Source organism: Pseudomonas sp. GM80, assembly GCF_000282515.1.
In the GTDB taxonomy this organism is placed as follows: Bacteria; Pseudomonadota; Gammaproteobacteria; order Pseudomonadales; family Pseudomonadaceae; genus Aquipseudomonas.
Map to the genome: position 1 here is coordinate 1 of NZ_AKJD01000154.1, position 81,330 is coordinate 81,330.

The window sequence follows — 81,330 nt, forward strand, 5'->3', positions numbered from 1 at the left end:
CCGGCGGCCGCCGCTTTCCCCAGTGTTAACAGACTGGTCACAGTATCCTTGAGGTGGCCCACTGCGGCGGAGTAATCTCCTCTCCTGTCCGCTTGCGATGCGTCATAGATACTTTTCATCATCTGAACAGCTACCACTACCGTACCGATGGGTGGCACAACCAAGCTGATGAGGTTCGCGACTTTCATGACGTTATCGTAAATCAGCCCAGCGACCACTTCTTTCAAGCTTGTGGTTCTCTCGTCGATATCACTCAACACACGACGCACCCTCTCATTGTGAAAGGTATAGAGATCTGGCAGTTTGGCTCGACTTTGCGTTTTAACGGGAGGCCGACTATCAACGGTGGCCACAATGCGGTCAAAATATTCATTGATGACCGCTTGATCTACCAGCAAAATCCGACCTGAGTAATAATCCCTGAACGGCCCGTACCGAAAACGAATGGACTGGATAAACTCTCCAACGGGACGAAATGTAGCCCGATCGGGAGCATCGGGCGTGTAGAGATAATCATAAAACTCTGCGCCCAGCTTGAGACGAAATATATAAACGCCTTCCACTGTACGATCGCTTGCCGCCATCAGACCCAACGGCCCGATATTGAACTTGTACAACCCCTCGTCACCTTCTGAAATATTATCGGCAATAGAAAGATAGCCACCGCTTTCTTTTAAATCGTCAATGACACGCTGAAGGGCAGTTAATATTTCAGGCGATATTCTGCCATCAATGAAATCGGAGACGGCGCTACAATGCATTTGGCAGCGGATTTTTTTTGCATGCACTGCACGCTTGAACGCGTAGCCGGCATCGCCTTTATCCAAGTACACCTTCTTAAGCATTTCGGTATAACGATCACCCGGACGAAATGTCTTGGACAGCGCTGACAAGTGGCGAATATCCAGCTCAGCCATCACGGGGTGGCCTCCCGTAACAAAGTACTTGGGATCATCTTTTGTTGCATAGGCAGGATGAGATGCCTCAAACGAAATCCCCTCCAGCAATAGATCAGTAATGCTTTTACGAAACTCGACTGTCTGAACCATGATCAGATCAGGATTAACGTCGACAACACGTCCCTTGGAACGCAATATAATCTCGATCTCTTGCTTGATCAGGTCGTAGGTAAACCGTTCAAATGAAGGAAAACCATTTTCGCGTGCGTCTACAACCGAAAGCGCCTTGAGCTCTGTGGTCAAACGGGCATAACGCTTACGACCGTTATTTCCCAGAAACCGATAGCCAATCGGAGCAATTGTTTTGTGCAACGCAACTTCTGCACGATAAGCAATAGGCGCATAATCGGACAGAAGCTTCATCCCGCCGGCAAACAGATCAGCAAATCGGTTATCCAGTTCGTATTTATAATGCACTTTTGCGCGATCAGTACCCATCAGCTTTCCGGCGTCATTCAAATACTCCGGGTGAATCAACGTTTCAGCATAGTTTCGGTCTACGCTCAAGGCCGCTTCGAGCCACCGATTCATCTCATACATTTCAGGGAATTTTTGAAACTGAAATTTCCCCTCAGGTGTTTTCAGAAACAGCAGAAACCCGTTATGAATTCCCGCAACCATAAAAACAAATACTTCTTTCAATGCTACCGATTGATTTTTTATTTTCAGGCCGCGAATAAGCACCGACGGATCGCCAGCCAACCCGCGCTGTACTACTTCTGCCTCCTTCTCACTGTAATACCCGCTGTTACGAGCAACAAAAAGAGCGAACTCCATTTGGCTGTTGAGGTAGTCGCGATAGGCCTGCTGAAATCCGGCAGATGTAGAAGCCGGGAGACTGGCTACAAACTCCATGCGCAGGCTTCGATTGGTCAACCATTGCTCGAGTGCATTGACGGACAAACGGCTGCCTGGCGGTGTGCGTTTGAGGGTGATATTAGCCCTGTGACCGTCGTCATGCAGACCGACCACTAAATACTCGGTCAGTGTTCTGCTCTCTTCCTGCTCTATGGTGCGTCCGCCCACCTGCAATTTGTAGGAACTGTGGACCTGGATCACTTCCGGATCCAGCGCTTCACCCAGCGCGCTGTCTGACCATGCAGCGAAAGACCGCAACACATAGTCCTTGAAGGAAAAACATTTATCAAATTCAGCCTTATAGATGACGTCGTATCGTTCCATCGACTCTTCAAGTTCAGCGTAACGTTTTTGCACAACTTGAGTTGCAGACTTCAACCACAGTGGCCAATCGGTACGCTTCAAGTCGGCGAACAACCGATTGAATCGAGTCTCTATAGCGTGACGCATGACTTGCATATTTTGATTATTTTGCAACTCGGAAATTAATGTTCCAGCAAAATTCTGGCGATTTCGCAGCCGACTGGCTGCGCTTTCAACCTGGCCTTTCAGGTGGGCATCTACGCCATTTGAAATTACGCTTCCAGACATTTTAAGGCATTCAATTTCAATCGTCGGCGAGGCCTGGCGAGCTTGCAATTTTTTATATAATTCGGTGCTTCTACTAAAATATTCAAAGCCATATTTTGGCGTATGCACGACATAACCAGTGTCTTCATTAATCCATTTCATTTCCGAACCCGCACGTTCGGCGTTGTCCAGAACGAAACGTGGCCCTGGCCCGCCCAGATAATCCTCATCGGGTTGCAGCCTTACTTCAAAAGCACCCTGACTCTTCGCGGCGTTTAACAAATGAGCGAACCGCCCTCCTAGAAAGTCAGGCACCGCACCGGTCATGACCGAAAGCGATAACTCAGCTGTCAATACCGAGGCGTAAGCCTGATGAAAAATTTGTGTATTGGTCAATAAAGGCGATTCAACTGCAGTGGCTTTTGCGGCGGCCGCCCAATATCCAGCGAGTTCTTCCTGGAGCGTGTTTTCGAGTTCGCCGGAGAGGCTCGACACCAGACTTTCAACATCGTGAATACTGAACTCTGGCACTTTGAATTTATCACTGAACGTGTCGGCAAGATAAAAAACTCCATCCCCACCCACGACATATCCTGGCTGTACATTATTATCCAGGCAGTAGAGCACCACTTCGCTCAGCGTCCCTGAGGGCCGCCGCTTGCCATCAGCCTTCAAACTCCCTGTATTAATATAGACATTGTCAATGTCCACTTTTTTGCGCCTCTGCACCAACTCGCTTTCCAGCATTTTCCTGACAATCAGTTTAACGTTGGGCGCCCCATCAACGACGGCAAAAAGTTTATTTTTCGCAATAGTCGCCTTTTCCCATTCTTGAGCCCACGTTACCTTTTCACCTTCCGAATCGCGCATCAGACTTGTGAACATCTTGCTCATGAAAACTCCTTGTCGACTTAACCCAGGCTACAGAAAAGCAGCCACTTTGGATTGTCGCAAGGTAGATTCTTTTTTGACTGGCGAAAACAGCCAATAGATTTCAAAAAATATTCACTTCAACAATTGAACAACAGTTTACTTACTGCAAAAGCTATAGAAACCCCAATGACTTAGCCTTCGCCACAGCTTGGGTCCTGCGCTCTACGCCTAGTTTCCCATTGATTCTCCTGGCGTGAGTTTTCACCGTATGCAATGAAATATAAAGTTGCTCGGCAATTTGCTGATTGGATGCTCCCTGGGCAATTAACCGCAGCACTTCAAGCTCACGGCGACTCAGCGCAAGTTCATGCATTTCTTCCGTAAACGGCGAATTACCATCCGTCATCACCTGCGATGCGATATTGGTATCTCGGCGTAACTGCCACTCTCGCAAGGCCTGATGCAAGTGACAGCGCTCGACTAATAGCTGTGCCCGTTGAAAAGCTCTTTGCGCTAAAACATGATCGCCGCTCGACTCGGCCAGTTGTGCTATTGCCAACTGTAATTCAGTTTCCATGTTCAACATTCCCTTCGCCTGGGCCTGTTTTAACAGTTGCTGAACCTGAGCAAGGCCATTTTCCGCGGGCGAAAGTTTCATACAGGCGCAGGCCAACAGATACTCGATGCGCGCAATCAATTCCAGGGTGGCGGGGGGAGCCTGACGTGCATGCGGTCCACGGTAGTGGCGCAGTAGCCGTCCCAGTGCTTCTTGCGCCAACTGCGGCCGCCCCTGTTGCAACCAGAACTGGCTGCTGACCTGCAGAAGCACACCACGATAAACCGTGTCCGGTATCTGCCTTTGCTGCATGACCCTTTCGGCTTCGCGCAAGCGCTCGAACGCCAGCGCGTAATCGCTTTTATTTGCCGCGAGTTGCGCTTGTCCGAGATAGCCGTACAACACACGCTTGTCATGACTGCGCAGGCAATCCTCAAGGCCTTTTTGAAACAGTTCCGCCGCCTGAGTCTCGTGCCCCATGCACAGGGCCAGCCGCCCTCGGCGCAGAGAGATTCTGCCAAGCAGTGGTGTCGGTTGATCCGCCCGCGCGCGCAGCAACTGGTCGATGGCCAGAAGCAGACTCTCGGCCCGAGCCGGCGCCCCTCGTTGTTCGAGCAATTGTGCGTGATCGAGCTCGAGCAAGCCCTCGAACAGCAGCGAACCCTGGGCCCGAGCCAGGCACAGTGCCTCGCGGTTGATGGCGTGGGCCTGCTCCAGTTCACCGCACAATAACGCTTGCTGGGTCTGTCCGGACAGGCATAACAAACGAACCTGCCATGCGTGAGGAGCCAGTGCGGCCAACGCTTCTCGAAAGTGCTCGCGCGCAGGCTCCATTTGCCCTTGCAAGTGCAGTAGCCAGCCTTGTTGCGCCTGCCACCGCGCAAGTAATTGCTGCTCGAGTTGAGCGCTAGGCTGTGGCATGAACCGTGACAGGTGGCCGATACACACCGCGGCGTGTTCAAAACGACCGGCGAAAAGCGCCGCTGCGGTCATCAGCCCGATTAGTTGCGGGGTGGCCAGGATCAACTCCTGCCCATGACACTCCTGCAATCGCAACAACAGCACAACCGTTTGATCCTCGAACAGATCTTCGAGGCTCAAGTGCTGCAACAGACTCACCGCTGTCTCGTATTCATCAGCCAGCAGCGCCTGTTCAAAGGCGGCGCGCCAATCCTGGGCAGCGGTAAACCACTGGCAGGCACGCCGATGCCATGAGCGTCCGGCAGGCCAGTGTTCTTCACACATGATGCGAGACAATGGCGCGAATACTTGCAACCAGTCCGCAGACTCATGCCACGGCTCGATAAAGCAGCCAAGGACTTGCAACGCGCTCAAGAGCGGCGCGCCCTCACCGGCACCAAACAAGTGTTCACACAGCTCGGTGTTGAAGCGCGGTAAATGCGCCAGTACACGCCATGCCTCAGCCTGCTCCGGAGTAAGGCCGCTGAACAGTTCGTGCTGCAGATAGTCCAGCAGCGTGTCGACGCGTTGCCGGGGGAGAATGCCTTGCGACTCATTGCATTTTTGCAACAGCGCCATACGTGCCCCGGCGCACCAGCCGCCGGTGCGCTGGACAATCCGAGTGGCGACACTGCCAGCCTGTTCCGGCGGCAAGTGGCGCAACGCTCCGGCGACCTCCTCGTGTGTAAGTGCCAGCGTCGCCTGTTCACACTCGTACAACTCATCATTGAGCAAAAGCCGCGGCCAATTGCATTGCGGACGACGTCGGGTGCTCACCCACCAGGTCAGTGCTGGACTGCTGACTGCCAGCAGGCGATCAAGCAAGGCATCCAGCAGCGGATCCGGCAAACGGCAGTAGTCGTCGATAAACAGCCAGGTGGGTCTGGACCAGAACGTCAGCATCGCGATCAACCCGGCCTCATCAATGCTTTCGGGCAGCCCCAGCGCATGCGCCAGTCGCTGGCATAGCTGCATGCGGTTCAACATGACGCCAGCCAACGGCAACCAGGCCCGTTCACATGATGCTGGCGCCTGCAAAAAGCATTCGGTGAGTAACGCAGTTTTACCACTGCCGGCGGGTGCGCAGACGAGCCGGACTCGCGCCATTGAATCAAGCAATGGCTGGCTCAATCGAAGACGCGGCTGATGATGGGAAGAAAGCCTGGGGAAAAATCCGCGGCGATCCAGGCAAGAAGTCATGGCAGTCATCGGGTCAGCCTTTTTATCGTTATGCACTCACCCTAGCCCTCTGCAGGCACCTTGTTGACGAGTATTCAGCGCGCTGATTGGCACCCATAAAAAAGGCGACCGGGTGGTCGCCTTTTGCCTTCCAATGTATCCAGAACTTTACCGCACGCCTTCGGCGCGCAAGGCCGATGGTGTGTAATCCGCCGCCTTGGCTTCGAAGCCGAATTCGTAACTGTGCTTCTCTTCGTTCTTCATGCCCAGGGCAATGTAGCGACCGGCGATGATGTCGTAGAGCGCTTCGAGGGTGTAAGCCTGTGCCTGATGCTCGTAGTGATATTCAGAGTGCCCCTCGGCCACGCGCCACAGTTGGCCGCGCCCGTCGTAGTGATCGACCAGTGCGACTTGCCAGCTGTCCTCATCGATGTACATGTGGCGCTTGGCGTAGATGTGCCGCTCGCTTGGTTTGACCGTACCGATGACTTCCCAGACACGGTGCAATTCATAACGGGTCAGGTCCTGATTGATGTGCCCGGCCTTGACGATGTCGTCGTATTTCAGGCTTGGCGAATCGAGTTTGTAGCTGTTGTACGGGATGTACATTTCCTTCTTGCCGACCAGTTTCCAGTCGTAGCGATCCGGTGCGCCGGAAAACATGTCGAAGTTGTCCGAAGTACGCAGGCCATCCGCCGCCGTGCCCGGGCCGTCATACGCCACTTGCGGCGCACGACGCACACGGCGCTGACCGGCGTTGTAGATCCACGCCAGACGCGGCTCCTTCACCTGATCGAGGGTCTCGTGCACCAGCAGCACGTTACCGGCCAGACGTGCTGGCGCGGTCACCGACTGTTTGAAAAAGGTCAGCACGTTGGCGGCTTTTTCCGGATCGATATCCTTGATCAATTGCGGCACGGCGATCTCTTCCTCGAAGCGGATCGGCGTGTAGCTGCCGTTGGTCTGCGGGGTCACCTGAGTGATGATGCGTTTGACGTTGCCGCCGTGATAACGGGTGATGTGGTTCCACAACACTTCGACGCCGTTCTTCGGAATCGGAAACGCGTAGTAGCGATTGCCGGTGAAATTGGCCAGGCCATTACCGTCGTTGATCGTGGTCACATTGAGCGCGCTGCGCTTGGCCGATTCGTAGATTTCCGGCGGTACGGCGACGGTGCGGTGGGTGGTGTAAACCGGAATTTTGTAGGTTTGCGGGTAACGCTTGAACATCGCCACCTGACCTTCAGACAGCTTGTCCTTGTACTTGTCGACGTTGGCCGGGGTGATGGTGAACAACGGTTTCTCGTTGGCGAACGGGTCGGCGAGGAAACCTTTGCTGTCCACCGCGGCGGCGTTTTTCGGGATACCGCCGGCCCACGCCGGAATCGAGCCATCGGCGTTGCCGGCCTTTTCGGCGCCGAGCGGGGTCAGGCTGGTGCCGAGTTTGTTCGCTTCATCCGGCGACACTGCCGCCATCACGTTGGCCGCCAGCACACTCAGGGCCAGCACACCACATTGCAGAATCATTTTGCGCATTGCAGTCATCCTTCTCGGGCAGATCAGAAGTTCACGCCGAAGCTCAGGGCCACGAAGTCACGGTCTTCGAGGACGTTGTAATCACCGCCGAAGAAGTCGGTGTAACTGAGGCTCGCGGTGTAGGTGTTGCGGTAGTCGGCATCGACGCCGACGCTGATCGCTTTCGCGCCTTCGTTGAACAGGCCGTTGGGCCCGTAACCGGCGACGTCATGCGACCACGACAAGTTGGGTTTGAAGTTGATCCCGCCGACCACGTTGGCGTAATCGAGGATCGCCCGGGCGCGGTAGCCCCACGAAGTTGAAGTGACGAAACCGTCGGTGTCGCCGCCGAAACCGTACTGGCCGTACACCGAGTCGCGGCCATAACGCAGTTGACTGCGCGGCTCCAGTCCGCCGACATGCACCACCGCCGCTTCGCCGACCACGGTCAGACGTTCTGCGCCCAAGACCTGATCGAAGAAGTGCGTGAGGGTGCTCTGGATTTGCGTGACTTCCTTGCGGCGGTAGCCCTTGTTGTCCGCGCCCGGCGACGTCGTCAGCGGCGAGGCCGCACCGCCGGCAATCGGGTTGAGCAGCGCCAGCGTCAGATCGTTGGTGTTGACCTGCACCGGCGCGTTTGGCCGGTAGCTGACCTCACCAGTCCACGCAGTACCGGTTGGCAGGGTGGTGGAGAAACTCGCGCCATACAGGCGAATGTCTTCCGGGTATTCGAGGTAGTACTGGCCGCGCCCGAGCATCACGCTCTGCGCCAGACCCGAGCCGCTGCCAGGCGCCAGACCGTTGGCAATACCGACCATCCCCGGCAACGCCGCAAGTGTCGAAAGCCCCGCCGTGGTGGTGCCCACCGTTGGCGTGCGGCTGTGATAGTTCATGAAATAGAGGCCGTATTCGGTGTCCTCGCCGAGCCAGCGCAGCGCCGTGCCCCACTGCCCGGAATCGCGCGCGTCGCGGTCGCCGCCCCGAGGGATCACCACCCCTTCGCGAGTGACCTGAATGCCCTGACCGAAGGCCTGGGTCAGCGGCACCAACGGCGCGATTGCCGGATTGCCAACGGTGTAGCCGTTGTTGCAACCATCCGCCGCCACATCGACACCGAAGAACGTGCCGCAGTTGTCGAGAACGGTCTGATCCCACTCCAGTTGATAGAAGCCCTCAACCGTCAGCTGATCCGTCAGGCCTTGCGAACCGAACAGCATGTTCACCGGAATCAGGCCTTCCTTGATCTCGGCACCGGGACGGCGAAATGCGGAAACGTCGATCGGGTTGATGCTGTTGATCGAGTTGCCGATGAACGTACTTTCGCCCCAGCTCACCACCTGCTTACCGGCGCGCACAGTGCCCGGCAAATCAGCGATGGAATAGTTGTGATAGACGAAGGCATCGAGAATCTGCGCGCCGGACGACTTGGCGCCTTCCTTGCGACCGCTGTCGCTGATTTGCTTGAACTCGCGGTCTTCGTCCTTGAGCTCGAAGTCGTACCAATACTTGCCGCGCACAAACACACCGGTGTCGCCGTACTTCAGTTCGAGGTCGTGAATGCCTTTGAAGATCTTCGAAAAGGTCTCGCCTTTCTTGAAGTTCAGGCGCCCGTCATCACCCGTGGAAGATTGCCCGGTGCCGCCGTTGACCGTGCCGACCAGCGACTTGTCGGCATCGCGCAGGCCCCAGCTCGCACCGATCGACAGCGACGAGTCGAACGTCCCTTCGATTTCGCCGATGTTGAAAGCGACCGCTTGCGCCTGGGCACAGCAACCCAGAGCCACCGCAGCGGCCAGCGCTTGCGGCGTGAAGATGGCGCGCATTGTTGTTTTTGTCATGCGTCTTCCCCGGTGAGTGACAGAAGACCCCACCCTACTGCCGCCGGCACGGGACGATAAGCGCACCAAGGAGGTATTCGCGCTGTCGCTCGAAAGGATGAATGCCCGCACAGGACGGGGCTTTGCGCGATTCATCCGTGAGCTGGATGGACGATCATCAGCGCAACCCATGGTGCATGCCGGGGCGCAGCGACTGTTGCACGCCCCGCAACAGTGCATGTCTGGAATCGCTATTTTTCCTACAGGCCGAAGTGCTTATTCTGAGCGGGCTTTCACGGGATACGCCGAAAAGCGCCGAAGCACTGGCCATGAGCAACTCTGGCCATTGCTGACAGATTTCAGATGAATCGACGTGTTCGGTTTATCGCCCCGGTGTTCACTGACGTTGATTTGTAGCTCCTTGATCCAACGTCTTACCTTGGCCGCTGCGTTTGCAGCGGCCTTTTTTATGGGCGAAGAATTTTGTACAGCGGGGATTGCTGGAGGGGACGACAGGACTCAGGCAAATCCTGTCGCTTGATGCAGTGGAATCAAAGCGAATACTTCTGCAAATTCGCCATCATTTCCTTCAGCGCTTCAATATTGTCCTTCGGATGCGCCGCCCCTTCGAAATCGCAAATCTGCTGCCAATGCGCGGCAACGTCCTCAGGCGAGAAACCCTCCCGCGGATCGAATCCGGCACCCAGGCTGCGTTCCCAACGCACCTTGCCCATCCAGCCACCGCCGACTTCGAACAACCCGGAAGTTTCCTGGCACTGCTCGCTCGCCAAGTACACCACCAGCGGGCTGACCAGTTCCGGTTTCAGTTGTTCGAACACTTGCGGCGGGATCAGGCCTTCGGTCATGCGCGTGCCGCCGGTTGGCGCGATGGCGTTGACCAGAATGTTGTTCTTGCGACCTTCGATGGCCAGGGTGCGGGTCAGGCCGTAGAGGCCGAGTTTGGCCATGCCGTAGTTGGACTGGCCGAAGTTGCCGTAGATGCCCGAGGTCGAGGCGGTAAAGATCACGCGGCCGTAGTTTTGCTCGCGCAGGTGTGGCCATGCGGCGCGGGTGACTTTGTAGGCGCCTTCGACGTGGACGCGGTAAACCAGATCCCAGTCGGCGTCGTCCATTTTGTGGAAGGTCTTGTCGCGCAGGATGCCGGCGTTGTTGACCACGACGTCGACGCGGCCGAAGACGTCGAGGGCGTTTTGGACCAGTTTGTCGCCGTCGGTGACCGAGTCGTGGTTGGCTTCAGCCGTGCCGCCGGCTTCGCGAATTTCGGCGACCACGCGGTCGGCGGCGGAGGCATTGGCGCCTTCGCCCTGGGTCGAGCCGCCGAGGTCGTTGACCAGCACTTTCGCGCCTTGCTTGGCGAACAACAGTGCGTGGGCGCGGCCAAGGCCACCACCGGCACCAGTGACGATCACGACTTTATCTTCGAAACGCACAGACTCATTCATCGAGGCAACTCCAGCAGGCCAGTATTGACGCTGAGTGTCAGGCACCGGGCGTGGTGTCACAACGAACAGGGCTGGGGCTGAATGGTGTGCGATAAGGTTGGGGGATAGTCAGGATTGAAAAGCAAAAGATCGCAGCCTGCGGCAGCTCCTACAGGGATCGGTGCAGGAGCTGCCGCAGGCTGCGATCTTTTGATCTTCAGGAACAGGCGACCTTGCGCGGCGGCAGCACCTGGCGTTCGCGAAATTCCAGATAGTGCTTGAGTACCTGCACCGGCGCCTCGGTTTGCGGATAGTGACCAATGCCCGGCAACAACACCGTATCCGCATCCGGGATCAACTCGCGATAGCGCTCGACCATGTGCGCACCGGAGATCGGGTCGACTTCGCCATCGATCACCCGCATCGGCACGTCGCCCCGCTGCATCGCCGCGACCCAACGATCACGCTGCACCCGACGCTCCGGAATGTAGCTGATCAGTTTGTGCATGATGCGCGGCCCGCGATTGCTGTCGACCAGGCTCCAGAAATCATCCAGCTCACTTTCCGTCGGCCGGGTTTGCGGGCCGAAGATCTGGCGGAAACTTTTCACCAGCGCATCGCGGGTAAACGCGCGGCCGATCATCCAGCCCAGTGGACTCAGCAACAGTTTTTGCATCAGTACCGGCCGATGGGTTTCCGGAAACAGGCCACCGTTGAGGAACACGCAACTGGCTATCTCGACCTGCTCTTCGTAGTGCCGCGCGAGCAATTCCTGCGCAACACTGTCGCCATAATCGTGCGCCAGCACATGCACCGGTTGCTCAACCTGCAAATGCGCGAGCAATGCCTGCTGCAAATCCGCCTGTTCCAGCAAGCTGTAGGTGTGATTGACCGGCTTGGCCGAATCACCAAAACCGAGCATGTCACAGGCGATCACGCGATAACGCTGAGCCAGTGGCTGCCACAGGTAATGCCAGTCCCAACTGGCGGTCGGAAAGCCATGGATCAGCAACAGCGGCTCACCCTGCCCGGTCGTCCAGTAACGGATCGGCTGGCCACGAAAGACAAACGTCTGGCTGCGTTTACGCCAGACACACAGAGGAATCTCGGCAAGAGGCATTAGAGTTTATATCCCGGGTCTTGTTTATCGAGTTTGCGCAGCAGCGCCGGCCAGGCCAGCGCGCCACCCATACCTTGAGCACTTTTGGTGACGCCGGCGATCATCGCTTTGGCGCCTGCCAGGATTTGCGGTTCGATAGCGATGAGTTCAGCACCACCGGTCTGCGCCATCACCTGAATGTCGCAGGCGCGCTGGAAGGTGAACATCATCAGAAAGGTGTCGGCGATGGTGCTGCCACAGGTCAACAGACCGTGATTGTGCAGCATGAGGAAATTGTTCTCGCCGAGATCGGCCTGCAGGCGCGCCTTCTCTTCATGGTTCAGCGCCACGCCTTCATAGGCGTGATAGGCCAGGCTCGACAGCACGAACAATGATTGCTGGCTGATCGGCAGCACGCCCTGCTTTTGCGCCGACACCGCGACACCGGACGCGGTGTGTGTGTGCAGCACACAAACCACGTCGTGCCGTACTTCGTGCACGGCGCTGTGGATGGTATAGCCAGCGGGGTTGATTTCGTACGGGCTGTCCATGAGTTTGTTGCCGGCCTGATCGACCTTCACCAGGCTCGACGCGGTGATCTCATGGAACATCAGACCAAACGGATTGATCAGGAAGTCTTCGGTGCCCGGCACCTTGGCGGAAATATGGGTGAAGATCAGATCGTCCCAGCCATGGGCGGCGACCAGACGATAACAAGCGGCAAGATCGACACGGGTCTGCCATTCCGCAGCGCTGACCTGATCTTTGACATTAAGGGACGATTGGACGGGGGCTACGCTCACTGTATGCACCTCTGCGTTCTTATTGTTCTGCACGTGTGAGCAGTCTAGTCAGGCGCAGGCAATCGCGTAGTTGCATTGGCAGCCAGCTTGATGACTGACCGAGTCAGCCCAGCAAACAGCCTGGATCCGCGTCAAAGCAACGACGCCAACAAAGGAGCTGCGAACAGGTTGAGCAAACCGGTGAGGACCATCACCAGCCCGGCGACAGAGCCTTCTTCGCCGCCCACTTCATGCGCTCGGCTGACGCCGGCACCGTGCGCGCCCACCCCAAACAGCGCGCCACGCGCCAGGGCACTGCGCAACGGCAGCCACTTGAGCAGCACGCCGCCGAGCATCGCCCCGAACACGCCGGTGAACATCACGAACACCGCGGTCAACTCCGGCACACCGCCGAGGTTTTGCGCCAGCGGCATGGCGAACGGCGTGGTGATCGAACGCGGCACCAGCGACATCGTCACCGAACTGTCGAGTGCCAACGCTTTGGCCAATCCGAACGAGGTGCCGATCGATGCCGCGCTGCCCGCCACCATGCCCAGCAACAACGCCGACCAGTGCCGCATCAACAAACGCCGTTGCTGCCAGATCGGTACGGCGAAGGCCACGGTCACCGGGCCGAGTACCAGCATCAGCCAATGGGTGTTGCTGGAATACTCGGCATACGCGGTATGCAGCGGCACGGCGAGCACCAGCAGCAACGCCGGCACCAGAATCAGCGGCGACAACACGTAGCGACCGGTGCGCCGATAAATCCAGCGGCTGAACAAGTACGCCAACAAGGTGAAAGCCAGCCAGAACATCGGCATCCATTCAAGCTTCATGGGAACGCCTCGCGCGCACGGCCAATTCCACGGTGAACGCGGTCACCAGCATCACCATCAAGGTACTGGCGGCGATCACCAGCAAAATCCGCCAGCCGTCGTTGCGCAGCAGCGCGCCGTAATCGAGCAGGCTCATCAGCGCCGGAATGAAGAACAGCAGCATCTCGGCCATCAGCAATCCCGCGCCCAATTGCAGCGCCGCTGGTTTGACCCAGCCGAACGCGAAGGCCAGCAGCAACAGCGCCATGCCGATCACGCCGCCTGGAATCGGCCATGCCAGCCACGCGGCGAGTTGGCAGCCGAGCAGATAGAGACCGAGCAACACGGCGAGTTCGACGAATAGACGAGAGAAATGCTTGATATTTGCGACATTCATGAGATGGGCTCCTTACAGAGGCCTATTTTACGAAGCCACCTGCCATCCCTGAAGCGAATTGTTAGACTCAAAGCCATTCCAAAACGGAATCAGGCATATGGAATTCAAACAGCTGCGCAGTTTTGTCGAAGTCATGCATCAGGGCGGTTTCACCCAAGCGGCGAAAACCCTGCACATCAGTCAATCAGCGGTCAGCAAGCAAGTCGCGCAACTGGAGCAGAGCCTCGGCACACCGCTGCTGGAACGCCTCGGTTCACAGTTGCGCCTCACCGCCGCCGGCAGCGTGGTGCTGCAACGCGCCGAAGCGATGCTGCGTTTGCGCAATGAGTTGCTGGTCGAGCTGGACGACCTCAGTCATCTGGCCCGTGGCGAGTTGCGACTGGGCCTGCCGCTGTTGGGCAGTGACGCGTTGTTCGCCGGATTGTTTGCCGAATATCGCCGGCGCTACCCGAACATCAGCGTGCAATTGCTCGAGGGCGGCAGCCGCAACATCGAGCAAGCCGTGCTCAACGGGGAACTGGAGTTGGGTGGCAGTTTGTTGCCGAAGGATCCGCAATTCGACTGTCAGCCGTTTTGCGACGAGAAACTCGATGCGCTGCTGCCCGTCGATCATCCGTTGGCAGATCGCGGCGAGATCGGCCTAGACGAACTGGCCGATACACCGTTCCTGCTCTATCAGCGCAGCTTCGTGCTCAACGATCGCTTGCTGCAGGCATGCCAGCAAATGGGCTTTACGCCGAAGGAAGGCGGGCGCAGCGGTCAGGCGGATTTTCTCGCGGCATTGGTGGCAGCCGGGCAAGGCGTGGTGTTGTTGCCCAGCGTGGTGGCGCGCGGGCTGGTGCGGCCAGGCGTGGTGCGCCTGACCTTGCGCGCGCCGGATTATCTGCGCTGGGACATTGCCTTCATCTGGCGTCAGGGCGCCTATCTGTCGAATGCTGCGCAGGCGTGGCTGGCACTCCTGCGCGAGCGGCCGATCAGCCCTTGAGGGTGTCGATCAACTGCGCCAGCCAAGGCTCGGCGTCGGTTTCCGGGGTGACGCTTTCGCTGGCGTCGATGCGCAGCATGTCCTGCACCTCACGCACACCCAGTTCGCCGAACAGTTCGCGCATCTGCTCGCCACCGCCGCAGAAGGTGTCGCCATAGCTGGCGTCGCCCAAGGCGATGACCGCGCCCGGCAAACCGCGCCACGCTGCTGGCAGTTGATCGCGGATCGCCGAATACAGCGGTTGCAGGTTGTCCGGCAACTCGCCCATGCCGGTGGTCGAGGTCACCGCGAGGAAGGCTTCGGGGCCGAACGCTTGAATGTCGGCCAGGCTGGCGCGCGAGTTGTAGAAGGTCTCAAAGCCAGCGGCTTTCAACAGGTTCTGGGCGTGGCGGGCGACTTCTTCGGCGGTGCCGTAGACCGAACCGGAGAGGATGGCGACTTTCATCAATCTGATCCTGAAACTGAAAAAATGAGCGGCGATAGTAGCAGCCCAGGCTGCAAGCCTGCGATTGGATCTCATCTACCGATAATGGCCAGTAGACAGCGCCGACGGTTCTTCTAGAATGCGAGCCTTCGGCCAATCTGAACGGACTCACAGATGATCAATGCCAGCCTGCTGCAAATGGTGATCAACGCGTCTAACGACGGCATCGTCGTAGCGGAACAGGAAGGCGAGCAGGACACGATCCTGATTTACGTCAACCCGGCCTTTGAAAGAATGACCGGCTACAGCAGTGAAGAAATTCTTTATCAGGATTGCCGCTTTCTGCAGGCCGGAGACCGCGACCAGCAAGCGCTGGCGGCGATTCGCGAGGTGTTGCGCAGCAAGGGGTCGTGCCGGGAAATCCTGCGTAATTATCGCAAGGACGGCACGCCGTTCTGGAATGAGCTGTCGCTTTCGACGGTTACAAACGCTGACGACGGGCTGACCTATTTCGTCGGTGTGCAAAAGGATGTGACGGTTCAGGTCAAGGCTCAGCAGCGCGTCACACAGCTCGAAGCCGAGGTTGCAGCCCTGCAAGCAGAGCTGGCCGAACTGAAAGCGACGAACGGTTCAAACAAAACAGCGAACTAATTGTCATTAACTACAATCACCAATGACTTTGTAACTATATCTTTCGAGTTAGCCATGCAGCGCGACGCCCTCCTCACTCAGGATGAGCTGGATTTCATCCAGACCATGCAGCACAACCCGCAGTTGAACGTGCGGGATGCGACGTCGAGTCTGCTGGTCAATGGCGGTTCGCAGATCCGTGATCTGCTCACGCGCCTGGCTGCTCACGAGCAAGTGACCATTCAGGCCAACTTCGAAAATCAACAGATGACGTTCCCGCTGCATCTGGTGGAAGACGAGTTCCACGCCCTGCATTTGCGCCTCGGTGTGCCGAGCATTTACGAAGATGGTCCGATGGTGCGGCCATGGCGACTGACGCTGGAAGAGCCGGTGGCACTGGAAAACGCCAAAGGTCAGCCGGGTGTGTTGTGGGTGCACGAGGTGTCACACAAGGGCGTGCTGGTGGAAGTGCGCAACAAGACCAAACCGCCAAAACATTTCGCCCAGTGGTTCAGCCCGTCGGGTTATGAACGAATCGCCCTGCGCGGCCATTTCGAGCGGGAAACCGAGCAAGGTTTCTTCGCCTACGAACTGAGCCAGACCGATGCGGATGAAACCGAGCGCCTGCGCCAGTTCATCCTGCAACAACACCGCCTGACCCACCCTGCCCTGCACACCTGAGTTTCAGGTATCGAGTTTCCCCGCGAGAAATTGCGACAAGCGCTGACGCATGGTCGCGCCTTCATTGCCCAGGCAACCGATCGAAGACCCGGCCAGGCTGTCCTGCGCCAGGTCCGCGGCATCGCCGGCCAACAACACCTGACAATCCAGACTCAGCGCCAAACGATTCAAGCGGCGCGGCAATTCGACGGTCGGGGCGTGATTGGAAACCAGTACCAACGCCTGCGGCTTGATCTTTTCGCAAACCAGCGTCAACTCATCGAACGGCTGACCGCTGGTCAACACCCGCACGCCTGATTCGCTGCCGCTCAAAAACAATGCAGCGACCAACAATTCCAGCTCCCGACACTGACCGGCCAGCGCACCGACGACAATCTTGCGCGGCTGCGCGCTGCGTAACGCAATGATGCGCTGCAGCACGCGTGTTCGCAGGTAGCCGTCGAAGAACAGCCACTCACTGGTTTGCCCGAACGCCTCTTGGCGCTGCAGCAGTTGCCGCCACAACGGCAGGAGAATGTCCTGAAACACCACGGGTAGCGAGTAGGAAGAAAAGATCTGGCCATACACCCGATCAAGCTCAAGGTCATCGAATGAGCTGACCGCACGCTGCACCTGATGCTGCCATTGCAGGTAATCGGCCTGCACCAGATCATCGGGAATCAGGTGCGCGAGGACTTTCAACGGCTCGGTCTTGGCGAGAATCTTGCCGACCTTGCTGACGGCCACGCCACGGTCGATCCACTCGACAATGCTGCGCACACGCTCGATATCGGTCATCGAATAGAGCCGATGCCCACTTTCGGTGCGTGTCGGCTCAATCAAACCGTAGCGTCGCTCCCAGGCACGCAGCGTGACCGGGTTGACGCCGGTCAGTCGCGACACTTCGCGTATCGGAAAGAGTTCTTCGCGCTCGAGCGCAACAGATACCTGCGCAGCAGGGCTTGCGTCCGTCATGACGGGCATATTGCGGTCAATGTCCATTTGATTGAGTTGGATCCCATTCTAGCTGCAATGCCTCATTCAGGTTCAAGCGATGAAATGCGACGAAAGTCGCTGGTTAAATCGCGAAATTCAGGAATAATCCTTGCTTGTAAAAACGCAGGCCACCACCCCGGCCTTCGTCTGGCGAAGCCCCTACCCGGAGCGACGCATAAGCAATACGGAGATACACAATGTCTACTTCCCCCGTCACGCTGATGGTTGCGCGTCGCGTCGCCGACGGCCGCTATCAGGATCTGATGGCCTGGCTGCGCGAAGGCGAGCAACTGGCCACCGACTTTCAAGGTTATCTCGGCTCTGGCGTGCTCGCTCCGCCGCCCGGCGATAACGAGTTTCAAATCATCTTCCGCTTCGTCGATGAACAGACCCTGCATGCCTGGGAGCATTCGGCTTCGCGCACGGCCTGGCTGGATCGCGGCAGCGATCTGTTTGCGCACCCGAAGGAACATCGGGTCAGCGGCATCGAAGGCTGGTTCGGTGCGGTCGGTCAGCGGCCGCCACGCTGGAAACAGGCTGTAGCGATCTGGCTGGCGTTCTTCCCGGTGTCGCTGCTGTTCAACTTCGTGCTCGGCCCGCTGCTCGCTGATATGAGTCTGCTACCGCGAGTTTTTATCAGCACGCTGTGCCTGACGCCACTGATGGTTTACTTCTTTATTCCGTTGTCGACGCGGTTGCTGGCCAATTGGTTGAACAGCGTTCCAGTGCGACGGTTGCCGGCGGAACCTTCTACGCAGAATCGGTGAAAGATCGCAGCCTCGTTGCACTCGTCAGCTCCTACAGGAATGTACGCAATCCAGTGTAGGAGCTGCCGCAGGCTGCGATCTTTTCAGGCACGTCGCTGTTATAGTTTTTGCTCCACCCGCGACGCGAGCCGTTCATGTCCACTTCCGCAGCCCCGATCCTCATCACCGGCGCCGGCCAGCGTGTCGGTCTGCATTGCGCACAGCGTTTGCTGGAAGACGGCCATCGCGTCATTTTCACTTACCGCACTGAGCGCCCCGGCGTGCAAACGCTGCGAGACCTGGGCGCCATCGGCCTGTTCGCGGACTTCGCCAGCGAAACCGGGATTCTCGCCTTCATCGCTGAACTGAAAAGCCATACCGACAGCCTGCGTGCCATCGTGCACAACGCCTCCGAGTGGCTGGCCGAAACGCCGGGCAGCGAGGCCGAAGCCTTCACCCGCATGGTCAACCTGCACATGCTCGCGCCCTACCTGATCAACCTGCACTGCGCCGATTTGCTCCAACGCTCGACACCGGCCGACATCATCCACATCAGCGACGACGTCACCCGCAAAGGCAGCAGCAAACACATCGGTTATTGCGCCAGCAAAGCCGGGCTCGACAGCCTGACGCTGTCCTTCGCCGCCCGCTATGCGCCGGCAATCAAGGTCAACGGCATCGCGCCGGCCCTGCTATTGTTCAATCCCGACGACGACGCGGCGTACCGCGCCAAGGCCCTGGCGAAATCCGCGCTGGGCATCGAACCCGGCAGCGAAGTGATCTATCAGAGCCTGCGCTATCTGCTCGACAACCCTTATGTCACCGGGACGACCCTGACCGTCAACGGCGGACGGCACGTCAAATAACGCTGCCCCGCGAGGATGTTGCATGCCACTTTCCCTGCCCGAAAATTACCGCGAAATCCTCATTGGCCTCGGTGAAGATCCTGAGCGTGAAGGACTGCGCGACACCCCGGTACGTGCGGCCAAGGCCATGCAATACCTGTGTCACGGTTATGAGCAAAGCGTCGACGAGATCGTCAATGGCGCACTGTTTGCCTCCGACAGCGACGAGATGATCATCGTCGCTGACATTGAACTGTACTCATTGTGCGAACATCATCTGCTGCCCTTCATCGGCAAGGCCCATGTGGCTTATATTCCGACGGGCAAGGTTCTGGGATTATCGAAAATCGCGCGGCTGGTCGACATGTTCGCCCGACGCCTGCAGATTCAGGAAAACCTCACCCGGCAAATTGCCGACGCGGTGCAACAAGTCACCGACGCTGCCGGCGTCGCCGTGGTCATCGAAGCCAGGCACATGTGCATGATGATGCGCGGCGTTGAAAAACAGAATTCGACGATGAACACCTCGGTCATGCTCGGCGCCTTCCGCGAGTCGAGCAACACCCGTCAGGAGTTCCTGCAATTGATTGGACGGAGCAAGTAAATGCCACAACTTCAACCGGGAATGGCGCGCATCCGGGTCAAGGATTTGCGCTTGCGCACCTTTATCGGGATCAACGAGGACGAGATCCTCAACAAGCAGGATGTGCTGATCAACCTGACCATTCTGTATGCGGCCCAGGAAGCGGTGCGTGACAACGACATTGATCACGCGCTGAACTACCGCACGATCACCAAGGCGATCATCGCCCACGTCGAGGGCAACCGCTTTGCGCTGCTTGAACGCCTGACGCAGGAGTTGCTCGATCTGGTGATGAGCAACGGTTCGGTGCTGTACGCCGAAGTCGAAGTCGACAAGCCGCATGCGCTGCGATTTGCCGAATCGGTATCGATCACGCTTGCAGCGAGCCGCTAGCTTCAAGCTTCAAGCGGCAAGCTGTAAACTTCGGTTCACCGCCACCCATCTTGCAGCTTGAAGCTCGTCGCTTGAAGCTGTCTCGCAGAGATTCCCATGAACGAGCAACAACGCCTCGAACTCGAAGCCGCCGCCTTCCGCCGGCTGGTCGCCCACCTGGACAGCCGCAAGGACGTGCAGAACATCGACCTGATGAACCTCGCCGGGTTCTGCCGCAACTGCCTGTCGAAATGGTACAAGGCCGAAGCCGACGAGCGCCAGATCGAGGTCAGCCTCGATGACGCCCGCGAAGTGGTTTACGGCATGCCGTACGCCGAGTGGAAAGCCCAATATCAGCAAGAAGCCAGCGCCGACCAGCAAGCGGCGTTCGCCAAAGGAAAAACCCATGAGTGACCTGAACACCCTGCGCGCCAGCCTGAAGAGCGGCGAACACGTTTTCGCCGACACTCTGTCGTTCATTGCCGCCGGTTATGACTACCAGCCGCAGGCCTTCAACAACGGTGGCGTGGAAAACGCCGCCGGGCAGAACGAAGGTTCGTGCAAGACCCTGGGTCTGGCGCTGCTGGAGGGGCTGAGCGACGAAGAAGCGCTGCTGGCGTTTGGCGAGCATTATCGCTCGGTGGTGGCGACGCCTGAGGGCAGCGATCACGGCAATATTCGTGCTTTGATCAAACATGGTCTGGCTGGCGTGAAGTTCACCGCACAGCCCCTGACCCGCCGCTGATCAAGATCAAAAGATCGCAGCCTTCGGCACCGTGATCGTTCCCACGCTCCGCGTGGGAATGCAGCCGGGGACGCTCCGCGTCCCATCGGACGCAGAGCGTCCAGATGAGGCATTCCCACGCAGAGCGTGGGAACGATCATCACGTAGCTGAAACTCCGGGCACAAAAAAACCGGCCAATCTGGCCGGTTTTTTTGTGCCTGCGATCTTAGAACGAAGCGTTCTGCAGACCGTCCAGGTAACGCTCGGTGTCGAGTGCCGCCATGCAACCGGCGCCGGCCGAGGTGATGGCCTGGCGGTAAACGTGGTCAGCCACGTCACCGGCGGCGAAGATGCCTTCGACGCTGGTCGCAGTAGCGTTGCCGTCACGGCCGCCCTGCACCACCAGATAACCGTCTTTGAGGGTCAACTGGCCTTCGAACAGCGAAGTGTTCGGGGTGTGGCCGATGGCGATGAACACGCCGTCAACGGTGATTTCGTCGAAGCTGCCATCGTTGTTCTTCAGACGCGCACCGGTCACGCCCATGTTGTCGCCCAGTACTTCGTCGAGAGTGGCGTTCAACTTGAGGATGATCTTGCCTTCGGCGACGCGAGCGTTGAGCTTGTCGATCAGGATCTTCTCGGCGCGGAAGGTTTCGCGACGGTGGATCAGGGTCACGGTGCTGGCGATGTTGGCCAGGTACAGCGCCTCTTCAACAGCAGTGTTGCCGCCGCCAACCACAGCCACTGGCTTGTTGCGATAGAAGAAACCGTCGCAGGTCGCGCAGGCCGAAACGCCTTTGCCCATGAACGTTTCTTCCGACGGCAGGCCCAGGTAGCGAGCGCTGGCGCCGGTGGCGATGATCAGGGCGTCGCAGGTGTAAGTCGCGCTGTCGCCGGTCAGGGTGTACGGCTTGGCAGCGAAGTCGACGGCGTTGATGTGATCAAACACGATCTCGGTTTCAAAACGCTCGGCGTGCTCGCGCATGCGCTCCATCAGCACTGGGCCGGTCAGACCATGGACGTCACCCGGCCAGTTGTCGACTTCGGTGGTGGTGGTCAACTGACCGCCAGCCTGCATGCCGGTGATCAGCAGTGGCTTGAGGTTGGCACGGGCCGCGTATACCGCAGCGCTGTAACCGGCAGGGCCGGAACCGAGAATAATCACTCGCGAATGACGGACTTCAGACATGACCTGCTCCTGTTGACCGGGCCGAAAGACAGACCCGGATCGCCGGACTGCCGGCGAGAATAAAAAAGGACTGTGGATGACCTTGGGGAAGGCGTGAGCTCGACAGTCCTGTAAAAAGTTGGGTGCAGCGTATCGAGGGGGGCAAGATTAAGGAAATACGGTTTAACAATCCAGCTCATAGGTCGACTCTATGCCGACGCACTGACGAGCTGAACGTCCGGCGATCCGAATCACTCCTCCACGCCGACAGCGTATTTTGCCGACTGCTGCGTTTAACGTTGGCAGCTCTCGGCAAAAATCGCTTGCTGGGGATAACTCGGACACTACAAAAAAATCACTTCTCTTAAAGGGAAAAACTTCCGGATTCCAGTACCTCAATTTCCCTGTAATTTTAATAGCCACTATATAGCCATGATGCGCAAGAAGTTGCGCAACTGCCCATAATAAAACACCCGCCAAAACCGCTACAGACCTTACAGCCAAAGGCCTGCAGCCAAGTGCGCAAGAAGTTGCGCAGTACTGCGCAACTTCTTGCGCACTTTCCGCGGTTTTTCCGTGTCCAACTAATCTGCATGGATGAGGTACTTCACTTAAATCCTTGATCCGAAATGACTATCGAATCACTGGCATGAAAGTTGATATCTCAGAACTTACACGGACAGGCAATCGTGCCTGTTTAACGTGTCATTTCAAGCAAGGAGAGCATTCCCATGGCAACACCAGCGTACATGTCGGTCACTGGCGAAAAACAAGGTCTGATCACCGCCGGCGCGTTCACCGCCGACTCGGTTGGCAACACCTTTCAGGAAGGCCACGAAGACCAGGTCATGGTTCAGGCTTTTACCCACGACGTGATCATCCCGCGTGACCCGCAATCCGGTCAGCCAACCGGCCAACGCGTGCACAAACCAGTTGTGATCACCAAGGTCTACGACAAGGCTTCGCCGCTGCTGCAAGCTGCTCTGACTTCGGGCGAGCGCATGAGCGAAATCGTTATCCAGTGGTACCGCACTTCCGCTCAAGGCACCCAAGAGCACTACTACACCACCAAACTGGAAGACGCGATCATCGTCGCCATCAACAACAAAATGCACAACTGCCAGGACCCGGGCAACGCGCACTTCACGCACCTGGAAGAAGTGCAGTTCACCTACCGCAAAATCACCTGGACCCACGAAGTATCCGGTACTTCGGGTTCCGATGACTGGCGTGCTCCAGTCGTTTAATCACGGCTGATCGCTTCACACATCGACCAGCCTTGCTGGTCGATGTGACGGATGTCTTGCAGCGTTGATGGGCGGGCCCTCTTTCTCACCTGACCAAGGAACAGTCCAATGCGTCAAAGGGATTTGAAGTTCACGTTTTCCGTGTTGTCAGGGCAGATGGAGTTCGAGGTCGTAGAGTTCACGCTGGAAGAAGCCGTGTGTGAACCGTTCCGACTGACCATCGAGTTGGCCAGCCACAACCCGAACATCGATTTCGGCAAGGTTCTCGATCAGCCCTCATTACTCACGATCTGGCAAGGCGGCACGGCTGTGCGCCATGTCCACGGGCTGGTGTCCAGCTTCACTCAAGGCAAAACCGGCTTTCGCCGCACGCGTTATCGCGCCGTGGTCGAACCGCATCTCGCCCGCCTCGCCCTGAGTTCCAACTGGCGTATTTTTCAGCAGAAAAACGTCCCGGACATCATCAAGTCAGTGCTCAGCGAACACGGCATCCTCGACTATCAGCAACACATCAACGGCGAGCATCTGCCGCGCGAATACTGCACTCAGGTCGGCGACACCGACCTGTACCTGTTCGATCGGCTTTCCAGTGAAGAAGGCTTGTTCTATTTCTTCAAATGCAACGAAAGCACCCACACGCTGATTCAGGGCGACAAACTCTATGTGCAGGAGCGCATTCAAGGCGCTCCGGTGCTGTACACCACTGAACCGGCGGCGGACGCCACGCAGCCCGTGCTCTACGCGTTCAGTTACACCGAGAACGTGCGCACGGCCGAGCAGACGCAACGCGACTACACCTTCAAGCGCCCGACCTTCGACCAGCAACAGAATTTCACCGGCGATGACTTGCAACATCAGACGCCGAACTATGAACGCTACGATTATCCGGGTCGCTACAAGGTCACCTCGGCCGGCAAACCGTTCACCCAGAATCGCTTGCTCGGGCACCGTGGCGATGCACGCATTGCCGTTGTCGAAGGCGACGATCCGCGCCTGATCCCGGGGTTCTCTTTTCAGCTCAGCGGCCATCCCCGGGAAGATTTCAACCGTTGGTGGCGATCGCTGAGGATCACCCACAAGGGCATCCAGCACGCCAGCCAAGAGGAAGAATCCGCCGGCGCGGATGTCGGCGTGAGCTACGACTTCGTCGCCGAAATCGTTGCCGAAGAAACCGAATGGCGCACCCCGCCGATGCCCAAACCGATTATCGACGGGCCGCAGATTGCGACGGTGACAGGGCCGGACGGGGAAGAGATTTACACCGATGAATACGGCCGGGTAAAGGTCCAGTTCCCCTGGGACAGGGAAGGCAAGAACAACGAATTCAGTTCCTGCTGGGTGCGTGTGGCGCAGAACTGGGCAGGTGCGGACTGGGGCCATATGGCGATTCCGCGTATTGGCCAGGAGGTCATCGTCGATTACCTCGACGGCGACTGCGATCAGCCGATCATCACCGGTCGCACGTACCGGGCGACGAACATGCCGCCCTATCAATTGCCCAATCACAAGATTCTCAGCACTATCAAAAGCAAGGAATACAAGGGCACTCGGGCCAACGAACTGCGCATTGACGACACCACCAAGCAGATCAGTGCCGCCTTGATGAGTGATCACGGCAGCACCGCATTGCATCTGGGTTACCTGACGCATCCGCGGCCGAGCGGCGGTGAGCCGCGCGGCGAGGGTTTCGAGTTGCGCACCGATGAACACGGTGCGCTGCGGGCAGCCAAGGGGCTGCTGCTCAGTACCGAGGAGCAAATGAACGCCAGCGGCGGTCACCTCAATCGCGGCTCGGTCATCCAGGTACTGGAAGCGGCGTTGAAACTGGCCAAGGACTTGGGGGACTACGCCCAGGACAACCAGGGTGTCAGCCATGACAAGGCACCGCAGCAAACCCTCAGCGATGCCGTTCGCGACCTGGGCAACGGCGCGAACGACGAGTCGGGCAAGACCAACGGTGGCAATCCGGCGATCGCCATGAGCGGTGAAGCCGGCATCGCGGCGGCATCCCCCAAGAGCATCACGGTGGCGGCGGGTGAGCATATCGACACCGTTGCCCAGCAAAATCAGCAACAGACCTCGGGGCAGAAGTTTGTGCTCAATGCCGGGACCGACCTGGGGATGTTTGCCCACAGCGGCGAAATGCGCCAGATCACCCATCAGGGCGCGATGCTGTTGCAGGCGCAGAAAAACAATATCCGCCTGGAGGCGGATCAGAGTGTGGAAGTCAGCGCCAGCAACCAGCACGTGCTGGTGTCGGCCAAAGAGCACATCACCCTGATGTGCGGCGGGGCCTACATCACCCTCAAGGGCGGCAATATCGAACTGGGCATGCCCGGCAACCTGATCGTCAAAGCGGCCAAACACAGCCTGCTCGGTGCGACCAGCCTGGAAGCCGAGCTGCCGAAATTCAAAGTCGGCGATACCCAGCGGCGTTTCATGCTCAAGCAAATTGACGGGACGTCGGCGATGCCCAACATGCCGTACAAAATCACCCTGTCCAATGGCGAAGTGGTCGAAGGCGTGACCGACGCTCAGGGCGCCACGCAGTTGTTGCAGAAAGACGTGATGAGCATTGCCAACGTCGCCATGCTCAAGCCGCCCGCCCCGGCAGCGGCAGGCGCGGCGGGAGGAGGCGCAGGGGCAGCCGCCAGTGCGGCCGGTGCTGGTGCCGCTGACGAGGCGGAGGAAATTGTGCAGTTTTTTGAGTTCAAGGACGACCAGGGAGGCCCCGCGCCGCACCACTTCAAGGTGATGTCCGCCGGGGAAGTCGTGGCCGAGGGTTCCGGTGAGCGCACGCCGGAATTTCCTGCCGACCTGCAACTGGAACTGGAATCGTGGCCGGTGAAGGACAACCAAAATGCCTGATCTCATCACGCCACAGGTGCGCAAGCTCGCGGCCATCGGATACGGCGAAGCTTCGACGGACAACAACCCGCAGGAAGTGCGCGGCATTTGCTTTACGGTGACCAACCGCATGCGCGCCTGGGAGCTTGCCGATGTCGACAGCCTGCTCAGGGAGGCCGGCAGCGGCTACGTCGTTGCCACGAAGGGCAACAATGTCCGTTACAACCAACTCATGGCGGCTTCGGAAGCGGCCATCAACGCCGACCCGAACATGCGCTCGGCGGTAGAGAGTGCACGGGATGCGCTCGCCCAGCGCGGCAATGATCCCTCCAACGGCGCGTATTGGTGGGACGGTGTCGATATCAAACAGTCGACCAACCCCCGCCATTCTTCCGGGTTCCACTACGGCTCCCCCTCGCACAACATCTTTGGTGTGGCGCAAGTCACGAAGCCGGAAAAAATCACCTATTGGACCCAGTTCAACAAAAAGACCAACACGATGGTAAATACCCGTGAGCGGGGTCGTTATACCTACAAATACCTGTCCACTGCTGCCATCGGCAAAACGATCTTCTGGACCACCAATCCGGAGTACATCAAGGCATCCGGCGCCAAGGGGCATCGATGAGCAAAGTCACCCGTTGTCTGAGCCTGTTTCTCGTTGCGAGCCTGCCCCTTCTGGCGCAGGCCGCTCCGGTACAGTTCACCGATTACCGTGCGTTCTATCAATCGTTGGGCGACAACCTGTTTGCCGGGCCCGGCAGCGAACTTGCCATGCCCTGCTCGGAATCGCCAAGGCATTGCCTCTGGGCCAACGCCATGCGCCCGGCGTTTGAAGGTTTTGAGGATGCACAGTGGAGCGCGCCCGACGGACTGAAGCTCGACCCGCCCAAAGGCACCCCCGTCATTGTCTTGGACGGAGATGCGCTGACAGTCGGCAAACAACGTTGGCCGCTGCGCGAGGCGGTCAACTTCGCCTCGCCGCAATGGCCCGTCGATGACCCCATCGACCCGGAAAACGTGGCTAGCGCAACGACCTGGCGTCAAGGCGCCTCAACGTGCCTGGAGTTGCATTACGTCAGCAGTGGCTACGGTAGTCGCTACCCCCAGGTGTTGCTGGTACACGGCCAGCATCTCTACGCGTTACCGCGACTTTTCTCCTCGTGCTCGGCCATTCGCAAGGCGCCCGGCAATCAGTTCAGCTATCCGGAAAATACCTACCTGGGGGCAGAGTTGGAAAACAACCCGACCGGGCTACAAGTGGATTACCGGGTACCCAACGCGAAAAACCCGGTGGCGCAGTACCTGTTGCACTTCCCGAATCAGGGTGATCCCTTCGTATTTGAGGCGCAGCGCCAATAGGCGCCAGCGGACACATCCGTCATGACCGTGCCCGCACGCGTCGAGACCAACGGAATTTTCAAGGAGGAAATGGGCGATGACTGATCCTACCCAGCCGAAAAAGATCGCTTCCAGCCAATCGATCACCATGCCCAGCGGTGGCGACATCCACCTGATTCCGCCGCCACCGAAGCCCTGTGTGACGATCCTCGTGCACGGCGTCAACGACCTCGCGGGTTGCTACGCGCGTATTGAGCAGGGCCTGTGCGAGGGGCTGAACGAACGCCTCGATATGCCGCGCACCTTCCCCAACGGCGCGAACAACCCGGGTTACCTGTTGCCGGCCAGCTACACCGCGCCCGCCGATGATGGCGGCAAGGCCAATAACCCCGATGCCGTGTACTTCCGCCGCAAGGCCGGCGCCTCCAGCAACGGCAGCCAGCCGCGCAGTGTGGTGGTGCCGTTCTATTGGGGGTTTCGCGAGGAAGAAGCTTTCATTCAGAAAACCGAAGCGCACGGTCAGTGGCTGGACCGTGACGGCAACCGCCTGGACAAGGCCGGCACCAAGGAAGGCGGCCAGTTCGCCAACGCCACCACCAACCTGCCGGACATGTGGGGCAAGGGTTTCAACGGCATGCTGCTCGGCTTCATCTCGCTCGACAAAATCGGCGGCAAGCTGACTCACCCGCTGTTTTCAGCCGCCGGTCGGCGTTACATGGTGCTGGCCGCCATGCGCCTGGCGATGTTGATCAAGATCATTCACAAACGTCATCCAAACGATACGATCAACGTGGTTGGCCACAGTCAGGGCACGCTGCTGACACTGTTGGCCCACGCGTTCCTCAAGGAGGACAACGCCAAACCGGCAGACGGCGTAGTCATGTTCAACTCGCCCTACAGCCTGTTCCAGCCGAACATGGACAAGGTCCAGAAGTGGGGTGGGCAACAGACGACCGGAGCGCGCATCGCCACGCTCAACGGCATCTTGCAATTCATCGCCGGCAGCCCTAATCCGGTGCCGGCGCTGTCGGGCGTCGCCCTGAAAAACAAGCAGGGCTACGGAGCGATTGGCGGGCCTGGCTGGACAGGCACGGCCGCATGTCAAACCACGATCCGCGGAGAAAAGATCACCTTCAACGAGCGCGACAATCGCGGCAGCACCTTTCTCTATTTCACCCCTCAGGATCAGACAGTTGGCCTCAAGAACGTCCAGGGCATCGGTTGGCAGGGGATCGGCGAAGAGGTCGACGGCCAGCCAGCGCGCAAGATTCTTCCGCAACGTTTCCACCAACGGGTCTTTACCGTACGCAAACGTAACGGCGAGAAAGAACTCGTCGGCAAACACGTTCCTCCATACGTCTACCTGTTGCGTCAGGACAGCGAGCAACCCTGGGAAGACACCGGCCTGGGCTTCATGGACCGGATCCCCAATGGCAGCCTCGACAAGGGCGCCAGCGTAATCTTGACCGCGCCTCCATTGCCGGTGCCAGGCGACGTGAACTTTGCCAACGATGGTGTCGTTACCGCCCCCGGGGAAGACTCCAAAAGCGGGGTGTACCAGGTCAAGGACAAACTCGATCCCGTCGATGCCGCGATCGGCGTGGCCAATGGCGGCTGGGAGCCGGACAACCCACGTTACGCCGAAGCGGAGACCATGGAAGAAGCCCAGGCCTTCAAATACGGGCAAGACATCAAGAGCGTCGAAAAGGCCCGTAACGAGGGCAAGGAAGCCTCGGACTGCGCCCATGTGTTTGCCGCTCGGGCTCAAGGCAACGGCAAGGTTCTCGTCACGCGTGGGGAAACGCCTTATCAGGCACGTATCCGCCTGCAAGGCGAGGAATACTCGCTGGCGATGTCTTTCCACTCTTCCATCCCCAACAACCCTGAACACAGCCGCCAGGTGCTGGCCTATGACGTGGCGATCGGGGCCGGCGAATGCGTGGATGAAGCGTCGTTCTATGCGTATCTGTGTCGAGTGGCGGATTGGCGGCTGGACTGGGCCAAGACCGATGGCGGCGCCAACGCGCAATTTCAGGCAGAGAATGAAGATCCGGACGACTCCGTGGATCAGCACTATCAGGAGGAGGACGGTAAGAACCGCGAGTTGATTGACGCTACCGTGGCGTATCGCAAGACCGGCGCGTTACCCGCCATCAGCGACAACATGCCGAGCCTGGTGGCGACCCAGACCCGGACCGAACTCAGAAATGGCGAACCCGTGCGTTTTGGTGGAGCCCCTTGATGCGCTTTGATATTGCTCGTTTGTTTTGCACCGGCCTGCTCCTGACCAGCCCTCTGGTCCACGCGGCTGCACATCCATCGACGGCCAGCCGTTGCTTTGCCAGCGCGGCCTCACCCGTGACTGCCTATACCTCGGCCAAGGAGGCCGCCACCATGCCTGTTGATGCCCGTTACCGCGCCCCTGCCACCTCGCCGCGTCTGGACACGCTGGATGTGCTCGCCATTGGCCTGAGCCTCGACGTGTTCCGTCAGGGCCAGGCCTGGAAAGCCTTGCAGGAACAGAATGCGAAACAGACTGAAGCCCTCCACGTCGGCAGCATTCTGCCCACGGACCCGAAACAGTATCCGGTGGATGGCGACGCCAAAGACCTCGCCTATGACAAGCGCAAGGCTGATGCGCTGGAACTGGGCTTGCGCGACTTCGTCGAGAAGTGGCCGATCCCGACCCTCACGGTCGTGCGTGGCTGGAATCCCGACACACCGAACCTGCGTTACGCCCCGCAAAGAACCCGGGAAATGCTCTCGGGCATGGTCAACAGTTACCGCACGGAAGCGGGCCTGCACTGGCATCGCGTGCGCAATCTGCAAGATGGCGTGGTCTGCAGCGACACCCCGGAAGGTCTGGTGGAAAACCTCTTCAACCTGTTCGAACAGAACCCTGACCTCCCCGCTGTGCTGGTCTACAACGTCGAAGGCTTCAGCATGTCGTTCGCGCTGTCGGCGAAAAAGGCGCCGCTGATTGGCGGGCCCGGCCCACGCAAGCCGGGCGAACTCACCGACGCCATGGTCGCCATGGTGGTCGGGCGTCCCGAACGCGTCGAATGGCTGCGTTACTACGCGCAATTTGCCAAGGTCAACGAGAACAAAATCGACCCGGAATTCACCGGTTGGGGCGCGAGCAAACCCGCCGTGGAGTTCCAGCCATCGACGTTCATTCCGCAACCCTGGACCCAGCGTGCGTTCGAGCAATGGGATGCGCAGCCGGTGCTGGCCAAGCTGCATCGGCCGGTCACCGTGGCGCTGCTGCGGCCAGACAATGGCGAACGCCTCAAGCGTGACGCGCTGACCGCCAAACTCGCCGCTGGCTGGAAAGACGCCACCGACGGGCTCGTGCAGAAACCGGCGCGGGTGTTCTTTGACGGCGGCGCGAACACCACGCCGCTGGCGGAGTTGCTGCCGGCGCTCACTGCCGCCCACAGCCCGCTGGATCTGCTCGATTCGCGCGAGAGCTACGACCTCAATCAGCGCTTGGGCGATACCGGCTCGGCTTCGCCGTTCGTTGGTCTCACCCTCGCGACGATGGCCAGTTACCTCAACGCCGACACCAGTGTGGTCATGCCGATGCGGCGCCCGGAGCAGGCGACGATCATTGCCGTGACCTCGCCGACGCCCGGCAAAAAGCCAACGGGCAATGATCATTTCGGCGTCAACCTGATGCCGCAGACTGCGAGCACCGAGGAACCGTCAGCCGTGCCTACCGCGCATTCGGCGCCGAAAATGCCGGGCATCGAGCAGGATCACACGCTGGAAGAATTCCTCGCCGACCAGAAACCGAAAACCAACTGGATGGACGATCTCTAAGAGGCCTGCTGCCATGGACATCATTCGGCTCGGCGACTCCACCAGTCACGGTGGCACCGTCCTTGAAGCTTTCAGCCAGACAGACCTGAACGGCAAACCCATGTCCGGCGTTGGCCACAAGGTAGTCTGCCCGCTGTGCAAAGGGGTGTTCCCGATCACGCAGGGCAGTGCCCTGCTGGATGTCGGCGGCATTGCAGTCGCGCTGCACGGGATGAAAACCGCGTGCGGCGCCAGCCTGATCGCGAGCAACCCCAAGGGTGAGGCTGAAAGCTGAACCCAAGCGGTGCCGCGCGGAAACAAGGCTGGATCAGCGGTGTTTGTTCATGCCCGACCAGAGCAGCGAGGGCAGCGTCCGTGAGTCCAGCAACGCTTCATCCGTCGTCACCAATCGTGGAAGCACGTGCCAGGGATGGTTGGCACTGCGGTGATGATGCAGGTGCAGATTGATGTGATAAGGCCAGATGAAAAACCGCCCTGCGTGCCCGACTTTCCAGGCATACGTCCATTCCCGCCAACCGGGGGTCACGTCCGGCCCGCCGCTGTGCTCGGCGATGCTGCGAATTTTCTGCAACAGGGTGCCCAGGGTGGCCAGTGGCACAAACCAGAAAAAAACAATCAGCAGGATCGTCTGCGCCGACGTCTGCCAGGCAATCAACGATAAAAGGCCCAGCCAGATCACACTGGCCGCAAAGGCCGGGCCGGTCATCTTCGGTGAGGCTCCGCCCGCTGCCTTGTAGGCGCGCAGATTGCGCAGCGTGTTGATCAGCAACAGATCGCCGAGTATTTGTCGCAGCAACAATTTGCCGCTCAGCGGACGGAAATCCCAAGGCTGGCGGTGATACAGAAAGCGGCGCTCCGGGTCGTTGGCAGTACCGGTCTGTTGATGATGTTCGAGGTGCAGGGGCCGATAGAATTCCACCGGGACGAGACCCGGCACACCGATCGCCAGGTTGATCAGAAAGTCGTTGAGCCGGCGATGACGGGTCAAGTGATAGTGCGTCGCGTCGTGGTACAGGATGAACAGCGCATGTTGGCGCGTGGCAATCACCACGAAGGCCACGCCATACAAACGCCAGTCGTCCACGTACAGGGCGATGCGCAACGTCACGATGATGCACAGCCATTCCAGCAGGATCGCGGCCATGCTGCGCAGATCCACTTTCAGGCGCTTGAGCATGACGGTCATCAAGCCCGCCACGCCACCGATCGCGGCGCCATACACCACGTCGAGCAGCACGTGCTGACCCGTGGTCAACACGGTAATCCCCAGCATCACGCTCCACAGACTGAAGAGCCAGGCCGCACGGACGCGCAGGTAAGCAAGGACAACGCTGATCGCTACCGGCAAGGCCACGTGCCCACTGGGCGAGGCGGCCAACGGTGAGTCGAGTTGGTAGAACCACGTCAGCCACTGCGACGAGCTCTCCGGGCGCTCGATCATGGAGGGCCAGAACAAATGGCTCAGCAGGCAGGTGCCGGACGCCACGGCCGCGGCAAAAAAGGCTGGCAGCAACCATTCGCGGCGCCGCCCCAGCAGCACCAGCGCCGGCATGATCAGCACATAGCTCAGGTACAACGGCAAGGTGAAAGGCAGTCGAGCAATGTGCGCGTCAAAACCTGTCGGTTCAATCACTCGCACCGCGCCCATCGGGTAGTGCGTGACGAGAAAATACAGCGCGCCCGTCACCACGGTGTAGACCGCTAGCCAGAGGAACGGGCGTGTCACGATCGAGGTATCAAATTGATGACTGGCAAACATGGATGACATGAATAAGGCGCCTGATGGGTCAGAACACGTGCAACGTTTCCATACCGCCAAGAGCGGCGGCTTCTGCTCGGTTATGCCAGATTTTCAGCGTCAGTAAATGACGGCGACGAAAGGAAGTCTACGTTGCATTGACCCTTTCAACTCGCCAAACTCCAAACATCTTGCTTGCGATGCCGAGGGTCTCCATGCGTTTGAGCGCAACGTCCGTTGAATGCTCCGATCTGCATCCACATGAAATCAACCGGATGTTCGAGATTTATTCGGCGTCCTACTGCGACACCTCTCGCCCGCAGTTCGAACAGGATTTGCAGGACAAGACCCACTGCATCGTGTTGCGTTGCGCGGATCAGACCATCGTCGGTTTCACCACCCTCAAACGCTATGAGCGCACGTGGTGCGGGCGCCCGATCAGGGTGATTTTTTCCGGCGACACCATCATTGACCGCGAACACTGGGGCAGCCAGCAACTGGCCTTCGCGTGGATGCGCCTGGCCGGCGAGATCTGGCTGGAGCAACCTGACATTCCCCTGTACTGGTTTCTGATCTGCAAGGGCCACCGCACCTATCGCTATCTGGCCGCCATGGCACTGAACTACGCGCCCCGCGCTGGCGCCGTGACGGACTCTGCGGTTCAGGCACTGGCCGATTATCTGGCAGTGGATCGTTTCGGCGAGGCCTATGACCCGGCAACAGGCGTGCTGTCTTTCAAAGTGCCGCAAGGTCGGCTGACGACCGAGTTGGCACACGTCCCGGCGCCGCACTTGCGTCTGGATAACGTCGCGTATTTTCTGCAGAAAAATCCTCATTACGCGTCGGGCGATGAACTGGTCTGCCTGTGTGAATTGCACCCCGATAACCTGCGGCCCATGGCGCAGCGTCTGTTCGCCGCCGCACAACCATGCTGATCCGCCAGGCCTGTGCGGCGGACAACCAGCGACTGCTGGATTTTCAGGCGCAGCGGGCCATGCAGGGTGGTTTGCCAATGCGTTTCGATCGCGGGCCGGACTACTTTGCGCTGCACCGTTGTCATGCCAGCGACCATCGCACCTGGCTGGCCGAGAACGAGACCGGTGATCTGAAGGGCATCGCCAGCCTGGTGGTACGCGAGGGTTATCTTCAGGGTGACATTCAGCCCGTGGCCTATCTGGGGGATTTGCGACTGGTGCCTGATCGACGCCTGTCGCTGTCGTGGATGGCCGAGGTCAAAGTCCGTCTCGCCGCACTGACCGCTGAAACGGGGGTGCAGCATGCCTATTGCTGTGTCATCCGCGACAACCGTCTCGCCACACAATCATTGCTCGGCGGACGGCGCGCCAATCCACTCGGGCTGGCGCACTGGCGGGGTTACAGCAACGTCGCCGTGTATGCCCAGCGTGGCTGGGCAAGCACCCCGCGAACGCCGGACCACGTGCGCATCGTGCAAGCGCAGCCGTGTCACGCCGACGCACTCCGGGCGTTTCTCGACCGCGAGTCGGCAGCTCAGCCCTTCGGCAACGTCTTCAGCGAGGCGCAGTTTGCCAGGCGCCTGGAGACCTGGCCGGACTTCGGTCTCTCGTCATTTCTGCTGGCACTCGACGCCCGAGACAATCTGCTGGGCTGCGTCGCGCCTTGGGATGCCGGGCGGATCAAGCGCGTGGTGCTTGAGACCTTGCCGCTGCCCCACCAGGCTCTGCGCCTGGCGTTCAACACCTGTGCGCCGCTGTTGGGGCGCCCCGCCATTGCCGCGCCCGGCGAGGCGTTGCGCGACGTTTACCTGACCCACCTGCACGTCCGCCAACGCGACCCGCAGATTTTTGCGGCACTGCTGGACGCGGCGTGGATGCGCGTTCGCGGTCAGTACGCATTGATGCAACTGTGCCTGTATGACCATGACCCATTCTGGCTGGCCATGAAGCGCTATCGCGCCGTGTCCATTGCCATGGACTTGTACACCGCGCCTTGCGTAGGCAATGCCACGGCGTTGACGCCGCAGGATGCCGAGCGCATCCCGGGCTTCGAAATCTATCTGGTCTGAGCGCAACCGTGGACGACATCCAACAGCGTCAACCAGAAACGCGTGGCGTCAAAGCCACCGCCGCCCAGCACCGGTTGACCGTGATCGAGCCGGGGCAGGCAGATCTGCGGCATGCCCGCGATGCGTTGATGTTCGAGGTAAAACTGGCCGTCATGGGCGCAACCCGGGCGTCGCGCATTGAGGCGGGCATGATGGGTATCGAAGCGTGAACTGGGGACGGCGCTCCAACTGATCACGTGCAGGCATTGCACGTCGGCGGGCAGGTGTTCGAGCAGGTCGCTGATCTGCGGGTCGCGCAGACTGCTGATATCCCGTGCGCCAGCGGCCACCCAACGGGTTTTCGCCAGCACTCGGCGAACGCGATCGAACGGATAGTCGAGGTTCGACTGCCCTGCGCTGCAAGCCAACAGGTCATTGATGACCGTCGACGGACCTGTCGGTGGTTGCACCAGTACCACACCATCACACGCCTGGCGCAACTGTTTGTCCTGTGCCAATGCCGCGAGCGCGTCGAGCCCACCCTTGCTGTGCGCCAACACGACAAAGCGTTGCCCCTGCCTGAGTTGGGCCGTCAGCACCTGACTGATATGTCGACCCTGCGCCATGACGCCGCGAGAGGAACGCACGGGCATGCGCAAAACCGGATAGCCCAGGCGCCGCAACGTCCGCGCACAATCCTGAAAACAGCCGGGCAGCCATTCGGAAAACAGCCCGGCCACCAGCACCACCAACGTGTCCTGGGAAAGGCTGAGCATGGGCTTGTGCCAGCACGCGATAAATTGCTCCGTGCAGTCCAGCAATGCGTCGGGCGCGACGAATTCGGTAGCCGGAAAATGCCGTGGCCACTCGGCAAATCCCTCAGGTGTCCAGGCGGGGGTCATCGCCGAAGGCCCTTTCATGGTGTGCGCCCAGCGTATTCGTCGAGGGTTTGCCGCGCCGTTGCCAACGCTTCACGGGTGTCGAGGTGGTTGGGGTGAAACCCCGGAATGAACCAGGCCAGCCATTTCGGAAACACCCGGGTCAGCGGGCCGGGTCGGACGAATAACCAGCCGAGCAACCGCAGCCATTCGCGCCCGTTGCGGCGCTGCCCATCATTGCCTGCCAGTCGGTAAATGAAATACAGGACATCGATGGCAAAGTAGCCGGTCATGATCAGCATGACCCCGCAGCGCATCAGGTATCGCCGCAGCGGATTGCTCACCACCACGCCCAGCACATCGTAGGCGACGGCCTTGTGTTCGGTTTCTTCGATCGCATGCCAGCGCCACAGCATGGCCATCTTCGTATCGGCGCCTTCAAGGATCGCCGGATGACGCAGCAATTGATCGGAGAGGATCGCGGTGAAATGTTCCAGGCTGGCCGTCATGGCCAGGCGCATCGCCGGGGAGAATTTATTGCCCACCTCCTGACGACGCATCAGCAATTGTTCCAGCGCATCAATCGGTGCGCCTTGGGCCGCGAGCAGCCGGTTATACGCGCGATGTTCGCGAATATGCGACGCTTCCTGATACACGAACGCGTCAACCGCCTGGGCCAGCGCCGGATGTTTTTCGAGGGCTTGGCGAAAGTGCACGACACTGTCGATGAAGAGTTTTTCGCCGAGTGGAAACATGATCGACAGGCCATCGAAAAAGCGCGTGACGTGCGGCCAGCCACGATACCAATAGCGCGGAACCTGCTCATCAAGCGCGAAACGCATGTCGCGTCGAGGGATGTCTGCGCCAGCGGGTTTCGTCGCCGAGCGTCTGTTCAGAAGGCGTTTTAGATACGACATACAGTGTTCTGCGGTTCCTCGTTGCCCTGACGCGCCAGCAATTGATCATTAGCGACGCGATCAGGGCGGTATACTTTTTCGACTCGACCTATCAAGGAGCCCATATGCGCAGTTCCAGTGACATTTCGCAAACGCGTCGTTTCGACGTGGCCAATCTGTGCGTGCTGGCGCTGCAAACGCTGTTGTGGGGCGCGACCCTGACCTGGCTTTCCCACACGGAGGCGGGCGGGCTCAAATGGCTGGTGCTCATCCCGTTTTGCCTGGTCATGCAAGGTGTCTTCTCGATGATGCACGAGTCCTTTCATGGCCTGGCGCACAGTCGCAAGCCCCTCAACTACTTCGTCATGTGGTGGGCTTCTAGCCTGTTTGGCGCTTCGGCGACGCTGATCCATATCAATCACCTGGGTCATCATGTGCGCAATCGTACACGCGCAGAACTGGCCGACTTCGCGGTCGCGGATGAGTCGCTGTGGCGCAAGCGTATCGAGTACTACTTTGCGGTGCTTGGCGGTATCTGGCTGGCGGCGTTTGTCGGCAGCCTGTTATTGCCGGTGCTGCCGGCGCGCATCACCGACAAATGGTCGCAAACCGCAGAGGTCAACACCTACGCCGCCGCCTTCAAGGACTTCTCCAGCGCCGACTTCAAGCGTATCCGCGTGGAAGTCATCGCCAGTGTCGCCGCGTGGTTATCGATCGGACTCTTGCTGGGATGGACGTGGCAGGTGGTGCTCATCGCCTACCTTGCTTTCGCCTTTTCCTGGTCGTCGCTGCAGTGGGTGTACCACATGCGCACACCACTGGACGTCGTCGAGGGCGCCTATAACCTGCGGGCCCCGCGGCTGGTGCGCTGGGCGTTGTTGAACTTCAACTACAACCTGACCCATCATCGGCACTCGGCCATGCACTGGCAGCAAATGCATGCCGCTTCCAACCAGAAGGAAACCCGGCCGCTGTGGTATGGCTGGCTGCAGGTTTTCCTGCCGCCGCAGCGGTTACCCGATGATTTGTCGCAACTGGACAAGACCTACTTCTGATGAGCGCCAACATGGATGTGAAACGCGCGCTGTGGCAGACCTTCCTCGAGCACGCCAAGCCCACGCTCGATCAATGGCACGCGCAGCTCGAGCAACCGCAAGCAACGCAAGAACGCTTATTGCAGCGCCTGCTCGAAGCCAATCGTGATTGCGCATTCGGCCGCGCCCACGACTTTGCCCGACTGCAGGACTCGACGCAGTTTCGCGATAACGTACCGGTTCACACCTACGCGCAACTGCAGCCGTGGATCGAGCGCGCGCAACAGCAATCCGCAGCGATCCTGACCACCGACACACCACTGTTCTTCGAGCGTACGAGCGGTAACAGCGCGCTGCAAAAAGCGATTCCCTACACGCGCGCCTTCCTCGCAGAAATGCACAGCGCGCTGACCGTGTGGCTCGCCGACATGCATCGCCAGGTGCCGGGCATCAGTCATGGCTCGAGTTATTGGTCGATGTCGCCGCCCCTGCAAATGCCCGTGGCCGGGCCCAATGGCATTTGCCTCGGGTCGGCCAGTGATCTGGAGTATTTGAGCGGCAGTCATCTGGCCGGTCTGGCCGGGACGTTGCTGATTCCAGAGTTTAACGGTGCGCAGTCGCAATGGCGTCGCCAGACCCTGCTGGCCTTGCTGGCCGACGCTGATTTGAGTTTTATCAGCGTATGGAGCCCGACCTTTCTGACCAGCCTGTTACAGCCACTGTTCGACGCCGAAACACCCGAACAGCTGCAGACGTTTGCCTGGCTTGAGGCCGCCCTCCCCGCGCCGCGCCGCTCGGCGCTACGCCGCGCGCGAGCCCAGGGTGACTGCAGCGGATTATGGCCACGCCTGGCCGCCGTCAGTTGCTGGATGGAAGGGCCGAGTCGCCACTACTTCACGCAACTGGCCGCGCGTTTTCCGCAAACGCAGTGGCTACCAAAAAGTCTGTTTGCCACCGAAGGCGTCGTCAGTGTTCCCTTCGGCGACGGACCGGGCTGCCCGTTGGCGATCGGCAGCCATTATCTGGAATTCCTCTGTGAAGACGGCAGCCTGCGCCATGCGCATTCGTTACGCCTGGGGGAAACGGCGCAGGTGCTGCTGAGCACCGGCGGCGGCTTGTACCGCTACGCACTGGGCGATCGGGTCCGCGTCGTCGGCATGTCGGGGGCCACGCCACGGGTCGAGTTTGTCGGCCGTGCCACAGGCACCAGTGATCTGGTCGGAGAAAAACTCGATGAACACGTCGTGCAGAACCTGTTCGAGGGTTGCCCGGCCACCCAGGGCGGCGCCTGCCTGATCCCCGACGCCTATGCTTCGCCACCGCATTACACGGCGCTGGTGGCGATGCCCCGAGACCTTGATGCCAGTGCCCTGGCACTGACGATCGAGGCGGCACTGGCCGACGCCTTTCATTACGGCCAGGCACGCCAGCTCGGGCAACTGGGACCGGTGCAGGTGCGCCTGCTCGACGGCGGCGCTGATCAACTCGCGCAGCTGCTGCAACAGGCGGCGGAGTTGAGCGGCATCCGTGCGGGCGACTTCAAGCCGCGCGCACTTATCAATCGGCTGGAGACAGCTCAAGCCCTTCTCGCTCTGACGGACAGCTCATGTCGGTACCTTTGAACAACCTCCTCGAAACACCCGACGACGCGACCCTCGAACAATGGTATGTAGCCTGCGCACAAAAAGAACTGCGCAAAAACAAACCTTACCGGGCGAAGATTCTGGGTCTGAACCTGGTGCTTTTTCGTCAGCGTGACGGCCGGGTAGCGGCGTTGCTCGACCAGTGCGTGCATCGCGGCACACGCCTGTCGGCGGGCAAGATTGCCGACGATTGCCTGGTGTGTCCCTACCACGGCTGGCGCTACGACGCTGAGGGGCAAGTGGTGCATATCCCCAGCGTCGGCAAGAAGTCGTGCACTTCGACGCCCCCCGCGTATCGCTACCGCCAGCGTCACTTTGCGGTGCAGGAGCAGGACGGGCTGGTCTGGGTCTACACCGGCACGGGCGACCCGCAGAGCAAAACCGTGTTCAAGCTCCCGGTCTACGGCGAAAAACCCTGGCAGTCCTATTTCATGATCAACACCTTCGAGGCCGACGTCGGCAGCCTCGTGCAGAACTTCATGGACGTGCCGCACACTGTTTTTGTCCACGAGGGCATCTTCCGTTCCAGCAGCGGGCGGGCGATGGAAGCCACGCTCGCGTGTAAAGCGCAGAGCATCGAAGTGACGTACCACGATGACGGCGACAAGATCGGTTTGATGAACTGGCTGAGCAACCCCGACGGCGAGCCGCTGGTGCACACCGATCGTTTTTTTGCGCCCAACGTCACCCGCTGCGACTATCGGTGGGGCGAGCGTTCGGCATTCTTCATCATCAGTCAGATCACGCCCATCGATTCACGCCAGTCGCGCGTCTACACCTACATCGCCTACCGCTTCCGCCTACCCCGCTGGGTGCTGGGCCTGTTGCGGCCGTTGATTCATCTGTACACCCACATCGTGATTCGCCAGGACGTGAAAATCATTCAGGCGCACCGCCAAGGCCTCGACAATGTCGCCGATTTCAAACCGTGCAACGTGCAGGCCGATGCCGTGCATATCGGCGTCGACCAGCTATTGGCCGCCGTGAAACGCGGAGAAGCGCTACCGCCGGCACAACGCCGTGAATCGCGGATACGCTTCGAGCTTTGAGGGCGGACGCTGAACGATTCACTGACGAATAGCGTCCCTCTGATCTTGTTACAGTGAATGTCGATCGCTCTGCCGTGCTTTCGCAGCCTTTGCAAAGTCGGTAAGGTCGGCGCGTTTTCCCTTGCTCGGAGCACCTTATGCCCGCCCCTGTTCTGTCCGGCCCGCAATACCTGCGTGAAGGCCTCAAACTGGTTCTCAGCCCTGGCCTGCGCCTGTTCGTGTTGTTGCCGCTGGCGATCAACCTGGTGCTGTTCGTCGGCTTGATTTATCTGGCCGGCCACCAGTTCAGCCTCTGGGTCGATACGCTGATGCCATCGCTGCCCGAATGGCTGAGCTTCCTCAGCTACATCCTCTGGCCCTTGTTCGTGGTGCTGGTGGCGCTGATGGTGTTTTTCACCTTCACCATGCTCGCCAACGTGATCGCCGCGCCGTTCAACGGCTTTCTCGCGGAAAAAGTCGAAGTGGTGGTGCGCGGCACCGATGACTTCCCGGCGTTCAGTTGGGGCGAGTTGATCGAGATGGTCCCACGCACCCTCGCCCGGGAAATGCGCAAGCTCGGCTACTTCCTGCCACGGGCAATCGGCCTGTTCATTCTTTCGTTCATCCCGATGGTCAACATCATCGCCGCACCATTGTGGCTGCTGTTCGGCGTGTGGATGATGGCGATCCAGTACATCGACTACCCGGCGGACAACCACAAACTGGGCTGGAACGAAATGCTCGCCTGGCTGCGCCAGAAGCGCTGGCAGAGCATGAGTTTTGGCGGCATCGTTTATCTGGCGCTGCTGATTCCGGTGGTCAACATCCTGATGATGCCGGCGGCTGTCGCCGGGGCGACGTTGTTCTGGGTGCGTGAGCGTGGTGCCGAGAATCTGGTGACTCAGCGCTGAACCGGCAACAGAGCGCGCGTCACAAATCCATCATCCGAACGTAACAGCCACGACATGGCCTCAGTTGACACTGAGGTCATGACGACAGCTCTACACATCACCCTCATCAGCGAAACCTTCCCACCGGAAATCAACGGCGTGGCCAATACCCTTGGCCGCTTGTGCGATGGCTTGCGCGCGCGCGGGCATCAGGTGGAACTGGTGCGCCCGCGTCAGGCCGGTGATCCGCAGCGCAGTGAAGATGATGCGCTGCTGCTGTGCCGAGGTTGGCCGCTGCCGGGTTATCCGGGGTTGCAGTGGGGGCAGTCGTCGATGCACAAACTGCTGCGGCGCTGGAAGCGCCAGCGCCCGGATGTGCTGTATATCGCCACGGAAGGGCCACTCGGCCTGTCGGCGTTGCGGGCCGCGCGGCGTTTGGGGATATCGGTGGTCAGCGGGTTTCATACCAACTTTCAGCAATACACCAGCCAGTACGGTCTCGGTTTGCTGACCCGGATGCTCACGCATTATCTGCGCTGGTTTCACAATCGTTCAGCGCTGACATTGGTGCCGAGCGTCAGCCAGCGGCTGGAACTGGAGCGGCGGCATTTCGAGCGGTTGGCGTTGTTGTCGCGAGGGGTCGACAGCCAGTTGTTTCATCCAAGCAAACGGTTGAACGCTTTACGTGAGCAATGGGGCCTCAACGAGCGCGATATCGCGGTTATTCACGTAGGACGCCTCGCTCCCGAGAAAAACCTCGGCCTGCTCAAGCGCAGCTTCGAAACACTGCGCAGCACTTATCCACAGCGTCATCTGAAACTGATCATCGTCGGTGACGGGCCGCAACGCGTGGCGCTGGAAAAGGACCTGCCCGAGGCGATCTTCTGCGGCGCACAACGTGGCGAGGCATTGGCCGCGCACTATGCGTCTGGGGATGTGTTTGTGTTTCCGAGCCTGACCGAAACCTTCGGCAATGTCGTGCTGGAGGCGTTGGCTTCAGGGTTGGGGGTGGTGGCTTACGATCAAGCGGCGGCGGCGCAACACATTCGCCACGGCTACAGCGGCGTGCTGGCGATGCCGGGGGATGAGCAGGCATTTTGCGAAGCGGCCGTGTGGTTGCTGGAGGAAGATGAGCGGTTGCGTTGTGTGCGGCTGAATGCGCGACAGCATGCGAGTCGCCAGGGGTGGCCGGCGATTATCGAGCAGTTCGAGAGCCATTTGCGTGGGGCTTGTGTGGGGGAGCAAGTGGTGCCGAATGCGCAGACATTGCCTTGAATCATTGCTGACTTGGAAGGCGCCATCGCTGGCAAGCCAGCTCCCACAGTGTTTGCGGAAAACACAAAATTTGTGAACATCCCCAGAACCTGTGGGAGCTGGCTTGCCAGCGATAGCGTCAGAAGCGGCGCTGGTTAAACCAGGGTCATCAACGCCTCACGGCTGAACGGCAGGATGTCCTGCTCGCGCCCTTCGCGGACTTTCAGCGCCCAGTCCGGATCAACCAGCAGCGCACGCCCCACCGCCACCAGATCGAATTCCTCTTTGTTCAGACGCTCCAGCAGGTTTTCCAGGCTGGCCGGTTGCGCGACCTTGTCGGTGTTGACCATGAACTGCAGGAACTCACCGTCCAGACCAACACTGCCGACGGTGATGGTTGGTTTGCCAGTCAGCTTGCGCGTCCAGCCCGCCAGGTTCAGCTCGGAACCTTCGAACTCCGGCTCCCAGAAGCGGCGCGTCGAGCAGTGGAAAATATCCACACCTGCGTCAGACAACGGCTTGAGGAATTCGCCCAGCGCTTCCGGCGTTTGCACCAGACGCGCGGTGTAATCCTGCTGCTTCCACTGCGAGAAGCGGAAGATGATCGGGAAACCTTCGCCGACCGCCGCACGCACCGCCTGAATCAGTTCGATGGCAAAACGCGAGCGGTTGGCCAGGTTGCCGCCGTACTCGTCGGTGCGCTGGTTGCTGCCTTCCCAGAAGAACTGGTCGACCAGGTAACCGTGGGCGCCGTGGATTTCCACGCCGTCCATGCCGATGCTTTGTGCATCCTTGGCCGCTTGGGCGAAGGCTGCGATCACGTCCTGGATGTCTTGTTTAGTCATGCCGTGCACCACGACCTGACCGTCCTTGAGTTTTTCCGACGGGCCGTAACCCGGCACGCTGGCGTCCGGCTCGGTGCCGATGCGGCGCACACTGCCGACGTGCCACAGTTGCGGAACGATCTTGCCGCCTTCAGCGTGAACGGCGTCGACGACTTTTTTCCAGCCGGCCAAAGGCGCGTCGCCAAAGAATTGCGGCACGTTCGGGTAGCCATTGGAGGCGATGTGACCGACGGTGGTGCCTTCGGTGATGATCAGGCCAACGCCTGCGGCCGCACGACGGCGGTAGTACTCAATGACTTTCGAATTCGGCACGCCACCCGGGGAGAAAGAACGGGTCATCGGCGCCATGACCACGCGGGTCGGCAGTTCGAGGGCACCGAGGTGGAACGGTTTGAACAAGGCTTGGACAGGCATCGGGAGGCTCCACAGAGATAACTTTATGACGGCGATAATATGGAGAGCCGAGGCCTTTGAACAGCATTATTGATTTCGGTGATTAAGGATTAAAAGACGCAAAGCAAAAGATCGCAGCCTTCGGCAGCTCCTACATGGGATAACGTTTCCCTGTAGGAACTGCCGAAGGCTGCGATCTTTTGATCTTGCTGTTTCAGCTCAGCGCTTTTTCAATCGCATGCACAATGGTCGGATCATCCGGCGCCGTGCGCGGCGAGAACCGCGCCAACACGCGGCCGTCCTTGCCGAGCAAAAACTTCTCGAAATTCCAGGTGATGTCACCGGGAAACTCCGCGCCCTCGCCCGCCAGCAAGCGGTACAACTGATGACGATCATGACCGTTGACTTCGAGCTTGCTCGACAACGGGAACGTCACGCCATAGTTGAGGCTGCAGAAATCCTGGATTTCCTGTTCAGTGCCAGGTTCCTGGCCGGCAAACTGGTTGCACGGCAGGCCGAGCACGCTGAAACCTTTGCCCTTGAACTGCTGATAGAGGTTTTCCAGCGCCGCATACTGGGGGGTCAAGCCGCATTTGGAGGCGACGTTGACCACCAGCACGACTTGGCCCTTGAACGGTGCCAGCGGTAGCTCCTGACCATCCAGGGCTGTCAACTTAAGGTCGTGAAAAGCACTCATGACGAACTCCAAGATTCCCGTGTTCTACTCGAAACAGCCACTTGGCGAGACCACCAAGGACAGCCGCGGACTAAAAAGGCGCCCGCAGGCGCCTCTCCAGTACTCGAAGCTTAGCGCAGAAAATCAGTGGTGATGGCCACCTTCGCCATGGACGTGGCCATGAGCGATTTCTTCCTGGCTGGCGTCACGGATGTCAACGATCTTCACTTTGAAGTTCAGGCGCTGACCAGCCAACGGGTGGTTGCCGTCGACAGTCACGTCGTCGCCGTCGAGGTCACGGATGGTGACGATTTGCATCTGGCCGTCCGGCGCCGAAGCGTGGAACTGCATGCCGACTTCCAGCTCGTCAACGCCTTCGAACATGCTGCGGCTCAGGGTGCTGACCAGCTCGGCAGCGTATTCGCCGTAAGCGTCTTCCGGTTCAACGGAGACTTCCAGCTCGTCACCAACAGCTTTGCCATCCAGCGCTTTTTCCAGGCCCGGGATGATGTTGCCTGCGCCTTGCAGGTAGACCAGCGGAGCGCCGCCGGCGGAGCTGTCGATGACCTCACCAGCGTCGTTGGTCAGGGTATAGTCGATGGAGACAGCCTTATTGGCGGCGATCAGCATGGGGCGAGACCTTTTGCAGAAGAATATAGAAAGGCCAAGTTTAGCGAAGCAATCGCGCGAAAGCGAACACAACCCGGACAAACGGGTTTCGACGCTCACAGGCTTGCATCAGGACGAAGACGGTCATTGGGTCGCCGAGCTTTCCTGTGGCCACACCCAGCACCTGCGCCACCAGCCGCCGTGGCAATCACGCGCCTGGGTGCTGGACCCGGCGCAACGTATTGAAAAAATAGGCCAACCCTTTGCCTGCGGTTGGTGCGCACAGGGCTCGGTTAGCGATAACCTTGGCGACTGAATTTCGGTAGGCGATCACGTATAGATTGCCGCCATTGCCATGCAACTTTAGAGAATTCGCATGCAAACTTTTTTTATCGCCCCCACCGATTTTGGCGTGGGTCTGACCTCCATCAGCCTCGGGCTGGTGCGCACGCTTGAGCGTGCGGGCCTGAAAGTCGGGTTCTTCAAACCGATTGCCCAGCCGCACCCGGGCGACACCGGCCCCGAGCGCTCCACCGAACTGGTGGCCCGTACCCACGGCCTGAAACCGCCGCAACCGCTGGGCCTCGCTCACGTCGAGCGGATGCTCGGCGACGGCCAGCTCGATGAGCTGCTCGAAGAAATCATCACCCTGTATCAGCAAGCCGCCATCGGCAAGGATGTGCTGGTGGTCGAAGGCATGGTGCCGACCCGTAGCGCCAGCTACGCCGCGCGGGTCAACCTGCACCTGGCCAAAAGCCTCGATGCCGAGGTGATTCTGGTCTCGGCACCGGAAAACGAAGTGCTGGCCGAACTCTCCGGCCGCGTTGAATTGCAGGCGCAATTGTTCGGCGGGCCGAAAGACCCGAAAGTCCTTGGGGTGATCCTCAACAAGGTCAAGACCGAAGAAAGCATGGACGCCTTCGCCGCGCGTCTGAAGGAGCACTCGCCGTTGCTGCGCAGCGGTGATTTCCGCCTGCTCGGCTGCATTCCCTATCAGCCGGAACTCAACGCACCACGCACCCGCGACGTCGCCGACCTGATGGGCGCGCAAGTGCTCAACGCCGGTGATTACGAAACCCGGCGGATGACCAAAATCATCATTTGCGCACGGACCATGCGCAACACCGTCGAGCTGCTCAAGCCCGGCGTGCTGGTGGTGACCCCGGGCGATCGCGACGACATCATCCTCGCCGTCAGCCTCGCGGCGATCAACGGCGTGCCGCTGGCCGGCCTGTTGCTGACCAGCGACACCCTGCCCGATCCGCGCATCATGGATCTGTGCCGGGGCGCGTTGCAGGCCGGTCTGCCTGTGTTGTCGGTGAGCACTGGCTCGTATGACACCGCCAACCTGCTCAACGGTTTGAACAAGGAAATCCCGATCGATGACCGCGAGCGTGCGGAGATCATCACCGACTTCGTTGCCAGCCATCTCGACGCCAAATGGCTGCACCAGCGCTGCGGCACGCCACGGGAAATGCGCCTGTCGCCAGCGGTGTTCCGTTATCAATTGATTCAGCGCGCGCAAGCCGCGAACAAGCGCATCGTCCTGCCCGAAGGCAGCGAGCCGTTCACCGTGCAAGCGGCGGCGATCTGTCAGGAGCGCGGGATCGCCCGTTGTGTGTTGCTGGCGAAACCGGAAGACGTCGAAGCCGTCGCCCGCGCCCAAGGCATCGTCTTGCCGCCGGGGCTGGAGATTCTCGATCCGGACCTGATTCGCGAACGCTACGTCGAGCCGATGGTCGCCCTGCGCAAAACCAAAAGCCTCAATGCACCGATGGCCGAGCAGCAACTGGAAGACACCGTGGTGATCGGCACCATGATGTTGGCGCTGGATGAAGTCGACGGCTTGGTCTCGGGCGTGATCAACACCACCGCCAACACCATCCGCCCGGCCCTGCAGTTGATCAAGACCGCACCGGGCTGCACGCTGGTGTCGTCGGTGTTCTTCATGCTGTTCCCGGAAGAAGTGCTGGTGTATGGCGACTGTGTGATGAACCCGCACCCGAGCGCGACCGAACTGGCCGAGATTGCCCTGCAAAGCGCCGACTCGGCGGCGGCGTTCGGTATTACGCCGCGCGTGGCGATGATCAGTTATTCCAGCGGCGAATCGGCCACGGGCGAAGAAGTCGAGAAAGTCCGCGAGGCCACCCTGCTCGCCCACGAACAACAGCATTCGCTACTGATAGACGGCCCGTTGCAATACGACGCCGCGGCCAACGCCGAAGTCGCCCGGCAACTGGCGCCGAACAGTCAGGTCGCCGGTCGCGCCACGGTGTTCGTGTTCCCGGATCTGAACACCGGCAATACCACGCACAAAGCCGTGCAACGCAGCGCCGATTGCGTCAGCCTCGGGCCGATGCTGCAAGGCCTGCGCAAACCGGTGAACGATTTGCCGCGCGGCGCGCAAGTCGATGACATCGTCTACACCATCGCCCTTACCGCGATTCAAGCCGCCAACCGACCTATGGATGTGTAAATGCTGGATTTTCTACCTGCACCCGTGCGCGGCGTGATTGCCTCGCTGCTGTTGGCACTCAACACGATTCTGCTCTGCTCGTTTCTGTTCTGCGTGGCGCTGGTCAAGGCCTTGCCGTTCGCCTTGACCCAACGTATCGCCGGTTGGCTGATGAGCCACACCCACGAGGCCTGGATCAGCAATAACAAGGGCTGGATGAACCTGGTACGCCGCACGCGCTGGCACATCAGCGGCCTGCAAGGCCTCGATTACCAGCACTCGTACCTGATCACCAGCAACCATCAGAGCTGGGTCGATATTCTGGTGCTGCAATACGTGCTCAACCGCCGGATTCAGCCGCTGAAGTTCTTCCTCAAGCAGGAGCTGATCTGGGTCCCGGTGATTGGCCTGGCCTGGTGGGCGCTGGGCTTTCCGTTCATGAAACGTTACTCCAAGGCGTACCTGGCCAAGCACCCGGAGAAGAAAGGCAAAGACCTCGAAACCACGCGCAAGACCTGCGCGAAGTTTCGCAATAATCCGGTAGGGATTTTCAACTTCGTCGAAGGCACGCGCTTTACCGACGGCAAGCATGCGCAGCAGCAATCGCCGTTCAAGTATCTGCTCAAGCCCAAGGCTGGCGGGATTGCCTTTGTGCTCGATGCGATGGGCGAGCAGTTGGAGTCGATCGTCAACGTGACGATTCACTACCCGGCCGGGCGCCCGGGCTTCTGGGATTTGCTGTGCGGCAATGTGCGCGACGTGGTGGTGCACTTTGAAGAGCTGAAGATTCCGCAGCAGTTCATCGGCAAGAACTACGATCAGGACGGCGAGTATCGCCTGCAGTTCCAGGGCTGGATCAATCAGCTGTGGCTGGACAAGGATGCGCTGCTGGAACAGATGCACCGCGAATATCCAGCGAAGTCTTGAGGCGTCTGTTCCGGCCTCATCGCTGGCAAGCCAGCTCCCACAGGTTTCTCTGCGTTACACAATATTTGTGTGCGCTGAAAATCCCTGTGGGAGCTGGCTTGCCAGCGATAGCAATATCAAGGCAACAAAAAACCCGCCGATGATCTCTCATCAGCGGGTTTTGTTTTTCAGGCTAACGCTTAAATCGCGCCACGCTGACGCAGCAGATCCAGCACTTGCTTGACGCTTTCTTCCACACTCACCGTCTGCGTGTCGATCACCAGATCGGCATTCAGCGGCACGTCGTACGGGAAGGATTCGCCCGGGATGTTGTCGCCAGCGGCGGCATACAGGCCTTGCGGATCACGCTCGGCGCAGACGGCCGGCGAGGCCTGCACGTAGACGGTCAGCAGACGATCCTTGCCGATCAGGTCCTTGGCCTGTTCACGCCCTTCAGCGCTTGGTGCCACGAACGAGGCCAGGGTCAGCAGACCGGCTTCGTTGAACTGACGCGCCACGTGCGCGGCACGACGCCAGTTCTCGGTACGCCCGGCGCGATCCTGTGGCAGGCCTTTGTTCAGGTCCTGACGCAGGTTCTGGCCATCCAGCACAAACACCGCACGGCCCATGTCGAACAGCTTGCGCTCGACCGCGTAAGCCAGCGTGCTTTTGCCCGCGCCCGACAGGCCGCTGAACAGCACGGTTGCCGGTTGCTGGCCAAAGCGCTGAGCACGTTCTTCAGTCGCAACATGCGCCAGTTTGCCGTGGTGCGTGGCAGTGCCATGCGTCACTGGCTGCGCGACGATCATGCCGGCGCCGACGGTGCCGTTGGTCAAGCGGTCGATGATGATGAACGCGCCGGTGGTGCGGTTGCTGTCGTAACCGTCGAGGGCGATCGGCGCATCGAGCGCGATCTTCACCTTGCCGATTTCGTTGAGCTGCAACGCGCTCGCCGGGCCTTCTTCCAGGGTGTTCACGTCAACCTTGTTAACGATGCTGGCAATCGAGCCCGGCACGTAACTGGTGGCGCGTTTGATGTCGTATTTCTTGCCCGGCAGCATCGGCTCTTCAGCCATCCACACCAACATCGCTTCGAAGCTGTCGGTGACTGGCGGCACGTTGTCGGCGTGCACCAACAGGTCACCACGGGAGATGTCGATTTCGTCTTCCATGGTCAGCGTCACCGCCTGACCTGGACCGGCGTGTTCCAGCTCACCTTCGAAGGTGACGATGGATTTCACCCGGCTGCTCTTGCCCGACGGCAGCACCACGACTTCGTCACCCTTGTGCACGATGCCGCTGGCCAGCGTACCGGCGAAACCGCGGAAGTTCAGGTTCGGACGGTTGACGTATTGCACCGGGAAACGCAGATCGGTGAAGTTGCGATCGCCCGCCACTTCCACGGTCTCGAGGATTTCCATCAGCGACTGGCCTTTGTACCAAGGCGAGCGCTCGGACTTGTTGACCACGTTGTCGCCTTTGAGGGCAGACATCGGCACGAAGTGCATGCTGGTCGGCTTCATCTTCAAGCCTTCGGCGAACTTCAGGTAGTCAGCCTTGATCGACTCGAACACGCCTTCATCGAAGTCTTTCAAATCCATCTTGTTGATGGCGACGACGATGTGTTTGATCCCCAACAGGGAAGCAATGAAGCTGTGGCGACGGGTCTGAGTCTGCACGCCGTAACGCGCGTCGACAAGGATGATCGCCAGGTCACAGGTGGAGGCACCGGTGGCCATGTTGCGGGTGTACTGCTCATGGCCAGGGGTGTCGGCAATGATGAATTTGCGTTTCGCGGTGGAGAAGTAGCGGTAAGCAACATCGATGGTGATGCCCTGCTCACGCTCGGCCTGCAGGCCGTCGACCAGCAATGCCAGGTCGATGTCGTCACCGGTGGTGCCGACTTTCTTCGAATCGCGGGTAATCGCTTCGAGGTGATCTTCGTAGATCATTTTCGAGTCGTGCAGCAGGCGCCCGATCAGGGTGCTCTTGCCGTCATCGACGTTACCGCAAGTCAAAAAGCGCAGCAGCTCTTTACGTTCGTGCTGGCCCAGGTAGGCGAGGATGTCCTCGCTGATCAAATCAGATACGTGCGACATGACAACCCCTTAGAAATAACCCTGACGTTTTTTGTCTTCCATCGAGCCGGCGCCATCGTGGTCGATGACACGGCCCTGGCGCTCGGAAGTTCGCGTCAGGAGCATTTCCTGGATGATGTCCGTCAGCGTTTCGGCTTCGGACTCCACGGCGCCCGTCAACGGGTAGCAGCCCAGGGTACGGAAACGCACTTTCTTTTTGACGATGCGCGCTTTGTCTTCGTCGGACAGGTGCTCGAGGATGCGCTCGTCGTCGATCATGATCAGCGTGCCGTTCTTCTCGATCACTTCGCGTTCGGCGGCGAAGTACAGCGGCACAATCGGGATGCCTTCGAGGTAGATGTACTGCCAGATGTCCAGTTCGGTCCAGTTCGACAACGGGAACACACGGATGGATTCGCCCTTGTTGACCTTGCCGTTGTAGACGTTCCACAGCTCCGGACGCTGGTTTTTCGGGTCCCAGCGGTGCTTGCTGTCGCGGAACGAGTACACGCGCTCTTTGGCGCGGGATTTCTCTTCATCGCGACGGGCGCCGCCGAACGCTGCGTCGAAACCATGCTTGTCGAGTGCCTGTTTCAGGCCTTCGGTTTTCATGATGTCGGTGTGCTTGGCGCTGCCGTGGGTGAACGGGTTGATGTTCTGCGCCACGCCATCGGGGTTGATGTGGGTGATCAGGTCCAGGCCCAGTTCTTCGACCATCTTGTCGCGGAACTTGTACATCTCCTGGAATTTCCAGCGGGTGTCGACGTGCATCACCGGAAACGGCAGCTTGCCCGGGAAGAACGCCTTGCGTGCCAGATGCAGCATCACGGCGGAGTCTTTACCGATGGAGTACAGCATCACCGGGTTATCGAACTCGGCGGCCACCTCGCGGATGATGTGGATGCTTTCCGCCTCCAGCTGTTTCAGATGCGTCAGTTTGTCGACCATGGCTACTCACGAAAACTTTCTTATGAACGGCCAGCGGGCCGTGTTCGAGCGGGGAATCCTAGCACAGCGACCTTCTTCTAATCAGGACGCGGGCTAGAACGAAAGGGCATATGAATATGCCCACCAGTTCGGCCAACCCGCCCCTGTAGGAGCTGCCGAAGGCTGCGATCTTTTGATCTGGCCCTTTAAAAACAAGATCAAGAGATCGCAGCCTTCGGCAGCTCCTACAGAGGTCGTCAGTCAGATCGGGTTGGGGATGTCGATGAAGATGTGTTCGAGGGCGAAGCGTTTTGCCAGGTAGTCGCCCAGCGCCTGCACGCCGTAGCGTTCGGTGGCGTGGTGGCCGGCGGCAATGAAGCTGATATCGTTTTCGCGAGCGCTGTGGAAAGTCTGCTCGGACGCCTCGCCACTGAGGAATAAATCGACGCCCGCCGCGACGCCATGATCGATATAACCCTGACCACCGCCAGTGCACCAGCCGACCCGGCGAATCATCGGGCTGCCCTCGATCACCAGCGGCTCACGGCCCATGACGTCCTGCACCTTGCGGGCAAAATCGCGTGCGGTCATCGGGTCTTTCAACGAGCCGACCAGGCCGACGATTTTCAGGTTATCCGGGTCCAGCGGCCCTTCCACCGTGATATCCAACTGACGCGCCAGTTGCACGTTATTGCCCACATCCGGGTGCAGATCCAGCGGTAAGTGATAGGCGAGCAAGCTGATGTCGTGCTTGAGCAGCGTCTTCAACCGGCGCTGTTTCATCCCGGTGATGCACGGGTTTTCGCCCTTCCAGAAGTAACCATGATGCACCAGCACCAGATCGGCCCCGGCTTCCACGGCAGCGTCCAGCAAGGCCTGGCTGGCGGTCACGCCGCTGACAATGCGCATCACCTGCGGCCGACCTTCGACCTGCAAACCGTTGGGGCAATAGTCGGCAATTTTCGCACTGCCAAGGTAACGGTCGGCTTCTTCGACGAGGGTGCTGAGGGCAACGGCCATGAAAGACTCCTAAATATCCCGTTCCGAGGCACGCGCGGCCTCGTATAATGCGCGACATTATGGGCGGTCTGACCCCGCCTGCAACTTTTCCAGGACGTGCTTAATGTTCAAGGCGCTGCGTTTTATGGGCTGGCCGCTGTTGGCCGGTGTGCTTATCGCTCTGTTGATTATTCAGCGTTACCCGCAGTGGGTCGGGCTGCCGAGCCTCGACGTCAACCTGCAACAGGCACCGCAAACCACCAGCGTGCAGCAGGGCCCGGTGTCCTATGCCGATGCGGTGACCATCGCCGCGCCTTCAGTGGTCAACCTGTACACCACCAAAGTCATCAATAAACCGGCGCATCCGCTGTTTGAAGATCCGCAGTTCCGCCGTTTCTTCGGGGACAACTCGCCGAAGCAGAAACGCATGGAATCGAGCCTCGGCTCCGGCGTGATCATGAGCCCGGAAGGCTACATTCTGACCAACAACCACGTGACCAGCGGCGCCGACCAAATTGTCGTCGCCTTGAAGGACGGTCGCGAAACCCTCGCCCGGGTGATCGGCAGCGACCCGGAAACCGATCTGGCCGTCCTCAAGATCGACCTGAAAAGCCTGCCAGCCATCACCGTCGGTCGCTCCGACAACATCCGCATCGGCGACGTCGCGCTGGCCATCGGCAACCCGTTCGGCGTCGGCCAGACCGTGACCATGGGCATCATCAGTGCCACCGGGCGTAACCAGTTGGGCCTGAACAACTACGAAGACTTCATCCAGACCGACGCAGCGATCAACCCAGGCAACTCCGGTGGTGCGCTCGTCGATGCCAACGGCAATCTGACCGGCATCAACACGGCGATTTTCTCCAAGTCCGGCGGCTCGCAGGGCATCGGTTTTGCCATCCCGGTGAAACTGGCGATGGAAGTAATGAAGTCGATCATCGAGCACGGTCAGGTGATCCGTGGCTGGCTGGGCATTGAAGTGCAACCACTGACCCAGGAACTGGCCGAGTCGTTTGGCCTGTCCGGGCGCCCGGGGATTGTCGTCGCGGGGATCTTCCGCGATGGCCCGGCACAGAAGGCCGGCCTGCAATTGGGTGACGTGATTTTGAGTATTGATGGCGAACCGGCGGGTGATGGTCGTCGCTCGATGAACCAGGTCGCGCGGATCAAACCGACTGACAAGGTGACGATTCAGGTGATGCGTAACGGCAAGGAGCTGAAGCTCTCGGCTGAAATTGGCCTGCGTCCGCCGCCAGCGCCGGTGCAGGAAAAAGAAGAGAATTAAAAGCAAGCTGCCCCACCGCCCGTGACGGCAACTGCCGCTGCTGGAAGAACGCGATGTATTTCATACATCGCGTTTTTTTTGCCCGTCAGAACATCAATCGCTGAAACCTGCAGCGATAGCCTTGATAGCCAATAAAACTGAAAACCTGTCATATCCGACAGTATCGACGACAGCCCCTTGAGTTTTACGCTGATGCCGTCAAAACCAAATAATCAAAACATGGGGCTGAAAATGGACATTCGAGAAGCAACGAAAGGCTTGGAGCGTATGGGTTCAGGTTTTATTACGGTTAAGCGCGATGGTGGGGAGGAGCACAGGTTCACTGCTGTTGATCTGCACGATTTCGGCAATGACCAGGGAGGTGTAATGGTCGGGAGCGATGATGGAACCTATCACACGATCGGGTTTGGTTACCCGGCGCACTCCAAGGACGGAAGCCACAAGGCATATTACAAGAAGGACTTTTTCGATTCTTATATGACGTGGAGTTACAGCGACAAGGATGGTGGGACGCATGTTGCGGATGAAGGAGAATTGAACGTGACTTTCTCGAATCATCTCAACTCGGCGAAAGGCTCCTACAGTTTCGAGACGAAGGAAGGTACGAAGTTCGAGGGAACGTTCGACCTGAAAGCCGGCTGAAGCTTCACTCCGCTGCCACGCCAGCGGCGTGAATAAGAGACTTTCTCAAAAGGCATGTTATATTGTTTCAAATACGCCAATTGGAACAACATAACATGTCGTCTCGAACAAAGGCCTCCCTACTCGGCCTGAGCCTCGGTTTGCTGGTTGATCCAGCCTTTGCCGAAGAACCGCAACCCCTCGAACTCGACGCTATCAGTGTCGTCTCCGATTACGAATCGCCGACCGGCCCGGTAAAGGGTTACCGCGCTACTCGTTCGTCCAGCGCGACCAAAACCGACACCGCGATCCGCGATATTCCGCAGGCGATCAGCGTGGTGCCCGCCAGCGTGCTTAAGGATCTGGGCAGCACCAGCGTCGAGCGCGCATTAGATTTTGCTGGCGGCGTGTCGAAGCAGAACAACTTCGGCGGCCTGACACTGTACGAATACAGCGTGCGCGGCTTCACCACCTCGGAGTTCTACAAGGACGGTTTCAGCGCCAATCGCGGTTATCCGAGCACGCCGGATGCGGCCAACATCGAGCGCATTGAGGTGCTCAAAGGCCCGGCGGCCAGCCTGTACGGTCGAGGCGATCCGGGCGGCACGGTGAACATCGTCACCAAGAAACCGCAGCCCGAAGCCTTTACCACGCTGCAAACCAGCGCCGGCAGTTGGGATCGCTATCGCACTGCGCTGGACGTCAACACGCCGCTGGATGATCAGGGCGATGTGCTCTCGCGGATCAACCTCGCGGTCGAGGACAACAACAGTTTTCGCGACCACGTCGACAGCAAGCGCGTGTTCGTCGCACCTTCGATCAGTTGGCAACTGAACCCGGACACGTCGTTGTTGGTGGAAAGTGAAATCGTCCGCCACAGCTCCACGTTTGATCGCGGCATCGTTGCGCCGAACAACACATGGAGCGGCGTGTCGCGCTCGACCTTCCTCGGTGAACCCAACGACGGCAACATCGATAACCACAACAACCTGCTGCAAGCGACCCTCGAGCATCACCTCAACGACAGCTGGAAGTTGCGCCTGGCCAGTCATTACAAGGACGGCAAACTCTGGGGTTTCGCCTCGGAAGCGCGTGCGCTGAACGCCGACGGCCACACCGTCAACCGCCGCTATCGCGAGCGCGACACCAACTGGCACGACAGCATCACCCAGCTTGAGCTGCGTGGCCTGTTCGACCTTGGCCCTTGGCAGCACGAACTGCTGATCGGCACCGAATACGAAAACTTCCGTAAGAACGAGCGCGTCACCACGATTGCTGGCGGCCCCTACGCGATCGACATCTACAACCCGATCTACGGCCAGCCGAAACCCAACGGTGCACGTTCGGGCACGGATACGTTCGAACACGTCGAAAGCCATGCGCTGAACCTGCAGGATCAAATCATCTTCACCGACAAACTGCGCGGGATGATCGGTGCGCGTTTCGAACATTTCGATCAACACATCGACGATCACAGCCGCAACTCCACGAGCAACCAACGGCATGACGCCCTCACCCAACGCGCTGGTCTGCTCTATCAACTGACGCCGCAAACCGGTCTGTTCGCCAACGCCTCGACCTCGTTCAAACCGAACAATGGCCTCGACGCGTCCGGCAAATCCTTTGACCCGGAAGAAGGCGTCGGCTACGAAGTCGGCATCAAGAACGAGCTGTTCGACGAGCGCCTGAGCAGCACCCTCGCCTTCTTCCACATCGACAAGGAAAACGTCCTCGCCCTCGACCCTGGCACCGACACCAGCCGCGCGATGGGCAAGGCGCGCAGTCGCGGCTTCGATTGGCAAGTCACCGGGCAAGTCACCGATGCGGTGCGGGTGATCGGCGCCTTCGCTTACATCGACGCCGAAGTCACTCAGGGTGACGCGGTGATTCCCACCGGCAGCCGCATCCTTGGCGTGGCCAAACGCAGCGGCAGTCTGCTCGGGGTGTATGAATTTCAGGATGGCCGTTTGCGCGGCTCGGACGTCGGCGCGGCGTTCACTTATGTAGGCGATCGCTCAGGTGAATCCGGCAGCGATTTTCAATTGCCGGCCTATCACACCGTCGACCTGCTGGCCCACTACAAGGCCAGCGACAACGTCACCGTCGGCCTGAACCTGAACAATCTCTTCGACGAAAAGTATTACGAGCGCTCGTACAGCAATTACTGGGTCAACCCCGGCGAGCCGCGCAATTTCACCGTCAGCCTGACACTCAATCTGTAAAAGGACGTCACCATGCAATACGGCAAAACCCTCGTGCTCATCGCCGCCCTGTTCGCCGGCCAAGTCTCGGCTCATGGCCTGTGGACCGAACAACGGCGCGGCAATATCGAAGTGATCTACGGCCATGGCGCCGAAGACAACGCGTTCAAGGCGCAAAAAATCAGCGGCGCCTGGGCTTATGACGCGGGCGGCAAGATGATTCCGGTGAGCGTTGAGCGGCTCGCCGATCACGCACGTTTGAAACCGCTGAAGTCGCCTGCGGTGATGGCCGTGGCGCTGAATAACGGCATGTGGTCGCAGATGGCTGACAAGAAGTGGGTCAATGAAGGCCGCAGCAAAGTACCGGGCGCTATTGAGGCAACCGAGACATTCAAATACAGCCTGGCGATTTATCAGCCGGGGGCGAAGTTGCCGAAGCTGGATCAGATCAAGCTGCTGATTTTGCCGGAGGTTGATCCACTGACGGTGGGGCCGGGGAAATCATTGCCGGTGCGGGTGTTGCTCGATGGCAAGCCGGCGGCCGGGGTGAAGTTGATTGGCGACTATCGCAGCGCGCCGAACACCCTGAGCACCGAGACCGACAAGGATGGCCGCGCGCAGGTGCTGGTGCGAAATGAAGGGTTGAACGTGATTGCGGCGCAGGTTGAGGTGCCAGTCAAGGACAGTGCTGATGTGAACAGTCGCGGCTTGTTCAGCTCACTGACCTTTCTTGGCGAACCACATCACGAGTAATCATCACAAATCCCCTGTAGGAGTGAGCCTGCTCGCGATTGCGGTGTGTCATTCAACTCACATGTTGAATGCTGAAACGCATCGCGAGCAGGCTCACTCCTACAGGGTGCAGCGGTGGTTTAAAGCTCGCCCAGGCCGTCGATCAGCGCCTGATTCTGCTCCGGCGTGCCAATCGAGATCCGCAGGAACTGTGCAATCCGCTCCTGCTTGAAGTGCCGCACAATCACGCCCTGCTCGCGCAATTTCGCCGCCAGCCCCGCCGCATCATGCTGCGGATGCCGGGCGAAGATGAAGTTCGCCGCCGACGGCAGCACTTCAAAACCCTTGGCCTGCAACTGCGCGATCACCCACTCGCGGCTCTCGATCACCAGACGGCAGGTCTTGTCGAAATACTCGCGATCTTCGAACGCGGCAGCAGCACCGACAATCGCCAGACGATCCAGCGGATAGGAGTTGAAGCTGTTCTTGATCCGCTCCAGCGCCTCGATCAAGTCCGGATGCCCGACCGCCAGACCCACGCGCAAACCGGCCAGCGAGCGCGATTTGGACAGGGTCTGCGTCACCAGCAGGTTCGGATAACGATTCACCAGACTGATCGCTGTCTCGCCGCCGAAGTCGATGTACGCCTCATCCACCACCACGACTGAATCCGGGCTGGCCTTGAGGATTTGTTCAACCGCGTCCAGCGCCAGCAGGCACCCGGTCGGTGCGTTCGGGTTAGGGAAGATGATTCCGCCATTTGGCCTGGCGTAGTCAGCCGGGTCGATCTGGAACTGCGCGTCCAGCGGCACCGCATCGTATTGGATGCCGTACAACCCGCAGTAAACCGGATAGAAGCTGTAGCTGATGTCCGGGAACAACAACGGCTGATCATGCTGCAGCAAACCGTGGAAAATGTGCGCGAGCACTTCGTCCGAACCGTTACCGAGAAACACTTGATTGCTCTGTACGCCGTAGTAGTTGGCGACGGCAGTTTTCAGCAGATCGCTGTTCGGATCCGGGTACAGGCGCAGGTTGTCGTTGAGTTCGACCTGCATCGCCGCCAAGGCTTTTGGCGATGGCCCGTACGGGTTTTCGTTGGTGTTGAGCTTGACCAGTTTGGTCAGCTTCGGCTGTTCGCCCGGCACGTATGGCACCAGATCCTTGACGAACGGGCTCCAGAATTTACTCATGCTTTATTCCCCCTGCCCTTGAAGAAAGTCTGCGTCTTTGATGCGGTATTCGGCGCTGCGCGCGTGCGCACTCAGCGATTCGCCACGGGCCAGCACGGAGGCGGTTTTACCCAACTCGGAAGCACCGGCCTCGGAGCAGAAGATGATCGACGAACGCTTCTGGAAGTCATACACACCCAGTGGCGAAGAGAAACGCGCGGTGCCGGAGGTCGGCAATACGTGGTTCGGGCCTGCGCAGTAGTCGCCCAGCGCTTCGGAAGTGTGACGGCCCATGAAGATCGCGCCGGCGTGGCGGATCTGCGGCAGCCAGGCCTGTGGGTCAGCAACCGACAATTCCAGGTGCTCCGGGGCGATGCGGTTGGCGACTTCGATGGCTTGGGCCATGTCCTTCACGTGAATCAACGCACCACGACCATTGATCGAGGTTTCGATGATGGTCGCGCGATCCATGGTCGGCAGCAGTTTGTCGATGCTGGCGGCGACCTTGTCGAGGAACTCGGCGTCCGGGCTGACCAGAATCGCCTGCGCGTCTTCGTCGTGCTCGGCTTGCGAGAACAGATCCATGGCGATCCAGTCCGGATCGGTCTGGCCGTCGCACACCACGAGGATTTCCGAAGGGCCGGCGATCATGTCGATGCCAACCTGACCGAACACGTGGCGCTTGGCCGTGGCGACATAAATGTTGCCCGGGCCAACCACTTTGTCGACTTTCGGCACGCTTTCGGTGCCATAAGCCAAGGCAGCAACGGCTTGCGCGCCACCGATGGTGAACACGCGGTCGACGCCGGCGATGCACGCGGCGGCCAACACCAACTCGTTGATTTCACCACGAGGGGTCGGCACGACCATGACCACTTCGGTCACGCCGGCGACTTTGGCCGGAATCGCGTTCATCAATACCGACGACGGATACGACGCCTTGCCGCCCGGCACATAGAGACCGGCGCGATCCAGTGGCGTGACCTTCTGGCCCAGCACGGTGCCGTCAGCCTCGGTGTAGCTCCAGGAATCCTGCTTCTGTTTTTCGTGGTAGCTGCGCACGCGGGCGGCGGCTTTTTCCAGCGCTTCGCGCTGTGGCACGGTGATGCGCGTCAGCGCCAGTTCCAGGCGCTCGCGCGGCAGGATCAGGTCAGCCATCGAAGCGACTTCGAGGCCGTCGAACTTCTCGGTGAACTCGACCAGCGCCGCGTCACCGCGTTCGCGCACAGCCTTGATGATGTCCAGCACCCGCTGATTGACCGAGTCGTCAGACACACTTTCCCAGCTCAGCAGATGATCCAGATGATGCGCGAAATCCGGGTCAGCAGCGTTGAGTCGGCGAATTGCAGTCGTTGCGGTCATAGCGAGAGCCTCATAGGAATGGCAAAAACTCAGGCGCCCTAACTTAGCAGTCGTTTCCGCTTGGGCACCTGAGATTCTGGCTATGAGGCGGATAGACGGGCGCGACTTAACGTCGCGCAGGTGAATCAGCCGCGGTGTCGCGATTCCACTGCGTTGCGCAGGGTATCGATCAACGCCTGGATTCGGGCGTGTTGCATTTTCATCGAAGCCTTGTTGACCACCAGGCGCGAGCTGATCGTGGCGATCAGTTCCTGAGGTTCCAGGCCGTTGGCGCGCAAAGTGTTGCCGGTGTCGACCACGTCGATGATCTTGTCCGCCAGACCGATCAGCGGCGCCAGTTCCATCGAGCCATAGAGCTTGATGATGTCGACCTGACGGCCCTGCTCGGCGTAGTAACGCTTGGCAACGTTGACGAACTTGGTCGCCACGCGCAGACGGCCCTTGGGCTCGGCCGCACCGATCTTGCCGGCGGTCATCAGCTTGCACTGGGCGATTTGCAGGTCCAGTGGCTCGTACAGGCCCTGGCCGGTGTATTCCATCAGCACGTCTTTACCAGCGACGCCGAGGTCGGCCGCGCCATGCTCGACATACGTCGGCACGTCAGTGGCGCGCACGATCAGCAGACGTACGTCTGGCTGAGTCGTAGGAATAATCAGCTTGCGGCTCTTGTCCGGATTCTCGGTCGGCACGATGCCCGCTTCGGCGAGAAGCGGCAGGGTGTCGTCAAGGATGCGGCCCTTGGACAGTGCGATGGTCAACATGGGAAACGTCAGTCCTTATCAAGGTACTCATGTCCGGTCGCAATCGGCGCCGGACACACATCGAGCCGGAAACCGGCTCGACTCTTAAAATCAGTGGACACGTCCCTGTGTCCCAATGCAGCAATCAGCCCGGAACGCGACGGATCTTGGCGCCCAGCATCTGCAGCTTTTCTTCGATGCACTCGTAACCACGGTCGATGTGGTAGATGCGGTCGATCAGCGTGTCGCCTTCGGCAACCAGTGCCGAGATCACCAGGCTGGCCGAAGCTCGCAGGTCGGTGGCCATGACTGGCGCGCCTTTCAGCACTTCAGTACCGGTGACGATGGCAGTGTTGCCTTCGACCTGGATCTTGGCGCCCATGCGGTGCAGCTCGTACACGTGCATGAAACGGTTTTCGAAGATCGTCTCGATTACCGCACCAGTGCCTTCGGCAATGGCGTTGAGCGAGATGAACTGCGCCTGCATGTCAGTCGGGAAAGCCGGGTACGGCGCGGTGCGCACGTTGACTGCTTTCGGACGCTTGCCGTGCATGTTCAGCTCGATCCAGTCCTCACCGCAGGTGATTTCTGCGCCGGCTTCACGGAGTTTTTCCAGAACGGCTTCGAGGATGGTCGGATCCGTGTCCTTGACCTTGACGCGGCCACCAGTGACGGCAGCAGCCACCAGGTAGGTGCCGGTTTCAATACGGTCAGGCATGACTTTGTAGAAGCACGAACCCAGACGCTCGACGCCATCAATGGTGATGGTGTCGGTGCCGGCGCCGGAAACCTTGGCGCCCATGGCGTTAAGGAAGTTCGCCAGGTCAACCACTTCAGGTTCGCGGGCGGCGTTCTGCAACACGCTGCGGCCCTTGGCCAGAGCAGCGGCCATCATGATGTTCTCGGTACCGGTCACACTGACGGTGTCGAAGAAGAAGCTTGCACCGCGCAGGCCACCTTCAGGCGCCTTGGCCTTGATGTAGCCGCCTTCGACGTCGATCACCGCGCCCATGGCTTCGAGACCACGGATGTGCAGGTCGACCGGACGCGAACCGATGGCGCAACCGCCAGGCAGTGCAACTTCGGCTTCACCGAAACGGGCAACCATCGGGCCCAGTACCAGGATCGACGCACGCATGGTTTTCACCAGTTCGTACGGGGCGATCAGGGTCTTGATGGTGCGCGGGTCGATTTCGACGCTGAGTTTCTCGTCGATCACCGGCTCAATGCCCATGCGACCGAACAGCTCGATCATGGTGGTGATGTCGTGCAGGTGCGGCAGGTTGCCAACGGTCACCGGGCCATCGCACAGCAGGGTGGCAGCCAGGATCGGCAGGGCAGAGTTCTTTGCCCCGGAAATGCGGATCTCGCCATCAAGGCGAGCGCCACCGGTAATAATCAATTTATCCATAAGAATCTCGACGCCCTTAGGCTCAGGTGCGCTCGGCCCAGGCCGCGCTGCTGAAAAATTTCATAGTGACCGCATGGATGCTGCCATCGGTGATCCATGGGTTCAAATGGGCATAGACCTGCTGCTGACGCTTCACCGGGCTCAACGCCGCCAGTTCATCGCTAATCACGTTCAGCTGGAAATTGCAGCCTTCGCCCTCAACTTCTACCAACGTTCCGGGCAGCTTTCCTTCAAGGAAGCTCTTCACTTCTACGGCCTGCATGCTCAACCTCAATCGGCGCCCTGTGCGCACGGGTCGGACATCATACAAAAAAGCCCCGCGCCTGCGAACCCCGCATGGCAGGACTCTGACGGGGGGCTTCTTTATAGATGTGGGTTCAGGGGTGCGCCAACAGTTCGGTCAATTCACTGACCTGAGCAATTTCGCGCATGTCTTCGGGCATTGCGCGGATGCTGACAGCCTTGCCGGCCGCCTTGGCATCGCGCATGAAGCACAGCAGCAACGACAAGCCGACGCTGCTGGACTTTTTCACCGCCGAGCAATCGATCACCAGCGATGCCGCTTTACTGGACTTGATCAGTGCCTGGCCTTCCTTGCGCAAGTCAGGGCCGGTGCGGTAATCCAGCACTCCGCTGAGCAGAAGCTCGTCGACATCACTCATACGAACTGCGGCCTCACTCATTGTGCTGGGTTCTTTTCGGTGGATTCCTTGGCCTTGGCCACTTCACCGGCCCAACCATTGATGGTCTTGTCCAGGTCGTTGCCATTACGCTGCATCGCGTCGGCGAACTGATCACGGAACAGCTTGCCGATGTTGATGCCGTTGATGATCACGTTGCGCAGTTTCCACTCGCCATTGATCTTCTCCAGCGTGTACTGCACAGGATAGATCGCGCCGTTGCTGCCCTTGACGGTCATGTTGACGCTGGTGCGATCACCCGACTCGTCCTTCGCCGGATCAACGGTAATGCCCTGGTTGTTGTACTCGAGCAAGGCGTTGCCGTAGAACTGGAACAGGCCTTTCTTGAAGTTTTCCTGGAAGGTCTGCATCTGCGCCGGCGTGGCCTTGCGCGAATACTTGACCGTCATGATGCTCTTGGAAATGCCTTCGGCGTCCACCACCGGCCCGACGATGCTGTTGAGCGCCGCGTAGAAATCAGTCGGATCCTGCTTGTATTTCTCTTTGTTGGCCGCCAGATCGGCCAGCAACCGGTTGGTTGTGTCCTGAACCAGATCGTGTGCCGAAGTCGCAGCCGCCACGGCGTTACCCATCAACGGCAAGGCCGCCAACAGCACCAACAGGCTGCGTCGCAAGATAGAGATCATTCAAAAGCTCCTCATTTGGCGTCTTTGCTAACGGTATTGAGCAGGAATTTACCGATCAGGTCTTCCAGTACCAGAGACGACTGCGTGTCGTGGATGGTTCCGCCATCCTTCAGCGGTTTGTCTTCCCCACCGACGCTGATACCGATGTACTTCTCGCCCAGCAGACCAGCGGTCAGGATAGACGCTGTGGAGTCGGTCGGCAGGTTGTCGACCTTTTTATCCACTTGCAGGGTGACCCGACCGGTGAAGCTGTCGCGATCCAGATCGATCGCCGTGACCTTGCCGATGGTTACACCGGCCATGGTCACTTTGGCTCTGACCGTCAAACCGGCGATATTGTCGAAGTAGGCATAAAGTTTATAGGTGTCGGTGGTCGACGTCGGAGACAGGCCACTGACCCGCAACGCAAGCAGCAACAAAGCCAGGATCCCTGCCAGCAGGAACAGGCCGACACCGATTTCCAGGGTGCGGTTTTGCATCAGAAATCTCCAAACATCAAAGCGGTCAGAATAAAGTCCAGGCCGAGCACTGCCAGCGAGGCAAACACCACGGTCTTGGTGGTGGCACGACTGATCCCCTCGGAAGTGGGCTCACAGTCATAGCCTTGGAATACGGCGATCCAGGTGACGACGAAGGCGAAAACGATGCTTTTGATGACACCGTTAAGCACATCACTGGTGAAGTTCACGCTGTTCTGCATGTTCGCCCAGTAGGAGCCTTCATACACGCCCAGCCAGTCGACAGCTACCCACGAACCGCCCCAGATGCCGACCACGCTGAAAATCATCGCCAGCACCGGCAGGGAAATGAAACCGGCCCACAGACGCGGAGCAATGATGTACTTGAGCGGGTCGACACCGATCATTTCCAGGCTGGAAAGCTGTTCAGTCGACTTCATGTTGCCGATTTCGGCGGTCAGCGCCGAACCGGCACGCCCGGCGAACAGCAACGCCGTCACCACCGGCCCCAGTTCACGCAGCAAGGTCAGGGCCACCATCTGCCCTACCGCCTGCTCCGAACCGTAGCTCGACAGAATGCTGAAACCCTGCAACGCCAGGACCATGCCGATGAAAATGCCGGAAACGACAATGATCACCAGCGACATCACGCCAACCGAATGCAACTGTTTGACCAGCAGGCCGAAGCCACCGCTGATACCGCCGCGCCCCAGCAAGGCATGAAACAGGAACAGCGTTGCCCGACCGAACACCGCAACGGCATCGATCGCCGCTTCGCCAAACCGGCGAACGCGTTCTATTAATGAAATTCTGCGCATCAGCGCTTCCCCAGAAGATCTGCGCGGTAATCCGTCGCTGGAAAATGGTACGGCACCGGGCCATCGGGATTGCCGGTCATGAACTGACGGATACGCGGCTCGTCCGAGTTCATCAGCTCATCCGGTGTGCCCTGCCCCAACACCTGACCATCACCGACGACATAGATGTAGTCGGCAATGCTCGCGGTTTCGGCCAGATCGTGGGAGACCACGATACTGGTGATCCCCAGCGCATCGTTGAGCAGACGGATCAGGCGCACCAGCACGCCCATGGCGATCGGGTCCTGGCCGACGAACGGTTCGTCGTACATGAGAATCTGCGGATCGAGCGCAATCGCCCGGGCCAGCGCAACACGACGCTTCATGCCGCCGGACAGTTCGTCAGGCATCAATTCAATGGCGCCACGCAGACCGACTGCCTGCAATTTGAGCAGGACGATGTCGCGGATCATTTCTTCCGGCAATTGGGTATGAACGCGCAGGGGGAAAGCGACGTTCTCGAAGACATCGAGATCGGTGAACAGCGCGCCGCTCTGAAACAGCACACCCATGTGCTTGCGCGCATCGAACAGATCGCTGCGCGACAGCTTCGGCAGGTTCTGACCGTTGACCCAGACTTCGCCGCTGGTGGGACGCAACTGCGCGCCCATCAACCGCAGCAGCGTGGTCTTGCCACACCCGGAAGGCCCCATGATGCCGGTGACCTTGCCGCGCGGGATGCGAATATCGACGTTATTGAAAATGCTGCGCGCACCGCGCTTGAAGGAGACTCCCTTCAGCTCGACCGCGTAGGCGTTATCGGCACTCATCTAAACTCCTTGCGATGCAGCCTCTCACTCGGACGCCAGGCTTTCTTGGGAAAGCACATACATCCCGGGCAGGCCGAACTGGCGGCGAACTATATCACTGCAACCGCCAAGCGCCCAAGGCTTGTGCCGGCGCATGTTCAGTGATTTGACAGGCTCGCGGCAGGTTTTCGAAGCATTTGGTAACGAGGAATGACAAAGCGCGACGATCTTGCGTGAGGCTTTGCAACATAACCGCTATAATCGCCGCCTTTTCATCGGGCTATACGATTTCTGACATGAGCCAATCCAGCGACCTGATTCAATCGGCACAACGCACCATCCAACTCGAAGTGGAAGCCGTACAAGGCTTGTTGCCCCATATCGACGCCGATTTCGTCCGTGCTTGCGAGATGATTCTGGCCAGCAAAGGCCGTGTAGTCGTGGTCGGCATGGGCAAATCCGGGCATGTCGGCAACAAGATTGCCGCGACCCTGGCCAGCACCGGCACCCCGGCTTTTTTCGTCCACCCGGCCGAAGCCAGTCATGGCGACATGGGCATGATCACCCGCGACGACGTGATTCTGGCCCTCTCCAACTCTGGCTCGACCAACGAAATCGTCACCCTGCTGCCACTGATCAAGCGCCTGGGCATCCAGCTGATCAGCGTCACCGGCAACCCGCAATCGCCGCTGGCCAAGGCTGCCGAAGTCAATCTCAACGTTCACGTCGAGCATGAGGCTTGCCCGTTGAATCTGGCACCGACCTCGTCGACCACCGCAGCACTGGTCATGGGCGATGCCCTGGCCGTGGCATTGCTCGAAGCGCGAGGTTTCACCGCTGAAGATTTCGCGTTTTCCCATCCGGGCGGGGCCCTCGGCCGCCGCCTGTTGCTGAAAGTTGAAAACGTCATGCACGCCGGGCAAGAGCTGCCGCAGGTGCAGCGCGGCACCCTTTTGAAGGACGCGTTGATGGAAATGACCCGCAAGGGCCTGGGCATGACGGCGATCCTTGAAGCCGACGGCAAACTGGCCGGGATCTTCACCGACGGCGATTTGCGCCGCACCCTTGATCGCAGCATCGATATCCGCAGCGCCACCATCGACCAGGTAATGACGGCCCACGGCAAGACCGCCCGGCCCGAGATGCTTGCCGCCGAGGCCCTGAAAATCATGGAAGACCACCGAATCAACGCACTGGTAGTTGTCGACGAGGACGATCGCCCGATTGGCGCCTTCAACCTTTCCGATCTGCTGCGCGCAGGAGTCATGTAAATGAACAACGATCTGCTGCAACGCGGCAAAGCGATCAAACTGGCGGTGTTTGACGTCGACGGCGTCCTCACCGACGGGCGCCTGTATTTCCTCGAAGACGGCAGCGAATTCAAGACCTTCAACACCCTTGATGGCCAAGGCATCAAGATGCTGATGAATGCGGGCGTACAAACTGCCATTATCAGCGGCCGCAAGACACCGGTGGTTGAGCGTCGGGCGAAAAACCTGGGCATCCCGCATCTTTTTCAGGGGCGCGAAGACAAATTGGTCGTTCTCGACGGTCTACTTGAACAACTGGGCCTAAGCTATGAACAGGTCGCCTACCTCGGTGACGACCTGCCTGACCTGCCGGTGATCCGCCGCGTGGGCCTGGGGATGGCGGTCGCCAACGCTGCCGATTTCGTCCGCGAACACGCCCATGGCGTAACCCGCGCCCGTGGCGGCGAAGGTGCCGCCCGCGAATTCTGCGAATTGATCCTGCGTGCGCAGGGCAGCCTTGATGCCGCCAATGCCGCGTACTTGTGAGTCAAACCATGTTTAGCAAAAAATTTCGCAACTTCCTGCTGTTCGGTTGCATCGCGGCGCTTTTCGCCGCGGTCGGCTACTGGAACATCAGCCCGGAACGCTTCCTCGACAAGCCGCAGGTCACGTCGACCGAAAGCCCGATCGACTGGTATGCAACCAACACACACACCCTGCAATACCTGCCGGACGGCAAAGTGCAATATGAAATGACGTCCGAGAAAGCCGAGCACGTCAAGGCGACCGACATCACGCTGGTCACCAAACCCGATCTGAACATGTACCGCGGCACGGATTTCCCGTGGCACGTGACCAGTGAACGCGGCGAAGTGAACTCGGGTGGCACCCAGGTTGAATTGATCGACTCGGTGCGCATCAAGCGCACCGATGAAAAGAAGCGCGATCTGCTGGTCACCTCCACTCGCATGACGGTGTTCCCGCAGGAGCAATATGCGCAGACCGAGCAACCCGTTAGAATCGACGGCGCTGGCGGTGTATCGACTGGCGTTGGAATGAAAGCGTACCTGAAGGACAGCAGGATACACCTGCTATCGAACGTAAGAGGACAGTATGAGGCTCGTTAAAACCCTCCCTATTTTGCTCAGTCTGGGCGCAGCACTGGGAAGCGTGAGCGCCTGGGCTCTGCCGAACGATCAAGAGCAGCCAATCCGCATTCAGGCCGACGATGCCCAGCTGGACGACAAGAACGGCGTTGCCACCTATAAAGGTGACGTGATCATCACCCAGGGCTCGATGAAGGTCACCGGCAATACCGTGACCATCACCCGCACCCCGACCGGTGATATCGACGTGGTGACCTCGGTCGGCAACCTCGCCTACTTCGAACAGCTGCAGACCGCTGGCGACACCAAGCCTGTACAGGGCTGGGGCGTGACAATCCAGTACCACGCCGCGCAAAACCGCGTTGTGCTGATCGACAAGGCCAAGGTTGTCGATAAAGACAACAACACCACTCAGGGCGAGAAGATCGTCTATGACACGGTGAAAAAACTTGCCAGCGCCGGTCGCGCTACCGGCAGCAAGGTCACCGAGGCGCGTCCGCGCATCGACATGGTGATCCAGCCGAAGAAGAAAACCGAAGAGAAAACCCAGTAATGGCAACTCTGAAAGCTCAGCACCTGGCCAAGGCCTATAAAAGCCGCCAGGTCGTGCGTGACGTCAGCCTGTCGATCGACAGCGGCCAGATCGTCGGCCTGCTCGGCCCCAACGGCGCCGGCAAGACCACGTGCTTCTACATGATCGTCGGCCTGGTGCAGGCCGATCAGGGCCGCGTACTGATCGATGATCTGGACGTCAGCCACCAGCCGATGCACGGTCGTGCCAAGGCCGGTATCGGCTATCTGCCGCAAGAAGCGTCGATCTTCCGCAAACTGTCGGTCGCCGACAACATCATGGCCATCCTCGAAACCCGTCAGGAACTCGACAAGGCTGGTCGTCGCAAGGAGCTGGAAAGCCTGCTGCAGGAATTCCACATCAGCCACATCCGCGACAACCTCGGCATGAGCCTGTCGGGTGGTGAACGCCGCCGCGTGGAAATTGCCCGCGCACTGGCCACCGCGCCGAAATTCATCCTGCTCGACGAACCGTTTGCCGGTGTCGACCCGATCTCGGTCGGCGACATCAAGCAGATCATCCACCACCTCAAGGCCAAGGGCATCGGCGTATTGATCACCGACCACAACGTGCGTGAGACCCTGGATATCTGCGAAACCGCGTACATCGTCAACGACGGTCAACTGATCGCCGAAGGTGACGCAGAAACCATCCTGGCCAACGATCTGGTCAAGGAAGTGTATCTGGGTCACGAGTTCCGCCTGTAAGCGCGACAGCATCCTGGTGATTCGCGAGGGCGCTGTATCGATGAAGCAGCTTTTTATACGCTTTAATTGTTACAGCGCTCTAGGCAAACACTTCAGTTTCAGGCATATAATTTGCTTAAGTTTGGCGCTTCGGCGCCCTGTAGTGGATGGCGCATAGCGCCGGCGAATAAGGTGTTAAGCCCCTGCCATGAAACCATCGCTAGTCTTGAGAATGGGCCAGCAGCTGACGATGACACCGCAGCTGCAACAGGCCATCCGCCTGCTCCAATTGTCGACCCTGGATCTGCAACAGGAAATCCAGGAGGCACTGGAATCCAATCCGATGCTCGAACGCCAGGAAGAAGGCGAAGACTTCGACAATTCCGACCCCTTGGCCGACAACGCTGAACAGAAGCCCGCCGAGATCCAGGAACCGTCCTACCAGGAAACCGCGCCGACCGTCGACAACCTCGAAGAAGGCGATTGGAGCGAACGCATTCCCAACGAACTGCCGGTCGACACCGCCTGGGAAGACGTCTACCAGACCAGCGCCAGCAGCCTGCCCAGCAGCGACGATGACGAGTGGGATTTCACCACCCGCACCTCCGCCGGCGAAAGCCTGCAAAGCCACCTGCTGTGGCAACTGAACCTCGCCCCGATGTCCGACACCGATCGCCTGATCGCCGTGACCCTGATCGATTGCATCAACAATCAGGGCTATCTGGACGAAACCCTCGAAGAAATCCTCGAAGCGTTCGACCCGGAACTGGACATCGAGCTGGACGAGATTGAAGCCGTCCTGCACCGCATCCAGCAATTCGAACCGGCCGGTATCGGTGCGCGCAACCTTGGCGAATGCCTGTTGCTGCAATTGCGCCAGTTGCCGGCCAAGACACCATGGCTGGCAGAAGCCAAGCGTCTGGTCACGGACTACATCGACCTGCTTGGCAGTCGCGATTACAGCCAGTTGATGCGCCGCATGAAGCTCAAGGAAGACGAGCTGCGCCAGGTCATCGAGCTGGTGCAGAGCCTCAATCCGCGTCCGGGTTCGCAGATCGAATCCACTGAGGCCGAGTACGTTGTGCCTGACGTGATCGTGCGCAAGGACAACGAGCGCTGGCTGGTCGAGCTGAATCAGGAATCGGTGCCACGCCTGCGCGTCAATGCGCAATACGCCGGATTCGTCCGTCGCGCCGACACCAGCGCCGACAACACCTTCATGCGCAATCAGTTGCAGGAAGCGCGCTGGTTCATCAAGAGCCTGCAGAGCCGCAATGAAACCCTGATGAAAGTTGCCACCCAGATCGTCGAGCATCAGCGCGGTTTTCTGGAGTACGGCGACGAAGCCATGAAACCGCTGGTCCTGCACGACATCGCCGAAGCGGTAGGCATGCATGAATCAACGATTTCCCGGGTGACCACACAGAAATTCATGCATACCCCGCGCGGTATTTATGAGCTGAAATACTTTTTCTCAAGCCACGTCAGCACCTCCGAAGGCGGCGAATGCTCGTCCACGGCGATCCGCGCGATCATCAAAAAACTGGTTGCCGCGGAAAATCAGAAAAAGCCGTTGAGTGACAGCAAGATCGCTGGTTTACTGGAGGCACAAGGCATTCAGGTGGCTCGCCGCACCGTCGCCAAGTACCGCGAATCCTTAGGGATCGCGCCTTCGAGCGAACGCAAGCGGTTGATGTAAGCCACGTTACAGCGTTCCAGTGGCAGGCTATCCAGCCTGCCGCTTTATGCACTGGCAACGAAGGAGAAGCTGTATGCAAGTCAACATCAGTGGACACCAACTGGAAGTGACCCAACCTCTGCGTTCCTATATCGAGGAAAAACTCCAACGACTGGAGCGCCATTTCGACAAGATCACCAACGTGCAGGTCACGATGTGCGTCGAAAAGCTGAAGCAGAAAATCGAAGCCACCTTGCATATACCCGGCAGCGAAGTGGTCGCCAACGCGGAACATACCGATATGTACGCGGCGATCGACGCCTTGACCGACAAGCTGGATAAACAACTCAAAAAGCATAAGGAAAAGACCCAGAGCCTGCTCCAGGGCGCGACCGGTCGATAACCCCCCACCCCATGATCCGACTTGAAAGTATCCTGACCCCCGGCCGTTCCCTCGTGAACGTGCCGGGCGGCAGTAAAAAGAAAGCCCTCGAACAAATTGCCAACCTGATCGCCCGCGAAGTGCCGGATCTGGAGATGCAAGATGTCTTCGAGGCCCTGATTGCCCGTGAAAAACTCGGTTCTACCGGTTTTGGCAACGGCATCGCCATTCCTCACTGCCGCCTCAAAGGCTGCGAAACGCCCATCAGTGCGTTGATGCACCTTCAAGCCCCCATCGATTTCGACGCCATTGACGGCGCGCCGGTTGACCTGCTGTTTGTCTTGCTGGTCCCGGAAGCCGCTACCGATGCGCACCTGGAGTTGCTGCGTCAGATCGCCAGCATGCTCGACCGCAAGGACGTGCGTGACAAATTGCGCAGCGCCGCGAGCAACGAAGCCTTGTACCAGGTCGTTCTGGACGAGCAAAACGGGCAGTAATCATGCGCTTGATCATCGTCAGCGGCCGTTCCGGCTCGGGTAAAAGCACCGCCCTTGATGTCCTTGAGGACAACGGTTACTACTGCATCGACAACCTGCCGGCAGGTTTGCTGCCAGAGCTTGCCGAGCGCGCACTGATCCACACGGAGCTTGCGCAACCGCTGGTCGCCGTGTCGATTGACGCGCGCAACCTGCCGAGTCACCTGAGCCGCTTTCCCGAACTGCTGGAAGATGCCCGCAGCAAGCACATTCAATGTGATGTGCTTTATCTTGATGCCGATGAAGAAACCCTGCTCAAGCGTTTCTCCGAAACTCGCCGCCGCCACCCGCTGAGCAATGCCAACCGCTCGCTGGCCGAAGCGATTCACGATGAAACTGCCCTGCTCGGCCCGATCGCCGATCTCGCCGACCTGAAGATCAACACCACCAATCTGAACCTGTACCAGTTGCGCGACACCATCAAGCTGCGTCTGCTGAATCAGCCGGAGCCGGGCACGGCGTTTCTGGTCGAGTCATTCGGTTTCAAGCGCGGCATGCCGGTGGATGCAGATCTGGTCTTTGATGTGCGCTGCCTGCCCAACCCCTACTGGAAACCGGAACTGCGCGAACAGTCCGGCCTCGATGCACCGGTGGCCGAGTATCTGGCAGCGCAGCCTGAGGTTGAAGAAATGTTCCAGGACATCTTCACCTACCTGCACAAGTGGCTACCACGTTTTGCCGCGAGCAATCGTGCCTATGTGACCATTGCCATTGGCTGCACCGGCGGGCATCACCGCTCCGTCTACCTGACTGAACGCCTGGGTCAGGCCCTGCAGAAAACCCTGAAGAACGTCCAGGTTCGCCACCGCGACCTCACTTAAAGGATTCACACCGCGATGCCTGCTCTGGAAATCGAAATCATCAACAAACTGGGCCTGCATGCCCGCGCATCGGCCAAGTTTGTTGGAGTGGCCGGGCAGTATCCGGATTGCACGATCAGAGTGGGTCGCACGCCTGAGACCACGGTTGATGGCAAAAGCATCATGGCGATGATGATGCTGGCGGCTGGCAAGGGCACCAAGATCTATCTGAGTACTGAAGGGCATCAGGAACAGGAAGCACTGGATGCGTTGGTCGCGTTGATCAACAACTACTTCGATGAAGGCGGCTGACAGCCAACATCAAAAGATCGCAGCCTGCGGCAGCTCCTACATTGGAAGGGGGCAATTACGGTTACCCGCGGCGCACATAATCCCTGTAGGAGCTGCCGAAGGCTGCGATCTTTTGATCTTCAACCTAATGCGGTATCCATCACCATCATCAGACAAAACCCGCTCAACAAACCAAGGCTGGCCAATTTGTCATGACCATTGCGTCGCGACTCGGGGATCACTTCGTGGGTCACCACCAGCAACATCGCCCCCGCCGCCAGCGCCAAACCTAATGGCAACAACACCTGGGCCAGACTGACCAGCCACGCGCACAACAGCGCAAACACCGGCTCGACCAGGCCTGACGCCGCGCCAATCATAAACGCCTTCACCCGCGACATCCCTGCCCCGGCCAATACCAGCGCAATCACCAGACCTTCCGGCACATCCTGCAAAGCGATGCCCATGGCCAGGCTGTCCGCATCCGGCATGCCGCCACCGGCAGACACGCCGACGGCCATGCCTTCAGGAATGTTATGGGCAATGATCGCAAACACAAACAGCCAGATCCGTGGCGGAATCACCGGGTGCTCGACGGTGCCGACGAGCATTTCCGCAGACGCGCCGGAAACCTTGAGATCAACCAGATACAGCCCGAATGCGCCGAGCATGATGCCGAAGCAGATCAGGCCACTGGCGCCCCACGGCGTCAAACCAAGACTTTCGGCAGCGGCAATGCCCGGCACGATCAGCGAAAACGCCGTCGCCGCCAGCATCACCCCGGCACCAAACCCCAGCAACGTATCGCTGAGTGCCTGCGGCATGCGCCGAATCACCAGCACCGGCACCGCACCAAGCGCCGTGCCGAGCGCGCAGATCGCGCCACCCTGCAACGCCCGCAACAGCCGCGGTTCGAGATTCAGCCATGCCAGTCCGTGGGCAACCAGCAAGGTCATGCCCGCCAACAGCAATAGCGATCCCACTGCGTAACGAAACATACGCCCACTTCCGATCGCCAGTGTTTCAGTGCCCATAGTCAGCCTTGGATTGTTTTTATAGAAGACTTAAACCAGTGCGGCCTGATAGCGCGCAGCAACTTCAGGCCAATTGATCACGTTGTAGAACGCGTTGATGTATTCCGGGCGACGGTTCTGGTAACGCAGGTAGTAGGCATGCTCCCAGACGTCGAGACCGAGAATCGGCGTGTTGCCGTTCATCAGCGGGCTGTCCTGGTTGCCGCTGCTTTCCACGATCAATTTCTTCTCCGGGGTCACGCTGAGCCAGGCCCAGCCGCTGCCGAAACGGGTCAGCGCGGCTTTGGTGAAGGCTTCCTTGAAGCTGTCGAGGCCGCCCAACTGCTCATCGATTGCCTTGGCCAGCGCGCCATCCGGTTTGCCGCCGCCGCTTGGCACCATTACTTCCCAGAACAGCGAGTGGTTGGCGTGACCGCCGCCCTGATTGATCACCGCGGCACGGAGTTTCTCCGGCAACTCCTTGACGCTGGCGACCAGTTTTTCCACCGGCCATTCAGCGTACTCAGTGCCTTCTACCGCAGCGTTGAGGTTGTTGATGTAGGTCTGGTGATGCTTGGTGTAGTGAATCTCCATGGTCTGCGCATCGATGTGCGGTTCTAATGCGTCGTAGGCGTAAGGCAAGGCAGGCAAGGTAAAAGCCATTTCAATGGACTCCATGGTGATGTGGGGCAGGCGCGCGGCGCGCATTGCCGGTATCCGGGTGCAGCAGGCGCTGAGTGCGCGGGTATTCGCCGTGCTCGCTGATGAAATTCAGCAGCTCGACGTAAGTCTTGCTGCTCTGGCGCAGCGCCGCTTCACGCAGCGCCGGGCGCAGGCGCTCGTCCTGCATGGTCTGCAAAAGGCGTTGGTGGATGGCGCAGAGGTATTCGGCGCTCTCCTCCGGCTGATTCAGGCGCAGGTGCAAATCCGCGAGGTTGTGGTGGGAGATTACGCAGGCCGCCACCGCTTCGTCGGCATCTGCCCAGCGCTCGTACAACACTTGCGCCAAGGCCAGGGCTTGCAGGTAAGCCTCACGGGCATCGATCAGTTCGCCCAGCATGAAGCAGCGATTGGCCCGTTCGATCGTGCGTTTCCAGTGCTCCATGGTGAGCCTCCAAAGCGGTTGCGGTGCTTACACGCCGCCGGCGGTGAGTTTCTCGGGATTGAGCAACTCTTCCAGTTGGCTGCGCGACAGGTCGGTGTGTTCCAGAGCGACATCGATCACCGCGCGACCTTCCTTGTAGGCCTGCTTGGCGATTTCGGCAGCCTTCTGGTAACCGATGATCGGGTTGAGTGCGGTGACCAGAATCGGGTTGCGCGACAACGCCTCTTTCAAGCGCGATTCGTTGACCTTGAAGCTGGCGATGGCTTTGTCACCCAGCAGGCGGCTGGAATTGGCCAGCAGTTCGATGCTGCTCAACAGGTTCTGCGCGATGATCGGCAGCATCACGTTCAGCTCAAAGTTGCCCGACTGGCCGGCAATGGTGATCACCGAATCGTTGCCGATCACTTGCGCGGCGACCATGGCGGTGGCTTCCGGAATCACCGGATTGACCTTGCCCGGCATGATCGACGAGCCTGGTTGCAGCGCCTCCAGTTCGATTTCACCGAGACCGGCGAGCGGGCCGGAGTTCATCCAGCGCAGGTCGTTGGCGATTTTCATCAGCGACACGGCGATGGCTTTGAGTTGGCCGGAGACGGCGACGGCGGTGTCCTGCGAGCCGATCAGCGCGAACAGATCCTTGCCCGGCGTGAATTGCACGTCGGTCAATTGGCTGAGCTGACGGCTGAAACGCGCGGCGAACTCAGGGTGCGCGTTGATCCCGGTGCCGACCGCCGTACCGCCCTGCGCCAGCGATTGCAGGCTTGGCAGCAGATCCTGCAGATGAGCGATATTGGCCTTGAGCTGCTGCGCCCAGCCGTTGAGTACCTGGCTCATGCGCACCGGCATTGCGTCCATCAAATGCGTGCGGCCGGTTTTGACGTGGTGATGCACTTGCTCGGCTTTGCGCTCGATCACCTGCACCAGGTGCAGCAGCGCTGGCAGCAGTTGTTCGTGCAGGGCCAACGCGGCGCTGACGTGGATGGTGGTCGGGATGATGTCGTTGCTGCTCTGGCCGCAGTTGACGTGATCATTGGCGTTCACCGGCTCGTCGAGCAGGCGGCTGGCCAGGGTGGCGATCACTTCATTGGCGTTCATGTTCGAGCTGGTGCCGGAGCCGGTCTGGAAGATATCCACCGGGAAATGCTGCATGAAATCGCCTTCAAGCAAACCTTGGGCGGCGTCGCTGATGGCTTTGCCCTGTGCGGCGCTGATCTGATTAAGCTCGACGTTGGCCCGAGCCGCGGCGGCTTTGGCGAGGATCAACGCGCGGATGAATTGTTTGGGCATCGGCTTGCCGCTGATCGGGAAGTTATCCACTGCGCGCTGGGTCTGCGCGCCGTAGAGAGCGTCCACCGGCACCTGCAGTTCGCCCATGCTGTCGCGCTCAATACGTGTCTTGGTCATCGGTAAATCCTTGGACTAATTCAATGAGAGGAATCGAGGGAAGCAACTCGCAGGTGGCGAGCTGCCAGGTGTAGCGTTGCCAGCGCTTGAGCCTGCATTTGCACAGCGACAGGCGCTCCATTTCACGCAATGGGCGCCAGGCTTGATCGAGACAGAGGCTGCGCCAGTGCCACGGCAAGGCGATGTCGGTGGCGGTGTCGAGCAGCAAACGGAAGGAGGTTTCGGCGACCATCCAGGGTGAGGTCGCAGTGCAACAAGACAGGTACCGGCCTTCGGCCAGGTAATGTTCGATCAGGCGCGGTTCGTCAGGATCCATCGCGCAACGGATCTGACGACTCATCCAGCGCCAGCTTTCGAGGTACGGCTGCTCGTGCAAGGCAGAACTCATGATCCGGGGCTCATCCGATAATGAGATTTATTATTAGATGATAATGAGAACCAAAACAAGAGCACTTGTGTAGGAGCTGCCGCAGGCTGCGATCTTTTGATCTTGTCTTTCAAAGCAAAATCAAAAGATCGCAGCCTTCGGCAGCTCCTACAGGGCAGGTATGAAAAAGGCGCGCCATCCGGGTGGATGGCGCGCCTTTTTTTGTGACGGTTGCGGTTTAGCTGCCCGCGACGGTCATCCGTTCGATCAACACCGAACCCGTGCGAATATTGCTGCGCAGCTCCAGGTCATTACCGACCGCGACGATCTGCTTGAACATGTCGCGCATGTTGCCGGCGATGGTCACTTCCTGCACCGCGAACTGGATTTCGCCGTTCTCGACCCAGAAACCCGCCGCGCCGCGCGAATAGTCACCGGTGACCATGTTCAAGCCATGGCCCATCAATTCGGTGACCAACAGACCACGGCCCATACGCTTCAACAGCGCCGCCTGGTCTTCGTCGCCATGGGTAACGAACAGGTTATGCACGCCGCCGGCGTTGGCGGTGCTTGGCATGCCGAGTTTGCGCCCGGAGTAGGTGCCGAGGATGTACGAGACCAACTCGCCCTTTTCGACGAACGGTTTGGCGTACGTCGCCAGACCATCACCGTCGTACGAAGCGCTGCCCATCGCGCGCATCAGGTGCGGACGCTCATCGATGGTCAACCATTCCGGGAACAGCTTCTGCCCCAGCGTGCCTTCGAGGAACGACGACTTGCGATACAAGCTGCCGCCGGACACCGCCGAGAGGAAACTGCCGAACAAGCCACCGGCCAGCTCCGCTGAAAACAACACCGGCACTTCACAGGTCGGTACCGGACGCGCGCCCAGACGGCTCGCCGCCCGCTGCGCCGCACGCTGACCGATGCTCACCGGGTCGGCCAGCAAGGTGCCCTGACGGCTGACGTCATACCAATAATCGCGCTGCATCTGGCCATCGGCTTCGGCAATCATCACGCAGCTGAGGCTGTGCCGGGTCGAGGCGTAGCCACCGATAAAACCGTGGCTGTTGCCGTAAACGCGGCAGCCTTGATGCGTGCTCAACGTGGTGCCATCGGCGTTCTTGATCCGCGCGTCGGCATCGAACGCCGCCGCTTCGCAGATCAGCGCCTTCTCGATGGCCTGCTCCGGGGTGATGTCCCATTCGTGGAACAGATCGAAATCCTGCTGCTCGCGAGCCATCAGCGCGGCATCTGCCAGGCCCGAGGCTTCGTCTTCAGAGGTGTGCTTGGCAATCGCCAATGCCGCCGCGACGGTTTCGCGAATCGCCTCCGGCCCGGTGGCGGACGTGCTGGCCGAGCCTTTGCGCTGGCCGACGTACAGCGTGATGCCAAACCCCTGATCGCGGTTGAACTCGACTGTTTCGACCTCGCGCTGACGCACCGAAGTGGACAAGCCCTGTTCCAGCGACACCGCCACTTCGCAGGCACTGGCGCCCTGACGCTTGGCTTCGGCAATGATCTGCTCGACCTGTTCTTGCAGTGCCGGCAAAGCCTGCGGGCCGACGCTTTCAACTGCACTCATGCTCATCTCCACTCAAATTCTGCTTTCGGCTGGGGCCATCGAGCGACCGGGCCGGACAAGCGGCCCCCGACTGGTTATCATGGCGGCGTTTCTTTGCGGACTGCCACCATGGTTGATTCTTACGACGACTCCCTCGATACGGGAGAAAAAAGCAAATCTCAGGTCAAACGCGAGCTGCATGCTCTGGTTGACCTTGGCGAGCGCCTTACAACACTCAAGCCTGACTTGGTGGCAAAACTGCCACTGACCGACGCGATGCGCCGTGCCTTGGCCGATGCGCCCAAGCACACCGCGAATATCGCGCGTAAACGGCATTTGCAGTTCATCGGCAAACTGATGCGCGATCAGGACACTGACGCGATTCTGACCTTGCTCGATCAACTCGATGCCTCCACTCGCCAATACAACGAGCGTTTCCATAACCTGGAACGCTGGCGCGATCGCCTGATCGCGGGCGACGATGCCGTGCTGGAAAAATTCGTCGTCGAGTACCCGGACGCCGATCGCCAGCAATTGCGTTCCCTGATCCGTCAGGCTCAGCACGAGGTTGCGCAAAACAAACCTCCTGCTTCCAGCCGCAAGATCTTCAAGTACATCCGTGAGTTGGACGAGACTCAACGCGGCCTGCGTTGATCTCATCCCTTGTAGGAGCTGCCGAAGGCTCGGGCCGCGATCGGACGATCTTTTGATCTTTAAAAACAAAGATCGCAGCCTGCGGCAGCTCCTACACACGTTTCTTTATGCGCCCGTACCACCGACGGTGATCGCATCGATTTTCAGCGTCGGCTGACCCACGCCTACCGGCACCGACTGCCCATCCTTGCCGCACGTACCTACACCGCTGTCCAGCGCCAGATCGTTACCGACCATCGACACCCGGCTCATTGCCTCAGGGCCGTTGCCGATCAACGTCGCGCCTTTGACCGGCGCGGTAATCTTGCCGTCTTCGATCAGATACGCCTCGCTGGTGGAGAACACAAACTTGCCGCTGGTGATGTCGACCTGACCGCCGCCGAGGTTGGCGCAGTAGATGCCCTTCTTCACCGACGCAATGATTTCCGCCGGATCGCTCTCGCCACCGAGCATGTAGGTGTTGGTCATCCGAGGCATCGGCAGATGCGCGTAGGATTCACGACGACCGTTACCGGTACGGGCCACGCCCATCAGGCGCGCGTTGAGCTTGTCCTGCATATAACCCTTGAGCACGCCGTTTTCGATCAGCGTGGTGCACTCGGTCGGCGTACCTTCGTCGTCGACACTCAGCGAACCGCGACGGCCACTCAACGTACCGTCGTCGACGATGGTGCAAAGTTTCGAGGCAACCATTTCGCCCATGCGCCCGCTGTAGGCGGAACTGCCCTTGCGGTTGAAATCGCCTTCCAGACCGTGGCCGACCGCTTCGTGCAACAGCACGCCAGACCAGCCCGAACCCAGCACCACCGGAAAAGTACCGGCCGGTGCCGGGATCGCTTCGAGGTTCACCAGCGCCTGACGCAACGCTTCACGGGCATAGCCCATGGCGCGGTCTTCGGCGAGGAAATAACGGTAATCGGTACGCCCGCCGCCGCCATGCCCGCCGCGCTCGCGACGGCCATTCTGCTCAACGATGACGCTGACGTTGAAGCGCACCAGCGGCCGCACATCGGCAGCCAGACCGCCATCGGTAGACGCCACCAGAATCCGCTCCCAGACCCCGGCCATGCTCACACTGACCTGCTGGATACGCGGATCAAGCGCGCGGGTCGCGACGTCGATGCTCTTGAGCAATTCGACTTTCTCGGCCCGGCTCAGCACTTCCAGCGGGTTATCCGGCGCGTACAACTGGGCGACGTCTTGGCTGGTGAACGCCTGCACCGTGCCGTTCTGCCCGGCACGGGAGATCGAACGCGCCGCACGGGCCGCCGCGCCGAGGGCTTCGAGGGTGATCGCGTTGCTATAGGCGAAACCGGTTTTCTCACCGGATTGCGCGCGCACGCCAACGCCCTGGTCGAGGTTGAAGCTGCCTTCCTTGACGATGCCGTCTTCCAGTGCCCAGGACTCGGAGATCTGTCCCTGAAAATACAGGTCGGCGGCATCGATGCCCGGACCGGCCAGATCGCCGAGTACGCCTTGCAGGCTCTCGATGGTCACGCCGCCCGGTGCCAACAGGTGATCACTGACTGAGGACAACAACTCGCTCATAGGTTTACGCCTTAAATTCATGTTCTGAAGCAGGCCGCTGTGCGCCCTGCGAGAAAAACCGCCGATGACGCGTCACCGGCATTCGCGCCCTGATGGACGCTTGTTCATTGCTATCGCGCTCGGCCAACAACACCGCTTCGCCTTGATCCTGCTGCGTCAGCACGCGGCCCCACGGGTCGACAATCGACGCATGGCCGAAGGTTTCGCGCGGCCCCGGATGGGTACCGCCCTGCGCTGCCGCCAATACATAACACTGGGTTTCGATGGCCCGTGCGCGAATCAGCACGTCCCAATGCGCCGCGCCGGTCACCGCAGTAAACGCCGACGGTGCGGTAATCAATTCAGCACCGGCGGCGCGCAATTCGCTGTAAAGCTCCGGGAAGCGCAAGTCGTAACAAACGGTCAGGCCCAATTTACCCACCGGCGTGTCCGCCACCACCACACCACTGCCATAAGCATAGTCATCGGATTCGCGGTAACGACCGCGATTGTCCGCTACATCGACATCAAACAGATGCAACTTATCGTAGCGGGCAACGAATTCGCCGTGTTCATCGACCAGCAACGAACAGGCATTGGCCTTGCCCCTCGGCTGACCTACCGGCGGCAACGGCAACGTGCCAGCCACTATCCATAACTTGAGGTCGCGGGCGGTCTGTTTCAACCATGGCAGGATCGGTCCTTCGCCCAATGCTTCGGCACGGCCGATGTCGGCAACGTCGCGACGGCCCATGGCGGCGAAGTTTTCCGGCAGCACTGCCAGCTTCGCACCGCCGGCTGCAGCCTGTTCGAGCAGGCGCCGGGCCTGAACCAGATTGGCCAGTACGTCGCTCTGGCTGACCATTTGAATCACCGCTAAAGACATGGCCACTCCTCGGAATCTACACACAACCCTGTAGGAGCTGCCGCAGGCTGCGATCTTTTGATCTGGTTTTTAAAAAAATCAAAAGATCGCAGCCTGCGGCAGGTCCT

The 81,330-nt window shown here is 59.5% G+C and carries 80 protein-coding genes; 41 read left to right on the forward strand and 39 right to left on the reverse strand.

Features of this window, described 5'->3' with window-relative positions; translation table 11 throughout:
- The 9 genes from PMI37_RS21605 to PMI37_RS21645 all read right to left on the reverse strand — a co-directional run.
- Nucleotides 1-3,281, reverse strand: a 3,281-nt coding sequence (locus PMI37_RS21605; protein WP_008084957.1) for a DUF6543 domain-containing protein, incomplete at its 3' end; no start/stop codon positions are given.
- A 151-nt stretch (nucleotides 3,282-3,432) separates the two neighbouring features.
- On the reverse strand, nucleotides 3,433-5,985 hold the full coding sequence (locus PMI37_RS21610) for a helix-turn-helix transcriptional regulator (protein WP_045123225.1): 2,553 nt from the start codon (nucleotides 5,983-5,985) through the stop codon (nucleotides 3,433-3,435).
- A 138-nt stretch (nucleotides 5,986-6,123) separates the two neighbouring features.
- Nucleotides 6,124-7,491 carry a DUF1329 domain-containing protein gene (locus tag PMI37_RS21615; RefSeq protein ID WP_008084961.1) on the reverse strand — a complete coding sequence of 456 codons (1,368 nt, stop codon included), beginning with the start codon at nucleotides 7,489-7,491 and terminating at the stop codon, nucleotides 6,124-6,126.
- 23 nt (nucleotides 7,492-7,514) lie between these two features.
- Nucleotides 7,515-9,308, reverse strand: a complete 1,794-nt coding sequence (locus PMI37_RS21620) for a DUF1302 domain-containing protein (protein WP_008084964.1) — start codon at nucleotides 9,306-9,308, stop codon at nucleotides 7,515-7,517.
- A 530-nt stretch (nucleotides 9,309-9,838) separates the two neighbouring features.
- Nucleotides 9,839-10,750, reverse strand: coding sequence for an SDR family oxidoreductase (locus PMI37_RS21625; RefSeq protein WP_008084967.1), 912 nt, complete (start codon nucleotides 10,748-10,750; stop codon nucleotides 9,839-9,841).
- 196 nt (nucleotides 10,751-10,946) lie between these two features.
- Complete coding sequence (locus PMI37_RS21630; protein WP_008084969.1) at nucleotides 10,947-11,849, reverse strand: alpha/beta fold hydrolase; 903 nt, start codon at nucleotides 11,847-11,849, stop codon at nucleotides 10,947-10,949.
- Nucleotides 11,849-12,631: a class II aldolase/adducin family protein gene (locus PMI37_RS21635; protein WP_008084971.1), complete on the reverse strand. Its 783-nt coding sequence runs from the start codon at nucleotides 12,629-12,631 to the stop codon at nucleotides 11,849-11,851. Before PMI37_RS21635 ends, PMI37_RS21630 begins: the two co-directional genes overlap by 1 nt.
- Before the next feature lie 131 nt (nucleotides 12,632-12,762).
- Nucleotides 12,763-13,449, reverse strand: a complete 687-nt coding sequence (locus tag PMI37_RS21640; RefSeq protein ID WP_008084972.1) for an LrgB family protein — start codon at nucleotides 13,447-13,449, stop codon at nucleotides 12,763-12,765.
- A complete protein-coding gene (locus PMI37_RS21645; protein WP_008084974.1) occupies nucleotides 13,439-13,825 on the reverse strand; it encodes a CidA/LrgA family protein in 387 nt (128 codons plus the stop codon). Before PMI37_RS21645 ends, PMI37_RS21640 begins: the two co-directional genes overlap by 11 nt.
- A gap of 97 nt (nucleotides 13,826-13,922) precedes the next feature.
- On the opposite strand from PMI37_RS21645, the gene PMI37_RS21650 reads away from it, so the two are divergent.
- Nucleotides 13,923-14,810 (forward strand): LysR family transcriptional regulator, encoded by an 888-nt coding sequence (locus PMI37_RS21650; protein WP_008084976.1) that lies wholly within the window; start codon nucleotides 13,923-13,925, stop codon nucleotides 14,808-14,810.
- Here PMI37_RS21650 and PMI37_RS21655 read toward each other — a convergent pair.
- Nucleotides 14,800-15,255 (reverse strand): flavodoxin, encoded by a 456-nt coding sequence (locus PMI37_RS21655; RefSeq protein ID WP_008084978.1) that lies wholly within the window; start codon nucleotides 15,253-15,255, stop codon nucleotides 14,800-14,802. The two genes, PMI37_RS21650 and PMI37_RS21655, sit on opposite strands and share 11 nt — an antisense overlap.
- 153 nt (nucleotides 15,256-15,408) lie before the next feature.
- On the opposite strand from PMI37_RS21655, the gene PMI37_RS21660 reads away from it, so the two are divergent.
- A complete protein-coding gene (locus PMI37_RS21660) occupies nucleotides 15,409-15,885 on the forward strand; it encodes a PAS domain-containing protein (RefSeq protein WP_008084980.1) in 477 nt (158 codons plus the stop codon).
- 54 nt (nucleotides 15,886-15,939) lie between these two features.
- Entirely contained in the window at nucleotides 15,940-16,545 is a 606-nt protein-coding gene (locus PMI37_RS21665; protein WP_008084982.1) for a hypothetical protein, read from the forward strand.
- A 3-nt stretch (nucleotides 16,546-16,548) separates the two neighbouring features.
- On the opposite strand, the gene PMI37_RS21670 is transcribed toward PMI37_RS21665, so the two are convergent.
- Nucleotides 16,549-17,508, reverse strand: a complete 960-nt coding sequence (locus tag PMI37_RS21670) for a MerR family transcriptional regulator (protein WP_045123233.1) — start codon at nucleotides 17,506-17,508, stop codon at nucleotides 16,549-16,551.
- A 209-nt stretch (nucleotides 17,509-17,717) separates the two neighbouring features.
- On the opposite strand from PMI37_RS21670, the gene PMI37_RS21675 reads away from it, so the two are divergent.
- From PMI37_RS21675 to PMI37_RS21700, 6 genes are all read left to right on the forward strand, one after another.
- On the forward strand, nucleotides 17,718-18,287 hold the full coding sequence (locus tag PMI37_RS21675) for a hypothetical protein (protein ID WP_008084986.1): 570 nt from the start codon (nucleotides 17,718-17,720) through the stop codon (nucleotides 18,285-18,287).
- A gap of 134 nt (nucleotides 18,288-18,421) precedes the next feature.
- Nucleotides 18,422-19,132 carry a dihydromonapterin reductase gene (folM, locus tag PMI37_RS21680; RefSeq protein ID WP_008084988.1) on the forward strand — a complete coding sequence of 237 codons (711 nt, stop codon included), beginning with the start codon at nucleotides 18,422-18,424 and terminating at the stop codon, nucleotides 19,130-19,132.
- Nucleotides 19,133-19,154: 22 nt separating this feature from the next.
- Entirely contained in the window at nucleotides 19,155-19,715 is a 561-nt protein-coding gene (gene folE, locus PMI37_RS21685; RefSeq protein WP_008084990.1) for a GTP cyclohydrolase I FolE, read from the forward strand.
- Nucleotides 19,716-20,087, forward strand: coding sequence for a dihydroneopterin triphosphate 2'-epimerase (folX, locus tag PMI37_RS21690; protein ID WP_007914273.1), 372 nt, complete (start codon nucleotides 19,716-19,718; stop codon nucleotides 20,085-20,087). It begins immediately after the preceding gene.
- Nucleotides 20,088-20,183: 96 nt separating this feature from the next.
- Nucleotides 20,184-20,480 carry a DUF1244 domain-containing protein gene (locus PMI37_RS21695; protein ID WP_008084992.1) on the forward strand — a complete coding sequence of 99 codons (297 nt, stop codon included), beginning with the start codon at nucleotides 20,184-20,186 and terminating at the stop codon, nucleotides 20,478-20,480.
- Nucleotides 20,473-20,811 carry a HopJ type III effector protein gene (locus tag PMI37_RS21700; RefSeq protein ID WP_008084994.1) on the forward strand — a complete coding sequence of 113 codons (339 nt, stop codon included), beginning with the start codon at nucleotides 20,473-20,475 and terminating at the stop codon, nucleotides 20,809-20,811. Before PMI37_RS21695 ends, PMI37_RS21700 begins: the two co-directional genes overlap by 8 nt.
- Nucleotides 20,812-21,017: 206 nt before the next feature.
- Here the strand turns inward: PMI37_RS21700 and trxB are convergent, their stop codons facing one another.
- Complete coding sequence (gene trxB / locus PMI37_RS21705; protein WP_008084996.1) at nucleotides 21,018-21,980, reverse strand: thioredoxin-disulfide reductase; 963 nt, start codon at nucleotides 21,978-21,980, stop codon at nucleotides 21,018-21,020.
- 710 nt (nucleotides 21,981-22,690) lie between these two features.
- Between trxB and PMI37_RS21710 the strand changes: the two genes are divergently transcribed.
- From PMI37_RS21710 to PMI37_RS21740, 7 genes are all read left to right on the forward strand, one after another.
- Nucleotides 22,691-23,206 carry an Hcp family type VI secretion system effector gene (locus PMI37_RS21710; RefSeq protein WP_008084998.1) on the forward strand — a complete coding sequence of 172 codons (516 nt, stop codon included), beginning with the start codon at nucleotides 22,691-22,693 and terminating at the stop codon, nucleotides 23,204-23,206.
- Between the two features lie 108 nt (nucleotides 23,207-23,314).
- The gene (locus PMI37_RS21715) at nucleotides 23,315-26,074 is read left to right on the forward strand and encodes a type VI secretion system Vgr family protein (RefSeq protein ID WP_008084999.1); all 2,760 of its coding nucleotides are present in this window, start codon (nucleotides 23,315-23,317) and stop codon (nucleotides 26,072-26,074) included.
- On the forward strand, nucleotides 26,067-26,681 hold the full coding sequence (locus PMI37_RS21720) for a hypothetical protein (protein WP_008085000.1): 615 nt from the start codon (nucleotides 26,067-26,069) through the stop codon (nucleotides 26,679-26,681). Before PMI37_RS21715 ends, PMI37_RS21720 begins: the two co-directional genes overlap by 8 nt.
- Complete coding sequence (locus PMI37_RS21725) at nucleotides 26,678-27,415, forward strand: hypothetical protein (RefSeq protein WP_008085002.1); 738 nt, start codon at nucleotides 26,678-26,680, stop codon at nucleotides 27,413-27,415. The genes PMI37_RS21720 and PMI37_RS21725 overlap by 4 nt, the downstream gene beginning before the upstream one ends.
- A 76-nt stretch (nucleotides 27,416-27,491) precedes the next feature.
- Nucleotides 27,492-29,636 (forward strand): T6SS effector phospholipase Tle3 domain-containing protein, encoded by a 2,145-nt coding sequence (locus PMI37_RS21730; RefSeq protein WP_008085005.1) that lies wholly within the window; start codon nucleotides 27,492-27,494, stop codon nucleotides 29,634-29,636.
- A complete protein-coding gene (locus PMI37_RS31445; protein WP_008085008.1) occupies nucleotides 29,636-31,216 on the forward strand; it encodes a type VI lipase adapter Tla3 domain-containing protein in 1,581 nt (526 codons plus the stop codon). The genes PMI37_RS21730 and PMI37_RS31445 overlap by 1 nt, the downstream gene beginning before the upstream one ends.
- 13 nt (nucleotides 31,217-31,229) lie before the next feature.
- On the forward strand, nucleotides 31,230-31,490 hold the full coding sequence (locus PMI37_RS21740) for a PAAR domain-containing protein (protein WP_008085009.1): 261 nt from the start codon (nucleotides 31,230-31,232) through the stop codon (nucleotides 31,488-31,490).
- A gap of 33 nt (nucleotides 31,491-31,523) precedes the next feature.
- On the opposite strand, the gene PMI37_RS21745 is transcribed toward PMI37_RS21740, so the two are convergent.
- Nucleotides 31,524-32,975, reverse strand: a complete 1,452-nt coding sequence (locus PMI37_RS21745; protein WP_045123236.1) for a fatty acid desaturase — start codon at nucleotides 32,973-32,975, stop codon at nucleotides 31,524-31,526.
- 254 nt (nucleotides 32,976-33,229) lie between these two features.
- Here PMI37_RS21745 and PMI37_RS21750 point away from each other — a divergent pair, with 254 nt between their 5' ends.
- Both PMI37_RS21750 and PMI37_RS21755 read left to right on the forward strand, forming a co-directional pair.
- Nucleotides 33,230-33,889 (forward strand): hypothetical protein, encoded by a 660-nt coding sequence (locus PMI37_RS21750; protein WP_045123226.1) that lies wholly within the window; start codon nucleotides 33,230-33,232, stop codon nucleotides 33,887-33,889.
- Nucleotides 33,883-34,998: a hypothetical protein gene (locus tag PMI37_RS21755; protein ID WP_008085014.1), complete on the forward strand. Its 1,116-nt coding sequence runs from the start codon at nucleotides 33,883-33,885 to the stop codon at nucleotides 34,996-34,998. The genes PMI37_RS21750 and PMI37_RS21755 overlap by 7 nt, the downstream gene beginning before the upstream one ends.
- Here the strand turns inward: PMI37_RS21755 and PMI37_RS21760 are convergent.
- Both PMI37_RS21760 and PMI37_RS21765 read right to left on the reverse strand, forming a co-directional pair.
- Nucleotides 34,986-35,879, reverse strand: coding sequence for an alpha/beta hydrolase (locus tag PMI37_RS21760; protein ID WP_008085016.1), 894 nt, complete (start codon nucleotides 35,877-35,879; stop codon nucleotides 34,986-34,988). The two genes, PMI37_RS21755 and PMI37_RS21760, sit on opposite strands and share 13 nt — an antisense overlap.
- 14 nt (nucleotides 35,880-35,893) lie before the next feature.
- Entirely contained in the window at nucleotides 35,894-36,772 is an 879-nt protein-coding gene (locus tag PMI37_RS21765) for a metal-dependent hydrolase (RefSeq protein ID WP_045123227.1), read from the reverse strand.
- Between the two features lie 104 nt (nucleotides 36,773-36,876).
- Between PMI37_RS21765 and PMI37_RS21770 the strand changes: the two genes are divergently transcribed.
- The 5 genes from PMI37_RS21770 to PMI37_RS21790 all read left to right on the forward strand — a co-directional run bounded on the left by PMI37_RS21770 (nucleotide 36,877) and on the right by PMI37_RS21790 (nucleotide 42,621).
- Nucleotides 36,877-37,806 (forward strand): fatty acid desaturase family protein, encoded by a 930-nt coding sequence (locus PMI37_RS21770; protein ID WP_008085019.1) that lies wholly within the window; start codon nucleotides 36,877-36,879, stop codon nucleotides 37,804-37,806.
- Complete coding sequence (locus PMI37_RS21775; protein ID WP_045123228.1) at nucleotides 37,806-39,407, forward strand: GH3 family domain-containing protein; 1,602 nt, start codon at nucleotides 37,806-37,808, stop codon at nucleotides 39,405-39,407. The genes PMI37_RS21770 and PMI37_RS21775 overlap by 1 nt, the downstream gene beginning before the upstream one ends.
- Nucleotides 39,392-40,477, forward strand: coding sequence for an aromatic ring-hydroxylating oxygenase subunit alpha (locus PMI37_RS21780; RefSeq protein WP_008085022.1), 1,086 nt, complete (start codon nucleotides 39,392-39,394; stop codon nucleotides 40,475-40,477). The genes PMI37_RS21775 and PMI37_RS21780 overlap by 16 nt, the downstream gene beginning before the upstream one ends.
- 137 nt (nucleotides 40,478-40,614) lie before the next feature.
- Nucleotides 40,615-41,367 carry a sulfate transporter CysZ gene (gene cysZ, locus PMI37_RS21785; RefSeq protein WP_008085023.1) on the forward strand — a complete coding sequence of 251 codons (753 nt, stop codon included), beginning with the start codon at nucleotides 40,615-40,617 and terminating at the stop codon, nucleotides 41,365-41,367.
- A 54-nt stretch (nucleotides 41,368-41,421) separates the two neighbouring features.
- Nucleotides 41,422-42,621 (forward strand): glycosyltransferase family 4 protein, encoded by a 1,200-nt coding sequence (locus PMI37_RS21790; RefSeq protein ID WP_008085024.1) that lies wholly within the window; start codon nucleotides 41,422-41,424, stop codon nucleotides 42,619-42,621.
- 134 nt (nucleotides 42,622-42,755) lie between these two features.
- Here the strand turns inward: PMI37_RS21790 and PMI37_RS21795 are convergent, their stop codons facing one another.
- The 3 genes from PMI37_RS21795 to PMI37_RS21805 all read right to left on the reverse strand — a co-directional run bounded on the left by PMI37_RS21795 (nucleotide 42,756) and on the right by PMI37_RS21805 (nucleotide 45,144).
- The gene (locus PMI37_RS21795; protein WP_008085025.1) at nucleotides 42,756-43,859 is read right to left on the reverse strand and encodes an NADH:flavin oxidoreductase; all 1,104 of its coding nucleotides are present in this window, start codon (nucleotides 43,857-43,859) and stop codon (nucleotides 42,756-42,758) included.
- A gap of 193 nt (nucleotides 43,860-44,052) precedes the next feature.
- The gene (locus tag PMI37_RS21800) at nucleotides 44,053-44,535 is read right to left on the reverse strand and encodes a glutathione peroxidase (protein ID WP_008085026.1); all 483 of its coding nucleotides are present in this window, start codon (nucleotides 44,533-44,535) and stop codon (nucleotides 44,053-44,055) included.
- A 123-nt stretch (nucleotides 44,536-44,658) separates the two neighbouring features.
- Nucleotides 44,659-45,144, reverse strand: coding sequence for an FKBP-type peptidyl-prolyl cis-trans isomerase (locus PMI37_RS21805; RefSeq protein WP_008085027.1), 486 nt, complete (start codon nucleotides 45,142-45,144; stop codon nucleotides 44,659-44,661).
- Here PMI37_RS21805 and PMI37_RS21810 point away from each other — a divergent pair.
- The 3 genes from PMI37_RS21810 to PMI37_RS21820 are packed head-to-tail and all read left to right on the forward strand — an operon-like array spanning nucleotide 45,113 to nucleotide 48,505.
- Nucleotides 45,113-45,439: a DUF3565 domain-containing protein gene (locus PMI37_RS21810; RefSeq protein WP_045123229.1), complete on the forward strand. Its 327-nt coding sequence runs from the start codon at nucleotides 45,113-45,115 to the stop codon at nucleotides 45,437-45,439. The two genes, PMI37_RS21805 and PMI37_RS21810, sit on opposite strands and share 32 nt — an antisense overlap.
- A gap of 60 nt (nucleotides 45,440-45,499) precedes the next feature.
- Nucleotides 45,500-47,599 carry a phosphate acetyltransferase gene (gene pta, locus PMI37_RS21815; protein WP_008085028.1) on the forward strand — a complete coding sequence of 700 codons (2,100 nt, stop codon included), beginning with the start codon at nucleotides 45,500-45,502 and terminating at the stop codon, nucleotides 47,597-47,599.
- Nucleotides 47,600-48,505 (forward strand): acyltransferase, encoded by a 906-nt coding sequence (locus PMI37_RS21820; RefSeq protein ID WP_008085029.1) that lies wholly within the window; start codon nucleotides 47,600-47,602, stop codon nucleotides 48,503-48,505. It begins immediately after the preceding gene.
- A 179-nt stretch (nucleotides 48,506-48,684) separates the two neighbouring features.
- Here PMI37_RS21820 and cysN read toward each other — a convergent pair whose 3' ends face one another.
- The 3 genes from cysN to PMI37_RS21835 form a co-directional block, all read right to left on the reverse strand.
- On the reverse strand, nucleotides 48,685-50,583 hold the full coding sequence (cysN, locus tag PMI37_RS21825; RefSeq protein WP_008085030.1) for a sulfate adenylyltransferase subunit CysN: 1,899 nt from the start codon (nucleotides 50,581-50,583) through the stop codon (nucleotides 48,685-48,687).
- A gap of 9 nt (nucleotides 50,584-50,592) precedes the next feature.
- Complete coding sequence (gene cysD / locus PMI37_RS21830; protein WP_008085033.1) at nucleotides 50,593-51,510, reverse strand: sulfate adenylyltransferase subunit CysD; 918 nt, start codon at nucleotides 51,508-51,510, stop codon at nucleotides 50,593-50,595.
- 240 nt (nucleotides 51,511-51,750) lie between these two features.
- The gene (locus PMI37_RS21835; RefSeq protein ID WP_008085034.1) at nucleotides 51,751-52,509 is read right to left on the reverse strand and encodes a Nif3-like dinuclear metal center hexameric protein; all 759 of its coding nucleotides are present in this window, start codon (nucleotides 52,507-52,509) and stop codon (nucleotides 51,751-51,753) included.
- A gap of 103 nt (nucleotides 52,510-52,612) precedes the next feature.
- Here PMI37_RS21835 and algW point away from each other — a divergent pair, with 103 nt between their 5' ends.
- The 4 genes from algW to PMI37_RS21855 all read left to right on the forward strand — a co-directional run bounded on the left by algW (nucleotide 52,613) and on the right by PMI37_RS21855 (nucleotide 57,348).
- Nucleotides 52,613-53,773: a Do family serine endopeptidase AlgW gene (algW, locus tag PMI37_RS21840; protein ID WP_008085036.1), complete on the forward strand. Its 1,161-nt coding sequence runs from the start codon at nucleotides 52,613-52,615 to the stop codon at nucleotides 53,771-53,773.
- A gap of 177 nt (nucleotides 53,774-53,950) precedes the next feature.
- Nucleotides 53,951-54,415 (forward strand): hypothetical protein, encoded by a 465-nt coding sequence (locus tag PMI37_RS21845; RefSeq protein ID WP_157173104.1) that lies wholly within the window; start codon nucleotides 53,951-53,953, stop codon nucleotides 54,413-54,415.
- 95 nt (nucleotides 54,416-54,510) lie between these two features.
- Entirely contained in the window at nucleotides 54,511-56,616 is a 2,106-nt protein-coding gene (locus PMI37_RS21850) for a TonB-dependent siderophore receptor (protein WP_008085040.1), read from the forward strand.
- Between the two features lie 12 nt (nucleotides 56,617-56,628).
- A complete protein-coding gene (locus tag PMI37_RS21855; RefSeq protein WP_008085042.1) occupies nucleotides 56,629-57,348 on the forward strand; it encodes a DUF4198 domain-containing protein in 720 nt (239 codons plus the stop codon).
- A gap of 119 nt (nucleotides 57,349-57,467) precedes the next feature.
- On the opposite strand, the gene hisC is transcribed toward PMI37_RS21855, so the two are convergent.
- The 10 genes from hisC to PMI37_RS21905 form a co-directional block, all read right to left on the reverse strand.
- Entirely contained in the window at nucleotides 57,468-58,520 is a 1,053-nt protein-coding gene (gene hisC, locus PMI37_RS21860) for a histidinol-phosphate transaminase (protein WP_008085044.1), read from the reverse strand.
- A 3-nt stretch (nucleotides 58,521-58,523) separates the two neighbouring features.
- Nucleotides 58,524-59,861: a histidinol dehydrogenase gene (gene hisD, locus PMI37_RS21865; RefSeq protein WP_008085045.1), complete on the reverse strand. Its 1,338-nt coding sequence runs from the start codon at nucleotides 59,859-59,861 to the stop codon at nucleotides 58,524-58,526.
- A gap of 125 nt (nucleotides 59,862-59,986) precedes the next feature.
- Nucleotides 59,987-60,622, reverse strand: a complete 636-nt coding sequence (gene hisG / locus PMI37_RS21870; protein ID WP_008085048.1) for an ATP phosphoribosyltransferase — start codon at nucleotides 60,620-60,622, stop codon at nucleotides 59,987-59,989.
- 124 nt (nucleotides 60,623-60,746) lie between these two features.
- Nucleotides 60,747-62,012, reverse strand: coding sequence for a UDP-N-acetylglucosamine 1-carboxyvinyltransferase (murA, locus tag PMI37_RS21875; protein WP_008085049.1), 1,266 nt, complete (start codon nucleotides 62,010-62,012; stop codon nucleotides 60,747-60,749).
- A gap of 22 nt (nucleotides 62,013-62,034) precedes the next feature.
- Nucleotides 62,035-62,274: a BolA family protein gene (locus tag PMI37_RS21880; protein ID WP_008085051.1), complete on the reverse strand. Its 240-nt coding sequence runs from the start codon at nucleotides 62,272-62,274 to the stop codon at nucleotides 62,035-62,037.
- A gap of 115 nt (nucleotides 62,275-62,389) precedes the next feature.
- The gene (locus PMI37_RS21885) at nucleotides 62,390-62,695 is read right to left on the reverse strand and encodes an STAS domain-containing protein (RefSeq protein WP_045123231.1); all 306 of its coding nucleotides are present in this window, start codon (nucleotides 62,693-62,695) and stop codon (nucleotides 62,390-62,392) included.
- Nucleotides 62,692-63,339 (reverse strand): MlaC/ttg2D family ABC transporter substrate-binding protein, encoded by a 648-nt coding sequence (locus tag PMI37_RS21890; protein ID WP_008085055.1) that lies wholly within the window; start codon nucleotides 63,337-63,339, stop codon nucleotides 62,692-62,694. Before PMI37_RS21890 ends, PMI37_RS21885 begins: the two co-directional genes overlap by 4 nt.
- Before the next feature lie 11 nt (nucleotides 63,340-63,350).
- Complete coding sequence (gene mlaD / locus PMI37_RS21895; protein ID WP_007912400.1) at nucleotides 63,351-63,818, reverse strand: outer membrane lipid asymmetry maintenance protein MlaD; 468 nt, start codon at nucleotides 63,816-63,818, stop codon at nucleotides 63,351-63,353.
- A complete protein-coding gene (gene mlaE / locus PMI37_RS21900) occupies nucleotides 63,818-64,615 on the reverse strand; it encodes a lipid asymmetry maintenance ABC transporter permease subunit MlaE (protein ID WP_003221704.1) in 798 nt (265 codons plus the stop codon). Before mlaE ends, mlaD begins: the two co-directional genes overlap by 1 nt.
- Nucleotides 64,615-65,424: an ATP-binding cassette domain-containing protein gene (locus PMI37_RS21905; RefSeq protein WP_008085058.1), complete on the reverse strand. Its 810-nt coding sequence runs from the start codon at nucleotides 65,422-65,424 to the stop codon at nucleotides 64,615-64,617. The genes mlaE and PMI37_RS21905 overlap by 1 nt, the downstream gene beginning before the upstream one ends.
- Nucleotides 65,425-65,699: 275 nt before the next feature.
- Here PMI37_RS21905 and PMI37_RS21910 point away from each other — a divergent pair, with 275 nt between their 5' ends.
- From PMI37_RS21910 to PMI37_RS21955, 10 genes are all read left to right on the forward strand, one after another.
- Complete coding sequence (locus tag PMI37_RS21910; RefSeq protein WP_008085060.1) at nucleotides 65,700-66,674, forward strand: KpsF/GutQ family sugar-phosphate isomerase; 975 nt, start codon at nucleotides 65,700-65,702, stop codon at nucleotides 66,672-66,674.
- Nucleotides 66,675-67,199 (forward strand): KdsC family phosphatase, encoded by a 525-nt coding sequence (locus PMI37_RS21915; protein ID WP_008085062.1) that lies wholly within the window; start codon nucleotides 66,675-66,677, stop codon nucleotides 67,197-67,199.
- 8 nt (nucleotides 67,200-67,207) lie between these two features.
- On the forward strand, nucleotides 67,208-67,780 hold the full coding sequence (lptC, locus tag PMI37_RS21920) for an LPS export ABC transporter periplasmic protein LptC (RefSeq protein WP_008085064.1): 573 nt from the start codon (nucleotides 67,208-67,210) through the stop codon (nucleotides 67,778-67,780).
- Complete coding sequence (gene lptA / locus PMI37_RS21925) at nucleotides 67,767-68,312, forward strand: lipopolysaccharide transport periplasmic protein LptA (protein ID WP_008085067.1); 546 nt, start codon at nucleotides 67,767-67,769, stop codon at nucleotides 68,310-68,312. The genes lptC and lptA overlap by 14 nt, the downstream gene beginning before the upstream one ends.
- Nucleotides 68,312-69,037, forward strand: a complete 726-nt coding sequence (lptB, locus tag PMI37_RS21930; RefSeq protein ID WP_008085069.1) for an LPS export ABC transporter ATP-binding protein — start codon at nucleotides 68,312-68,314, stop codon at nucleotides 69,035-69,037. The genes lptA and lptB overlap by 1 nt, the downstream gene beginning before the upstream one ends.
- Nucleotides 69,038-69,224: 187 nt before the next feature.
- Nucleotides 69,225-70,715 carry an RNA polymerase factor sigma-54 gene (locus tag PMI37_RS21935; protein ID WP_008085071.1) on the forward strand — a complete coding sequence of 497 codons (1,491 nt, stop codon included), beginning with the start codon at nucleotides 69,225-69,227 and terminating at the stop codon, nucleotides 70,713-70,715.
- A 73-nt stretch (nucleotides 70,716-70,788) separates the two neighbouring features.
- Nucleotides 70,789-71,097, forward strand: a complete 309-nt coding sequence (gene hpf / locus PMI37_RS21940) for a ribosome hibernation-promoting factor, HPF/YfiA family (RefSeq protein ID WP_008085073.1) — start codon at nucleotides 70,789-70,791, stop codon at nucleotides 71,095-71,097.
- An 11-nt stretch (nucleotides 71,098-71,108) separates the two neighbouring features.
- Complete coding sequence (ptsN, locus tag PMI37_RS21945) at nucleotides 71,109-71,573, forward strand: PTS IIA-like nitrogen regulatory protein PtsN (RefSeq protein ID WP_008085075.1); 465 nt, start codon at nucleotides 71,109-71,111, stop codon at nucleotides 71,571-71,573.
- 2 nt (nucleotides 71,574-71,575) lie between these two features.
- Nucleotides 71,576-72,433, forward strand: a complete 858-nt coding sequence (rapZ, locus tag PMI37_RS21950; RefSeq protein ID WP_008085077.1) for an RNase adapter RapZ — start codon at nucleotides 71,576-71,578, stop codon at nucleotides 72,431-72,433.
- 15 nt (nucleotides 72,434-72,448) lie between these two features.
- On the forward strand, nucleotides 72,449-72,724 hold the full coding sequence (locus PMI37_RS21955) for an HPr family phosphocarrier protein (RefSeq protein ID WP_008085079.1): 276 nt from the start codon (nucleotides 72,449-72,451) through the stop codon (nucleotides 72,722-72,724).
- 119 nt (nucleotides 72,725-72,843) lie between these two features.
- Here PMI37_RS21955 and PMI37_RS21960 read toward each other — a convergent pair whose 3' ends face one another.
- The 6 genes from PMI37_RS21960 to pmbA all read right to left on the reverse strand — a co-directional run bounded on the left by PMI37_RS21960 (nucleotide 72,844) and on the right by pmbA (nucleotide 78,177).
- Nucleotides 72,844-73,737, reverse strand: a complete 894-nt coding sequence (locus tag PMI37_RS21960) for a ZIP family metal transporter (protein WP_008085080.1) — start codon at nucleotides 73,735-73,737, stop codon at nucleotides 72,844-72,846.
- A 30-nt stretch (nucleotides 73,738-73,767) separates the two neighbouring features.
- Nucleotides 73,768-74,379 carry a superoxide dismutase gene (locus PMI37_RS21965; RefSeq protein WP_045123232.1) on the reverse strand — a complete coding sequence of 204 codons (612 nt, stop codon included), beginning with the start codon at nucleotides 74,377-74,379 and terminating at the stop codon, nucleotides 73,768-73,770.
- Between the two features lies 1 nt (nucleotide 74,380).
- Nucleotides 74,381-74,821: a hypothetical protein gene (locus PMI37_RS21970; RefSeq protein ID WP_008085084.1), complete on the reverse strand. Its 441-nt coding sequence runs from the start codon at nucleotides 74,819-74,821 to the stop codon at nucleotides 74,381-74,383.
- A gap of 27 nt (nucleotides 74,822-74,848) precedes the next feature.
- Nucleotides 74,849-76,225 (reverse strand): class II fumarate hydratase, encoded by a 1,377-nt coding sequence (locus tag PMI37_RS21975; RefSeq protein WP_008085085.1) that lies wholly within the window; start codon nucleotides 76,223-76,225, stop codon nucleotides 74,849-74,851.
- Nucleotides 76,206-76,613 carry a hypothetical protein gene (locus PMI37_RS21980; protein ID WP_008085087.1) on the reverse strand — a complete coding sequence of 136 codons (408 nt, stop codon included), beginning with the start codon at nucleotides 76,611-76,613 and terminating at the stop codon, nucleotides 76,206-76,208. Before PMI37_RS21980 ends, PMI37_RS21975 begins: the two co-directional genes overlap by 20 nt.
- 217 nt (nucleotides 76,614-76,830) lie before the next feature.
- A complete protein-coding gene (gene pmbA / locus PMI37_RS21985; RefSeq protein WP_008085089.1) occupies nucleotides 76,831-78,177 on the reverse strand; it encodes a metalloprotease PmbA in 1,347 nt (448 codons plus the stop codon).
- A gap of 108 nt (nucleotides 78,178-78,285) precedes the next feature.
- Between pmbA and yjgA the strand changes: the two genes are divergently transcribed.
- Complete coding sequence (yjgA, locus tag PMI37_RS21990; RefSeq protein ID WP_008085091.1) at nucleotides 78,286-78,810, forward strand: ribosome biogenesis factor YjgA; 525 nt, start codon at nucleotides 78,286-78,288, stop codon at nucleotides 78,808-78,810.
- Nucleotides 78,811-78,915: 105 nt separating this feature from the next.
- Here yjgA and tldD read toward each other — a convergent pair whose 3' ends face one another.
- Both tldD and PMI37_RS22000 read right to left on the reverse strand, forming a co-directional pair.
- Nucleotides 78,916-80,358 (reverse strand): metalloprotease TldD, encoded by a 1,443-nt coding sequence (gene tldD / locus PMI37_RS21995; RefSeq protein WP_008085093.1) that lies wholly within the window; start codon nucleotides 80,356-80,358, stop codon nucleotides 78,916-78,918.
- Nucleotides 80,359-80,362: 4 nt separating this feature from the next.
- On the reverse strand, nucleotides 80,363-81,223 hold the full coding sequence (locus PMI37_RS22000) for a carbon-nitrogen hydrolase family protein (RefSeq protein WP_008085096.1): 861 nt from the start codon (nucleotides 81,221-81,223) through the stop codon (nucleotides 80,363-80,365).
- Nucleotides 81,224-81,330: the final 107 nt, after the last annotated feature.

Excerpts from the sequence above, each read along its gene's own strand:
- PMI37_RS21975 (WP_008085085.1), bottom strand. The coding sequence starts at position 76,225 with ATGACCAAGACACGTATTGAGCGCGACAGCATGGGCGAACTGCAGGTG.
- PMI37_RS21760 (WP_008085016.1), bottom strand. The coding sequence starts at position 35,879 with ATGACCCCCGCCTGGACACCTGAGGGATTTGCCGAGTGGCCACGGCAT.
- PMI37_RS21740 (WP_008085009.1), top strand. The coding sequence starts at position 31,230 with ATGGACATCATTCGGCTCGGCGACTCCACCAGTCACGGTGGCACCGTC.
- PMI37_RS21960 (WP_008085080.1), bottom strand. The coding sequence starts at position 73,737 with ATGGGCACTGAAACACTGGCGATCGGAAGTGGGCGTATGTTTCGTTAC.
- folM (WP_008084988.1), top strand. The coding sequence starts at position 18,422 with ATGTCCACTTCCGCAGCCCCGATCCTCATCACCGGCGCCGGCCAGCGT.
- PMI37_RS21885 (WP_045123231.1), bottom strand. The coding sequence starts at position 62,695 with ATGAGTGAGGCCGCAGTTCGTATGAGTGATGTCGACGAGCTTCTGCTC.
- PMI37_RS21675 (WP_008084986.1), top strand. The coding sequence starts at position 17,718 with ATGTCTACTTCCCCCGTCACGCTGATGGTTGCGCGTCGCGTCGCCGAC.
- PMI37_RS21805 (WP_008085027.1), bottom strand. The coding sequence starts at position 45,144 with ATGCTGATCGCCGCCAATAAGGCTGTCTCCATCGACTATACCCTGACC.
- PMI37_RS21910 (WP_008085060.1), top strand. The coding sequence starts at position 65,700 with ATGAGCCAATCCAGCGACCTGATTCAATCGGCACAACGCACCATCCAA.
- PMI37_RS21640 (WP_008084972.1), bottom strand. The coding sequence starts at position 13,449 with ATGAAGCTTGAATGGATGCCGATGTTCTGGCTGGCTTTCACCTTGTTG.
- PMI37_RS21915 (WP_008085062.1), top strand. The coding sequence starts at position 66,675 with ATGAACAACGATCTGCTGCAACGCGGCAAAGCGATCAAACTGGCGGTG.
- PMI37_RS21980 (WP_008085087.1), bottom strand. The coding sequence starts at position 76,613 with ATGAGTTCTGCCTTGCACGAGCAGCCGTACCTCGAAAGCTGGCGCTGG.
- murA (WP_008085049.1), bottom strand. The coding sequence starts at position 62,012 with ATGGATAAATTGATTATTACCGGTGGCGCTCGCCTTGATGGCGAGATC.
- PMI37_RS21730 (WP_008085005.1), top strand. The coding sequence starts at position 27,492 with ATGACTGATCCTACCCAGCCGAAAAAGATCGCTTCCAGCCAATCGATC.
- lptA (WP_008085067.1), top strand. The coding sequence starts at position 67,767 with ATGAGGCTCGTTAAAACCCTCCCTATTTTGCTCAGTCTGGGCGCAGCA.
- PMI37_RS21660 (WP_008084980.1), top strand. The coding sequence starts at position 15,409 with ATGATCAATGCCAGCCTGCTGCAAATGGTGATCAACGCGTCTAACGAC.
- PMI37_RS21665 (WP_008084982.1), top strand. The coding sequence starts at position 15,940 with ATGCAGCGCGACGCCCTCCTCACTCAGGATGAGCTGGATTTCATCCAG.
- PMI37_RS21625 (WP_008084967.1), bottom strand. The coding sequence starts at position 10,750 with ATGAATGAGTCTGTGCGTTTCGAAGATAAAGTCGTGATCGTCACTGGT.
- cysD (WP_008085033.1), bottom strand. The coding sequence starts at position 51,510 with ATGGTCGACAAACTGACGCATCTGAAACAGCTGGAGGCGGAAAGCATC.
- hisD (WP_008085045.1), bottom strand. The coding sequence starts at position 59,861 with ATGACCGCAACGACTGCAATTCGCCGACTCAACGCTGCTGACCCGGAT.
- PMI37_RS21775 (WP_045123228.1), top strand. The coding sequence starts at position 37,806 with ATGAGCGCCAACATGGATGTGAAACGCGCGCTGTGGCAGACCTTCCTC.
- ptsN (WP_008085075.1), top strand. The coding sequence starts at position 71,109 with ATGATCCGACTTGAAAGTATCCTGACCCCCGGCCGTTCCCTCGTGAAC.
- PMI37_RS21750 (WP_045123226.1), top strand. The coding sequence starts at position 33,230 with ATGTTCGAGATTTATTCGGCGTCCTACTGCGACACCTCTCGCCCGCAG.
- cysZ (WP_008085023.1), top strand. The coding sequence starts at position 40,615 with ATGCCCGCCCCTGTTCTGTCCGGCCCGCAATACCTGCGTGAAGGCCTC.
- PMI37_RS21970 (WP_008085084.1), bottom strand. The coding sequence starts at position 74,821 with ATGGAGCACTGGAAACGCACGATCGAACGGGCCAATCGCTGCTTCATG.
- PMI37_RS21610 (WP_045123225.1), bottom strand. The coding sequence starts at position 5,985 with ATGACTGCCATGACTTCTTGCCTGGATCGCCGCGGATTTTTCCCCAGG.
- PMI37_RS21795 (WP_008085025.1), bottom strand. The coding sequence starts at position 43,859 with ATGCCTGTCCAAGCCTTGTTCAAACCGTTCCACCTCGGTGCCCTCGAA.
- PMI37_RS21670 (WP_045123233.1), bottom strand. The coding sequence starts at position 17,508 with ATGCCCGTCATGACGGACGCAAGCCCTGCTGCGCAGGTATCTGTTGCG.
- mlaD (WP_007912400.1), bottom strand. The coding sequence starts at position 63,818 with ATGCAAAACCGCACCCTGGAAATCGGTGTCGGCCTGTTCCTGCTGGCA.
- PMI37_RS21745 (WP_045123236.1), bottom strand. The coding sequence starts at position 32,975 with ATGTTTGCCAGTCATCAATTTGATACCTCGATCGTGACACGCCCGTTC.
- lptC (WP_008085064.1), top strand. The coding sequence starts at position 67,208 with ATGTTTAGCAAAAAATTTCGCAACTTCCTGCTGTTCGGTTGCATCGCG.
- folE (WP_008084990.1), top strand. The coding sequence starts at position 19,155 with ATGCCACTTTCCCTGCCCGAAAATTACCGCGAAATCCTCATTGGCCTC.
- PMI37_RS31445 (WP_008085008.1), top strand. The coding sequence starts at position 29,636 with ATGCGCTTTGATATTGCTCGTTTGTTTTGCACCGGCCTGCTCCTGACC.
- PMI37_RS21890 (WP_008085055.1), bottom strand. The coding sequence starts at position 63,339 with ATGATCTCTATCTTGCGACGCAGCCTGTTGGTGCTGTTGGCGGCCTTG.
- trxB (WP_008084996.1), bottom strand. The coding sequence starts at position 21,980 with ATGTCTGAAGTCCGTCATTCGCGAGTGATTATTCTCGGTTCCGGCCCT.
- PMI37_RS21715 (WP_008084999.1), top strand. The coding sequence starts at position 23,315 with ATGCGTCAAAGGGATTTGAAGTTCACGTTTTCCGTGTTGTCAGGGCAG.
- PMI37_RS21695 (WP_008084992.1), top strand. The coding sequence starts at position 20,184 with ATGAACGAGCAACAACGCCTCGAACTCGAAGCCGCCGCCTTCCGCCGG.
- PMI37_RS21650 (WP_008084976.1), top strand. The coding sequence starts at position 13,923 with ATGGAATTCAAACAGCTGCGCAGTTTTGTCGAAGTCATGCATCAGGGC.
- PMI37_RS21905 (WP_008085058.1), bottom strand. The coding sequence starts at position 65,424 with ATGAGTGCCGATAACGCCTACGCGGTCGAGCTGAAGGGAGTCTCCTTC.
- tldD (WP_008085093.1), bottom strand. The coding sequence starts at position 80,358 with ATGAGCGAGTTGTTGTCCTCAGTCAGTGATCACCTGTTGGCACCGGGC.
- PMI37_RS21770 (WP_008085019.1), top strand. The coding sequence starts at position 36,877 with ATGCGCAGTTCCAGTGACATTTCGCAAACGCGTCGTTTCGACGTGGCC.
- lptB (WP_008085069.1), top strand. The coding sequence starts at position 68,312 with ATGGCAACTCTGAAAGCTCAGCACCTGGCCAAGGCCTATAAAAGCCGC.
- PMI37_RS21835 (WP_008085034.1), bottom strand. The coding sequence starts at position 52,509 with ATGGCCGTTGCCCTCAGCACCCTCGTCGAAGAAGCCGACCGTTACCTT.
- PMI37_RS21935 (WP_008085071.1), top strand. The coding sequence starts at position 69,225 with ATGAAACCATCGCTAGTCTTGAGAATGGGCCAGCAGCTGACGATGACA.
- PMI37_RS21755 (WP_008085014.1), top strand. The coding sequence starts at position 33,883 with ATGCTGATCCGCCAGGCCTGTGCGGCGGACAACCAGCGACTGCTGGAT.
- PMI37_RS21780 (WP_008085022.1), top strand. The coding sequence starts at position 39,392 with ATGTCGGTACCTTTGAACAACCTCCTCGAAACACCCGACGACGCGACC.
- PMI37_RS21965 (WP_045123232.1), bottom strand. The coding sequence starts at position 74,379 with ATGGCTTTTACCTTGCCTGCCTTGCCTTACGCCTACGACGCATTAGAA.
- PMI37_RS21765 (WP_045123227.1), bottom strand. The coding sequence starts at position 36,772 with ATGTCGTATCTAAAACGCCTTCTGAACAGACGCTCGGCGACGAAACCC.
- pta (WP_008085028.1), top strand. The coding sequence starts at position 45,500 with ATGCAAACTTTTTTTATCGCCCCCACCGATTTTGGCGTGGGTCTGACC.
- PMI37_RS22000 (WP_008085096.1), bottom strand. The coding sequence starts at position 81,223 with ATGTCTTTAGCGGTGATTCAAATGGTCAGCCAGAGCGACGTACTGGCC.
- PMI37_RS21645 (WP_008084974.1), bottom strand. The coding sequence starts at position 13,825 with ATGAATGTCGCAAATATCAAGCATTTCTCTCGTCTATTCGTCGAACTC.
- PMI37_RS21720 (WP_008085000.1), top strand. The coding sequence starts at position 26,067 with ATGCCTGATCTCATCACGCCACAGGTGCGCAAGCTCGCGGCCATCGGA.
- PMI37_RS21700 (WP_008084994.1), top strand. The coding sequence starts at position 20,473 with ATGAGTGACCTGAACACCCTGCGCGCCAGCCTGAAGAGCGGCGAACAC.
- hpf (WP_008085073.1), top strand. The coding sequence starts at position 70,789 with ATGCAAGTCAACATCAGTGGACACCAACTGGAAGTGACCCAACCTCTG.
- pmbA (WP_008085089.1), bottom strand. The coding sequence starts at position 78,177 with ATGAGTGCAGTTGAAAGCGTCGGCCCGCAGGCTTTGCCGGCACTGCAA.
- PMI37_RS21800 (WP_008085026.1), bottom strand. The coding sequence starts at position 44,535 with ATGAGTGCTTTTCACGACCTTAAGTTGACAGCCCTGGATGGTCAGGAG.
- PMI37_RS21855 (WP_008085042.1), top strand. The coding sequence starts at position 56,629 with ATGCAATACGGCAAAACCCTCGTGCTCATCGCCGCCCTGTTCGCCGGC.
- hisG (WP_008085048.1), bottom strand. The coding sequence starts at position 60,622 with ATGTTGACCATCGCACTGTCCAAGGGCCGCATCCTTGACGACACCCTG.
- rapZ (WP_008085077.1), top strand. The coding sequence starts at position 71,576 with ATGCGCTTGATCATCGTCAGCGGCCGTTCCGGCTCGGGTAAAAGCACC.
- PMI37_RS21710 (WP_008084998.1), top strand. The coding sequence starts at position 22,691 with ATGGCAACACCAGCGTACATGTCGGTCACTGGCGAAAAACAAGGTCTG.
- mlaE (WP_003221704.1), bottom strand. The coding sequence starts at position 64,615 with ATGCGCAGAATTTCATTAATAGAACGCGTTCGCCGGTTTGGCGAAGCG.
- PMI37_RS21850 (WP_008085040.1), top strand. The coding sequence starts at position 54,511 with ATGTCGTCTCGAACAAAGGCCTCCCTACTCGGCCTGAGCCTCGGTTTG.
- algW (WP_008085036.1), top strand. The coding sequence starts at position 52,613 with ATGTTCAAGGCGCTGCGTTTTATGGGCTGGCCGCTGTTGGCCGGTGTG.
- yjgA (WP_008085091.1), top strand. The coding sequence starts at position 78,286 with ATGGTTGATTCTTACGACGACTCCCTCGATACGGGAGAAAAAAGCAAA.
- PMI37_RS21955 (WP_008085079.1), top strand. The coding sequence starts at position 72,449 with ATGCCTGCTCTGGAAATCGAAATCATCAACAAACTGGGCCTGCATGCC.
- PMI37_RS21620 (WP_008084964.1), bottom strand. The coding sequence starts at position 9,308 with ATGACAAAAACAACAATGCGCGCCATCTTCACGCCGCAAGCGCTGGCC.
- PMI37_RS21880 (WP_008085051.1), bottom strand. The coding sequence starts at position 62,274 with ATGCAGGCCGTAGAAGTGAAGAGCTTCCTTGAAGGAAAGCTGCCCGGA.
- PMI37_RS21790 (WP_008085024.1), top strand. The coding sequence starts at position 41,422 with ATGGCCTCAGTTGACACTGAGGTCATGACGACAGCTCTACACATCACC.
- folX (WP_007914273.1), top strand. The coding sequence starts at position 19,716 with ATGCCACAACTTCAACCGGGAATGGCGCGCATCCGGGTCAAGGATTTG.
- PMI37_RS21630 (WP_008084969.1), bottom strand. The coding sequence starts at position 11,849 with ATGCCTCTTGCCGAGATTCCTCTGTGTGTCTGGCGTAAACGCAGCCAG.
- PMI37_RS21820 (WP_008085029.1), top strand. The coding sequence starts at position 47,600 with ATGCTGGATTTTCTACCTGCACCCGTGCGCGGCGTGATTGCCTCGCTG.
- PMI37_RS21810 (WP_045123229.1), top strand. The coding sequence starts at position 45,113 with ATGGAGACAGCCTTATTGGCGGCGATCAGCATGGGGCGAGACCTTTTG.
- PMI37_RS21725 (WP_008085002.1), top strand. The coding sequence starts at position 26,678 with ATGAGCAAAGTCACCCGTTGTCTGAGCCTGTTTCTCGTTGCGAGCCTG.
- PMI37_RS21615 (WP_008084961.1), bottom strand. The coding sequence starts at position 7,491 with ATGCGCAAAATGATTCTGCAATGTGGTGTGCTGGCCCTGAGTGTGCTG.
- cysN (WP_008085030.1), bottom strand. The coding sequence starts at position 50,583 with ATGTCGCACGTATCTGATTTGATCAGCGAGGACATCCTCGCCTACCTG.
- PMI37_RS21655 (WP_008084978.1), bottom strand. The coding sequence starts at position 15,255 with ATGAAAGTCGCCATCCTCTCCGGTTCGGTCTACGGCACCGCCGAAGAA.
- hisC (WP_008085044.1), bottom strand. The coding sequence starts at position 58,520 with ATGAGTAAATTCTGGAGCCCGTTCGTCAAGGATCTGGTGCCATACGTG.